The sequence below is a fragment of the Kitasatospora sp. NPDC040550 genome (assembly GCF_055594965.1).
The window spans coordinates 1-97,290 of the sequence record NZ_JBVIWC010000017.1; the positions used below are offsets into that span (position 1 = coordinate 1).

Annotated in this window: 76 protein-coding genes, 1 tRNA gene and 3 pseudogenes; 48 read left to right on the forward strand and 32 right to left on the reverse strand. The window is 73.3% G+C overall.

The annotated features are described in order from the left end of the window. Window positions 1-217: pseudogene (locus ACZ58X_RS24120) on the reverse strand (N-acetylglucosamine-6-phosphate deacetylase); the annotation flags it as partial. Between the two features lie 320 nt (window positions 218-537). On the opposite strand from ACZ58X_RS24120, the gene ACZ58X_RS24125 reads away from it, so the two are divergent. The 3 genes from ACZ58X_RS24125 (at window position 538) to ACZ58X_RS24135 (ending at window position 4,730) form a co-directional block, all read left to right on the forward strand. Further along, on the forward strand, window positions 538-1,629 hold the full coding sequence (locus tag ACZ58X_RS24125) for a hypothetical protein (RefSeq protein WP_470335674.1): 1,092 nt from the start codon (window positions 538-540) through the stop codon (window positions 1,627-1,629). Window positions 1,630-1,656: 27 nt separating this feature from the next. Continuing rightward, the gene (locus tag ACZ58X_RS24130) at window positions 1,657-2,517 is read left to right on the forward strand and encodes a DUF3592 domain-containing protein (RefSeq protein ID WP_470335675.1); all 861 of its coding nucleotides are present in this window, start codon (window positions 1,657-1,659) and stop codon (window positions 2,515-2,517) included. A 554-nt stretch (window positions 2,518-3,071) separates the two neighbouring features. After that, window positions 3,072-4,730: a carbohydrate binding domain-containing protein gene (locus ACZ58X_RS24135; RefSeq protein WP_470335676.1), complete on the forward strand. Its 1,659-nt coding sequence runs from the start codon at window positions 3,072-3,074 to the stop codon at window positions 4,728-4,730. 144 nt (window positions 4,731-4,874) lie between these two features. Here ACZ58X_RS24135 and ACZ58X_RS24140 read toward each other — a convergent pair whose 3' ends face one another. After that, window positions 4,875-5,684 carry a GNAT family N-acetyltransferase gene (locus tag ACZ58X_RS24140; RefSeq protein WP_470335677.1) on the reverse strand — a complete coding sequence of 270 codons (810 nt, stop codon included), beginning with the start codon at window positions 5,682-5,684 and terminating at the stop codon, window positions 4,875-4,877. A 572-nt stretch (window positions 5,685-6,256) separates the two neighbouring features. Between ACZ58X_RS24140 and ACZ58X_RS24145 the strand changes: the two genes are divergently transcribed. Both ACZ58X_RS24145 and ACZ58X_RS24150 read left to right on the forward strand, forming a co-directional pair. After that, complete coding sequence (locus ACZ58X_RS24145; RefSeq protein ID WP_470335678.1) at window positions 6,257-7,078, forward strand: SDR family NAD(P)-dependent oxidoreductase; 822 nt, start codon at window positions 6,257-6,259, stop codon at window positions 7,076-7,078. A 58-nt stretch (window positions 7,079-7,136) separates the two neighbouring features. Next, window positions 7,137-7,211 (forward strand): 50S ribosomal protein bL37, encoded by a 75-nt coding sequence (locus ACZ58X_RS24150; protein ID WP_465655890.1) that lies wholly within the window; start codon window positions 7,137-7,139, stop codon window positions 7,209-7,211. 88 nt (window positions 7,212-7,299) lie between these two features. On the opposite strand, the gene ACZ58X_RS24155 is transcribed toward ACZ58X_RS24150, so the two are convergent. The 3 genes from ACZ58X_RS24155 to ACZ58X_RS24165 all read right to left on the reverse strand — a co-directional run bounded on the left by ACZ58X_RS24155 (window position 7,300) and on the right by ACZ58X_RS24165 (window position 10,193). Next, window positions 7,300-8,847 (reverse strand): RICIN domain-containing protein, encoded by a 1,548-nt coding sequence (locus tag ACZ58X_RS24155; RefSeq protein WP_470335679.1) that lies wholly within the window; start codon window positions 8,845-8,847, stop codon window positions 7,300-7,302. A gap of 221 nt (window positions 8,848-9,068) precedes the next feature. Continuing rightward, window positions 9,069-9,869, reverse strand: coding sequence for an SAM-dependent methyltransferase (locus ACZ58X_RS24160; protein ID WP_470335680.1), 801 nt, complete (start codon window positions 9,867-9,869; stop codon window positions 9,069-9,071). A gap of 66 nt (window positions 9,870-9,935) precedes the next feature. Further along, window positions 9,936-10,193, reverse strand: coding sequence for a hypothetical protein (locus ACZ58X_RS24165; protein WP_470335835.1), 258 nt, complete (start codon window positions 10,191-10,193; stop codon window positions 9,936-9,938). Here ACZ58X_RS24165 and ACZ58X_RS24170 point away from each other — a divergent pair. Further along, a pseudogene (locus ACZ58X_RS24170) lies at window positions 10,158-10,247 on the forward strand (IS5/IS1182 family transposase); the annotation flags it as partial. The gene ACZ58X_RS24165 and the pseudogene ACZ58X_RS24170 sit on opposite strands and share 36 nt — an antisense overlap. A gap of 45 nt (window positions 10,248-10,292) precedes the next feature. Here ACZ58X_RS24170 and ACZ58X_RS24175 read toward each other — a convergent pair. The 4 genes from ACZ58X_RS24175 to ACZ58X_RS24190 form a co-directional block, all read right to left on the reverse strand. Next, window positions 10,293-10,685, reverse strand: a complete 393-nt coding sequence (locus tag ACZ58X_RS24175) for a nuclear transport factor 2 family protein (RefSeq protein ID WP_470335681.1) — start codon at window positions 10,683-10,685, stop codon at window positions 10,293-10,295. 345 nt (window positions 10,686-11,030) lie between these two features. Continuing rightward, window positions 11,031-11,534 carry an ester cyclase gene (locus tag ACZ58X_RS24180; RefSeq protein ID WP_470335682.1) on the reverse strand — a complete coding sequence of 168 codons (504 nt, stop codon included), beginning with the start codon at window positions 11,532-11,534 and terminating at the stop codon, window positions 11,031-11,033. 4 nt (window positions 11,535-11,538) lie between these two features. Beyond that, the gene (locus tag ACZ58X_RS24185; RefSeq protein WP_470335683.1) at window positions 11,539-12,951 is read right to left on the reverse strand and encodes a hypothetical protein; all 1,413 of its coding nucleotides are present in this window, start codon (window positions 12,949-12,951) and stop codon (window positions 11,539-11,541) included. 209 nt (window positions 12,952-13,160) lie between these two features. Then, entirely contained in the window at window positions 13,161-14,720 is a 1,560-nt protein-coding gene (locus ACZ58X_RS24190; RefSeq protein WP_470335684.1) for a PucR family transcriptional regulator, read from the reverse strand. A gap of 203 nt (window positions 14,721-14,923) precedes the next feature. Here ACZ58X_RS24190 and ACZ58X_RS24195 point away from each other — a divergent pair, with 203 nt between their 5' ends. The 8 genes from ACZ58X_RS24195 to ACZ58X_RS24230 all read left to right on the forward strand — a co-directional run bounded on the left by ACZ58X_RS24195 (window position 14,924) and on the right by ACZ58X_RS24230 (window position 24,080). Further along, a complete protein-coding gene (locus ACZ58X_RS24195; RefSeq protein ID WP_470335685.1) occupies window positions 14,924-15,988 on the forward strand; it encodes an ABC transporter ATP-binding protein in 1,065 nt (354 codons plus the stop codon). Between the two features lie 40 nt (window positions 15,989-16,028). Next, on the forward strand, window positions 16,029-17,231 hold the full coding sequence (locus ACZ58X_RS24200; protein WP_470335686.1) for an ABC transporter substrate-binding protein: 1,203 nt from the start codon (window positions 16,029-16,031) through the stop codon (window positions 17,229-17,231). Next, window positions 17,231-18,217 carry an ABC transporter permease gene (locus tag ACZ58X_RS24205; protein WP_470335687.1) on the forward strand — a complete coding sequence of 329 codons (987 nt, stop codon included), beginning with the start codon at window positions 17,231-17,233 and terminating at the stop codon, window positions 18,215-18,217. The genes ACZ58X_RS24200 and ACZ58X_RS24205 overlap by 1 nt, the downstream gene beginning before the upstream one ends. 24 nt (window positions 18,218-18,241) lie before the next feature. Then, window positions 18,242-19,054: an ABC transporter permease gene (locus tag ACZ58X_RS24210; protein ID WP_470335688.1), complete on the forward strand. Its 813-nt coding sequence runs from the start codon at window positions 18,242-18,244 to the stop codon at window positions 19,052-19,054. 432 nt (window positions 19,055-19,486) lie between these two features. Beyond that, on the forward strand, window positions 19,487-21,391 hold the full coding sequence (locus ACZ58X_RS24215) for an Ig domain-containing protein (RefSeq protein WP_470335689.1): 1,905 nt from the start codon (window positions 19,487-19,489) through the stop codon (window positions 21,389-21,391). A 136-nt stretch (window positions 21,392-21,527) separates the two neighbouring features. After that, window positions 21,528-21,974: a hypothetical protein gene (locus ACZ58X_RS24220; protein ID WP_470335690.1), complete on the forward strand. Its 447-nt coding sequence runs from the start codon at window positions 21,528-21,530 to the stop codon at window positions 21,972-21,974. Window positions 21,975-22,104: 130 nt separating this feature from the next. Next, window positions 22,105-23,253, forward strand: coding sequence for a serine hydrolase domain-containing protein (locus ACZ58X_RS24225; RefSeq protein WP_470335691.1), 1,149 nt, complete (start codon window positions 22,105-22,107; stop codon window positions 23,251-23,253). A gap of 41 nt (window positions 23,254-23,294) precedes the next feature. Further along, complete coding sequence (locus tag ACZ58X_RS24230) at window positions 23,295-24,080, forward strand: MerR family transcriptional regulator (protein WP_470335692.1); 786 nt, start codon at window positions 23,295-23,297, stop codon at window positions 24,078-24,080. A 106-nt stretch (window positions 24,081-24,186) separates the two neighbouring features. On the opposite strand, the gene ACZ58X_RS24235 is transcribed toward ACZ58X_RS24230, so the two are convergent. Then, entirely contained in the window at window positions 24,187-25,830 is a 1,644-nt protein-coding gene (locus tag ACZ58X_RS24235; RefSeq protein WP_470335693.1) for an ABC-F family ATP-binding cassette domain-containing protein, read from the reverse strand. A 257-nt stretch (window positions 25,831-26,087) separates the two neighbouring features. After that, a complete protein-coding gene (locus ACZ58X_RS24240; RefSeq protein WP_470335694.1) occupies window positions 26,088-27,152 on the reverse strand; it encodes an alpha/beta fold hydrolase in 1,065 nt (354 codons plus the stop codon). A 176-nt stretch (window positions 27,153-27,328) separates the two neighbouring features. Between ACZ58X_RS24240 and ACZ58X_RS24245 the strand changes: the two genes are divergently transcribed. Next, a complete protein-coding gene (locus tag ACZ58X_RS24245; protein WP_470335828.1) occupies window positions 27,329-27,886 on the forward strand; it encodes a CGNR zinc finger domain-containing protein in 558 nt (185 codons plus the stop codon). Between the two features lie 142 nt (window positions 27,887-28,028). On the opposite strand, the gene ACZ58X_RS24250 is transcribed toward ACZ58X_RS24245, so the two are convergent. Continuing rightward, the gene (locus ACZ58X_RS24250; protein ID WP_470335695.1) at window positions 28,029-28,469 is read right to left on the reverse strand and encodes an Ohr family peroxiredoxin; all 441 of its coding nucleotides are present in this window, start codon (window positions 28,467-28,469) and stop codon (window positions 28,029-28,031) included. Between the two features lie 334 nt (window positions 28,470-28,803). On the opposite strand from ACZ58X_RS24250, the gene ACZ58X_RS24255 reads away from it, so the two are divergent. From ACZ58X_RS24255 to ACZ58X_RS24265, 3 genes are all read left to right on the forward strand, one after another. Next, window positions 28,804-29,751, forward strand: a complete 948-nt coding sequence (locus tag ACZ58X_RS24255) for an ABC transporter ATP-binding protein (RefSeq protein ID WP_470335696.1) — start codon at window positions 28,804-28,806, stop codon at window positions 29,749-29,751. Further along, complete coding sequence (locus ACZ58X_RS24260) at window positions 29,748-31,121, forward strand: ABC transporter permease (protein ID WP_470335697.1); 1,374 nt, start codon at window positions 29,748-29,750, stop codon at window positions 31,119-31,121. The genes ACZ58X_RS24255 and ACZ58X_RS24260 overlap by 4 nt, the downstream gene beginning before the upstream one ends. Window positions 31,122-31,260: 139 nt before the next feature. Next, window positions 31,261-34,011 (forward strand): alkaline phosphatase family protein, encoded by a 2,751-nt coding sequence (locus ACZ58X_RS24265; RefSeq protein ID WP_470335698.1) that lies wholly within the window; start codon window positions 31,261-31,263, stop codon window positions 34,009-34,011. 72 nt (window positions 34,012-34,083) lie between these two features. Here the strand turns inward: ACZ58X_RS24265 and ACZ58X_RS24270 are convergent, their stop codons facing one another. After that, entirely contained in the window at window positions 34,084-34,983 is a 900-nt protein-coding gene (locus tag ACZ58X_RS24270; protein ID WP_470335829.1) for an NADP-dependent oxidoreductase, read from the reverse strand. A gap of 80 nt (window positions 34,984-35,063) precedes the next feature. Here ACZ58X_RS24270 and ACZ58X_RS24275 point away from each other — a divergent pair, with 80 nt between their 5' ends. After that, window positions 35,064-35,684: a TetR/AcrR family transcriptional regulator gene (locus tag ACZ58X_RS24275; RefSeq protein ID WP_470335699.1), complete on the forward strand. Its 621-nt coding sequence runs from the start codon at window positions 35,064-35,066 to the stop codon at window positions 35,682-35,684. Window positions 35,685-35,994: 310 nt separating this feature from the next. Here ACZ58X_RS24275 and ACZ58X_RS24280 read toward each other — a convergent pair whose 3' ends face one another. Continuing rightward, window positions 35,995-36,810 carry an alpha/beta fold hydrolase gene (locus ACZ58X_RS24280; RefSeq protein WP_470335700.1) on the reverse strand — a complete coding sequence of 272 codons (816 nt, stop codon included), beginning with the start codon at window positions 36,808-36,810 and terminating at the stop codon, window positions 35,995-35,997. Window positions 36,811-36,949: 139 nt separating this feature from the next. On the opposite strand from ACZ58X_RS24280, the gene ACZ58X_RS24285 reads away from it, so the two are divergent. Further along, window positions 36,950-37,462, forward strand: a complete 513-nt coding sequence (locus tag ACZ58X_RS24285) for a hypothetical protein (protein ID WP_470335830.1) — start codon at window positions 36,950-36,952, stop codon at window positions 37,460-37,462. Here the strand turns inward: ACZ58X_RS24285 and ACZ58X_RS24290 are convergent. From ACZ58X_RS24290 to ACZ58X_RS24300, 3 genes are read right to left on the reverse strand one after another with little or no spacing between them, the layout of a single operon-like run. Beyond that, window positions 37,435-37,620 carry a hypothetical protein gene (locus ACZ58X_RS24290; protein ID WP_470335831.1) on the reverse strand — a complete coding sequence of 62 codons (186 nt, stop codon included), beginning with the start codon at window positions 37,618-37,620 and terminating at the stop codon, window positions 37,435-37,437. The genes ACZ58X_RS24285 and ACZ58X_RS24290 overlap by 28 nt on opposite strands. A 9-nt stretch (window positions 37,621-37,629) precedes the next feature. Next, on the reverse strand, window positions 37,630-37,941 hold the full coding sequence (locus ACZ58X_RS24295) for a GNAT family N-acetyltransferase (RefSeq protein ID WP_470335701.1): 312 nt from the start codon (window positions 37,939-37,941) through the stop codon (window positions 37,630-37,632). Continuing rightward, on the reverse strand, window positions 37,935-38,402 hold the full coding sequence (locus tag ACZ58X_RS24300; protein WP_470335702.1) for a rhodanese-like domain-containing protein: 468 nt from the start codon (window positions 38,400-38,402) through the stop codon (window positions 37,935-37,937). The genes ACZ58X_RS24295 and ACZ58X_RS24300 overlap by 7 nt, the downstream gene beginning before the upstream one ends. A 173-nt stretch (window positions 38,403-38,575) precedes the next feature. Here ACZ58X_RS24300 and ACZ58X_RS24305 point away from each other — a divergent pair, with 173 nt between their 5' ends. Next, on the forward strand, window positions 38,576-39,634 hold the full coding sequence (locus ACZ58X_RS24305) for a hypothetical protein (RefSeq protein ID WP_470335703.1): 1,059 nt from the start codon (window positions 38,576-38,578) through the stop codon (window positions 39,632-39,634). Between the two features lie 13 nt (window positions 39,635-39,647). Here ACZ58X_RS24305 and ACZ58X_RS24310 read toward each other — a convergent pair whose 3' ends face one another. The 7 genes and pseudogenes from ACZ58X_RS24310 to ACZ58X_RS24340 all read right to left on the reverse strand — a co-directional run bounded on the left by ACZ58X_RS24310 (window position 39,648) and on the right by ACZ58X_RS24340 (window position 50,225). Beyond that, window positions 39,648-40,835 carry an aminotransferase class V-fold PLP-dependent enzyme gene (locus ACZ58X_RS24310; RefSeq protein WP_470335704.1) on the reverse strand — a complete coding sequence of 396 codons (1,188 nt, stop codon included), beginning with the start codon at window positions 40,833-40,835 and terminating at the stop codon, window positions 39,648-39,650. A gap of 13 nt (window positions 40,836-40,848) precedes the next feature. After that, window positions 40,849-42,178, reverse strand: a pseudogene (locus ACZ58X_RS24315) (pyridoxal-phosphate dependent enzyme). Beyond that, a complete protein-coding gene (locus tag ACZ58X_RS24320; protein ID WP_470335705.1) occupies window positions 42,175-43,746 on the reverse strand; it encodes an alanine racemase in 1,572 nt (523 codons plus the stop codon). Before ACZ58X_RS24320 ends, ACZ58X_RS24315 begins: the two are co-directional and overlap by 4 nt. 208 nt (window positions 43,747-43,954) lie before the next feature. After that, the gene (locus ACZ58X_RS24325) at window positions 43,955-44,740 is read right to left on the reverse strand and encodes a class I SAM-dependent methyltransferase (RefSeq protein ID WP_470335706.1); all 786 of its coding nucleotides are present in this window, start codon (window positions 44,738-44,740) and stop codon (window positions 43,955-43,957) included. A gap of 219 nt (window positions 44,741-44,959) precedes the next feature. After that, the gene (gene dnaE, locus ACZ58X_RS24330; protein WP_470335707.1) at window positions 44,960-48,547 is read right to left on the reverse strand and encodes a DNA polymerase III subunit alpha; all 3,588 of its coding nucleotides are present in this window, start codon (window positions 48,545-48,547) and stop codon (window positions 44,960-44,962) included. 221 nt (window positions 48,548-48,768) lie between these two features. Beyond that, window positions 48,769-49,458: a phosphonatase-like hydrolase gene (locus ACZ58X_RS24335; RefSeq protein ID WP_470335708.1), complete on the reverse strand. Its 690-nt coding sequence runs from the start codon at window positions 49,456-49,458 to the stop codon at window positions 48,769-48,771. Between the two features lie 5 nt (window positions 49,459-49,463). Continuing rightward, the gene (locus tag ACZ58X_RS24340; RefSeq protein ID WP_470335709.1) at window positions 49,464-50,225 is read right to left on the reverse strand and encodes a GntR family transcriptional regulator; all 762 of its coding nucleotides are present in this window, start codon (window positions 50,223-50,225) and stop codon (window positions 49,464-49,466) included. Window positions 50,226-50,388: 163 nt separating this feature from the next. On the opposite strand from ACZ58X_RS24340, the gene ACZ58X_RS24345 reads away from it, so the two are divergent. Beyond that, a complete protein-coding gene (locus ACZ58X_RS24345) occupies window positions 50,389-51,588 on the forward strand; it encodes a TIGR03364 family FAD-dependent oxidoreductase (protein ID WP_470335710.1) in 1,200 nt (399 codons plus the stop codon). A 113-nt stretch (window positions 51,589-51,701) separates the two neighbouring features. Here ACZ58X_RS24345 and ACZ58X_RS24350 read toward each other — a convergent pair whose 3' ends face one another. Then, window positions 51,702-52,469 (reverse strand): maleylpyruvate isomerase family mycothiol-dependent enzyme, encoded by a 768-nt coding sequence (locus ACZ58X_RS24350; RefSeq protein WP_470335711.1) that lies wholly within the window; start codon window positions 52,467-52,469, stop codon window positions 51,702-51,704. Window positions 52,470-52,739: 270 nt separating this feature from the next. Here ACZ58X_RS24350 and ACZ58X_RS24355 point away from each other — a divergent pair, with 270 nt between their 5' ends. Continuing rightward, the gene (locus ACZ58X_RS24355; protein ID WP_470335712.1) at window positions 52,740-54,956 is read left to right on the forward strand and encodes a terpene synthase family protein; all 2,217 of its coding nucleotides are present in this window, start codon (window positions 52,740-52,742) and stop codon (window positions 54,954-54,956) included. Window positions 54,957-55,001: 45 nt separating this feature from the next. Here the strand turns inward: ACZ58X_RS24355 and ACZ58X_RS24360 are convergent, their stop codons facing one another. Both ACZ58X_RS24360 and ACZ58X_RS24365 read right to left on the reverse strand, forming a co-directional pair. Continuing rightward, on the reverse strand, window positions 55,002-55,376 hold the full coding sequence (locus ACZ58X_RS24360; protein ID WP_470335713.1) for a cupin domain-containing protein: 375 nt from the start codon (window positions 55,374-55,376) through the stop codon (window positions 55,002-55,004). 81 nt (window positions 55,377-55,457) lie between these two features. Then, a complete protein-coding gene (locus ACZ58X_RS24365; protein ID WP_470335714.1) occupies window positions 55,458-55,880 on the reverse strand; it encodes an SsgA family sporulation/cell division regulator in 423 nt (140 codons plus the stop codon). A gap of 316 nt (window positions 55,881-56,196) precedes the next feature. On the opposite strand from ACZ58X_RS24365, the gene ACZ58X_RS24370 reads away from it, so the two are divergent. The 21 genes from ACZ58X_RS24370 to ACZ58X_RS24470 all read left to right on the forward strand — a co-directional run bounded on the left by ACZ58X_RS24370 (window position 56,197) and on the right by ACZ58X_RS24470 (window position 76,766). After that, window positions 56,197-56,658, forward strand: coding sequence for a cupredoxin domain-containing protein (locus ACZ58X_RS24370; RefSeq protein WP_470335715.1), 462 nt, complete (start codon window positions 56,197-56,199; stop codon window positions 56,656-56,658). 3 nt (window positions 56,659-56,661) lie between these two features. Then, complete coding sequence (locus tag ACZ58X_RS24375; protein ID WP_470335716.1) at window positions 56,662-57,117, forward strand: hypothetical protein; 456 nt, start codon at window positions 56,662-56,664, stop codon at window positions 57,115-57,117. 160 nt (window positions 57,118-57,277) lie between these two features. Next, window positions 57,278-58,969, forward strand: coding sequence for an enoyl-CoA hydratase-related protein (locus ACZ58X_RS24380; RefSeq protein WP_470335717.1), 1,692 nt, complete (start codon window positions 57,278-57,280; stop codon window positions 58,967-58,969). A gap of 132 nt (window positions 58,970-59,101) precedes the next feature. Further along, a complete protein-coding gene (locus ACZ58X_RS24385) occupies window positions 59,102-60,148 on the forward strand; it encodes an NADH-quinone oxidoreductase subunit B family protein (protein ID WP_360236857.1) in 1,047 nt (348 codons plus the stop codon). Between the two features lie 106 nt (window positions 60,149-60,254). Further along, a complete protein-coding gene (locus tag ACZ58X_RS24390; RefSeq protein WP_470335718.1) occupies window positions 60,255-62,042 on the forward strand; it encodes a nickel-dependent hydrogenase large subunit in 1,788 nt (595 codons plus the stop codon). Beyond that, window positions 62,039-62,506: a thioredoxin gene (locus tag ACZ58X_RS24395; protein WP_360236851.1), complete on the forward strand. Its 468-nt coding sequence runs from the start codon at window positions 62,039-62,041 to the stop codon at window positions 62,504-62,506. Before ACZ58X_RS24390 ends, ACZ58X_RS24395 begins: the two co-directional genes overlap by 4 nt. After that, window positions 62,503-63,150, forward strand: a complete 648-nt coding sequence (locus ACZ58X_RS24400) for a DUF5947 family protein (RefSeq protein WP_402487787.1) — start codon at window positions 62,503-62,505, stop codon at window positions 63,148-63,150. The genes ACZ58X_RS24395 and ACZ58X_RS24400 overlap by 4 nt, the downstream gene beginning before the upstream one ends. Next, window positions 63,147-63,791, forward strand: a complete 645-nt coding sequence (locus ACZ58X_RS24405) for a DUF6084 family protein (RefSeq protein ID WP_470335719.1) — start codon at window positions 63,147-63,149, stop codon at window positions 63,789-63,791. Before ACZ58X_RS24400 ends, ACZ58X_RS24405 begins: the two co-directional genes overlap by 4 nt. Then, window positions 63,788-65,170 (forward strand): hypothetical protein, encoded by a 1,383-nt coding sequence (locus tag ACZ58X_RS24410; protein ID WP_470335720.1) that lies wholly within the window; start codon window positions 63,788-63,790, stop codon window positions 65,168-65,170. Before ACZ58X_RS24405 ends, ACZ58X_RS24410 begins: the two co-directional genes overlap by 4 nt. Continuing rightward, entirely contained in the window at window positions 65,167-65,742 is a 576-nt protein-coding gene (locus ACZ58X_RS24415) for a hydrogenase maturation protease (protein ID WP_470335721.1), read from the forward strand. Before ACZ58X_RS24410 ends, ACZ58X_RS24415 begins: the two co-directional genes overlap by 4 nt. After that, window positions 65,736-65,840, forward strand: a complete 105-nt coding sequence (locus ACZ58X_RS24420; protein WP_380397724.1) for a DUF6893 family small protein — start codon at window positions 65,736-65,738, stop codon at window positions 65,838-65,840. The genes ACZ58X_RS24415 and ACZ58X_RS24420 overlap by 7 nt, the downstream gene beginning before the upstream one ends. Window positions 65,841-65,956: 116 nt before the next feature. Beyond that, window positions 65,957-66,337 (forward strand): hydrogenase maturation nickel metallochaperone HypA, encoded by a 381-nt coding sequence (gene hypA / locus ACZ58X_RS24425; protein ID WP_470335722.1) that lies wholly within the window; start codon window positions 65,957-65,959, stop codon window positions 66,335-66,337. Window positions 66,338-66,342: 5 nt separating this feature from the next. Next, on the forward strand, window positions 66,343-67,146 hold the full coding sequence (gene hypB, locus ACZ58X_RS24430) for a hydrogenase nickel incorporation protein HypB (protein ID WP_470335723.1): 804 nt from the start codon (window positions 66,343-66,345) through the stop codon (window positions 67,144-67,146). Then, window positions 67,143-69,497, forward strand: coding sequence for a carbamoyltransferase HypF (gene hypF / locus ACZ58X_RS24435; protein WP_470335724.1), 2,355 nt, complete (start codon window positions 67,143-67,145; stop codon window positions 69,495-69,497). Before hypB ends, hypF begins: the two co-directional genes overlap by 4 nt. Window positions 69,498-69,503: 6 nt before the next feature. Continuing rightward, complete coding sequence (locus ACZ58X_RS24440; RefSeq protein WP_360236827.1) at window positions 69,504-69,797, forward strand: HypC/HybG/HupF family hydrogenase formation chaperone; 294 nt, start codon at window positions 69,504-69,506, stop codon at window positions 69,795-69,797. After that, on the forward strand, window positions 69,794-70,936 hold the full coding sequence (gene hypD / locus ACZ58X_RS24445) for a hydrogenase formation protein HypD (protein WP_470335725.1): 1,143 nt from the start codon (window positions 69,794-69,796) through the stop codon (window positions 70,934-70,936). The genes ACZ58X_RS24440 and hypD overlap by 4 nt, the downstream gene beginning before the upstream one ends. A 73-nt stretch (window positions 70,937-71,009) precedes the next feature. Then, window positions 71,010-72,041 carry a hydrogenase expression/formation protein HypE gene (gene hypE / locus ACZ58X_RS24450; RefSeq protein ID WP_470335832.1) on the forward strand — a complete coding sequence of 344 codons (1,032 nt, stop codon included), beginning with the start codon at window positions 71,010-71,012 and terminating at the stop codon, window positions 72,039-72,041. Between the two features lie 306 nt (window positions 72,042-72,347). Beyond that, window positions 72,348-72,421, forward strand: a tRNA-Met gene (locus ACZ58X_RS24455). 217 nt (window positions 72,422-72,638) lie between these two features. Next, on the forward strand, window positions 72,639-73,055 hold the full coding sequence (locus ACZ58X_RS24460; RefSeq protein ID WP_470335726.1) for a peptidase inhibitor family I36 protein: 417 nt from the start codon (window positions 72,639-72,641) through the stop codon (window positions 73,053-73,055). A gap of 216 nt (window positions 73,056-73,271) precedes the next feature. After that, window positions 73,272-74,966, forward strand: coding sequence for a phospholipase D-like domain-containing protein (locus ACZ58X_RS24465; RefSeq protein WP_470335727.1), 1,695 nt, complete (start codon window positions 73,272-73,274; stop codon window positions 74,964-74,966). An 81-nt stretch (window positions 74,967-75,047) separates the two neighbouring features. After that, window positions 75,048-76,766, forward strand: coding sequence for a DUF885 domain-containing protein (locus ACZ58X_RS24470; protein WP_470335728.1), 1,719 nt, complete (start codon window positions 75,048-75,050; stop codon window positions 76,764-76,766). A 23-nt stretch (window positions 76,767-76,789) separates the two neighbouring features. On the opposite strand, the gene ACZ58X_RS24475 is transcribed toward ACZ58X_RS24470, so the two are convergent. From ACZ58X_RS24475 to ACZ58X_RS24495, 5 genes are read right to left on the reverse strand one after another with little or no spacing between them, the layout of a single operon-like run. Then, window positions 76,790-77,704, reverse strand: a complete 915-nt coding sequence (locus ACZ58X_RS24475; RefSeq protein ID WP_470335729.1) for an ATP-grasp domain-containing protein — start codon at window positions 77,702-77,704, stop codon at window positions 76,790-76,792. Beyond that, on the reverse strand, window positions 77,701-78,504 hold the full coding sequence (locus ACZ58X_RS24480; RefSeq protein ID WP_470335730.1) for a hypothetical protein: 804 nt from the start codon (window positions 78,502-78,504) through the stop codon (window positions 77,701-77,703). Before ACZ58X_RS24480 ends, ACZ58X_RS24475 begins: the two co-directional genes overlap by 4 nt. A 7-nt stretch (window positions 78,505-78,511) precedes the next feature. Continuing rightward, window positions 78,512-79,486, reverse strand: coding sequence for a hypothetical protein (locus tag ACZ58X_RS24485; protein WP_470335731.1), 975 nt, complete (start codon window positions 79,484-79,486; stop codon window positions 78,512-78,514). A 38-nt stretch (window positions 79,487-79,524) separates the two neighbouring features. Continuing rightward, on the reverse strand, window positions 79,525-83,349 hold the full coding sequence (locus ACZ58X_RS24490) for a hypothetical protein (protein WP_470335732.1): 3,825 nt from the start codon (window positions 83,347-83,349) through the stop codon (window positions 79,525-79,527). A gap of 3 nt (window positions 83,350-83,352) precedes the next feature. Continuing rightward, window positions 83,353-87,060, reverse strand: coding sequence for a PLL family lectin (locus ACZ58X_RS24495; protein ID WP_470335733.1), 3,708 nt, complete (start codon window positions 87,058-87,060; stop codon window positions 83,353-83,355). Between the two features lie 742 nt (window positions 87,061-87,802). Between ACZ58X_RS24495 and ACZ58X_RS24500 the strand changes: the two genes are divergently transcribed. The 4 genes from ACZ58X_RS24500 to ACZ58X_RS24515 all read left to right on the forward strand — a co-directional run bounded on the left by ACZ58X_RS24500 (window position 87,803) and on the right by ACZ58X_RS24515 (window position 97,161). Continuing rightward, window positions 87,803-93,493, forward strand: coding sequence for a PA14 domain-containing protein (locus tag ACZ58X_RS24500; protein ID WP_470335734.1), 5,691 nt, complete (start codon window positions 87,803-87,805; stop codon window positions 93,491-93,493). Window positions 93,494-93,604: 111 nt separating this feature from the next. Continuing rightward, window positions 93,605-94,663, forward strand: a complete 1,059-nt coding sequence (locus ACZ58X_RS24505; protein ID WP_470335735.1) for a ricin-type beta-trefoil lectin domain protein — start codon at window positions 93,605-93,607, stop codon at window positions 94,661-94,663. A gap of 415 nt (window positions 94,664-95,078) precedes the next feature. Next, a complete protein-coding gene (locus ACZ58X_RS24510; RefSeq protein ID WP_470335736.1) occupies window positions 95,079-96,194 on the forward strand; it encodes a TIM44-like domain-containing protein in 1,116 nt (371 codons plus the stop codon). Window positions 96,195-96,243: 49 nt separating this feature from the next. Further along, entirely contained in the window at window positions 96,244-97,161 is a 918-nt protein-coding gene (locus ACZ58X_RS24515) for an alpha/beta fold hydrolase (protein ID WP_470335737.1), read from the forward strand. Window positions 97,162-97,290: the final 129 nt, after the last annotated feature.

A 97,290-nucleotide genomic window follows, 5' to 3' on the forward strand; every position in this document is an offset into this window, starting at 1 on the left:
AGGCGCCGCCGCCGCCGTGGACGTGCAGGTCCACGAAGCCGGGGACGACGGTGTGGCCGGTCAGGTCGAGGTCGCCGGGCCGGGGCTCCCCGCCGCTCGTGCCGTCGGTGAGGGCGGCGATCCGGTCGCCCTCCACGGCCAGCCGGCCGCCGTCGACGACACCGCCGGGCAGGACGAGCCGGGCGCGGGACAGGGCGAGATGATCGATGACGGTCACGCGTGGCTCCCACACTGCTCACAACTGTTCATGTATCTCAAACTACAAGCAACTGTGAGCAGCGCATAGCCGCTTGCGGCACCGACCGCGGCCCTCCCCGCTCCGGGGCTCCGCCCACACGCGGGGCTGCGCGCCGACAGCTGACGGCCGCTGACGCCGCTGACCGCTGACGGCTGGTGACGGCTGCTCCGCCGGGCTTCGTCCGGTGGCGCAGCCGTCACCGAGAAGAGAGGAACGGGCGGGAGTTGTGATCGGCTTGTGACCGCTCCGGCCATCCGCAGGACTGTCGGCGGCTGCCCCGGATGTGCACAATCGGCCGCATGACGACAGCCGCGGGCGGGCCGCCCCCGCAGAACACGCCGTCCAACCTCGCCCTCGGCTTCCTGACCGGCGGGGTGATCGGGGCGTCGCTGGCCGGCTTCGTCAGCGGCTGCGTGCTCGGGCGGGCGCCGTTGATCGTCCTGTCGCTCGCGCTGCCGGCCGGCTACGGCCTGGTGGTGTTCCTCGCCTCGCTGCCGCGCCGGGCCCGGGAGGCGGCCGTCGCGCCGAGCCGGGCGCTGGCGGTGATCGAGGAGCGGGAGGCGGTCGGGGGCGAGACCAGTGACGTTCCGGTGCGGTTCGAGCTGAGCGTGGTGCCGGACGATGCGCCCGCGTTCCGAGTGGGGATCCAGCAGGAGATCAACCTGGTCGAACTCGCCGACTACCGACCGCGCGGGGTCGTGGCGGTGGAGTACCCGCCGGACCGGCCGTGGAGGACGCGGATCGTGAAGCGGCCGACGCCGGAGTGGGAGCGGCGCGCGGCCGGAGCCCGACTGGACTCGGTGCCCGGTCCGGCGATGCGGGAGGAGCGTGGGTCGGGCTGTGCGGGCGGTCTGCTCGCTGTCCTCGGCCTGCTGCTCGGCGCGGGCGCGGTGCTCCTGCTGTTCCGCACCGAGCTGCTCGCCACGGTCGAGGACGGGATCGACGCGCCCCGACCGGCCGTCACGTCCTCCTCCTCCTCGTCCGCCACGATCACCGTGACCTCGGCCACCGGCACCGTCGCCCTCGGCCCGGGGCAGTCCATGCTGGACGAGGGCGAACTGCGCAAGGCCGTCGACTCGTTGACGCGGGGCGGTGAGCAGCGCCGGGCATTCACCGTCGTCGTGCAGGACCGCTTGCTGACGATCGTCTTCGCCCCGGGAGGAGCGCAGACCTCCGCCTTCGATCCGCGCTCCCTCCCGTACGACCGCGTCCCCGGCCTGGTGGAGGAGGCCCGGAACACCCTCGGCGTCCAGTCCCCGAAGAGCTGGCAGTTGACCGCGGACGGGGTCACCGGCGCGCTGACGCTCAGGATCACGGTGACCGGCGAGAGCGGTTCGGCGACGCTGGAGGCGGACGGCCGGGGCCAGGTGCTGCGGCGCAACGGCGGCTGACGGGGTACGGACGGGAGGAGGGGTGCGATGGGGTGGGACTGGTTCCTGCTGGTGTGGTGCGGACTGTGGGCCGTGATGGCCCTGGTCGGGCTGGGCAGGTCGCTGGCCGGGGTGACCGCGGACCAGCGGAAGGTCCGGCTGACGGGGCGGATCGTCCGGGTGACCGAGCCCCGGCACGGCGGCTCGCGCAAGGGCGGGATCCCGGTGGTCGTCCGCTACCGGGACCCGGTCTCGGGCGAGGAGGTCACAGTCACCAACGACGGGGAACGTGGCGAGACGATCACCACCGCGTGGGAGGGCCGGGAGGTCGGGATCGGGTACCCGCCGGGCCGCCCGCACGCCTACCGGTTCTCCGACGCCCCGGAGCAGCCCGGCCGTGGGCTGGGCCGGCCGGCCTTCGCGCTGTTCCTGGTCTGCGCCGGGCTGGTGGCACTGGCCGCCGTCCGCTGGGGGTGGCCGTGGGCGTTGATCGGTGTGGCCGGCCCGTGGGCGGTCGCGGGGATCGTCCAACTCCCGGGAGCGGTACGGGAGAAGGCCGCCCGGCTCGGCCGGCTGGCCGCGCTGGAGGCGGTGCCCGGCCGGGTCGTCGCGGTGCTCCGGGACGTCAGCGTAGACGAGGACGGCCACACCTCGACCACCATCACCCCGGTGCTGTCCTTCACCACCCGGGACGGCACGGCCGTCACGGCGTACTGCCCGACCGACCTCCCGAACCCGGCCGGTGCCCACGGCCGGGAGCTGGTGGTCCATCACGATCCCTCCGACCCGGCCGTGTTCACGCTCGACCCCTCCGCCGGGCGGCGCTCGGCGGAGCGGGGTGTGCTGTACCACGTGCTGATGATCGTGGTGCTGGTGGCGACGACCGTGGTGGGAGCGGTGCTGCTCTGAGACGGCCGGTCGCCGCCGGTCGCGCTGCAGATCGAGTGCAGCCCGGTCGAACGCACCGGGGGCGCGGTCATCGTCGGCAACGGGAATCAGGTGGCCGGGGACGACATCGTCAACGCCCTGGACGACGCCACCGTCGGCTCCTGCAACGGTGGCTCCGGGATCGCGGGGACGATGACCGCCGCGCTGGCGCCGATCACGGGCTGACACCCGCTCCGCACTGCGGACCCCCGCCGGCCCGCCGCCCTTGCCGTTTCGGCCCGGGGCGGCGGGCCGGCTGCCGTCCGGGTGGCTCAATCCATCAGCGGTCCAGACCTTATTGGTCCAGACCTATTGACCAACTCCGGCTCCCCTCCTACGATCCGGTCCGGCACAGCCCCACATGTCCCCCACCTCACCCACGGCCGGGCGTCACGCCCCCACGCGTCGGTCATGTCCCTGGCGCCCCGGCGGGAAGGGAGCACAGCATGTTCCGTCGGAGGTCGCGAACCCCAAGCCCGTCGGGCGGTTTCCACCCCGCTCCGGACGGCGGCCGTCCCGGCGCCGAACCGCGCCGGATGGGCCTGGAACGCGCGTCGAGCCCGCACCGGGCCCGGAGCCGGCACCGGCCGACCGTGCTGGCCCGCTCGCTCGCCGTGGTCGGGACCGCCGCCCTGGTCGGCGCCGGCATCGCGGTGACCGGCTCCGTCACCGCCGGGGCCGCGACCCCCAACCTGGTGGCCAACCCCGGCTTCGAGAGCGGACTCTCCAACTGGACCTGTTCGCCCGGCACCGCAGCGGCCGTCAGCAGCCCGGTGCACTCCGGCAGCGCCGCCCTCCGGTCCACGCCGACCGGCCAGGACACCGCCCAGTGCTCTCAGACCGTCAGCGTCCAGCCCAACTCCCAGTACACGTTGAGCGCTTACGTCCAGGGCAGCTACGTCTACCTGGGCGCGAGCGGCACCGGCGGGGGCAGCGACCCGTCCACCTGGGCGCCGGGCAACGCCTCGTACGGCCAGCTCAGCGTCGGCTTCACCACCGGGCCCAGCACCACCTCGGTGACGGTCTACCTGCACGGCTGGTACGGGCAACCCGCGTACTACGCGGACGACGTGTCGCTCACCGGCCCCGGCGGCAGCAGCTCCACGCCGCCCACGACTCCACCCACGACGCCACCGACCACGCCCCCCACCAGCCCGCCGACCACGCCGCCGACGACCCCGCCCACCACGCCTCCCACCACGCCTCCCACGACGCCGCCGACCACCCCGCCGGGCGGTGACACCTGCCCGACCAAGCCCCGGCCCTCGGGCAAGGTCCTCCAGGGCTACTGGGAGAACTGGGACGGCGCCGCCAACGGGGTCCACCCGGGCCTGGGCTGGGTGCCCATCACCGACAGCCGGATCGCCGCGCACGGCTACAACGTCATCAACGCCGCCTTCCCGGTGATCCTCTCCGACGGCACCGTGCTGTGGCAGGACGGCATGGACGCCAACGTCAAGGTCTCCACTCCCGCCGAGATGTGCCAGGCCAAGGCGGCCGGGGCGACGATCCTGATGTCCATCGGCGGCGCCGCTGCCGGCATCGACCTGAGCTCCAGCACCGTCGCCGACCGGTTCGTGGCGACCGTCGTCCCGATCCTCAAGAAGTACAACTTCGACGGGATCGACATCGACATCGAGACCGGCCTCTCCGGCAGCGGCGACATCAAGACGCCCTCCGCCTCCCAGGCCAACCTGATGCGCATCATCGACGGCGTGCTGGCCCAGATGCCCAAGGGCTTCGGCCTCACGATGGCCCCCGAGACCGCGTACGTCACCGGCGGGAGCGTCACCTACGGCTCCATCTGGGGCGCCTACCTGCCGATCATCAAGAAGTACGCCGACAACGGGCAGCTGTGGTGGCTGAACATGCAGTACTACAACGGCAGCATGTACGGCTGCTCCGGCGACTCCTACCAGGCCGGCACGGTGCAGGGCTTCACCGTCCAGACCACCTGCCTGAACAACGGCCTCACCGTCCAGGGCACCACCGTCACCGTCCCGTACGACAAGCAGGTGCCCGGTCTCCCGGCCCAGCCGGGTGCGGGCGGCGGCTACCTGGACCCGGGCTCGGTCGGTCAGGCCTGGGGCAACTTCGGCGGCGCGTTGAAGGGCCTGATGACCTGGTCGCTCAACTGGGACGGCTCGAAGGGCTGGAGCTTCGGCGACAACGTCAAGTCCCTCCAGGGCCGTTGAACCCGGACCGGCCACCGCTGGAACACTGCTGAACCACCGCTGAACCACCACCGAAGGCCCGTGCCCCGCCACCCCGGGGCGCGGGCCGCTCCGTGTCCGGACGCCCTGCCGGAGGCCCTGCCGGACGCCCGGCCGGGCTCGCGGTCAGGCGGTGCGCGGCGGGCCCGCCCAGTGCACCAGCTCCCGGCGCACCGGGCGGAAGCCGGCCGCCTCGGCGAGGGCGCGGCTGGCGTGGTTGCCGCTGGGGGCCGACCAGGTCGGAGTGAGTCCCCGGGCGCGGGCGGCGGCGGTGGCGGCGTGGACGCAGGCGAGGGCCAGGTCGAGGCGGCGGAAGGCCGGGTCGGTGGCCACCGCGAGGTCCAGGTGCTCGCGGCCGACGAGGTAGCCGCACACCAGCGAGGCCAGGTACGGGCCCAGGAACGCGCCCCAGGCGTAGCCGCCGGCGGCGAGGGCGCGGTGGCCGCCCCAGGTCTCGGCGATCCAGTGCGGGCCGACGGGGTGTCCGACAGATCGACCGACCGTATGACCGACGGGGCGGCCGAGGGTGGCCGAGCGCCGGGCGAAGCCGTCGAGACGGACTTCGTCCGCCGCGCCCAGTGGGCGGACCCAGGCCGCGGTGTGCCGGGAGACCGGGCGCGGCCGCTCCGTGTGGACGTGCAGCACCCGCACCCACGGGGTGAGGTGGGTGAAGGTCCGGCCGAGCAGGGGCAGGAAGCGGTCCGGCGCGTGGAACTGGCCCCGCCCGAAGCGGGACAGGACCGCCGGGTCCAGGCGCGTCGGATCCCCCCGCAGCAGCCGTTCCGGCCCGCAGTGCACCAGGAGCGCGCGGACCGCGTCGGGGTCGTCCGCCCACCAGCCGCCGTGGCCGCTCCGGTCGACGTGGGCGGGCAGCAGGCTCGCACCGGGCCGCTCGACGGCGGACCGGTCGAGGGCGGGCACGGGGTGGATCGGCATGCGTCCAGTACGGCAGGCCGCGGCCGCCGGTCCCGGCCCGTTGACGAAAGCCTGGCGGCGGCAGGGCCGTTGCTGACGGAACTTTGGCGGGAGCCGGAACCCCGCCGTGGTCCCGCAGCGGTCTCGCAGTGGTCCCGCCGTGGTCCCGCGTGGTCCCGCGTCAGGGGAGCGTCAGGAGTTCGTCAGGGCGGGTGACGGAGCTTGCCCCGGGCACCCGCGCGGGCTTTGATGGACGGCATGCACCGCTCGATCCGCCACCACGACCGCCCGCCGCATAGCCGGCCGCGGTTCGTCGTCGCGGTCGCGGTCGCCACTGCCGTCCGGTAGTACCGAGCTCCTTCCCGCCGGTCACCGGCCGCGCGTACGGGCCCGGCGCTGTCTCGCCGATCCCGTGCCGATCACCGCCGCCCGTCCTCCGCCCCGTTCGGCTCCGAGGCGGGGCGGGCGGTCGTTTCCCGCACCACCTTCCCTTCCCGCACCACCTCCCTTCTCGCACCGGCGGCACCGGCGCGGGCGGCCGCGCGCCGCCCCGTCGCCGTACCCCGCCGGTGCCCAGCACCCTTGGATGGGTCATGTCCGACACTGTTCTGTCCGCCCGTACCGCCCTCGTCACCGGCGCCTCCTCCGGCATCGGCTGGGAGACCGCCCGGCTGCTCGCCGGACTGGGCGCGAACGTCCTGGTGCACGCCCGGACCACCGCCGAGGCGGAGGACGCGGTGGGCCGGCTGATCGCCGCCGGGGCCCGCCGGGACCAACTCGTGGAGCTGGCAGCCGACTTCACCAAGCTGGCGGAGGTCGCGGTGCTGGCCGGCACGGTCGTGAAGCACTACCCGGCGCTGGACCTGCTGGTGAACAACGCCGCCGTGATGGCGCCCGAGCGCTGCACCCTGACCGACGACGGCAACGAGCTCTCGCTCCAGGTCAACTTCCTCGCCGCGCACCTGCTGGCCAAGCTGCTCCGGGCCCCGCTCTCGGCGGCCGGGGACGCCCGGATCGTCAACGTGTCCTCCTCCCTGCACCGCACCGCGTCGATGAACTGGTCGGACCCGCACCGGGTGAAGAAGTACTCCCGGGTCGCCGCGTACGCCCAGTCGCAGCTGGCGCTCACCATGGCGACCGCCGAGATGGCGCCGGCCGGCTCCGGCATCACCGCCGTCAGCCTCAACCCGGGCCTGTGCGACACCGCGCTGCTGCCGCTGTACGGGCGGGTCGGCGCACCGGCGGCGGAGGGCGCGGCGGCCGTGGTCCGGCTCTGCCTGCCGGACGCCGAGATCGTCAACGGCGCCTACTACGACGGCGGCGTCGCCGCGCCGACGGCCCAGGCCGCCCAGGAGGAGCGCTCGCAGAAGCGCCTGGTGAAGCTCGCCGACCAGTTGGTCGGCCGGGCGGCCTGAACCCCACCCACCCACCTGAGTACCCACTCCGCACCCACGAACGACGAGGAACAGCACGATGTCCAAGCGCGCCCGCAAGAAGAAGGCCCGGCGGAAGAAGAAGGCGAACCACGGCCGCAAGGCCTGTCAGTGACCGGGTAGGAACGACACCCGCCCCCGGGGTCCGCCGTCCGTGCAGCGAGGACGGCGGACCCCGGGGGCCTCGGCGCGCGCCGGGAGCCTCAGCCGAGGGTCGCCCAGTCCTGGGTGTTGGCGTTGCCGGCCGGGTTGACGAGCACGGCGGCTCCGGTACTGACGGAGGCGCTGTCGAGCACGTAGCCGGTCGCCGGGTTGGTGATCGTCAGGGTGCCGCTGCCGTTCTGGGTGACCTGCCACTTCTGGTACTGGCTGCTGGAGTTGAACGGCTGCAGGGTGGCCTGACCGCCTGCTGCGGCGGGCGCGGTGAGGGTCAGCGGAGTCGGGCAGCTGTCGTAGATCCGCGCGGTGCCGTCCGCGTTCGGGTCCAGCTTCCACTTCTCCGAGGCGTGGGTGGCGTCGTAGGTGTTGAGGTCGGCGACGACGTCGGTGGACCCGGCGCACTGGCCCGCGTGCTCCAGGGCCAGGCCGCCGCCGTTGGTGAGGCCGTGGTACTGGTTGTCGCCGACGATGGTGGGGCCGTAGTCGATGGTGTGGGTGGCCAGGTAGTTGAGCGCGCTGCCGGTGGTGGAGAGGTTGCCCGCCGGGCGGTCGTTCTTGAAGTAGTCGGCGAAGGTCGACGGGGCGTGCGAGGTCAGCATCGCGATGGTGCCGTTCCAGCCGCCGTCGACGTTGTTCCACAGGTCGAGCAGCGAGCCGTCCACGTTGCCCTGGACCTGGTCCCCGGTGTTCCAGCCGGTGGTGTACGTGAAGGGGTAGCTGCTGCCGTCGGGCCAGACGTAGCGGTAGTCGCCCAGGAGGTAGGCGGCCGTGGAGTCGGCGAAGCCCTCGGTCCAGGCGCAGCTGCCCGAGCTGACCAGGTTGACGTAGTGCGGGCTGCAGTTGGTGACGGCCGGGAACACGCCGTTGTAGAGGCGGTGCATCAGGAAGTGGCCGGACTCGTGGAGCACGGTGTGCTCGGAGTCCGGGTCGGCGGCGGCCAGGTGGACGGTGCCGGCCAGGTCGTAGTAGGGGCCGTCGGCCGAGTTCGCGGTCCACCGGACGGTGAGTTCGGTGCAGGCGTTGTTCGCCTCGTGGGAGGACCAGCAGGCGGTGCTGGGGTTGTTCCGGTGCTGGTACAGCAGGTTGACGGTGTCGAAGGCGTGCCAGGCCCGGGAGGTGGCGGCGAGGGGCTTGACGGTGCCCAGCGAGGTGCTGCCGGCGATGTTGTTCTGGGTGGCGGAGTCCAGCGTGTACGGCGTGCCGGTGGTGTCGGCGACCTTCCAGTACTGGCCGCTCTCGGTGCGGAACCGCACCCACAGGCTGCTCATCGACGTGGTGGTGGTGGGGGTGTAGCAGAGGTTGAAGGTGCCGTCGGTGGTGTTGGTGAGCTGGTAGTCGGCGGTCAGTTGGTGGGCGGTGTCGGTGACCTTCTCGGCCCCCCAGAGCTGGGCGTCGGCGTTCCGGGCGGGCTTGGTCCGGGTGGGCTTCGTCGGGCCGGCTTCGGCCGACTGGTAGTCGTACTGGAGCGTTCCGCTCAGACAGATGGGGCTCGCGGCCCGGGCGGGCGTCGCGGCGAGCGGAGTGGCGGTGGCGGCGAGGAGGGCGGCGGCGAGGACGGCGGAGCCGTGCGACAGTCGGATGCCGATGGCCATGCGGGGTTTCCTCTCCTGGGGAACGCGCCTGCGGAGGCAGCACGGTTCGGTGGCGACCGAAGTTCCGCAGCCAGGATCGGGTCCCGACACCCCCGGGGGTAAGAGCGTGCGGGTGCGCACCGATGAGCCGGTGGTCCTATGGAGGCACTACGGTGGTGATGGCGACGGCGCCCGCCCCGTGCGCCGTCGGCGCGCCCGTACCCGCCCGGGTCGGCGGGCCGTCAGGACGTGCGGGCCAGGCCGCAGGAGATCAGCCGCTCCCAGACCGTCAGCTCGCCGGTGTCACCGCCCCCGGGCTCCGGGCGCCAGGAGGAGCAGAACTCCAGCCCGGGTTCGAGCAGTTCGAGCCCGCCGAACAGGCCGAGCAGCTCCTCGTCGGTGCGCCAGCGGCCGCGGCCGAAACTGCCCTGGAGCTTCTGCTCCGCGAGCCGGGTCTCCTCGTTCGCGCCGGAGCGGAAGTGCGAGACGTACACCAGGCTGCCCGGGGCCACCCGCTCCGCCCACCAGCGCACCAGCTCGGCGGGCCGCTCGTCGTCGTTGAGGTGGTGCAGGACGGCGCTGAACAGGACGCCCACCGGCCGGTCGAAGTCGATCAGGCGCCGCACCTCGGGGTGCTGCCGGATCGTCTCCGGCTCGCGCAGGTCCGCCTGGGCCACCGCGGTGCGGTCGTCGGTCGCCAGCAGGGCGCGGCCGTGGGCCAGCACCATCGGGTCGTTGTCCACGTAGACGACGTGCGCGTCGGGGGCGTGCCGCCGGGCGACCTGGTGCACGTTGTCGGCGGTCGGCAGCCCGCTGCCCATGTCGATGAACTGCCGGATGCCGTCGTCGGCCATCGCGCCCACGGCCCGCACCAGGGCCCGGCGGTTGGCGAGGGCGATCGCCACCGAGCCGGGCAGGTCGCGGAGGAAGAAGTCGCCGACCTCGCGGTCGACGGGGAAGTTGTCCTTGCCGCCGAGCAGGTAGTCGTAGACCCGGGCGATGCTCGGCTTCGACTGGTCGATCCCGCTGCTGTCATCGGTCATGGCCGGCAACCCCTCCTCGGCGTTCGTCGTGGGCCCGATCGTAGGAGAGCCCCCCGGGGAGGACGGTCAACCCGGGGATGGTGTCGCGGGATTCGCCGGGACGTGGTACGGCCGGTGCTCGGCGGCCCGGTGCCGGCTGCGCCCGGCGAGGCCGACCGCGGCCGGCACCCGGTCGGCGGCGGCCCGGTCCAGCGCCTGCCCGGCGAGCCGCAGCGGCGGTTCCATCTGCTGGCGGGCCGTCAGCGCCGTTACCAGGTCGAAGGACTGGAAGACGAAGCCCATCAGCCTGGCCAGGACGAACTTCCCGCTCGGAAGGAGGGGCACAACGCCTCCCACCGCAAGGTCCGAGCCCGTATCGAGCACGTCTTCGCCCACCTGCACAACCTTGCCCGCACCGACTAGGACCAGGCGAAACGTGCCCGGTCAGCCGGTGTTTGTCATCCCGCCCAACGGAGTGCGGCGTGGCGATACCTTGCGATGGCTGATCCGCCAGCCATCAGCGGTGCGCACGACGGTGTCGTCGTAGGAGACGGAACCGCAGGAGCCGTCCGCCTTGATGCCCAGGCCCTTGGACCGGACCTGCACCCGGCCGTCTGCCGAGGCCGTTACGACGACATTGGTGACGTGATGCGCGACGGGGTTGGCGGCACCCAGTGCCCATGCCGCTTCTCGGATGGCAGCCACCCCGGACAGCGGTTCTTGGCCGAAGTCGGTGAGGTCGTAGACAACATCAAGGGTGAACAACTCCTCCAACCGGTCAAGGCTTCCGTCGTCGACAAGGTGACCATGCAACGAGACCAGTTCGGTGATGGCCAAGCGATCTTCAAGAGCGAGTGACACACGCGTCCTTTCCGGCCCGGCTTGGAGGGGCCAGGCCGAGCATCGATCCGTCGTCAGCACGGCACCCACCGCTGGACACCGCAACGAGTTCGGGTACATGCGGCGAGAGGAGCCGTGCCCTCGTGATCGTCCCCTACCGCTGCTCAGCCCGCCACCGACTTGTACGCCGGCGCCCTGCCACCGTCAATCGAAGCACGTCCTACGGGACAGCCCTCAGGCCGAGGGGGCGCCGCCTCCGGAGCCTCCCCTGACCTTGCCCCTGAGCCGCCCTGACGCTCCCTCGGGGGCGAGGGCCCGTCCTCGGACCCGGGCCCCGAGTCCTCAGCCGGACGGGGTGGTTCCGGTGAACGGCGTGCCGGGCGTGCCGGGCGCGGTCGGCGCGGAGGCGGTGTCGGGGAGGACGCCGAGCTGCTGCAGGACGCCGGCGCGGTCGTAGGCGTCCACGGACCGGGCGATCCGCCCGTCCTCGGCGAACTCGAGCAGGCTCATCAGGGAGAGCGAGAACCGTTTGCCCCGGCTGGACTCCGGGAGGCAGAGGAACGGCTCCCGGACGGTGGCGCTGTAGTGCACGTGGGCCACCGCGTGGGACGGGCCGACCACCACGCCCTGGCTGACGGAACGGATGTCGGAGAAGAGCTCGCCGGCCCGGGCGAAGTACTCGTGCAGCTCCTGGTGGCCCCGGTAGGTGTGGTCGAAGGCCTTGTCCTCGATCACGGCGTCCTCGGTGTAGTACTCCATCGCGTCGGTGGGGGCGGTGGGGGAGTCCCACATGGTCACCCAGCGTTCGACGAATGCCTTCCGCTCGCTCGGGTCGAAGTCCGGCACGGGATCAGTCCTTTCCGCGCGGGGGCGCAGTTCGGGGGGTGGTGCCCGGCGACCAGTGCCGGAGTACGGCGGCCATGACCCGGGGCGCCGCCAGTTCGGCCGGTGAGCCGGTCAGGCTGACGGCGTTCCAGACGGCGGTGGCGACCCGGGTGTCGTCGGCCGCGGCACGCATGGTGGCCCGGAAGGCCGTCGCCAGCAGGCCGGCGACGGCGGGGTGGGTGCCCGGGACCTGCGGCATGGCCCGGTCGGCCATGGTGGAGAAAAGCCAGGGGAGCCGTACGGCCCGGGCGGCCTCCCGGTAGAAGCGCCGGGGCAGGCCCGCCGGGCCGGCGGCGAGGCACCGGCGGAGCGCCCTGGCCTCCAGGGCGGCGACCGTCATGCCGGCGCCGTAGATCGGGTTGAGGCTGCAGAGCGCGTCCCCGGTGGAGATCAGGCCGTCGGGGAGCCGGCGCAGCCGGTGGAAGTCCCGGCGGAGGGAGGCCGGGTAGGCGAAGGAGGAGACCCCGGTGATCGGCTCGGCGCTCCGGAGCGCGGTCAGGGTCCCGGCGGGGAGCAGGTCCGCGGCGAAGTCGAGGAACCGCTCCGGCGCGGCCGACGGGTGGTCGTCCTTGCCGAAGCCGTAGAGCGACAGCACCCAGGCGTCGTGCTCCTGCTGGGTGAGGACCGCGCCGCGGGGGCGGGTCGTGGTGGCTCCGATCAGCACGCCCTTGGCCCGCCCCAGGGCGCCCGGGGCGACCCGGTAGCGGCGGCTGGCGTAGGCGACGTCGACGACCAGGCGTGCCGTGGCGGGCGCCCGGTACCCCAAGGACCTGAGCCAGGTGGCGCCCCGGCCCGCGCGGCCCATCGCGTCCACGACGAGGTCCGCGTGGACGGCCTCGGCGGAGTCGGGATCCCCCGGGCGGGCCAGCCGGGCCCCGCCGACCCGGGCCCCGCCGACCCGACCCGGGCCGGCGGCGATCGGGGCGGTGACGATCGGGGCGGTGGCCTCCAGCCCCGACCGCAGGGTGACCCCGGGCAGCGCGCGGACCCGCTCGCGCAGCCGGTCCTCCAGGAAGGGCCGGCTCACCTGGAGCACCCGGCCGAGCGGCACCTGCCGCAGGCGCGACCCGAAGAAGACGATGTCGAGCTCGTCCAGGGCCCCGGCCAGGGTGCCGCCGTCGGCCGCCAACTCCTCGACCAATCCCGGGAAGAGCTCCGCCAGGACCTGCGCGCCGCCCGGCGTGAGCGAATGGACGTGTGCCCCCTGCGGGACCCCGCGCCGGACGTCGGACGGCTCCGGGAAGGTGTCCCGCTCGACGACGGTGACACGCTCGAAGAACCCGGAGAGCGCCCGGGCGGCGCACAGGCCGCTGATCCCCGCACCGAGCACGAGCGCGTGGCCCGCTCCGCCGCGACTGCTGCTTCGCCGTGGACCCACGGTCGGCTCCGATCGCTCGCCGCCCGCCGTCGGACGGGCGCCCCCACCCTGCCACCCGGCTCCCGGCCGGCACCACCGGGCGGTCACCCGTCCGGGTGAAACCGGCGGACCGGTCTCACCCGGACGGGTCTCCGCCGTTTGTGGGGCGCCGGTTTGTGGGGCGCGGGTTCGTGGGGCGCCGGTTCGTGGGGCGTCGGTGTGCGGGGGCGTCAGTCCTGCTGCTGTACGGCCGGTTGCCGCTCGGGGTAGGCGGCGAGCAGCGCCAGCCAGAGCTGGAAGCGGTCCTGCATGGACGCCAGGGAGCGGCCGGTGAGCCGCTCGATCCGGTCCAGCCGGTAGCGGACGGTGTTGCGGTGGACGTACAGCCGGTCGGCGACCGCCTGCACCGAGCAGTCCGCGGCCAGGTAGGCGTGCAGGGTCGTGACCAGGTCGGCGCGGTTGGCCTCGTCGAAGCGGGTGAGCGGACGCAGCACCTCGGCGGCGAGCTGCTTCAACGGCAGGTCGGGGCTGGACAGCAGCAGCCGGGGCAGGTTGAGCGGGTCGCCGCCGTGCACCCCGGGGCCCTTGGCGAGGGCGGCCTGGGCCTCGAACCAGCTCCAGCGCAGCCCGTCGACGCCCCGGTAGCAGCCGCCGATGCCGACCGTGGCGCGGGCGTCCAGGCCGGTGAGCGCGGTGCCGAAGCGCCGGGCCAGCTCGTCGACCGGCGCGGAGCGGGGGAGCACCGCCACCAGATACCGGTTGACGACGGCGGTCAGCACCGGCTCGGGGGAGTCGGGGTGCTCCGTCGGCAGCCACGGCAGCCGGGCGAGCCGCCGGTCCGCCGCCGCCCCTGGCCCGGCCCCTTCCGGCGCCGGCCGGCCCAGCACCACCCGGTGGGCGGCCTGGGGGTCGAGCCCGAACGCGGCGAGCCGGCGCTCGGCGGCGGCCGGTGCGATCACGTCCCGCACGATGTCCTCGACGACCTGGCCGACCAGCTCCCGCCGCCCGGCCAGGTGGGCCTGACGCCGGGCCAGCTCCAGGCCGACCAGTCGGACGGCGTACGGGAGGACGTCCGCCGCCGGGCCCGCCGAGCGCAGGCAGAGGAAGGCCGCGACCACCCCGTCGACCGGCACCGGCAGCCGCAGCGGCCCGCCGCCGCCGGGCTCCTCCGCGCCCGGGTGCCCGGCAGCCGGAGCACCGGGCCGCCCGGCCGCCCGCAGCTCCGCGAGCAGTGCCTCCGGCCGCTCCGGAGCGGCGGCCAGCACGACCCCGTGCCGGTCCAGTACGGCGACCTCCGAGCCGCAGGCCCGGTGCAGCACCCGCAGCAGCGCGGTCAGGCCCTCGCCGCCGAGCAGCGCCTGGACCAGCAGGTCGTGCTGGTCGACCAGCCGCCGCTGCGCGCTGTGGTCCTCGGCCGTGATCCGCTCGGCGACCAGCCGGTTCACCGCGATGAACGGCGTCTCGTACGGGACCTCCAGCACCGCCAGGCCCTGCCGCTCGGCCTCGGCGACGGTGGCCCGCGGGACGGCGGGGTGGCTCAGCCCGGTGCCGAAGCCGATCCCCGAGGCTCCGGCGGCCGCCACCCGCTGGACGAAGGCGGTCTGCGCGGCGGCGCCGCGCTGCCGCAGGCCGGTGGTGAGGAGCAGCTCGCCGCCCGTCAACCACTGTGTCGGGTCGGCGAGTTCGGTCACCGCGACCCAGCGCACGACCCGGTCGAGCCCGGCCGTTCCGGTGCACAGTCGCAGGCCGAGGCCCTCTTCCCGAAGCAGATCGCGCAGTGTCACCGGCATGCGCCGGACTGTAGCGCCGCACAACTCGCCGACGGAAGACCGTGCGGGCGTCCATAGCCGGGCGGGGTGATCCCTTCCTAGGGTTCCGTGCGAACCGTTCCCAGGTTCCCTGCGAACCGTGCGAACTGTGCGAACGGTGCGAACCGGCGGGACACCCCGCCCGTACCGTCCGCTTGTCGTGCCAGCCAGAAGGGCCACCGGAGTTGAGCAGCCACGACCGTCCACCCCGACCGGAGCCGGCCCCCGGCGCGGTCCGGCTCGAAGGGCTGGCCAAGACCTTCGACGGCCAGGTCCGCGCGGTCGACGGCGTCGACCTGGACATCGGCGAGGGCGAGTTCTTCGCGATGCTCGGGCCCTCCGGCTCCGGGAAGACCACCGTGCTGCGCATGATCGCGGGCTTCGAGGCCCCGAGCGCCGGCCGGGTCCTGCTGAGCGGCGCCGACGTCACCGGCCTGCCGCCGTTCGACCGGGACGTCAACACGGTGTTCCAGGATTACGCGCTGTTCCCGCACATGACGATCGAGCAGAACGTCGGCTACGGCCTGATGGTCCGCCGGGTGCCGAAGCCAGAGCGGGCCGAGCGGGTGCGGGCGGCGCTCGCCATGGTCCGGCTGGCGGGCTTCGAGCGCCGCCGCCCGGCCCAGCTCTCCGGCGGTCAGCGCCAACGCGTCGCGCTGGCAAGGGCATTGGTGAACCGCCCGAAGGTGCTGCTGCTGGACGAGCCGCTCGGTGCGCTCGACCTGAAACTGCGGCACGAGATGCAGGCCGAGCTCAAGCGGATCCAGCGCGAGGTCGGGATCACCTTCGTGTTCGTCACCCACGACCAGGACGAGGCCCTGACGATGAGCGACCGCGTCGCGGTGTTCAACGCGGGCCGGATCGAGCAGGTCGGCCCGCCCGCCGAGGTGTACGAGCACCCGGCCACCGCCTTCGTGGCCGGCTTCGTCGGCACCTCCAACCTGCTGGACGGCCCGGCCGCCGAGCAGGTGGTGGGCGAGGCCGGGCTGTTCAGCGTCCGCCCGGAGAAGATCCGGATAGCGCACCCGGACGACCCGGCCGGGCCGGACGAGCTGTCCGCCACCGGCCGGGTCGCCGAGGTCGTCTACGCGGGCGGCCACACCCGGTTCCTGGTGGACCTGGAGGCGGGCGGGCGGCTGACCGCCGTCCGGCAGAACGTCGACGAGGGCTCCGCCGACGTCCTGCGCCACCGCGGCGCCGAGGTGGTCCTGGCCTGGCAGCGCAAGCACACCGTCCGGGTCGGCTCCTGACCCACCCCCACCCCCTCACCGAAGATCGGAACACCCCGCCATGCGCATCCCCCTGATCGCCCGCGCCGCGGCCGCCGCCACCGCCGCCGTCCTGCTCGCCGCAGGGTGCGGCAGCAGCGGCGGCACGGGCACCGCGAACGGCTCGCACGGGCTGAACCCGCCGAAGCTGCCGATGCTCCAGTCCCTGGGCGCCGGGGAGGGCCAGGTGAACCTGGTCGCCTGGGCCGGCTACGCCGAGGACGGCTCGGACGACAAGAGCGTCGACTGGGTCCACCCCTTCGAGCAGCAGACCGGCTGCAAGGTCAACACGAAGATCGCCGGGACCTCCGACGAGATGGTCTCGCTGATGAAGACCGGCCAGTACGACGCCGTCTCGGCCTCCGGCGACGCGACCCTGCGGCTGATCGCGGCCGGCGACGTCGCCCCCGTCAACACCGCCCTGGTGCAGAACTACGCGGACGTCTTCGACGGTCTCAAGAACCAGCCCTGGAACTCGGTCAACGGCCAGATGTACGGCATCCCGCACGGCCGCGGCGCCAACCTGCTGATGTACCGCACCGACAAGGTCACCCCGGCCCCCGACTCCTGGAGCGTGGTCTTCGACGGCGCCGCGCCCTACACCGGCCACGTCACCGCCTACGACTCCCCGATCTACATCGCCGACGCCGCGCTCTACCTGATGAAGACCAAGCCGGAGCTCGGCATCACCAACCCGTACGCCCTGGACGCGACCCAGCTCAAGGCGGCCGTCGAGCTGTTGAAGGCCCAGCACAAGGCGATCGGCGAGTACTGGAGCGACTTCCAGAAGTCGGAGAACTCCTTCAAGACCGGGGACACCGTGGTCGGCACCAGCTGGCAGGTGATCGCCAACCTGGCCCAGGCGGACAAGGCGCCGGTCACGGCCGTGCTGCCGAAGGAGGGCGCCACCGGCTGGTCCGACACCTGGATGGTGTCCGCCAAGGCCGCCCACCCCAACTGCGCCTACCAGTGGATGAACTGGATCGTCTCGCCGACCGCCAACGCCCAGGTCGCCCAGTGGTTCGGCGAGGCGCCGGCCAACTCCAAGGCCTGCGACCTGACCACCGACAAGGGCTTCTGCGCCACCTTCCACGCCACCGACGAGGCCTACTGGAAGGACGTGTACTACTGGACCACCCCGGTGAAGAGCTGCCTGGACGGCCGCACGGTGGCCTGCACCGACTACGCCGCCTGGACGTCCGCCTGGACCGAGATCAAGGGCTGATGACCGCGACCGGCTCGACCGACAGGACCGGCTCGACCGGCTCGACCGGCACGACCGACACGACCGGCACGACCGACACGACCGGAACGGCCGCCGCGGCCGCCCCGGCGGCGCAGCTGCGCCGGGGCGGGGTGCGGCGGGCCGCCGCCGTGCTGCACCGGCACGCCGGGCTGCGGCTGGCGCTGCTGCTGTCCGCCCCGATGGCCTGGCTGCTGCTCGCCTACCTGGGCTCGCTGGCCGTCCTGCTGCTGTCGGCCTTCTGGGCGGTCGACGACTTCACCTACGACCTCGTCCGGGTCTGGAACACCGCCAACTTCCACACCGTCCTCACCGAGCCGGTCTACCGGACGATCGCCCTGCGCACCCTCGGCATCGCCGCCGCCGTCACCGTGATCGACGCCGTGGTGGCCTTCCCGATGGCCTTCTACATGGCCCGGATCGCCCGGCCGCGCACCCGCAGGCTGCTGGTGGTGGCCGTTCTGACGCCGCTGTGGGCCAGCTACCTGGTGAAGGCCTACGCCTGGCGGGTCATCCTCGGCCAGGGCGGCGTGCTGGACCGGCTCGGCGCCCCGTTCGGCCTTTCCAGCCCGGGGTACGGCACGACGGCGGTGATCCTGGTCCTCGCCTACCTGTGGCTGCCGTACATGATCCTGCCGGTCTTCGCCGGGCTGGAGCACCTGCCCGGCACCCTGCTCGACGCCTCCGCCGACCTGGGCGCCTCCGCCTGGCGGACCTTCCGCTCGGTGGTCCTCCCGCTGGTCCTGCCCTCGGTGTTCGCCGGGTCGGTGTTCACCTTCTCGCTCAGCCTGGGCGACTACATCACCGTACGGATCGTCGGCGGCAGGACCCAGGTGCTGGGCACCGCGATCGCCGACAACGTGACGCTCAACCTGCCGCTGGCCGCGGCGCTGTCCTGCGTCCCGGTGGTGATGATCGTCGGCTACCTGCTCGCCGTGCGCCGCACCGGCGCCCTGGACTCGCTGTAGGACACCCCTCGGAGGCGTACCCCCGTGATCCTCTCCCGCCGCACCCGGATCGCGCTGCGCGCGGCCACCTTCCTCGGCCTCGCCGTCGTCTACCTGCCGCTGCTGCTGGTGCTGGTCAACTCGCTGAACCGGGACCGCTCCTTCGCCTGGCCGCCGACCGGGCTCACCACCGAGTGGTGGGTCCGGTCCTGGCAGTCCGAGGGCGCCCGCAGCGCCCTGGTCTCCTCGCTCCAGGCCGGGGCGGGGGCCACCCTGGTGGCGCTGGTGCTGGGCACCATGACCGCCTTCGCCGTCCAGCGGTACCGGTTCTTCGGCCGCCAGGCGGTGTCCTTCCTGGTGATCCTGCCGATCGCGCTGCCCGGCATCGTCACCGGCATCGCGCTCAATGCCGCGTTCCGCACCGTGCTCGGCCCGGCCGGCATCGGCTTCGGCCTGCTCACCGTGGTGATCGGGCACGCCACCTTCTGCGTGGTGGTGGTCTTCAACAACGTCCTCGCCCGGCTGCGCCGGCTGGCCCCCTCGGCCGAGGAGGCCTCGGCGGACCTCGGCGCCCACACCTTCCAGACCTTCCGGTACGTCACCTTCCCGGCCGTGCGCTCGGCCCTGCTCGCGGGCGGCCTGCTGGCCTTCGCGCTGTCCTTCGACGAGATCGTGGTGACCACCTTCACGGCCGGGCCGGCCGTCCAGACCCTGCCGGTCTGGATCTACGCCAACCTGGCGCGCCCCAACCAGGCCCCGGTGGTGAACGTGGTGGCGGCGGTGCTGGTGCTGCTCTCCGTCGTCCCGGTGTACCTGGCCCAGCGGTGGTCCGCGGACAGTGTCGGCGGGCGGTTGTGACGGGTGGTCGTCACAGGTGGTCGTCGCACGTGGTTGTGACAGGTGGTCATGACAGGTGGTCGTGACCGCTGGTTCCGGAAAAGCTGCAATGTTGAAACGGCGACGTTTCACCGAATATCGAAACAGTCTTCCGAGCGATATTCAGTGAATGTGAAGGCCCTCGAATTGACCTCCTCTCACGCTCTTCACCTGCCCGAACGCCGTTCTTAATGTTTCCTTACCCGCAGCCGTTGACCACCGTTCATCAACTCTGCTTTCCTTCATGCCCAAGCAGCTGGCCCCACCGAGAGACCGTCAATTCCGGCTGTCCGGAAGATAGAACCGGATTCGGCGACCGGTGGATTCCGCCCGCTGCTCCTTCCCCACAAAGGGATCGTTCGCGGCCCCCCGGCCGCAATGGGCGATCGGCAAGCAGAGAGGCACCCTCACCCCATGGGTCACTCCCCCAGAATGCGGCGCGCGAAGAACGCGGCGCTCACCGGCCTGGCGTCCATAGCGCTCGCCGCCGCCGGTCTCGCCGGCGCGGCCGGACCGGCCGCCGCCCAGGACATCTCCAGCTCCTCGGGCAGCGTCAACAACGAGTTCAACCCCTGGAGCCCCCAGAACGGCCACCCGTACCGCCACGGCGCGGTGATGGGCAAGCAGCAGCAGAAGAAGTACAAGGAGTGGATGGCCGCCCACACCCAGGCCGCGGCCACCGGCCAGGAGACGCTCTCCTACGGCGGCGGCGTCGACGGCATCGGCGTGCAGAGCGGTCACTCCAAGGTCTACCTGGTCTTCTACGGCACCCAGTGGGGCACCCAGACCACCGACGCCAACGGCAACGCCAAGTTCTCCGGCGACTCGGCCGGCGCGGCCGGTGCCACCCAGCAGATGTTCAAGGGCATCGGCACCAACGGCGAGACCTGGTCGGCCGACCTGACCCAGTGGTGCGACGGCCCCAACGTCGCCTCCGGCGCGGTCAGCTGCCCGTCGAACGCCAACTTCATCCCGTACCAGAGCGGCGGCGTGCTCTCCGGCGTCTGGTACGACAACGCGGCCGCCTCGCCCGCCTCGGCCAGCGGCAACCAGCTGGCCCAGGAGGCCGTCAAGGCCGCCGGCCACTTCGGCAACACCACGGCCGCCGCCAACCGCGACGCGTACTACATCATCCTGTCGCCGCACGGCACCAACCCGGACGACTACCAGAACCCCACCACCGGGTACTGCGCGTGGCACGACTGGAACGGTGACACCACCCTCAACGGCGGTGCGGCCAACTCGCCCTACGGCGACATCGCCTTCTCCAACCAGCCGTACAACATCGACCAGGGCGCCAGCTGCGGCGTCGGCTTCGTCAACTCGCCCGGCACGCTGGACGGCTTCACGATGACCCTCGGCCACGAGTGGCACGAGATGATGTCCGACCAGAACCCGGCCGGCGGCTGGACCAACCACGTGTCCGGCAGCTCGTACAACGGCCAGGAGAACTCGGACGAGTGCGCCTGGATCCAGCCCGGCTCGACCGGCGGCGCCGCCAACGTCTCCTTCGGCTCCTACGGCACCTTCGCCGAGCAGGCCAGCTGGTCGAACGACACCAACTCCTGCGCCATCTCGCACGCCATCCTGAACCACGGCAACACCAACACGGTCACCGTCACCAACCCGGGCAACCAGTCCGGCACCGTCGGCACCGCGGCCAGCCTGCAGATCGGCGCGAGTGACTCCGCCTCCGGCCAGACCCTCACCTACTCGGCCACCGGCCTGCCCGCCGGCCTGTCGATCAACTCCTCGACCGGCCTGATCTCCGGCACCCCGACCGCCGCCGGCACCTCCAGCGTGACGGTCACCGCGACCGACACCACCGGCGCCGCGGGCAGCACCACGTTCAGCTGGACCGAGTCCGGCGGCTCCGGCGGCGGCAACGCCGTCACCAACGGCGGCTTCGAGACCGGCAGCCTGAGCGGCTGGACCGCCGCCGGCACCACCTCCGCCACCACGGGCGCGGCGCACAGCGGCAGCTACGGCGCGATGGTCGGCTCCACCAACCCGACCGGGGACTCCTCCGTCGCCCAGACCTTCACCGCGCCGACCGGCTCCAGCAAGCTGTCCTTCTGGTACAGCAACACCTGCGACGACACGGTGACCTACGACTGGGCCACCGCCACGTTGAAGGACAACACCACCGGCACGACCACCACGGTCCTCGCCAAGACCTGCACCACCACCGGCAGCTGGACCAACAAGACGGCCGCCGTCACCCCGGGGCACTCGTACACGCTCACCCTGAGCAACCACGACGACAACTACCCGGGTGACCCGACCTACACCTACTACGACGACGTGACCGTTTCCTGACGATCGCCTCGGCTCGACGCACCGGGGTGGGCCTCGCGCCCGCCCCGGTGCGGTATTTCCGCATTCGGGGGGATCCGATCCGGCGTCCCGCGCGTCGAACCGGTACCGCTTCCAACCCCGTCCCGAAGGAACCACCGTGAATCCCATCAGACCGGCCGTCCTCGTCCTCGGCTGCGCCGCCCTGCTGGCCCTGGCCGGCTGCGCCTCCACCGGCACATCCGCCCAGGCGTCCCCCACGGCCCTGGTCGCGGTCACGCCGACCGCCGTGACCGCCGACGAGAAGGCCAACCACACCACGGTGAAGGTGGCCGTCGGGGCCACCGTCTCGGTCGCACTCCAGGGGACGTACTGGTCCGGCGCCACCAGCTCCGCGCCCGACGTGCTCGCCCCGACCGGCGCCCCGACCACCGTGCCGTCCCCCTCCTGCCGCCCCGGCGGTGGCTGCGGCACCGTCACCACCTCCTTCATTGCCCGCACGGCGGGGACGGCCCACCTCACCGCCTCCCGCACCGTCTGCGGCGAAGCCCTCAACTGCACGCCGAACCAGCGCGGTTACGACGTGACCGTCGAGGTCGCCGGCTGAGTCCTCCGGCACGGCGCGCCGCGCCGCTGTGAGCCGGATCACAGTTGAGGCCGCCCCTGGGGCAGGGTGGAGATTCGTCGCAGCAGCCGGACAACGGTCCGGGCAACACGACGAACACCGGGGAGCACCCATGACCACCGTCCAGTCCCGCCACGCCGACCGATCCGCCGACTCCGGCCGGAGCCAGGACCGACCGGAGCTGCGGCGGGCGATCGAGGAGCTGACCGGCTCCGGCTTCCTCGGCGTGCAGCTGCGGGTGAGCGACGAACGGGGCAGCTGGGCCGGCAGCGCCGGCGCACGCGAACTGGGCGGCGACGCCGCGCCGCTGACCGACGGGCACTTCCGGATCGGCAGCAGCACCAAGAGCTTCGTCGCCACCACGGTGCTGCTGCTGGTCGCCGAGGGCCGGATCGGCCTGGACACCCCCGCCGACCACTACCTGCCCGAGTTCGGGCTGGACCACCGGATCACCGTACGGATGCTGCTCCAGCACACCAGCGGCGTGTTCAGCCACACCGGCGAGCTGCTGGCGGACGGCACGGTCGAGCCCGGAATCCCCTGGCGGGGCACGGAGTGGGTGGACCTGCGCTTCCACACCTACCGCCCCGAGGAGCTGGTCCGGCTGGCGCTGTCCCGGGCGCCGCGGTTCGCGCCGGGGGAGGGCTGGAGCTACTCCAACACCAACTACGTGCTGGCCCGGCTGGTGATCGAGCGAGCCACCGGCCGGCCCTTCGCCGAGGAGCTGCGGCGGCTGGTCCTGGCCCCGCTGGGGCTGACCGGCACCGTGGCGCCGGGCAGCTCGCCCGAGCTCCCCGAACCCCACCACCACGGCTACTACCGCTACCGGGACGGCGGGCAGGAGCGGACGCTCGACGTCACCCGGCACGACCCCAGCTGGGTCGCGGCCGGCGGCGACATGATCTCGACCACCCAGGACCTGCACACCTACTTCGCCGCACTGATGGGCGGCCGACTGCTGCCCGCCGGGCTGCTGGCCGAGATGCGCACCCCGGAGGAGCGGGTCGGCTACGGCCTCGGGCTGTTCGCCCAGGACCTCGGCCCGGCCGGCGGCACGATCTACCACCACAACGGTGCCACCATCGGCTCGGCGGCGCTGATGTACGGCTCCGCCGACGGCCGCCGGATCCTGACCGCCGGTCTGAACTACGTCGACGACCCTGAGATGACCGTCGCCGTGGGTTTCCAGAGGGCCCAACAGCTGCTGGTGGGCCTGGTGTTCAGCGGCGAGCAGGCCGGGCCGTCCGGGTCGGCGGGCTGACCGGCTGGCCGCCGGGCCCGTTCGCACGAGAAGCTGGGCGGATGATGAGCGGAGTCACGATCGGTCAGGCGGCGGCCTTCCTGGGCGTCTCGGTGAAGACGGTGCGGCACTACCACGAGCACGGGCTGGTGGCGGAGCCACCGCGGGACGGCTCCGGCTACCGGCGGTACGGCTCGGACCAGCTGCTGCGCCTGGTGCAGGTGCGCACGCTGGCCACCGCCGGGGTCCCACTGGCCGACATCGGGCCGCTGCTCGACGCCGGGGCCGAGGAGTTCACCGCCGCCCTGGCCGACGTCGAACGACGCCTGGTCGAACGGATCGCCGAACTGGAGGAGCGCCGCGCCACGCTGCACCGGCTGGCCGAGGGCGACCGGGCCCTGCTGCCCGACCGCGCCTGCGCCGTCCTGGACCGGATGGCCGGACTCGGCTTCGGCCCGGACTACGTGGCCGGACAGCGCGAGGCGCTGGTGCTCGCCCGGGTGCTGGTGCCCGTCGGCTTCGACGCCTTCCTCGGCCAACTCGAACGGCAGCTGGACGACCCCGGGTTCGTCGACCTGGCCCGGCGGGCCTGGGAGGCCGAGGACTGGGAGCCGGACGATCCCCGGCTGGAGGAACTCGCCGACGCCATGGCCCAGCGCTACCTCGCCGATCCCGAGCTGCTGGCGGACCGGGCCGGGCTGGAGGCCTGGAGCAGGGCCGCCACCCAGTACCGGCTGATCGACCGGCACCGTGAGGGCGAGCTGCGGAACTCGGCCCGGCTGACGGCGCTGACCGAGGCCAGGCTCCGCTCCGCCGGGGCGCCGGTGCCCCGGCTGCCCCGGCGGTGAGCCGTGCCCGGCTGCCCGGGTGGTGCCCCGCGCCCCGGAGCGCAAGGGCTGTGCCCCGGCGGCCGGTGGGGCCCGGCACGGCCCCCCGGCCGCCGGCGGGCGGGCGTCAGCCGGTCGGGGCGCCGGTCTCGGTCAGCGTGCCGTCCGCCAGCCGCAGCCAGCGGTCGACGCCGATGCCGGCCAGGAAGCGCTCGTCGTGGCTCACCACCAGGAACGCCCCCTGGTACGAGTCGAGGGCGCCCTCCAGCTGTCCGACGCTGACCAGGTCGAGGTTGTTGGTCGGCTCGTCGAGCAGCAGCAGCTGCGGTGCGGGCTCGGCGCACAGTACGCAGGCGAGGGTGGCCCGCAGCCGCTCGCCCCCGGACAGCGCCCGCACCGGCAGGTGGGCCCGGGCGCCGCGGAACAGGAAGCGGGCGAGGATGTTCATCCGCTCGGCCTCGGGGCGCTCCGGCGCCGCGGCGGCGAAGTTCTCCGCCACGGTGCGGTCCTGGTCCAGCAGGTCCAGCCGCTGGGAGAGGTAGGCGACCCGGCCGTCGGCCCGCTTGACCTGCCCCTCGTCCGGGGCGAGGTCGCCGACGAGCAGGCGCAGCAGGGTGGTCTTCCCGGCGCCGTTGGCGCCGAAGAGGGCGATCCGCTCCGGGCCGCGGACGGTCAGGTCGATCCCGCCGTCGGCGAACAGCGGGCTGCCGTCGCGCCGGACCTGGAGGTGCTCGCCGATGAAGAGGTCGCGTCCGCTGGGCACCCTGGTGCCGGAGAGGTCGAGGGTGAGCCGCTGCTCCTCGCGGACGGCGCGCCCGGCTTCGTCCAGCCGGGCCTTGGCCTCGTCGACGCGGGCGGCGTGCACCTGGCCGGAGCGCCCGGCCGACTCCTGGGCGCCGCGCTTCATGTTCCCGGCGAAGATCCGCGGCAGCCCGGCGTTCTTGAGGTTGCGGGCGGCGTTGCCGGCCCGGCGCTCGGCGCGTTCCCGGGCCTGCTGCATCTCGCGCTTCTCGCGCTTGAGGTCCTGCTCGGCGTTGCGGACGTTCTTCTCGGCGACCTCCCGCTCGGCCTGGACCGCCTCCTCGTACGCCGTGAAGTCGCCACCGTAGAGGCGTAGTTCGTGCGAGTCGAGCTCGGCGATCCGGTGCATCCGGTCGAGCAGGGCGCGGTCGTGGCTGACCAGCAGCAGGCAGCCGTTGAAGTCCTCCAGAGCGTCGTACAGGCGGTGCCGGGCAGCGAGGTCGAGGTTGTTGGTGGGCTCGTCGAGCAGCAGGACGTCCGGTCGCTTCAACAGCTGGGCGGCGAGGCCCAGTTGGACGACCTGACCGCCGCTGAGGGTGCCCAGTCGGCGGTCCAGCGGCAGCGCGCCGAGGCCGAGGCGTTCGAGCTGGGCGAGGGAGCGCTCTTCGATGTCCCAGTCGTCGCCGATGGTGGTGAAGTGCTCCTCGGCGACGTCCCCGGACTCCACCGCGTCGATGGCCCGGATCACCCCGGCCACGCCGAGCACCTCGGCGACCGTGCGGCCGGCCGTGAGCGGGAGGTCCTGCGGGAGGTGGGCGGCGGTGCCACTGATCGTCACCGATCCACCAGAGGGCCGCAGTTGACCGTCGATCAGCTTGAGCAGCGTGCTCTTGCCCGAGCCGTTGGGCGCGACCAGGCCGGTGCGGCCGGTGCCGATGGCGAAGGAGAGGTCACGGAAGACGGGAGTGTCGTCCGGCCAGGAGAAGGACAGCTGGGAGGCGACGACGGACGCGGAAGGCGAAGAAGACATGGAGAACTACCTGGAAGTGAGCGGGCGGAGACGAGTCCGGCCCGGATGAGACAGGGGGACTGGGTACGACGATTCCGACCGCTGCACTGGGCGCCCTGCGCCCGCAACGGTCAAGAAGCCCGGGACTCACCCGGAGATGTCGTCGTCACCCGCCATGTCTGCTGCACTCCTCGGAAGGGGGTAGATCGTTCGCCAGCGTAGCAGCCCGCTCCGGCCCGCGCCGTTCATTTTCCGGCGCGGGGCGAAGCGGCCAGGTGTCAGAGCCGGTCGGCGTCGACCACGGCCTGGGCGAAGGCGGTCGGCGCCTCCTGCGGGAGGTTGTGGCCGATGCCGGCCAGCGTCCGGTGCTCGTACGGGCCGGTGAACATGGCCCGGTAGGAGGAGCCGTCGCCGGGGGCGGGGGTGAACGGGTCCAGCGCGGGGTCGAGGGTGATGGTCGGCACCTGGATGGTCGGCTTGCGGGCCAGCAGGTGTTCGTCGTGGTCGTAGCGGCGCTCGCCGTCGGCCAGGCTCAGCCGCCAGCGGTAGTTGTGGACCACGATCGCGGCGTAGTCGGGGTTCTCGAAGGCGGCCGCGGTGCGTTCGAAGGTGGCGTCGTCGAAGTTCCAGGTGGGGGAGGCGGTCCGCCAGACCTCCCGGGCGAGGTCGTGGCGCAGCTTCGGGTCCTGCATGGCGCGTTCGCCGCGATCGGTGGCGAAGTAGTACTGGTACCAGAAGGCGTGCTCGGTGACCGGCGCGATCGGGTTCCGCTGGGCGTCGCGGTTGGTGATCAGGTAACCGGTCACCGACACCAGGGCCTTGACCCGCTCGGGCCACAGGGCCGCCAGGATGTCGGCGGTCCGCGCGCCCCAGTCGAAGCCCGCGACCACGGCGCGGTCGACCCGGAGCGCGTCCAGCAGCGCGACGATGTCCCGGGCGATGGCCGACTGCTGGCCGTTGCGGACGGTCCGCGCGGAGCGGAAGCGGGTGCTGCCGTGGCCGCGAAGGTAGGGGACGATCACCCGGTGGCCGAGGTCGGCGAGCAGCGGGGCGACGTCCAGGTAGCTGTGGATGTCGTAGGGCCAGCCGTGCAGGCAGAGCACCACCGGCCCGTCGGCGGGGCCGAGTTCGGCGTAGCCGACGTCGAGCACGCCGGCGGTGACCTGGCGCAGCACCGGGAAGGAGGTGTGGGTGCCGGGGGTGATCGTCGGCACCACCGGGGCCGGGCCGGAGCGGCCATGGGCGGGGGCGGCGCCGGCCGTGCCCGGCAGGCCGGCCAGCGCGAGGGTGGCCGCGCCGGCGCCGAGTCCGACGGTCCGGTGGAAGCTGCGCCTGTCGATCATGAGTTGCCTTCCGGAAGCTGCGGGGCCGGTACGGGAACCGGACCCGGGCGGAACGTTACTGGTCTGGACAGTGATGGAGCGGGCGACGCGGCGCGTTGCCGTTGGGAAGTCCCACGGAAGTCCGGGGGAGGGTGCCGGGCATTGCGTGCCGGCCGGTGACTGGTCAGTATGGTGACGTGATGCACGCCTTCCCCTGCGGGACCCTGCCCCTCGACTTCGTCGGCACGCTGCGCGCCCGGCGCAACGCCGCGCCGCTGGAGAAGCTGGCCGTCCCCGAGCAACTGGACGCCTGGTTCGTGGAGTCCGGGATGTTCGACGGCGGCCCCGGCCCGGGCGCCGACGAGACCGACCTCGACATCGCGGTCGACCTGCGCGAGTCGATCTACGCGCTGGTCGCCGCCCGGCTGGACGGGCAGCCGATGCCGGCCCGGGCGATCGCCGAGCTGAACCGGCACGCGGCCGGACTGCCGGTGACGCTGCGCCTGCACGCCACCGGGGCGACCAGGAGCGGATCCGTCTCCCAGGGCCTCGCGGCACTGGCCCGGGAGGCCGTCGAGATCCTCGGTGGCGACGATGCCGCGCTGCTGCGGGAGTGCGCCCGGCCGGAGTGCACCCAGGTCTACCTGGACCGCTCCCGGGGCCACCGGCGCGAGTGGTGCGCCATGCGGACCTGCGGCAACCGGGTCAAGGCCGCGTCCTACCGGGCCCGCCAGCACGGTGGCGCCGAGGGCTGACGCCCCGCCCCGGGGTCGATCGCCGGTCCCGGATTCGATCCTCCGCCTCCGCCCCTCGCCCCCGCCGCTGCTGCGGCCATCGGGCGGGGGTTCGGCGTTTCCGCGTCCGGTCGGGGGCCGGGCGCGCCCCGCGCGGGTGCCGTCAGCCGGTGACCGCAGTCACTGCGGTCGCCCGGATGGCCACCGGGATGTTGCCGCGGGTCGCCTTGGAGTACGGGCAGATCCCGTGCGCCGCGTGGGCCAGCCCGGTGGCCGTCTCCTGGTCCACGCCGCCGAGTTCGAGGTGGAGGACGGCACTCAGGCCGAACTCCCCGTCGTCCCCGTGGGTCAGGGTGGTCTCGACCGCGATGGAGGTGCTGGTCAGCCGGACCTCGCGGTCGGCGGCGGCGCGCCGGACGGCGCCCAGGAAGCAGGCGCCCCAGCCGGCGGCGAACAGCTGCTCGGGGTTGGTGGCGCCGCCGGCGCCGCCCAGCTCCTTCGGGATGGCGAGCGAGGTGGTGAGCTTGCCGTCGCTGGAGGCGACGTGCCCGCCGTTGCGGCCCTCGCCCGTCACGATGACCGTTCCGGTGTAGCTGACTGCCATGGCTCGGCCTCCTGGTGAGTGTTCGTTCGGTGAGTCCCGGTCTTCGTCACCGGTCTGACTGGTGATGAGTATTGGTGGCGATCTGTGGGGGTGTCAAGGAAGGGGCTCAAAACTGTCAGGGTTTCAGTGGAGAAGCGCCGATTGCCACCCAGGAGTCGCCCCCAGTTCAGTAACTTGCTCGACGGGTTACTCGACCGGGCGTCATGGTCGTCGGGACGAGGGCCGGCGGCCGCCATGGAGCCGCCCCTCAGCTGTTCCCCCGGAGTTCAACCGCGTGCTCCTGACGCCACCCCGTGAACCCCCTACCTTCCCTGGGGGACTGCGAGAAGGAGCCATGGAAGACACGCAACCTGCCGTACGGGCACGGGGATTGACGAAGTGCTTCGGTGACGTCGTGGCGCTCGACGGAGTCGGGCTGGAGCTGCTCCCCGGGCGGATCCACGGGCTCGCCGGGCCGAACGGCGCGGGGAAGACCACCCTGCTCGGGCTGCTGCTCGGGCTGGCCGTCGCCGACGGCGGCGAGCTGGAGGTGCTGGGCAGGCCGGTCGGCCGGGCGCTCGCGGCACCCGACGGTGTGGCCGGCTTCGTCGACGGCCCCGGCCTCTACCCCTCGCTGACCGCGCGGCGGAACCTCGCCGCGCTGGCGGCCCTGCGCGGGGAGGACACCGGCGCCGGGCGGATCGACGAGGTGCTGTTCGAGGTCGGGCTGCGGGACGTCGCCGACGACCGGGTGCGCGGCTTCTCCCTGGGCATGCGCCAACGGCTCGGCCTGGCGGCCGCGCTGCTCACCCGGCCGCGGCTGCTGGTGCTCGACGAGCCCTCCAACGGCCTGGACCCGGCGGGCAAGCAGCACGTCCACGGGGCGCTGCGCCGGCTCGCCGAGGACGGCGTGACCGTCGTGCTGTCCAGCCACCGGATGGACGACCTGGAGTCGCTCTGCTCCGAGGTCACGATCCTCGCCACCGGGCGCGTCCGGTTCTCCGGCCCGCTGGGCGAGTTGGCCGCCGGGACCCGCGCGCTGGAGCACCGGCTGCTCACCTCCGACCTGCGCGCCGCCCGGCGGGTGGCCGCCGGGACGGCCGGGGTGGCGGTGCTGGACGGGGCCGGGGCGTGGCGCGGTACGGAGGCGCTGGTGGTGCGGGCGAACGGGCCCGCCGTCGAGCGGCTGGTGGACGGGTTGGTGCAGGAGGGCGTAAGGGTGCGCGAGGTCGCGCCCGTGGTGTCGCCGCTGGAGGCCGCGTACCTCGCCCTCACCGAGGAGCAGCAGGAGGACGGGCGATGAGCACGGTCACGGCCGGGAAGGCGGCGGCCGGTGCGGCCGCGGGGGCCGGGGCGCGCCGGGTGCCGGTGGGCCGGGTGTACCGCTTCGAGCTGGTGAAGCTCGTCTCGCAGTGGCGGATCCGCCTGCTGGTGCTGGCCTGTTGGGCGCTGCCCGGGCTGTTCGTGGCCGCCGTCGCCCAGCAGGGCACGCTGCCCTCCGACACCCTGTTCGGCCGCTGGATGCACGCCACGGGCTGGGCCGGCCCGCTGGTGCTGCTGGGCTTCGCGGGTTCCTGGGCGCTGCCGCTGCTGACCTCGGTGGTCGCGGGCGACGTGTTCGCCGCCGAGGACCGGCTCGGCACCTGGCGGCACCTGCTGGTGGCGGTCCGTTCGCCGGGCCGGATCTTCCTCGCCAAGACCCTGGCGAGCGCCACCGTGATCGTCCTGCTGGTGGCCGGACTGGTGGCCTCCAGCACGGCGGGCGGGCTCGCGGCGGTCGGCGACCGGCCGTTGGTCGGCGTCGACGGCCACCTGCTGGCACCGTCCGACGCGGCCGCGGGCGTCCTGCTGGCCTGGACCGCCGCGCTGGCGCCGACGATGGCGTTGGCCTCGCTCGGCCTGCTCGGCTCGGTCGTGCTGGGCCGCTCCCCGATGGGCCTGCTCGTCCCCGCCCTGGCCGCGGTCGCGATGCAGCTCGCCCAGGCGCTGCCCCTGCCGGTGCCGCTGCGGCTGGCCCTGCCCGGCTACGCCTTCGTCTCCTGGAACGGGCTGTTCGCCGATCCGAGCCGGCTGCCGGAGCTGCTGATCGCGGTCGCGGTCAGCCTGCTCTGGGCCGTGGTGGCGACCGCCACGGCCCACCGGCTGTTCGTCCGGCGGGACTTCACCAACGGCAGCGAGGACGGCGAGAAGCGCCGCGCGCTCACCCACGGGGTGCTGCCGCTGGCCGTGCTGCTCGCGCTGACCACCGGGGTGGTCGCGGCGGCCGCGCCCTCGACCGGCTCGGGGATCAGCCGGGCGAAGGTGCAGCGGACGGTCTCCACCGTGTTCGCCCACCTGTACCGGCTGCAGACCGAGCAGCTGCACCGCCCCGCCGTCACCGAGGCCGACCTGCGGGTGGCCGCGGACTGCAACCGGGGCGACGGCCAGGTCGAGCCGGAGGGCCCCGGCAACGACTGGCGCTGCGTGGTCACCTGGCACCTGCCCGGCACCGAGGCCCCCGGCACCGCGATCTACCAGCTGGACGTCGCCTCGGACGGCCGGGTGATGGCCGACGGCGACGGACCGAAGGAGGTCAACGGCTACTTCCTGGTCCACACCGGCACCGGGGACGCGCCGAACCCGCTCTGGCAGTTCGACGGCCAGATCGACCTGCTCGACTCCTCGACGGACTGAGCGCACCGCCCGGCAGCACCCGCACCACCCCGCAGCGCCCGTACCGCCCAGAAGCACCCGTACCGCCCGCACCACCCGCACCACCCGCAGCGAAGAGACCGGAATCAACGCAGCGCACTCACCACGAAGGGCTGACGCCATGCAGGTAACGCGTCGTCGACGAATCCAGCGGGAGCACCCGGTGCTCCTCGGCCGCCGGGTCGGCCGCCGGGCCACCCTGGCCACGGCGTGCATCACGGCGGCGGCCGTGGCCACGGGCACCGCTTTCGCGACCACCCACCAGTTCGGCACCGACCAGGTCGGCCAGGTCACCGCCGACGGCCAGGTGATCTCCAGCGACCAGTACATCGCCCCGTACGGTGACCGCCTGGTCATCGACAACGGCAAACTGATGGGCTCCCGGGTCAGCCCGGACGGCACCCACCTGGCCGCCTCGCTGGCCGACGGCGACGCCTCGCTGGTCGTGGTGGACCTCAGGACCGGCAAGGTGCAGCAGCGCGCCGGCAAGGCCAAGACCGCCGACCTGCACCTGACCGACGGCTCGGTCGGCCAGGAGGCCCCGGTCTACTCGCCGGACGGCAAGCAGCTGTGGCTCGGCCAGCTGGACGGCTACACCAGGTTCACCGTGCAGGCCGACGGCTCGCTGGCCGACCCGGTGCGGATCGCCATCCCGGCCGACGGCACCAAGCACGCGCTGGCCTCCGGCGCGGTGTTCTCGGCCGACGGCTCGACGGTGTACGCGGCCGTCAACGGCCAGAACCGGGTGGTCGAGATCAACGCGGCCACCGGCGCGCTCGGCCGGAGCTGGACGACCGGCAACGCGCCGCGCGGCATCGTGCAGGTCGAGCGGAAGCTGTACGTCAGCAACGAGGGCGGCCGCGCCGCCACCGCCGACGACGACACGCTGAACTCCTACGGCACCCAGGTGCCGGCCGACCCGGACACCGGCGCCACCACCACGGGCACCGTCAGCGTGATCGACTTGGCGAACCCCTCCGCCGCCGTCGGGTCCATCGAGGTCGGCCTGCACCCGACCGCCGTGTACGCCAAGGGCGGGACGGTCTTCGTCGCGGACACCTCCTCCGACCAGGTGTCCGTGATCGACGCGGCGCGGGGCAAGGTGGTGCAGCGCATCTCCACCAAGCCCTGGCCGGAGGCCGCGGTGGGCTACGAGCCCACCGCGATCGCGCTCACCGACGACGGGCGCCTGCTGGTCACCCTCGGCCGGGCCGACGCGGTGGCCGTCTACCGCTTCACCAGTGCCCAGGAGCCGGTGAGCTACGTCGGCCTGCTGCCCACCGACTACTTCCCGGCGGAGGTCACCACCGTCGGCTCCAAGGTGGTCGTCTCCAACACCCGCGGCATCGACGCGCGCCGCCCCAACTCCACCGGCGCCCACAACACCCACGACACCACCTCCAGCCTGACGCAGTTCACCCTGCCCTCCGACCAGGAGATCCGCTCCCGGACGGACCAGGTCTTCCGGCAGAACGGCTGGACCAAGGGCGCCGTCCGGACGGCGGACGGGCACCGGGCGAAGCCCGTCGCCGTGCCGGCCCGGATCGGCGACCCGTCGACGATCAAGCACGTCTTCCTGATCGTCAAGGAGAACCGGACCTACGACCAGGTCTTCGGCGACATCGGCAAGGGCAACGGCGACCCGAAGCTGGCCCAGTTCGGCGCCAACGTCACGCCCAACCAGCAGGCGCTGGCCAAGCAGTTCGGGCTCTACGACAACACCTACGACATCGGCACCAACTCCGCCGAGGGCCACAACTGGCTGATGCAGGCGGACAATCCGGAGTACACCGAGTCCTCGGCCGGGGAGTACGAGCGCAGTTACGACACCGAGGACGACGCCCTGGGCCACCAGCGCTCGGGCTTCCTGTGGACCGGCGCCCAGGCGGCCGGCCAGGACGTGCGCGACTTCGGCGAGTTCCACCAGTTCCTCACCAAGCCCGACGGCGCGACCTGGCAGAACCTGTACTGCGACTCCAGGAACATGGCCGCGACGGGCGACGACACCGCCTACCCGCTCAACTCCTCCTCGCCGATCCCCTCGCTCAACGACGTGTCGGTGCCCGGCTTCCCGAGGTTCGACACCGACGTCCCGGACGTCTACCGCTACCAGATCTGGAAGCAGGACTTCGAGCAGAACGGCCCGGCGGCCCTCAACATGCTGTGGCTGTCCAGCGACCACACCGGCGGTCCGGCCAGCCCGGCCGCGCAGGTCGCCGACAACGACCTCGCGGTCGGCAGGATCGTCCAGGAGATCTCGCACAGCGAGTACTGGAAGGACACCGCGATCTTCGTGGTCGAGGACGACTCCCAGGCCGGCCTCGACCACGTCGACGGCCACCGCGCCCCGATCCAGATCATCAGCCCCTGGGCGCAGCACGGCACCGTCGACAGCCGCTACTACTCGCAGATCACCATGGTCCGCACCATCGAGCAGATCCTCGGGATCCACCCGATGAACCAGAAGGACAGCGCGGCCAGCCCGATGACCACCGCGTTCACCGACAAGCCGGACCTCACCCCGTTCGACGCGGTGCCCAACCGCACCTCGCTGACCGACGGCCTCAAGACCCCGCCGTCCTGCGGCGTCGACGTGCCGGGTGCCCCGGACGCGAGCGCGGCGGCGGCGCCGGTGACCGTCGCCCCGCCGGCGGCCGAGCGGCAGGTCGCGGCCCAGTGGGAGGACTGGAAGTCCAAGCAGCAGCTGACCGGCCCGAACGCGGCGCCGGACCGGTCCAACCCGGCCCAGATGAACCACCTGACCTGGTACCAGACGCACAACTGGCGGACCCCGTACCCGGGCGAGGACGCGATCCACGCCCCGAACGACGTCCCCGGCGCCTACCTCCCCGCTGCGGAGAACGACGGCTGACGCCCTCGGCCGACGCCCCTGAGCGGGCCCCGGCCCGGCCTCACCGCCGGCCCGGGGCCCGCCCTGGCGTGGCTACACGACGATGACCCGGCGCCCGCGGGTGTGTCCGGCGTGGCTGTCGGCGTGCGCGGCGGCGGCGCCGGCCCGGGTGAGCGGGTAGGCGGTGTCGACGGGGATGTGCAGCCGGCCCCGGGCGATCAGCTCGGCGGCCTCGGCGAGTGCCGCCGGGACGCTCCCCGCCGTGCCGGAGAACCGGACCCCGAGCCCGGGCGCGGCGAGATCGGCGATGGAGACCACCGTCCCCGGATCCCCGGTCAGTTCGACGAGCTCGCGGATCACACCGTTGCCGGCCAGGTCCAGGGCGGCGTCGACCCGGCCGAGCCCGCGCACCCGCTCCACCCAGCCCTCGCCGTACGTGGTGGCCAGCGCGCCCAGGCCGCGCAGGTAGTCCAGGTTCGCCGCCCCGCCGGTGCCGATCACCGTGATGCCGCGGTCACGGGCGATCTGGAGCACCGCCGAACCGACGCCCCCGGACGCACCGCTGACCAGCAGCGTCTGCCCCGGTCGCACCCCGACCTCGCGCAGGACGCGCAGCGCGGTCTCCACCACGGAGGGGTACCCCGCCGCCTCCTCGAAGCCCAGCCCCTCCGGCATCGTCGCCCAGGCGGACAGCACGGCGAACTCGGCGTAGGTGTCGGCCCCTTCGCCGAACACGTGGTCACCGACCTCGACCCCCTCGACCCCGGCCCCGACCTGGTCCACCACCCCGGCGGCGTCCAGCCCGACCCCGGCGGGCAGTTCGACCGGATGGGCCCCCAGCACCTGGCCCTCCCGGAGCCGCCAGTCGACGGGGTTCACGCCCGCCGCCCGTACGGCGATCCGGATCCGGCCGGGGCCTGCCTGCGGCCGTGGGGCGTCCACGAGGCGCAGGACCTCCGGGCCGCCGAACTCGGTGTAGCTCACCTTCTGCATGGTCTCCATGCGGCCGACCGTAGCACTATCGGTTAGTGTTTTGATGCTGTTCCGTTTTCATAGCTGATAGCATCACGGACATGACCGAGCCGACCGGAACCACCGTCACCACCGGGGCCACCAGAACCACCGCGACGACCGAGCCGACCGGCCGCCGCGAGCGGAAGAAGGCCGCGACCCGCCGGAAGATCGCCGACACCGCCCTGCGGCTCTTCCTGGAGCACGGCTACGACGCGGTGGGCATCCGCGAGGTGGCCGCCGAGGCCGACGTCGCCGTCACCACGGTCTTCTCCCACTTCGCCGCCAAGGAGGCCCTGGTCTTCGAACAGGACGAGGACTTCGAACAGCGCCTCGTCCGGGCCGCCACCGACCGGACCCCCGAGGAACCGCTGATCCCCGCACTGCGCCACGAGATCCACGCCATGGTGCGGCACTGCACCGCCGACGGCGCCGCTCCCATCTGGCGCCTGATCGACTCCTCGCCCGCCCTGCGCGCCTACGAGGAGTCGATGCGGCTGCGCCACGCCGAAGCCCTCGCCGCGGCCATCACCGCCCTGCCCGACCAGCCCCGCACCCCGACCGCCTGCCGGGCCGTCGCCCGCTTCGTGATCGACGCCTTCTCCCTGGCCCGGGACGCGGCCGACCCGGCGGCCACGGTGGACGAGGTCTTCGCGATGGTCGAGGCCGCCTGGGCCGCGTGACCCGCGCTGGTCCCCGCAGTCCGGTGGCCGACGGCCGGCGGGCAGGCTCCTGACCAGCTCGCCGTCGCCGATGCAGTGCCCGAGCTCGCCCTCCGACGGGGAGTGGCGGGACCTCACTCCATGCCGACGCCTCCACCACCCCGCGCATCTCCCGGCAGGACGGCACGCCCCACCCGCACCGCAGCCCGGCCGCCGCCGACCCGGCCGACCACGTCCGCGCCGTCACCGCGACCGGACTCGCCCGCGCCAGCCGCTCGGCCGGCCGGTCCCACCGGCTCCACCGTCCACGGGACGTTCCCCGGGGCGGCCGTCAGGCCCAGAGTTCCCGGAGGGCGGTGTTGACGGCCTCGGGCTGCTGGGTGTGGGGGTAGTAGCCGGGCACCCGGAGGAGGCGGCTGCCGAGGGATTCGGTGAGGGCCTCGGCCACGGCGATGAGGGGGAGCCCGACGTGTCGGCGGTACGCGGGCGGGGCGTCCTCCCAGGTGCCGCAGATCACCAGGATCGGCACGGCGGCGGCGCGGACCGCCGCGACGGGGATCTCCGCCTCCCAGACGGGCCGTTCCCGCATGGAGGTGGCGACGGCGCGCAGGCGGCGTGGGGTGGGCTCCGGCACGGCCAGCCCCATTCCTGCGGTGGAGGCCCGCAGGTACTGCTCGGGCGTGATGCCCGCCGGGATGCCCGGGGCGCCGTCGCGCACCCGGTCGAGGAGTTCGGCGACGACCGGGTGGTGCGCGGCGGCGGTGAAGGCGGAGGGCTGGATCAGGCCGAGCGAGCGGACCAGGTCGGGACGGTGCGCGGCGGCGAGCAGCGCGGCGACGGCGCCGTTGCCGTGCGCCACCAGGTGGGCGCCGCCAGGCCCTGGGCCGGCAGCCTCGGCGTCGAGGACCGCCACGACGTCCGCGGCGTCGGCCTCGAAGTCGCTGCGCGCGGTGTCGGGGCTGTCGCCGTAGCCCCGGCGGTCCAGCAGCAGCAGCCGGCGGTCGTCCGCGAGGGGCCGCTGCCCGGCGAACCCGTACTCGGGGTCGCTGCCCCAGGTGAAGATGCTGTGGACGAACACGGCGGGGGCGGCGCCAGGGGCCGCCGGGGCCGGATCGCGGTCGTCCCACACGGTCACGTGCACGGTCATGGTCGCCTCCCCGAACTGACGGGACATCAACTCCCCCGAGACTAGCGAAGCGGGACCCCGCGGCGGCGGGCCCAGGTGGAGAGGGCGGAAAAGGCGTTGTCGGGCCGGGCCCCGGCGGGGGAGACTCCGGACCGTGGACATGGGGATCTCCGGTTTCGAGCCGTCCTTCCTGATCGGGATCGAGGCGGTGCGGCAGGCGCACGGCCCGCGCCTCGCCGCGCTCGCGGGCAGGCGACTGACGGGCTTCGCCGTCGTGCGCTTCGCCGAGGACGGAGAGTGGTTCGCCGACTGCCCGGTGGTGCTGGACTTCGACGGTGTCCGGGTGGAGGTCTGCCACCGGTACCTCGACGGACTGTCCATCGGCTGGGGCACGATCGACACCGGGGCCCACATCGTCAACTGGGAGTGGTTCGAGTTCTCGCCCGAGTGGTCCCGTGACGACGAGGTCCTGGAGCCGTTCGTGGGGCGGGAACTGCGCGAGGTCCGGCTGCTGGAGTGGCGGCCGGCGGGGCCCGATGTGGCGTACGGGACGGTGGCGGTGGAGTTCGACTTCGGCGGCGACGTCCTGCGGATCGTCAACGGGCTGGACGAGAACCACCTGGAGGTCGGCGCGGCCCATCCGGACTACGTCCGGTGCGAGTTGGGCGGCTGATCCGTCGGGCGGCCGGCGAGGGAGAACCTGACCTTGGGGCGGCCCAGGGCCCCGGCCCGGTGGTAGAAGCGGATGGCGTCGGTGTTCCAGTCGGGCGTCTGCCACTGCACCTGCGCGGTGCCCAGCTCTGCGGCCGCTTCCCGTACGGCGTCGAGCAGGGCGCGCCCCTACCCTCCGCCCCGGTGTGCCTCGGTGACGAACAGGCAGTCCAGGTGGACGTAGTCGGCGGCCTGCCAGGTGGAGAACTCCCGGGAGTAGCTCGCGTAGCCGGTCAGCTCACCGCCGTGGTCGACCACCAGGCACCAGGCCCTCGGCGGTGCGGCGAACAGTGCGGGCTCCAGCCGGGCGGCGAGGTCGGCGGGTACCGGCTCGGCCTCCTCGTACGCGGCGTGGTCGGCGCACAGGCGGGCGAGCGCGGGCAGGTCGGCCGGGGTGGCCGGGCGGATGGTGCCGCCCGGCCGCGCGGTGGCGCTCAGCATGCGCAGGAGATGCCCGAGCGCGGGGCGGTCAGGTCGTCGACGGGGCGGCTCTCGGGGCCGGCGGCGGTGTCGTACCCGAAGCCCTCGCGGACCCAGTACTCGAAGCCGCCGAGCATCTCCTTGACGGGGTGGCCGAGGCGGGCGAAGGCCAGGGCCGCCCGGGTGGCGCCGTTGCAGCCGGGGCCCCAGCAGTAGGTGACCACGGTCTGGGTGGCCGGGTCGATCAACTGCGGTGCCAGTTCGGCGATCCGCGCGGTGGGGATGTGCACGGCACCGGGGATGTGGCCCTGGTTCCAGGCGGCCTCGCTGCGGGTGTCGACCACCACCACGCCGGACACTCCGGAGGCCAGGTCGGCGTGGACGTCGGAGACGTCCGCCTCGAAGGCGAGCCGGGCGGCGTAGTGGGCGGCGGCCTCGGCCGGGGTGGCGGCGGGCACGGTCAGGACGGCACTGGCGGACATGGGTTCCTCGGGTTCCTGCTGGTCGGACGGGGTTCCGGTGTGCCGTCGCGGCTCTCCCGGTCGGGCACGGCTCCATCCTCCGGCCCCGGGTGCCGTCCCCACGAGTGGCGTGAACGCCTGGCATCGCCAAGATCCCGCCAGGTGCCGTCGGCCCGCCGGGAGAGGATGGCGACATGACGATCACACCCACGCCGGTGGCCAGCTACCCGATCCCGAACGGGAGCAACGCCAGGGCCTCCGTCGACCCGACCGGTCCCGTCCCCCGCCTGGAGGTCCTCGACGGCACCTCGCTGCGCCTCTACGACCTGCGGGAGCAGGCGGAACTGACGGCCGAGTTCCCGGCCCCGGCCCCCGAATGGTGGGCTCCGGTGTGGACGGCTCCCGACCTCTCCTCCGCCGTCTTCGGCACCGGGGCCGGGTACGTCGCGGTCGGCCGGGACGGCACGGAGCTCTGGCGGCAGCCGTACGGCAGCTGGCGGGTGGACCGCTGGGGGTACGTCGCGTTCACGGGGACCGGGCCCGGCCGGGAGCTCCGGACCTGGCTGCGGCTGCCGTCCGGGCTGCCCGACGCCACCGTCTTCCTGACCCTGGACGCCGAGGGTCGGGAGCTGGCCCGCAGCGTGCTCCCGTGCGGCGGCTACGAGCGGTTCGTGAGCCTGCTCCTGGACGAGCACGGCGAGGTCACCGGGGTGAGCGTGTCCGGCGGCTCCGGGCCGAACGCCCGCTACCGGGTGCGCCGGGAGTCCGGCGTCCTCGTCCTGGGCGAGCCGCTGTCGCAGGACGGGGGCCCCGGGCTCCCGGCGGGCCGCGACTACCTGGACGCGGACTCCGGCAACACCCGCTGCATGACCGTCGACCCGAGGGGCCGGGACGTCAGCTGGCACGCCGTGCCCTCCTACGAGGTCACCGCCACGCTGCGGCTGAGCGACTTCCCGGCCCCCGGCACCGGTGACTGCTCGGTTCACAACGATCCGTACATCTCCTCCTGGTGCGGTTTCGTGGACGACTCCACCGCGCTGGTGACGCTGCACAACAGCTACCAGGAGGGCGCGGTGCTGCTCTTCGGCGAGGAGCGGTGGCGCGAGCACAGCCACTGGCTCGCCGACCCCGCCACCGGCACCCTGCACGGCCGCGTCGAGTACCCGATGCCCGAGGTCGACGAGGTGTTCCCGCTCGGTGACGGCACCTGGATCACCAAGGACTGGAACACCTACCACCGCTGGCGGCGCTGACCATCCCCGATGGTCAGCGGTCGGGCAGGGCGGCCAGCAGGCGGTCGATCTCCTCGGGGGAGTTGTAGGCGTGCAGGCTGACCCGGACCGAGGTGTCGGTCTCGCCGGCGCGGCCCTGGCAGTGGCCGTCGGCCCGGACCATCAGGCCGTGGCTGGCGAGGACGAAGCCGAGGTCGTTGGAGGGGATCGCGCGGTGCCGGAAGGTGACGATGGCCTCGCGGCGCTGCACCGGGGAGTCGGCGGCCAGGCTCTGTTCGCAGCCGAGGACCCGGTAGGCGTCGGAGCCGCGCAGGCCGTCGGTGAGGCGGCCGGCCAGGGCGGTGGTCCAGCGCTGGATGCGGTCGGTGCCGGCGGCGTCGAGCCAGTCCAGGGCGGCCTCCAGGCCGGCGATCCCGCAGGTGTTGGGGGTGCCGCTCCAGCCGCCGGGGCGGAACTCCGGGCCGCGGGTGTTGCGGGCCCAGACGGCGCCGGTGCCGGGCAGGGCGAGCGCCTTGTGGCCGGAGAAGACCACGAAGTCGACGTCGAGGCGGCCGACGTCCACCGGCAGGTGGCCGACGCTCTGCGCCGCGTCCAGGCAGATCGGCACGTCGGGGCCGACGGCGGCCCGGATCCGGTGCACGTTCATGTCGGCGCCGTACACGTGGTGGACGTGGGTGGCGGCGACGAACGCCGTCCGCTCGGTGACGAGTCCGGGCAGCGCCCGGTGGTCGTAGTCGTGCGAGGCCGGGTCGTACGGGAGTTCGCGGACCCGGACGCGCACGCCGCGTTCGGCGAGCAGCTGCTGCGCCTCCAGCCAGGGCAGGGCGTTGGCCTGGTGGTCGGCGAAGGGCACGATGATCTCGTCGCCGTCCCGCAGGTGCCGGGGGAGCCAGTCCCTTGCCACTGTGCGCAGTCCCTCGGTGGTGCCGCTGACGAAGTGCACCCCGGAGGGCTGCCCGGGCGCCGGGTCGCCGAGGAAGGTGGCGACCCGGGTGCGGGTGCGTTCGACCAGCGCGGTGGTGGCGTTGGCCCAGGTGTAGGTGCCGCGTCCGGCGTTGGCGTTGGCGGTGGTGAGGTAGTGGTGGACGGCGTCCAGTACCGCCCGCGGCTTCTGGGCGGTGGCCGCGCTGTCCAGGTAGGCCTGTTCGGGGGCGCCGGTGATGATCGGGAACTGCTCCCGCAACTCCCGGTGCCAGCCGTCCAGTTCGTCGAGGGTGCTCATGCGTGGCCTCCGCTCAGTCCCGGACCAGCGGCGCGCCCGCGTCGCGCCAGCCGATGATGCCGCCCGCCAGGCTGCGGGCGTCCTGGTGCCCCATCCGGGTGAGCAGCGCGGCGTACCGGACCGACTTCTCGCCGACCGGACAGGCCAGCAGGACGGGCTGGCGGGTGCCGAACGGCAGGCCGCCGTGCAGGAGTTCGTCGAACAGCTCGTCGACGATGTTGACCGAGCCCTCGATGTGCAGCGCGGCGTAGGCGAAGGGGCCGCGCAGGTCGATCACCAGCGGGCGCTCCTCGGCGATCCACTTGCGGGCGGCGTCCACGTCGACGGCCCGGGCGGCGGCCAGTTCGGCCTCGGTCAGGGTGCCGACCGAGTTCGGCCGGGCGGGCCGGTCGAACAGTTCGGGCCGGCGGTCGCGGACGTAGCCGAGGTAGCTCTCGACCCGGTCGCAGACGATGAACACGGCCGTCCGGCGCTCCTCGGTGTCCGCCAACTCGGCGTCCAGGGCGCGGAGGTGGCGCAGCGCGCCGTAGTAGGCGCCGCCGCCGGTCGGGCCGGCCAGCAGGCCGCAGCGGCGGATCAGGGTGAGCATGCCGTCGATGGCCTGCTCCGCCGTCACCGAGGCGATGCTGTCGTAGGTGTCGGGGTCGAACAGGCCGACCTCGTGCACCTCGTCGATGGTGCGGATGCCGGGGGATGAAGTCGGACTTGTGGGCGACCAGTCCGAGCACCTCGACCGCCGGGTTGTGGGCGCGCAGCACGGTCGCCACGCCGGTGGAGGAGCCGGCGGTGCCGACGCAGGCGACGAAGACGTCCGGGGCGCGGCCGTCGAGGTCGCGGACGATCTCCGGCCCGGTGCCGGTGAGGTGGGCGTCGACGTTGAGCGGGTTGAAGTACTGGTCGGTGTGCAGGTGGCCGGATCCGGCCGTGGAGAGCATCCGGTGGATGCGGGTGAGCGGGTCGTCGGTGTCGGTGGGGTCGAGGCACTCGGCGCGGCCGGGCAGTTCCTCGATCTCGGCGCCGAGCAGCAGCAGGAGGTCCTTGATCTCGGGGACCTTCATCCGGTTGGTGACGCTCTTGAACGGCAGTCCGTGCATGCCGGCGATCAGCGCGAGCGCCTTGGCGGTGTTGCCGCTGGAGAGTTCCACGACGGTGTCGCCGCAGGCGACGGCCGCGGGGAGCGCCTCGCGGATCATGTTCCAGGCGGCGCGGTCCTTGACCGAGCCGAAGGGGTTGAGCAGTTCGAGCTTGGCGTACAGGTCGATGGAGCGCAGGCCGGTCACCGCCGGGTCGATCCGGACCAGCGGGGTGTCGCCGATCGCGTCGGTGATGCTGTCGTACCTCATCCGCGTGCGTCCCCCTGGGGTGTCGCGGCCCCCGCGGCGTCGAGGGGCCAGTACTGCTCGTCGAGGCGCCAGTGCCAGGCGCCGTCCTGCCGGTAGGCGGCGACCTTGCGCGCGACGGGCTGCCGGATGGGCCCGCCGGCGTTGAAGTCCATCAGGTAGCCCGCGGTGTTGGCGAAGGCGAGCAGGTCGCCGGGGGCGGGGAGGCGGGGGAGGTGGACCACCCGACGGGTGATCAGGTCCGCCTCCAGGCAGAGGTTGCCGAGCAGGTGGACGCCCACCGGGCCGTCCGGGCCGTCCGGGCCGTCCGAGCCGTCCGAGCCGTCCGAGCCGTCCGAGCCGTCCGACGGAACGGGCCCGCCGGCGCGGGGGATCAGCACCGGGTCCATCAGCACCCCGTGGTCCTCCAACCCGGCGTCCCGGGCGTTCAGTTCCAGCCGTACCAGCCGGGGGCCGTCCGGGCCGTCCGGCCCCCGCCGCACCTCCAGGACGCGGGCGAGGGTGGCCCCGCACTGGTCGACCAGGGCCCGGCCGGGTTCGACGGCCAGGTCGTACATGTTCTCCAGCAGCAGGGTGGCCAGCGGTCGGCCGAGGGTGGGCGCGGGGTGGGAGAGCAGCTCGTCCAGGTAGGCCTCGGCGGCGACCGGGCGGTGCGCCGGGTACAGGCCCAGCGCGCCGCGCAGGGTGCCGGACTCGTTGCGCAGCCCGTAGCCGTGCCCCTGCCAGGTGAGCGCGGGCCGCCGGCCCAGGACGGCGTCGGTCAGTTCGGTGGTGTACCGCTCCCACTGGGCGGCGTCGGCCAGGTAGTTGACGCCGAAGCCGCCGCCGATGTCGATGGTGCGGGGGTGCAGGCCGCGGCGGTGGCAGTCGTCCATGATCCGGATGCAGGCTTCCAGGGCGACGGCCTTCTCGGTGATGCCGGTGGTGTCCAAGTGGTAGGCGACACCGGTGAGTTCGACGGTGTCGCGGTGGCGTTCGAGGGTGTCCAGCAGTTCGTCGAGCTGGTCGGTCGGGACGCCGAAGCGGCTCGGCCGGGTGAGGACGGTGACGCCGGGCGAGCGGAAGCCGGAGAGCCGGGGCATCACGGGCACCCGGGGGAGGGCGTGCTTGCGCACCAGGTCGGCCAGTTCGTCGAGTTCGGCCAGGGAGTCCAGGTGGACGGTGGCGCCGGTGCGGGCGGCCAGCCAGAGGAACTCGCGGTTCTTCGGGCCGGTGGCCGTGATCCGCTCGGGGGCGAGGCCGGCGCCGAGGGCGTGTTGGAGCTCGCCGAGGGAGGCGGCGTCGAGCCCGGCGTCGAGTCCGGCGCCCGGCCCGGTGTCGGTGGCGGCGAGCCGCCGGACCAGGGCGCTGGAGCGGTTGGCCTTGTGGGCGAAGTAGATCCGCCCGGTGAGGCGGTGCTTGCGGTAGACGGACCGGAAGCGGGCCAGGTTGTCGGCGAGTTGTTCGGGCAGCAGCAAGTTGAGTGGTGACCCGAGCGCGTCGACCAGGGTGTGCAGGAGGTCGGTGGTGTCCAGGAGGGATCGGAGCCGGGGCTCCAGCCGTGGTTCCAGGTACAGCGGTGAGGGCCGCATGGCGTTCAGCTTCCCGTCGGTGGTCCGGGGTGAGGGGCACACGGCACGCCGACGGGCTGCCCCGGCCGGTCGACGACCGAGGGAAACGGTAACTGTTTTCAGTTTGAATCAACAGCGATTTCTGTCACGCCATAGCAAAGACTGTGCCAATACGAACGCACTCAATCCGTTTGTGACAAAAGGGAGTTGGGCCCGGGGTCAATTCCGGTCAGCGCAGCGCCACCAGGACGGAGCTGGCGCCGTACTGCCAGACGGACCCGGCCTGGCGGAAGCCCGCCAGTCGCAGCAGTCCGGCGTGCTGGGCGGCGGACAGGCCGTTGCCGTCGCCCTCGCTGGGCGGCAGCTGCCGCTCGCGGGCCGCCAGCAGGTCGGCGAACTCGGGGATCCGCCGGGCGGCGTCCCACCACTGCGACCAGTCCTCGGCGCCGCCCACGCCCCGGCGCTGGGAGCGGCGCCGGCCGATCGCCAGCGCGAGCTCGGCGAGGGAGGGCTCCTCGGGGATCAGGTGGTCGCCGTTGACCAGGACGGCGCCGGGCCGCAGTGCGCCCGCGAGGTCCCGGTAGATCCGGAGCAGTGCCTCCGGCGGCGGGTAGTGCAGGGCGGTGGAGGAGAGCACGGCGTCCAGCGGACGGTCGAGCCCGAGGTCCTCGATCCAGCCGGGCCGCCCGATCAGGGTCTCCACCCAGCGGGTCACCCGGGGGTGTCCGGCCCGGCCGAGCGCGAGCAGCAGCGGGTCGATGTCGACGGCGATGACCTCGGCGTGCGGCAGCCGGTCGGCGACCCGCGCGGACAGCGAGCCGGGACCGCTGCCGAGGTCCGCGATCAGCGGCCGGGCGCGGTGGCCGACGACCTGCTCCACCACGTCCACCATGACGGTGAACCGCTCCTCGCGCCCCACCGCGTACCGCTCCTGCTGGCGCTCCCAGCGTTCCAGCCAGGCCCCGGCCAGGGTCGCGTCCACCGGCATGCCGACTCCCGCTGTGTCCGTGCGCATTCGAGCTCCCCGTTCGATTGCCAATGTGTGTCATGTCCATAGGGATTGGCAACGGAACCGGCCGGTGCGATCCACTGCCTGCACCGTAATGATATCCGTTTTCATCTGAGGCTCGTGCGACCACGGGTACCCATGAAACGCCCGGACCGAGCGGGGCGGGCCGAGCAGACCGGGCCGGGGCGGGCGCAGCAGTGCCCGCCCCGCCCCGGTTCCGGTCGCCTACCGCCCGGCGGACTGGTCCGCGACGGCGCGCACGGCCGCGCCGGCCCAGGCGCGGTTGCCGAGCAGGGTCTTGACGTCGGAGGCGAGCCCGTTGTCGGGGTTCACCCGGAAGCCCAGCTCGTACAGGGTGTTCTTGTCCCAGTTGGTGGTGAGCAGCCGGATCGGGACGTCCCCGGGGTGGGCCTGGAGCGCGAGCTTGAGCTCGGCGACCACCTCGGGCGTGATCCGGGAGGCCGGGACGGTGATCTGGACCGGCGGCTTGGTGCCGAGCTCGGCGGAGGAGACGTCCAGGGTGGCGATCTCCTGGCCGAAGATGCTCAGCGAGCCGTCGCGCTCGTTGAGGCGGCCGCGGACCGAGATGACGTTGTCCTCGATCATCTGCTCGGCCATCAGGTTGTAGGTGGCCGGGAAGAACAGCACCTCGACCGAGCCGTCGCGGTCGGAGAGCGTGATGATCGCCCAGGCGTTGCCCGCCTTGTTGATCCGCCGGTCCACGCCGGTGATCAGCCCGGAGAGCCGGACCTCGCCCTCGGAGCGGCCGGAGCCGAGGAGTTCGGCGATCGAGGTGTCGCGGTTCTGGGAGAGGATGTGCTCGGCGCCGTCCAGCGGGTGGCTGGAGACGTACAGGCCGAGCATCTCCCGTTCCAGGGCGAGGAGTTGGCGTCGGGGCCACTCGTTCTCGGTGAGCTGGAAGTCCAGCCCGATGGCGGGTGCCCCGTCGCCGCTGTCCAGGGCGCCGAACAGGTCGTCCTGTCCGATGGCCTGCTGCTTCTTCACCCCGGTGACGGCGTCGATGGCGCTCTCGTGGACGCTGCTGAGCGAGAGCCGGGTGTGTCCGAGCGAGTCGAAGGCGCCGGCCTTGATCAGCGAGTCGATGGTGCGCTTGTTGCAGACCACCAGCTCGACCTTGTCCAGGAAGTCGGCGAAGGAGGTGTACTTGCCCTTCTCGTCGCGGGTCCCGACCAGGGACTCGATCACCGGCACGCCCACGTTGCGCACGGCCTTGAGGCCGAAGCGGACGTCGCTGCCGACGGCGGTGAAGTCGACCACCGACTCGTTGACGTCGGGGGAGAGGATCTTGATGCCCATCTGCCGGCACTCGGCCAGGTAGACGGCCATCTTGTCCTTGTCGTCGGCGACCGAGGTGAGCAGCGCCGCCATGTACTCGGCCGGGTAGTTGGCCTTGAGGTAGGCGGTCTGGTACGAGACCAGGCCGTACGCGGCGGAGTGCGATTTGTTGAACGCGTAGCCGGCGAACGGGACCAGCACGTCCCACACCGCCTGGATCGCCTCGTCGGAGTAGCCGCGTTCCTTGCAGCCCGCGTGGAAGGGCACGAACTCCTTCTCCAGCACCTCCTTCTTCTTCTTGCCCATCGCGCGGCGCAGCAGGTCTGCCTGTCCGAGCGAGTAGCCGGCCAGCACCTGGGCGGCTCGCTGCACCTGCTCCTGGTAGACGATCAGGCCGTAGGTGGGGCCGAGGACGTCCTTGAGCGGTTCCTCCAGCTCGGGGTGGATCGGGATGATCTCCTGCTGGGCGTTCTTGCGCAGCGCGTAGTTGGTGTGCGAGTTCATGCCCATCGGGCCGGGCCGGTACAGCGCGGAGACGGCGGAGATGTCGGCGAACTCGGTGGGCTTCATCAGCTTGAGCAGGGCGCGCATGGGGCCGCCGTCGAGCTGGAACACGCCCAGGGTGTCGCCGCGGGCGAGCAGCTGGTATGTGGTGGGGTCGTCGATCGGGATCTTCTCGATGTCGACGTCGACGCCCCGGTTGGCCTTCACGATCTTGATGCAGTGGTCGATGATGCCCAGGTTCCGCAGACCCAGGAAGTCCATCTTGATCAGGCCCATGGCTTCGCACGACGGGTAGTCGAAGCCGGTGATGATCACGCCGTCCTTGTCCCGCATGTGCAGCGGGATCAGGTCGAGCAGCGGGGTCGAAGAGAGGATGACGGCCGCGGCGTGCACGCCGGTGCCGCGGATCAGGCCCTCGATGCCGCGCCCGGTGTCGATGATCTTCTTGACGTCGGGCTCGTTCTGGTACAGCGCCCGGATCTCGGTGCCCTCGTTGTACCGGGAGTGCTTCTCGTCGAACAGGTCGGCCAGCGGCACGCCCTTGCCCATGACGTCCGGCGGCATCGCCTTGGTGATCCGGTCGCCCATCGCGAACGGGTAGCCGAGGATGCGGTTGGCGTCCTTCACGGCCGCCTTGGCCTTGATGGTGCCGAAGGTGTTCACCTGGGCCGTGTACGCGGCGCCGTACTTCTCGGTCACGTAGCGGACCATCTGGTCGCGCTGGCGGTCGTCGAAGTCGATGTCGACGTCCGGGGGGTTGATGCGCTCGGGGTTGAGGAAGCGCTCGAACAGCAGGTCGTGCTCCAGCGGGTCCAGCTGGGTGATGCCGGTGAGGTAGGCGACCATCGAGCCGGCCGCCGAGCCACGGCCGGGGCCGACCGGGATGCCGTTGTCCCGGCCGTACTGGCAGATGTCGGCGACCACGAGGAAGTAGGCGTCGAACCCCATCGGGGTGATGACGCCCATCTCCAGCTCGATCCGGTCCAGCACCTCCTGGCTCGGGCTGTCGCCGTACCGGTGCTGGAGCCCGATCTCGATCTTCTTGCGCAGGTAGGAGGCCTGGGTCTCGCCCTCGGGCACGTCGAACTGGGGCATCCGGTCGACGTAGGTGAAGACCTCGTCGTACGACTCGATCCGCTCGGCGATCGCGAGGGTGTTGTCACAGGCCTCCGGCAGCTCGCGGAAGAGCTCGCGCATCTCCTCGGCGGTCTTCACGTAGTAGCCGGTGCCCTGGAACTTGAACCGGTTCGGGTCGTCCTTGTTCTTGCCCACGCCGACGCAGAGCAGGCTGTCGTGGGCGTCCGCCTGGTCGGCGGTCACGTAGTGCGAGTCGTTGGTGGCCAGCAGCGGGATGTTCAGGTCCTTGGCCAGGCGCAGCAGGTCCTCGCGGACGTCCTTCTCGATGGAGAGGCCGTGGTCCATCAGCTCCAGGAAGTAGTTCTCCTTGCCGAAGATGTCCTGGTAGGCGCCGGCTGCCTTGACCGCCTCGTCGTACTGGCCGAGCCGCAGCCGGGTCTGCACCTCGCCGGAGGGGCAGCCGGTGGTGGCGATGATGCCGGTCGCGTTGGCGGCGATCAGCTCGCGGTCCATCCGGGGCTTCATGTAGTAGCCCTCCATCGACGCGAGCGAGGAGAGCTTGAAGAGGTTCCGCAGGCCGGTGGCGTTCTGCGCCCACATGGTCATGTGGGTGTAGCGGCCGCCGCCGGAGACGTCCTTGCCGCCCTCGCCGTCGGCGCCGGTGGGGCGCTGGCCGCCGGGCGACCAGAACACCTGCTTCTTGAGGAAGCGGGAGGCCGGGGCGACGTACGCCTCGATGCCGATGATCGGCTTCACCCCGGTCTTGGCGGCGGCGTGGAAGAACTCGTAGGCGCCGAACATGTTGCCGTGGTCGCTCATCGCGATGGCGGGCATGCCCTGTCTCTCCGCCTCGGCGAACAGCTTTCCGTTCTTCGCCGCCCCGTCCAGCATCGAGTACTCGGTGTGGACGTGCAGGTGCGCGAAGCTGTCGGACACGGCGCTTTGCTCCTCGGTGGACCGGGGGTACGGAAGCCGTCCACGTTAGCGCCTCGGCGCTGGGGGTGCGGCATTCCGGGGGCGGGGGCGGCGGACCCTGACGAGATCCTCTCGTCGCCTTGACAAGACGCCTTGACAGACGCCTCGACGGACGCCTCGACGGACGCTCCCGCCGCCGGTGCGCGATCCGGCGGCGGGAGCGGCGGGGGCAGGCCGGGCGGTCAGGCGGTGGGGGTGGCCTCGGGGAGGGCGGGGATCTCGGTGACGCCGGCCAGCACGTGGGTCTGCGGGTGCCCGTCGAAGTCGGCCCGGTCGAGCTCCCCGGTCAGCACCCCGACGACCACGCCGGCCCCGGCGTTGCGGCCGGCCTCGACGTCGACCACGGTGTCCCCGGCGGTCAGCACCCGGCGGGTGTCGATCACCCCGGTCTTCTCCATCGCCCGGTGGATCATGTGCGGGGCCGGGCGGCCGCGCGGCACCTCGTCCGAGGTGACGACGGCGTCCAGGTTGCCGCCCTCGCCGGTGGACCAGCCGAGCGACTCCAGCAGCGGGTAGGCGACGTCGTCGCTGAACCCGGTGGTGAGCGCGACCTTGATGCCGCGGCGGCGCAGCTCGGCCAGCGCCTCCTCGACGCCCTCGATGGCCTGCGGGGGGTTGGCGCGGTAGGCCTCGCGCAGGAACTCCGCGAAGGCCGCGTAGCTCTCCTCGACCAGCTCCGGGGTGGGGGTGCCGCCGCCGATGCGGACCAGGGCGGCGATGGCCTCGCGCTTGTCGGTGCCCATCCAGGTCTGGAGGTCGGCCTCGGCGACGGCCACCCCGTTGCGTTCGACGGCGGTGCGCAGCGCGCGGTAGACGGCGCCGGACTCGTTGATGGTGGTACCGGCCATGTCCAGGGCGGCGAGCTCGATCACGGTGTTCAGTCCTCTTCGGTGCGGTAGCGGCCGATCACGGTTCGGCCTTCGACGGTGTTCTCGATGGTGAAGGTTGCCATCGCGGGCAGGTAGCGGTCGTCGGCGTCCTCCAGCGGCACGCCCCGGCCGGAGGTGGTGAGCCGGCGCACCCGCAGCAGCGGGTCCCCGGGGGCGATCCGCAGGAGCTCGGCGTCGCGCGGCCCGGCGGCGACGGCGTCGATGGTGTGCCGGGCGTGGTGCAGGTCGACCTCGCGGCGCAGCAGCTCCTGGTAGACCGAGCCGGTGTCCGGGTCGAAGTCGAACAGGACGCGGCCGACCTCGTGGACGAAGGTGGAGCGTTCGAGCATGGCCGGGACGCCGTCCAGCAGCCGCAGGCGGACGAGCTCGACCACCGGCTCGCCCTCGGCGAGGCCGAGCCGGGCGGCCGCCTCCGGGGCGGCCCGGCGGCGGGCCACCTCCAGGGTGTGCTGCCCGGGCTCGCGGCCGATGCTGCGGGCCCACTGGGTGAAGGACAGGAAGGTGCCGAAGGGCTGGGAGGGCGTGGTGCGGCGGGCGACGGGCGGTTTGCCGCGTCCGCCGACCAGGTTGCCCGCGGTCCGCAGCATGGCCAGGGCCTGGCGGACCGGGCCGCGGGAGGTGCCGAACTCGGCGCAGAGCTGCGACTCGCTGGGCACCGGCTCACCCTCGGGCCACTCGCCGGACTCGATGCGGCGCAGGAACTCCGCGCCGAGCCGTTGGTGGAGGGGGAGGTCCTCACTTGTCTTCACAAGTCGACTATGACACCCGGGGCCGGAACTTCTCAAGGCCGGTCCACCTGCAGATTCTTCTGTTCATCCAGGTTCTCCCGAAGATCGTCCGGCGGGTGAACAAGGGGTGACTTGTACATACATCTCTTGACTCCGGTGCGCGCCGGCCGCTTGGCTGGGTCCCATGAGCAGCAGCAGCGCATCCGCAACCACCCCCGCCGTCTCCCCCTCGCGCGACACCGCCGGCGCGCCCGGCCGCAGCGACGTGGTGATCGTCGGCGCCGGCATCGTCGGCCTGGCCCACGCCTTCGAGGCCCTCGGCAACGGACTGTCCGTCACCGTGGTGGAGCGCGACCGGCGGCCGGTCGGCGCCTCGATCCGCAACTTCGGCCACTGCTGCATCACCGCCCAGGACGGCGAACTGCTCGGCCTGGCCCGGCGCTCCCGCTCCGGCTGGCTGCGCGCCGCCGCGGCGGCCGGCTTCTGGGCCGAGGAGGCCGGCGCGCTGGTGGTGGCCCGGTCGGAGACCGAGGCGGCCGTGCTGGCCGAACTGCACGCCGAGCGCGGCGCGGACGCCGTACGGCTGCGCACCGCCGGGCAGACGGCCGAGGCGCTCGGCCGCGCGGGCGGCGAGGCCGGGGACCTGGTCGGCGGCGCGCTGCTGCCCGCCGACCTGCGGGTCAACCCGCGCGAGGCCGCGCCCGCGCTGGCCCGCTGGGTCGCCGAGCACCCGCGCGGCCGGGTGCTGTGGGGCACCGCCGTCACCGGCGTCGAGTCCGGCGCCGTGCACACCACCCGGGGCCCGGTGCACGGCGACCGGATCCTGGTCTGCGTCGGCCACGACCTCGACTACCTGTTCCCCGACATCGCCGAGGACCACGAGATCGAGCGCTGCCGCCTGAGCATGGCCCGGGCCGAGGCCCCGGCCGGGTTCCGCACCAACGCGGCGGTGCTGACCGCCACCTCGATGCTGCGCTACGACGCCTTCACCACCCAGCCGTCGGCCGCTCCGCTGCGCGCCGAGGTGCTCGGCCACAGCGCGGAGCTGCTGGGGATCGGCGCCAATGTGATGTTCACCCGGCTGCCGGACGGCACCGTGCTGGTCGGCGACTCGCACCACTACGACGCCACCACCCCGCCGTTCGTCGACGAGCGCACCCACGAGCTGCTGATCGCCGCCGTCGCCCGGGTGCTGGGCGTGCCGGACCTGCGGATCCTGGAGCGCTGGCAGGGCGTCTACGCCAGCAGTGCGCGCGGCCAGCTGCTGGTGCGCGACCTGGCCCCGGGGGTACGGGCGATATCCGTCACCTCGGGCGTCGGCATGACCCTCTCCTTCGGCCTGGCGGCCGCCACCTTCGACGGCACCCTGGCCGCGACCGCCTGAGCCCACGCGCCCGGACGGACGGGCCGGCGGCCCGCTCGTGGGGCGGAACGACGACCGGCCGGGCCCGCGACGGGCCCGGCCGGTGACGTGTCCGGACGAGTGCCCGGCGCGGGTCAGAACGCCGAGTGGGCGAACCAGTGCGCCAGCAGCTCCTCGTCCCCGGCGAGCTCGACCCCGGCCGCGGTGCGGTCCAGGCGCCCGTACAGGAGCAGCAGCAGCTCGGCGGCGCCCGCCCGGACGGTGGCGTCGGCGGCCGCGTCGGAGCCGTCGAGGTCGGATGCCTCCAGGCCGAAGCCGTCGGGGCGCAGCCGGACGAGCCAGTCGCCCTCGCCGTCGGTGCGGGTGAAGCGGATGGTCCGGTGGTCGGCGCGCAGCTCGGCCGTCCCGGGGGCGAAGAGGGTGGCGAAGGGCAGGTTGGTCAGGAACTCGGCCACGCCGTCGGCGGCGAGGGCCGGGTCGATCTCCGGCTCCAGGCCGAGCGCGGTCTCGGCGTCGACGCGGTGGACCAGGGTCTCGAAGAGCATCCGGCGCACCCAGAACCTGGCGTGCTGGTCGGCGCCCCAGGCCCACATCGGCTCGTCGAGGTCGCCCTCGGCGAACGCGGCGGCGGCCTCCCGGGCGGACTCGGCCAGCCAGGCCGGGTACTGCTCGGCGCCCTCGGGCAGCCGCAGGTCGACGTCCCGGCTGCGCGGCGGCTGCTGGATCCGCTGCCGGAGCAGGACGGTGAACCAGCGGTGCACGCTGCCGGTGTGGCGGACGAGGTCGGCGAGCGTCCAGCCGGGGCAGCCGGGCACCGGGAGGGCCGGGTCGGCGTCCTGGACGGCGGTGACGAAGCGGGCGGTCTCGGCGGTGACGGCGGCGCCGTGGTCCAGCGGGGTCATGAGGGCTGTCTCCAGTGCTTACGAGGGTGCGTGCGAGGGTGCCGACGAGTGCCTGCGAGGCTCGTGGCGGCCCGGGCCGGATCGCGCCCGATGGCTTGCGCCCTCAATTTTTCATCAGCTGAAACAATCGCCACGACGCTAGGCCTGAAAGGTTGAGCCTGTCAAGTAACTCTGCGCAGGCCCCGCAGGTCCGGGCCGCCGCGGTGACCGGCCCCGGCGGGGGTCGTTGAGCAGGGCGCCGGACCTCCCCGCGAGAAAGCGTGCAGCCACGTGCCCCAGCCCTTCGAACTCCCCGCCTTCTACCTGCCGTACCCCGCCCGCCTCAACCCCCGGCTGGCGGAGGCGCGCGAGCACTCCCGGCAGTGGGCCCGGCGGATGGGCATGCTGGAGGGCTCGGGCATCTGGGAGCAGCGGGACCTCGACGCCCACGACTACCCGCTGCTGTGCGCCTACACCCACCCGGACTGCGACGGTCCCGAGCTCTCGCTGATCACCGACTGGTACGTCTGGGTGTTCTTCTTCGACGACCACTTCCTGGAGACCTTCAAGCGCACCCAGGACCGGGCCGGCGGGAAGGCGTACCTGGACCGGCTGCCCGCCTTCATGCCGCTGAACCTCCCCTTCTCGATGCCCGAGCCGCAGAACCCGGTCGAGGCGGGCCTCGCCGACCTCTGGCTGCGCACCGTCCCCGGCACCTCGCGGCAGTGGCGCGAACGCTTCGCGCTGAGCACCGGGCACCTGCTCGAGGAGTCGATCTGGGAGCTGTCGAACATCGGCATCGGCCGGATCCCCAACCCGGTCGAGTACATCGAGATGCGCCGCAAGGTGGGGGGCGCGCCCTGGTCCGCCGGGCTGGTGGAGCACGCGGCGGGCGCCGAGGTCCCGGCGGCGGTCGCCGGCACCCGGCCGCTGCGGGTGCTCCGGGACGCCTTCTCGGACGCGGTGCACCTGCGCAACGACCTGTTCTCCTACCAGCGCGAGACCGAGGAGGAGGGTGAACTGAGCAACGGCGTCCTGGTGCTGGAGACCTTCCTCGGCGTCACCACCCAGGAGGCGGCCGACCGGGTCAACGACCTGCTGACCTCCCGGCTCCAGCAGTTCGAGGACACCGCGCTGACCGAACTGCCCCCGCTGTTCGCCGACCACGGCCTCGGCCCGGACGAGGCGGCCCGGGTGCTCGCGTACGTCAAGGGGCTGCAGGACTGGCAGTCGGGCGGGCACGAGTGGCACCTGCGGTCGAGCCGCTACATGAACGGCGGTGGCGTGAACGGCGGCGGCCCGAAGGGGAGTTCGGGTCTCCCGCTGGGCGGCCTCGGCACCTCGGCGATGGACCTCGAGCGGCTGGGCGCCGCGACCGGCGCGCAGCGGGTACGGAACTTCTCCTTCGTCCCGCACCGGCGCACCGGGCCGTCCCTGGTGCCCGCACTCCGGTCCCCGGGCGAGGTGCGGGTCAGCCCGCACCTGGCGCAGGCCCGGCAGGGGTCGATGGGGTGGGCCGAACGGATGGGCATGCTCGCCCCCGAACCGCGCGCCGGCGGCCGACCGGTGTGGAGCGAACGGACCCTCGCCCGCTCCGACTTCGGCCTGCTGGGTGCCGTCACCCTGCCGGACCTCGGCGCGGAGCAGCTGGCCGCCGCCGTCAGCTTCATCACCTGGGGCTGCTACGGCGACGACTACTTCGACGCCGCCTACGGGCAGTCGCGCGACCTGGCCGGGGCCAAGCTGGCCGCCGCCCGCCTGCTGGCGCTCACCGCACCGGACCCGGCCGCACCCGTCGCCCCTGCGGACGCGCTGGAGCGCGGTCTCGCCGACCTCTGGTCCCAGCTCGCCGCCCAACTGCCGTCCACCGCACAGGACACCGTCCGGCGCGTCCTGACGGACCTGCTGGAGGGCTGGGTGACGGAGGTCGCCAACCTGGCCCACCACCGCATCCCCGACCCGGTCGACTTCCTGGAGGTGCGCCGGCAGACCGTCGGCGGGGAGTTCTTCACCACGGTCCCCGGCCTGCTGCGCGGCGAGGCGCTTCCGCCCGAGGTCCGGGCCAGCGGCACGATGCGGGCCGTGGAACTCGCGGTGATCGACCACTCCGCCCTGGTCAACGACCTGTACTCGTACCAGCGGGAGGTCGAGTTCGAGGGCGACTTCCACAACTCGGCCCTGGTCGCGGAGCACTTCTTCGACTGCGGGTACCGGGAGGCGGCGCACGTCGTCGCCGACCTCGTGGACGCCAGACTGGACCAGTTCGAGCACCTGGTGGCCGCCGAACTGCCCGTCCTCTGCGCGGACTTCCGGCTCGGTGCGGCCGCCCGGCAGGCCGTCGACGAGCACGTCCGCCACCTGCGGGCCTTCCTGGCCGGCAACCTGGACTGGCACGGGCGCAGCGGCCGCTTCACGGAGGCCGAACTGCGCCGCCACCACGGCCGCGAGCTGTCGGGCCCGACCGGCCTCGGCACCTCCGCCAGCCGGCTCCCGCTGCCGGCCCGCTGAGCCGGGGTTGGGGGCCGGGGGCCGGGGGCTGGGGGCCGGGAGCGGCTACCCGGCCGGCGCGGGGCGCACGGTGAGGCCCGGCCGGCGGCGGTGGACGGTGAGGTAGACCAGGCCGTCCTCGCCCGCGCCGACCGCCCGCCGCGCGCCGTGCGGCAGCCAGGCGGTGCAGCCGGGGGAGAGCAGCTGCCGGCCGTTGGCCGTCTCCAGGTGGCCGCTGCCGTCGAGCACCTGGACCAGCACGTCGAGGTCCGGCTCCACATGGGCCGCGACCTCGGCGTTCGCCGGCAGGCGGACGATGTTGGCGTCGAGCTGGCGGCCCTCCTCCTCCAGCCGCCACAGCGCCCCGCTGCGGTCGGCGGGGGCCCGGTGCAGCAGGGACTCCAAGTGGGTGAGCACACCTGGTCCGGGGTGGGACGTCAACGCGGCCTCCTGCGGGCGAGCGGCGGTGGGGGGTTCGGCCCGTGGATTCTACGGAGGATCACCAGGATCACCGGGCGCCCCTCAGTCAGCGGTGAGCAGCCGGGCGAGGGCCGTGTCGACGTCCAGGTGGTCGGACTCCGCCCCGGCGGGCACCAGCGCGAAGGAGTCCGAGAGGAACGCCGTGACGAGGTCCTCCGGGGCGCTCACCACGGCCCGGCCGACCGGCCCCCGGAGGGTGATCAGCACCTCGCCCGCGGCGCCCGGGCGGATCCGCACGTCCCCGCTGCCGACCGGGCCGAGCCGGCCCTCGTTGAGCAGTTCGCGGCTGAAGTACCAGCACACCCGGGCGGCCTCGCCGGTGCACCGGCACGGGGTCAGCGGGAACGCCAGGCAGGCCGCGTACGGGAGGCCGGCGTCGAAGCGGAGTTCCGCCGCGACCGGGACGTCGGGCGCCGGGCCGTCGGGGAAGGTGACGGGCACCGGGCGGACGGTGGACAACTGCATCGGTTCGGCCTCCTGCGATCGCGACCCGCCGGACCGGTGCGGCCCGCCGTACCCGGGGCGCCTACCCGGTGTGCCGACCGGCAGCGGGCGGGGGAGGAATCTGCACAATTCCCCCGCATCGCCGGGGCGTCGTGCGTCGGGCGTCGCGGGTCGGTCGTCGGGTCGTCGGGCGCCGGTACGGGCCGTCGCATTCACTCACACGGATGAAACGGTGGGCTGTCCGGCGTCCTCGGCGTAGCCGCGACCGGCCCGTGGCGGCGGAGGCTGGGAAGCGCGCCGCTCCCGCCGCCGCACCCCTCCCGAACGGAGCCCGTCCGTGACCAGCCACCGGCCCCTCCAGGCAGCCGCCGCGCTGCTGCTCTCCGCCGCCCTCGCGGCCTGCTCCAGCTCCGGCACCCCGTCCAACGGCACCACCTCGAACGGTGCGCCCTCGGGCGCGGTCACCAGCCCCGTGCAGGGCGGCGGCGTCGCCACCAGCCCCGCGCAGAGCAGCAGCGCCGCGACCGGCCCCGCGCAGAGCAGCACCGGCGCCCTCCAGGTCGTCATCAAGAACTTCGCCTTCGCCCCCGCGACCCTGACGGTGAAGGTCGGCCAGACCGTCACCGTGATGAACCAGGACTCCACCGCCCACACCCTGACGGCCTCGGACAAGTCCTTCGACACCGGGACGATCCAGCCCGGCGCCAGCGCCACCTTCACCGCCCCGCAGCAGACCGGCGACCACCCGTACATCTGCACCATCCACCCGTTCATGCACGGCACCCTCACCGTCGGCTGACCCGTGGCCCCCCGCACCCACGCCCGCCCCCGCGACCGGCGGCGGCCCGCCGAACTGCTCCTGCGCCTGCTGGCCGTCGCCGGGCTCGCCGTGGACGCGGCCGTCCACGCCCGGCTCGCCGACCGGTACGACGCCATCGGCGACAGCATCAGCCAGGGCACGCTGTTCCGGGCCGAGGCCGCCGCCGCCAGCCTCGCCGCGCTGCTCCTGCTGCTCGGGCGCCGCCGCTCCGCCGTCCTCTTCGGCTGGCTGGTCGCCGCCTCCGGCCTCGGCGCCCTGCTGCTCTACCGCTACGTCGACGTCGGCACGCTCGGACCGCTGCCGAACATGTACGAGCCGATCTGGTTCACCGACAAGACCCTGGCCGCCTGGGCCGAGGGCATCGCCACGGTGGCGCTCACCGTCCTGCTGCTGCTCGGCCTCCGCCGCCGACGCAGGGAACCCGAGGAACCCGCCTGAGCGGAGGGACCGCTCGAACGGGTGCTCGCGGTGGGCGCGCCCGGGCCGGTCCCCGCCGCTCGGGTGAACGGGCGGCGCGGCGGGGGCGACGGGCCCGGTGGCGGATGGGGCGGAGGCGATGATCGCCGGGTTCCCCGGGCCCTCACCGTCGGAGGCGGACATGCGGATCCTGCTCCTCGCCAGCGCGTTCAACAGCCTGAGCCAGCGGCTGCACGCCGAACTGCGCGACCGCGGTCACCGTGTCGATGTCCAACTGGCGGGTGATGACGAGGAGTTGCTGGCGACGGTGGACCGGCTGCGACCGGAGCTGGTGCTCGCGCCGATGCTTCGCAGCGCGATCCCGCGCACGCTCTGGGCCGCGCTCACCTGCCTGGTCGTCCACCCCGGCCCGCCGGGCGACCGCGGCCCGTCCTCGCTGGACCGGGCGGTCCAGGAGGGCCGCACCGAATGGGGCGTCACGGTGCTCCAGGCCGAGGCGGAGATGGACGCCGGACCGGTCTGGGCCTGGGCGCCCTGCCGCTTGCCGGAGCGCGGCAAGAGCGACCTCTACCGCAACGAGGTCTCCGACGCGGCCGTCACGGCCGCGCTGCTCGCCGTGGAGCGCTTCGCCTCCGGCACGTACACCCCGCAGCCGCAGCACGGCCCCGGCTGGCACGGGACGGTGTGCACCCGGCCGTCGCTGCGCCAGGAGGAGCGCCGGATCGACTGGACGGCCGACCCCACCGAGGAGGTGCTGCGCCGGCTCCGCGCCGCGGATTCCCGGCCCGGAGTGCTGGACGCGTTGTGCGGCGCCGAGTGGTACCTGCACGGCGGCCACCGGGAGCCGCTGCTGCGCGGACGCCCGGGCGAGCTGCTCGCCACCCGGGCCGGCGCGGTGTGCCGGGCCACCCCGGACGGCGCAGTGTGGCTCCCCGAACTGCGCCGCCGCCGCACGCCGGGCGGGCCCGCGACGGTCAAGCTCCCGGCGGTGACCGCGCTCGGCGCCCTGCTGCCGCCCCTGCCGGAGCACCCGGCACCGCTGACGGCGGACGAGGGCGAGCACCCGGGCTGGTCGGACCTGGGCTACCGCGAGGACGGCCCGGTGGGCTTCCTGCGGTTCTCCTTCCCCGGCGGGGCGATGTCCGCCGGGCACTGCCGCCGGCTGCTGGCCGCGTACCGCTTCGCGCTCGGCCGCCCGACCTCGGTGCTGGTGCTCGGCGGCGGCCGGGACTTCTTCTCCAACGGCATCCACCTCAACGTGATCGAGGCCGCGCCGGATCCGGCCGCCGAGTCCTGGGCGAACATCACCGCGATGGACGACCTGGTCGCCGAGGTGCTCACCACCACCGACCGGCTGGTGGTCGCCGCCGTCGGCGGGAACGCCGCGGCCGGCGGGGTGATGCTGGCGCTGGCCGCCGACGAGGTGTGGTGCCGGGCCGGTTCGGTGCTCAACCCGCACTACCGGCTGATGGGACTGCACGGCTCGGAGTACTGGACGTACACCCTGCCGCGCCGGGTGGGCGCGGCGCAGGCGGAGCGGCTGACCGAGCGGGCCCTGCCGGTGTCCGCGGCGGCCGCCGAGCGGATCGGCCTGGTCGACCGGGTGATCGGCGCCGGACCGGAGGAGTTCGGGGCGCACACGGCCCGGCTGGCGGGGCTGCTGGCCGCCTCGCCGTCCCTCCACCGGCGGATCGTGGCGAAGAAGGCGGCGCGCGAGGCCGACGAGCGGGCGAAGCCGCTGGAGGCGTACCGGGCGGAGGAGCTCGCGGTGATGCGCCGGCAGTTCTTCACACCCGAATCGCCGTACCACGCGCTGCGGTCCGCGTTCGTGCGCAAGCAGCCGGTGCCCGCCGGGCTCCGCGCCGCGCCGTGACCCGAACGGCCGGTCCGGCTTGCGCGCGCCGGGCGGTCCCGCCGGGCCGGTGGACCGGCGGAAGGCCCGAAGCGTTGCTATGACTGGTCCGAGCCATTTTCGTCCGGCTCCCATCCCCGAGGAGGCATCCTCATGGGTGCTGCAACAACCGACACCGACGTGGTGCACATTCTCTGGATCAACGCCGGCCTCAGCTGCGACGGGGACTCCGTCTCGCTGACCGCCGCGATGCAGCCGAGCATCGAGGAGATCGTCACCGGCGCGCTGCCCGGTCTGCCGAAGATCGCGGTGCACTGGCCGCTGATCGACTTCGAGTGCGGACCGGTCCAGGGCGCCGACAACTTCGTCGAGTGGTTCTTCAAGGCCGACCGCGGCGAGCTCGAACCCTTCGTGCTGGTCGTCGAGGGGTCGATTCCCAACGAGAAGATCAAGAAGGAGGGCTACTGGTGCGGCTTCGGTGACGACCCGGCCACCGGCCAGCCGATCACCACCAGTGAGTGGCTGGACCGGCTCGCCTCCAAGGCGACCGCCGTGGTGGCGATCGGGACCTGCGCCACGTACGGCGGCATCCACGCGATGGCCGGCAACCCGACCGGCGCGATGGGCGTGCCGGACTACCTCGGCTGGGACTGGAAGTCCAAGGCCGGACTGCCGATCGTCTGCGTGCCGGGCTGCCCGATCCAGCCCGACAACTTCGCCGAGACGCTCACCTACCTGCTGTACCAACTGGCGGGCTCGGCGCCGATGATCCCGCTGGACGACAAGCTGCGGCCCGCCTGGCTGTTCGGTGCCACCGTGCACGAGGGCTGCGACCGCGGCGGGTACTACGAGCAGGGCCAGTTCGCCACCGACTACGGCACCCCCGAGTGCCTGGTTCGGCTGGGCTGCTGGGGACCCGTCGTCAAGTGCAACGTCGCCAAGCGCGGCTGGATCAACGGCGTCGGCGGTTGTCCGAACGTGGGCGGCATCTGCATCGCCTGCACCATGCCGGGCTTCCCGGACAAGTTCATGCCCTTCATGGACCCGCCGCCCGGCTCGCACATCTCGACCGGTGCCAGCGCCGCGTACGGCTCGCTGATCCGCCGGCTGCGCGCGATCACCCAGAAGACCGTCGACAAGGAACCGAAGTGGCGCCGCACCGGGCGCCAGCTGACCACGGGCTACCGCCCGCCCTGGTGACCGGGGAGGGCCGCACACCTCCCGGTGTGCGGCCCGCGTCGGCCACCGCCCGGCCCGTCGAACCCGCCGAACCCGTAGACCCCGTAGACAAGGACACCCAGAGACGATGGCAACACCGATGACCAGGGCGGCCGGCGACGGCAGCGGCCTGACCGAGATGTCGTGGGACCCGATCACCCGGATCGTGGGCAGCCTGGGCATCCACACGAAGATCGACTTCAAGCAGAAGCGGGTCGCGGAGTGCTACAGCACCTCGTCGGTCTTCCGCGGCTACAGCGTCTTCATGCGGGGCAAGGACCCGCGGGACGCCCACTTCATCACCAGCCGGATCTGCGGGATCTGCGGCGACAACCACGCCACCTGCTCGGTCTACGCCCAGAACATGGCGTACGGCGTGAAGCCCCCGCACCTGGGGGAGTGGATCATCAACCTCGGCGAGGCGGCCGAGTACATGTTCGACCACAACATCTTCCAGGAGAACCTGGTCGGGGTCGACTACTGCGAGAAGATGGTCCGCGAGACCAACCCCGGCGTCCTGGAACTGGCCGAACGCACCGAGGCCCCGCACGCCGGCGACCACGGCTACAAGACCATCGCCGACATCATGCGCTCGCTCAACCCGATCGAGGGCGAGTTCTACCGCGAGGCGCTCCAGGTCAGCCGCTACACCCGGGAGATGTTCTGCCTGATGGAGGGCCGCCACGTGCACCCCTCCACGCTCTACCCGGGCGGCGTCGGCACCGTCGCCACCGTGCAGCTGTTCACCGACTACCTGACCCGGCTGATGCGCTACGTCGAGTTCATGAAGAAGGTCGTGCCGCTGCACGACGACCTCTTCGACTTCTTCTACCAGGCCCTGCCCGGCTACGAGGAGGTCGGTCGGCGCCGCGTCCTGCTCGGCTGCTGGGGCAGCCTCAACGACCCGGACCACTGCGACTTCACGTACCGGAACATGACGGACTGGGGGCGGCGGATGTTCGTCACCCCCGGCGTCGTGGTCGACGGCAAGCTCGTCACCAACGACCTCACCGAGATCAACCTCGGCATCCGGATCCTGCTCGGCAGCTCCTACTACGAGGACTGGCAGGGCAAGGAACTGTTCGTCACCCACGACCCGCTGGGCAACCCCGTCGACCCCCGGCACCCGTGGAACCAGCACACCATCCCGCAGCCGCAGAAGCGCAACTTCGACGACAAGTACAGCTGGGTGATGTCCCCGCGCTGGTTCGACGGCAAGGAGCACCTCGCCCTCGACACCGGCGGCGGCCCGATCGCCCGGCTGTGGTCCACCGCGCTGTCCGGCCTGGTCGACATCGGCTACATCAAGGCCACCGGCCACAGCGTACGGATCAACCTGCCCCGCTCGATGACCAAGCCCGAGGTCACCTTCGAGTGGAAGATCCCGCAGTGGAGCAACGCCATCGAGCGCAACCGCGCCCGCACCTACTTCCAGGCCTACGCGGCCGCCGCCGCCCTGCACTTCGCCGAGAAGGCGCTCGAGGAGGTCCGCGCCGGGCGCAGCCAGACCTGGGAGCGCTTCGAGGTGCCGGACGAGTCGATCGGCTGCGGCTTCACCGAGGCCGTCCGCGGCGTGCTCTCGCACCACATGGTGATCCGCGACGGCAAGATCGCCAACTACCACCCGTACCCGCCCACCCCGTGGAACGCCAGCGTGCGCGACAGCTACGGTACCCCCGGCCCGTACGAGGACGCGGTGCAGAACACGCCGATCTTCGAGGAGAACTCCCCGGAGAACTTCAAGGGCATCGACATCATGCGCGCCGTGCGCAGCTTCGACCCCTGTCTGCCCTGCGGCGTGCACATGTACGTCGGCAACGGCCGCACCCTCAAGACCATGCACGTGCCCACCGGCCTGAGCGGGCTCACCGCATGACGGCCGAGCAGACCGGGCAGCGGATCCAGCAGGCCCTGGACGCCCTGGCCGGCAGCGGCGCCGAGCAGGCCGGCGAGCAACTCGTCCGCGAGCTCATGGAGTTCTACGGCGAGGGCCTGGCCCGGTTGGTCCCCGCGCTGCCCCCGCCCGCCCTGGAACGGATGCTGGACGACCCGGCGGTGGCCGGACTGCTACTCCTGCACGACCTCCACCCCGAGGACGTCACCGCCCGGATCGACCGGGCGCTCGCCAACCTGCCCGAGCGGATCGAGGTGCTCGGCTTCACCCCGGAGACCGGCGCCCTGCGGCTGCGCCGGACCGCCTCCGGCTGCGGCTGCGGCGAGCCGGAGGTGGAGGCCGCCCTCGCCTGCCACGCCCCCGAGGTGACGGCCCTGGAACTGGAGCGCGCCCCGCAGCTGCTCCAGATCGGCACCCGCCCGCCCCAGCCCGCGGAGGCGCGATGAACACCCGGAGGGTCTCCCGGGACGGGACCGCCCTGTTGCGCCGGCTGCGCGAGCCGGCACCCCCGCGGCCCGAGCAGTGCGGCCTCTGCGGCCGCGACCTGCCGCCCGGCCACCGCCACCTGGTGGACGTCGAGGAACGCGCCCTGGCCTGCACCTGCACCGCCTGCGGCCTGCTGTTCCAGCAGGAGGGTGCGGCCGGCGGCCGCTACCGCACGGTGCCCGACCGCTTCCTGGTCGACCCGGACGGCGCGCCGGACGAGCGGGTCTGGTCGGTGCTCGGCGTCCCGGTCGGCACCGTCTTCCTGTTCCGCAACGCCGTGCTGGACCGGCTGCTCGCCTTCTACCCCGGCCCGGCCGGCGCCACCGAGAGCGAGGTGGACGAGGAGGCCTGGCAGCGCGCCCTCGGCACCAGCCGACTGGCCGCCGCCCTGGAACCGGAGGTGGAGGCGCTGCTGCTGCGCCGCACCGAGGGCCGGGTCGCCTGCTACCTGGTGCCGATCGACGTCTGCTACGAGCTGGTCGGCCGGCTCCGCCGGTGCTGGCACGGCTTCGACGGCGGCGCCGAGGCCCGGGCCGAACTCGACGCCTTCTTCGGCCGGTTGGCCCTCCGGGCCCGCCCGCTCCCCGCGGCGGTGACGGCATGACGACGCTCGGCTTCGCCTGCACCGGGGTGCGCTCCGACCCGTACGCGGCCGGGCCCACCCTGGTGTTCCGGCTGCGGATCACCGGGCCCGCCGACACCCGGGTGCACGCCCTCGCCCTCCAGTGCCAGCTGCGGATCGAACCCGCCCGCCGGCCGTACGGCGAGGCCGAGGGGGAGCGGCTGGGTGACCTGTTCGGGGAGCGGGAGCGCTGGGGGAGCACGCTCAACCCGATCCAGTTCGCCACCGTGCCGCTGCTGGTGCCCGGCTTCACCGGCGAGACCGAGGCCGACCTCGTGGTGCCGTGCAGCTACGACCTGGAGGTGGCCTGCGCCCGGTACTTCCGGGCCCTGGAGGGCGGCGAGGTGCCGCTGCTGCTGCTCTTCTCCGGCACCGCCTTCGCCGGCCCCGGCGGGTTCCAGGTCACCCCGGTGCCCTGGAACCAGGAGGCCCGGGTGCGGATGCCGGTCCGGGTCTGGCGCGAGGCCGTCGACCAGCACTTCCCCGGCTGCGGCTGGCTGCGGCTGCCGGAGGACCTGATGGACCAGCTGCTGGCGCACCGCTCCCGGCGGGCGCTGCCCTCCTGGGAGGCGACGGTGCGCGACCTGCTCGCCACCGCGGCGGTGGGGGAGGGGGTCCGGTGAGCGGGCTCACGGTCGAACTCCCCGAGGGGATCGAGCGCGGCTTCGCGGCCGCCCGGCAGATCGCCGACGCGGTGCTGCTGGAGGGCTACGTGCTCTACCCGTACCGCGCGTCGGCCGCCAAGAACCAACTGCGCTGGCAGTTCGGCGTGCTGGTGCCGCCCGAGTACACCCGGCAGGGCGGCGAGCACTCGCACCAGCGCACCGAGTGCGTCACGGAGGCGCGGCAGGGCGACCGGCTCGCGGTCGAGCTGCGCTTCCTGCGGGTCCAGCGGCGCACCGTCGAACGGGCCACCGCGGGCGGCGGGTTCGAGCCGGTGGAACGGCTGGAGCTGGCCGACCGGGTGCTGGTCGAGTGGGACGAGGGCGTCGAGGAGCGGATCGAACTGCTCGTGCCCGTCGAGGAGTTGGCCGGTGCCGGGGTGCAGCGCGACTTCCGGCTGCCGGGCGTCGGCTCCACCGAGCTGGTGCACGAGCACGGCAGCGCCGTCGGCCGGCTGGTGCGGCGGCGCGAACAGGTCGACGGGCTGGTCCGGTTGCGGATCGAGGAACTGCCCGGCCCGTACCGGGCGCAGCGGCTGACCGCCGAGGTGGAGAACGTCTCCGGCTGGACACCGCGCCGCAAGGCCGGGCGCGAGGAGGCGCTGGCGCGCTCGCTGGTCTCCGCCCACCTGCTGCTCGGGCTGGAGCACGGCCGCTTCGTCTCGGTCACCGACCCGCCCGAGTGGGCCCGCCCGGCCGTCGAACGCTGCCGCAACGACCGCACCTGGCCGGTGCTGGCCGGACCGGACGGCGGGTACCAGGTGATGCTGTCCTCGCCGATCATCCTGGAGGACCACCCGCGGATCGCCCCGGAGAGCCTCGGCACCCTCTACGACGCCACCGAGATCGACGAGATCCTGGCCCTGCGCACGGCGGCGCTGACCGAGGAGGAGAAGCGCGAGGCCAGGGGCACCGACGACCGGGCCGGGGCGGTGATCGACCTCGCCGAGTCCATGCCGCCCGAGGTGCTGGAGCGGCTGCACGGCGCCGTCCGCGGCCTGCGCGAGATCACCGGCTCCGGGACGGACTCCGAGCAGCCCTGGTGGGACCCGGGCAGTGACCCGGAGGTCGACCCCGAGCGGGACAAGGTGCTGGTCGACGGCCGGCCGGTCGGCGCGGGCAGCCGGGTGCTGCTGCGGCCCGGGCGGCGGCGCACCGATGCCCAGGACCTCTTCCTGGACGGGCGCGCCGCCGTCGTCGAGGCCGTGCTGCACGACGTGGACGGCTCGGTGCACCTCGCCGTCACGGTCGAGGACGACCCGGGCGCCGACCTGTGGCGGGCCCAGGGGCGCTTCCGCTACTTCCAGCCGGACGAGGTCACCCCGCTGGAGGAGTCGTGACCGGCGGCGCGGTGCTGGTCGCCGGGGTCGGCAACATCTTCCTCGGCGACGACGGCTTCGGGGTGGAGACCGTCCGTCGGCTGGCCGGCGTCGAGCTGCCGGACGGTGTCGAGGCGGTCGACGTCGGGGTGCGCGGCGTCGACCTCGCGTACCGGCTGCTCGACGGCTACCGGACGGCGGTGCTGGTGGACGCCACCTGCCGGGGCGGCCCGCCCGGCACCCTCTACCTCATCGAGGCGGCCGCCGAGCCGCTGGAGGTGCCCGCCCTGGACGGCCACCGGATGGGACCGGACGCCGTGCTCGGCCTGCTCGCCACGCTGGCCGCCGGCACCGGGGCCGAACCGCCCGGGCGGGTGCTGGTGGTCGGGTGCGAGCCGGCCTTGCTGGAGGAGGGCATCGGGCTGAGCGAGCCGGTGGCCGCCGCCGTGGACGGGGCCGTCCGGATGGTGCTGGAGGCCGTCGAGGAGGCGGTGCGCCCGGTGGCGTCGAGTGCGTCGAGTGCGTCGGGTGCGTCGAGTACGGGGCCCGAGCGGTCGAGTGCGGAGCCCGAGAGGAGGACAACACCATGCTGAGGAAACTGTTCTGCGCCGCCCTGCTGGCGGGGATCGGCGCGCTGGTCTGGCAGAGCCTGCCGGACCTCAAGCGGTACCTGAGGATCTCGCGGATGTGAGCCGCGGATTGCTGCGAACGGTGCAGCCCCGGACCGGGTGGCGGCGCGGCTTCGAGCCGTGGCCGCCACCGACCCCTGTAATGGGGCGCGTTGCCGCCCGCCGTGGGAAGGGACCGATGCACGAGATGTCGATCGCCGCCGCCGTCGTCGAGCAGGTGGACACGGCCGCGCGCGAACACCGGGCCCCCGGCGTGGCCCGGGTCCGGCTGCAGGTCGGCGAGTTGGCGGGCGTGGTGCCGGAGGCCCTCGACTTCTGCTTCGAACTCGCCTGCGCCGGAACGCTGGTGGAGGGCGCGGTGCTGGACACCGAGTCCGTCGCGGCACGCGCCCGCTGCTCGCCCTGCGCCGTCGAGTGGGCCGTCGGCATGCCGCCGGACCTCGGCTGCCCGGACTGCCGCTCCGGCGTGGGCGTCGAGCTGCTCGCCGGGCGCGAGCTCCAGATCCTCGACGTCGAGTGGGCCGCGGGCCCCGGCGTCCCGGCCGAACAGAAAGGCTGAAACCGATGTGCCAGTCGGGCCACACGGTCGACCTCCGCCGGGCGGTGCTCGCCCGCAACGACGACAGCGCCCACGAGCTGCGGGCCGCGCTGACCGCCCGCGGGACGGTCGCCGTCAACCTGCTCTCCAGCCCCGGCAGCGGCAAGACCGCCCTGCTGGAAGCCGAGTTGGGGCTGGCCCGGCGGCGCGGGATCCCGGTCGCCGCGCTCACCGCCGACCTCGCCACCGAGAACGACGCGCTGCGGCTCGCCCGTTCGGGCGCACCGGTGAAGCAGGTGCTCACCGACGGGCTCTGCCACCTGGAGGCGCGGATGCTCGCCGGGCACCTGGACGGCTGGCTGCCGCAGGACTGTCGGCTGCTGTTCGTGGAGAACGTCGGCAACCTGGTCTGCCCGGCCTCCTACGACCTCGGCGAATCGCTGCGGGTCGTGCTCGCCTCGGTCACCGAGGGCGAGGACAAGCCGCTCAAGTACCCGACCGCGTTCGGGCTGGCCAACCTGGTGCTGGTGACCAAGGCGGACCTCGCGGCGGCGGCCGAGTTCGACGAGGCGGCGTTCCTGGCGAACGTCCAGCGGGTCAACCCCGGGGTGGAGGTGGTGCCCACCTCGGCCCGGACCGGGGACGGCGTGGGGGTGCTGCTGGACCGGGCGCTCGCGGTGCTGGACGGCGCGGCGCCGCACCGGCCGGTGATGGCGGCCGGGCAGGGCGAGCACGCGCACGGCGGTCACGCGCACGGGGGGCACGCGCACGTCGGGCAGCCGGGGCACTCGGACGCGGAGCACTCGCACGCGGTGCCGGGGACGCCGTGACGGCGCTCGACCGTGAACGGCGGCGGGTCGCCGTCCGGGGGCTGGTGCAGGGCGTCGGCTTCCGGCCCTTCGTCTTCGCACTGGCCGGGGAGCTCGGGCTGGCCGGCAGCGTCACCAACACCGGGGAGGGCGTCCTCGCCGAGGTCGAGGGCAGCCCGGCCGCCCTGGACGCGTTCTGCCGCCGGGTGGCCGCCGACGCGCCGCCGCTCGCCCAGGTCGCCTCCGTCGAGCACGCGCCGCTCGCCGCCACCGGCGCCACCGGGTTCGCCATCACCCCCTCCCGCACCGACGGGCCCCGGGCCACCCTGATCCCGCCCGACGTCGCCGTCTGCGCCGACTGCCTGGCCGAACTCACCGACCCGGCCGACCGGCGCCACCGCCACCCGTTCATCAGCTGCACCAACTGCGGCCCCCGGCACACCATCGTCACCGGCCTGCCCTACGACCGGGCCAACACCACCATGGCGGGCTTCCCGATGTGCGCGGACTGCGCCCGGGAGTACACCGACCCGGCCGACCGCCGCTTCCACGCCCAGCCCGTGGCCTGTCACGCCTGCGGGCCGCGGCTCGCCCTCACGCTGCGCGGACGCGCCGAACCCGGTGGGCTCGGTGAACCCGGTGGGCTCGGCGGCCTCGGTGGGCTCGGCGGCGAGGAGGCCCTGGCGCAGGCCCGGCGGCTGCTCGCCGACGGGGCGGTGCTCGCCGTCAAGGGCATCGGCGGCTACCACCTGGCCTGCGACGCGCGCGACGCCGCGGCCGTCGCCCTGCTGCGGCGGCGCAAGCGGCGCGGCGACAAGCCCTTCGCCGTGATGGCCCGCGACCTCGCCACCGTCGAGGCGCTCGTCCCGGTCGGGCCGGTCGAACGGGAACTGCTCACCGGCGCCGTCCGGCCCATCGTCCTGCTGCGCCGCCCCGGGGGCTTCGCCGCGGACCTCCCGGCCGTCGCCCCGGGCAGCCCCGACCTCGGGGTGATGCTCCCGTACACCCCGCTGCACCACCTGCTGCTCGCCGCGCCCGGGCCCGACCTGCTGGTGATGACCAGCGCCAACCTCTCCGGCGAGCCGATCGTCACCGACGACCGGCACGCGCTCGAAGCGCTCGCCCCGCTGGTCGACGGCTGGCTCACCCACGACCGGCCGATCCACGTGCCCTGCGAGGACTCGGTGGTGCGGGTGGTGGACGGCGAGCAGCTGCCGCTGCGCCGCTCGCGCGGGTACGCCCCGCTGCCGCTCCCGCTGCCGGTGCCCGTGCGGCCGGTGCTGGCGGTCGGCGGCGACCTCAAGAACACCTTCGCGCTCGCCCGCGACGGCTACGCCTGGCTGTCCGGCCACATCGGTGACATGGACGACCTGGCCACCCTGCGCGCCTTCGACCGGGCGGTGGACCAGCTCGGCCTGGTCAGCGGGGTGCGGCCCGAACTGCTGGTCGCCGACCGGCACCCCGGCTACCGCTCGCTGCACCACGCCGAGCGCACCGCCGCCGGCCGTCCGGTGCGCCGGGTGCAGCACCACCACGCCCACGTCGCCGCCGTCCTGGCCGAACACGGCCTGGACGGCGGGCGGCCGGTCCTCGGCGTCGCTTTCGACGGCACCGGCTACGGCGAGGACGGCGCGATCTGGGGCGGTGAGGTGCTGCTGGCCGACTACGACGGGTACCGCCGCGTCGCCCACCTCGGCTACGTGCCGCTGCCGGGCGGCGATGCCGCGGTCGAGCGCCCGTACCGGACGGCGCTCGCCCACCTGCGCGCCGCCGGGCTGCCCTGGGCGGCCGGGCTGCCGCCGGTGCGGACCTGCCCGGAAGACGAACTGCGCTTGCTGGAGCAGCAGTTGGAGCGCGGGTTGAACTGCGTGCCGACCTCCAGCATGGGCCGGCTGTTCGACGCGGTGTCCTCGCTCGCCGGGGTCTGCCACCGGGCCGGGTACGAGGCCCAGGCGGCGATCGAACTGGAAGCGGCCGCGGTGGAGTTCGGCCCGGCGGCGGGCTACTACGCCTTCGGGCTGGCGGAGCGCGCGGGCGGCTGGACCGTCGAACCGGGGCCGGTGCTGGCCGCGGTGGTGGCGGACCTTGCGGCCGGTGCGCCGACCGGGCTGATCGCCGCCCGCTTCCACGGCGCGGTCGCCGGGGCCGTCCGGCGGGTCTGCGCGAACGCCCGCCGGGAGTACGGGATTTCGACGGTGGCGCTGAGCGGCGGGGTCTTCGCCAACGCGCTGCTCTCCTCGGCCTGCGCGAGCGGCCTCGGGGAGGACGGCTTCACCGTGCTGCGGCACCGCCGGGTGCCGCCCAACGACGGAGGGCTGGCGCTCGGCCAGCTGATGGTGGCCGGCCGGTCGTCGGCCGCCCGGGAGGAGTGACAGCGGATGTGCCTGGCAGTGCCCGGCAGGGTGACGGAGATCGAGGAACGCGACGGGACCAGAATGGCGGTGATGGACTTCGGCGGGGTGGTCAAGGACGTCTGCCTGGAGTACCTGCCCGACCTGGCGGTGGGGGAGTACGCCATCGTCCACGTGGGGTTCGCGTTGCAGCGCCTGGACGAGGAGTCGGCCCGGCGGACCCTGGAGCTGTTCGAGGAACTCGGGCTGCTGCAGGAGGAGTTCGGCGATCCATGGGAGGCGGCGGGGCAGCCCGCGGCGGTCGAGGAGGCGGGGCGGTGAAGTACCTGGAGGAGTTCCGCAACCCCGAGCTGGCCGAGGGGCTGCTCGCCGACATCAGGGCGACGGTCACCCGGCCCTGGGCGCTGATGGAGGTGTGCGGCGGCCAGACGCACAGCATCATCCGGCATGCCATCGACCAACTCCTGCCGGAGGAGGTCGAGTTGATCCACGGTCCGGGGTGCCCGGTGTGCGTCACCCCGCTGGAGGTGATCGACCGGGCGCTCGCCATCGCCGCCCGCCCGGGGGTCATCTTCTGCTCCTTCGGCGACATGCTGCGGGTGCCCGGCACCGACCGCGACCTGTTCCGGGTCCGGGCCGAGGGCGGTGACGTCCGGGTGGTGTACTCACCGCTCGACGCGCTGCGGATCGCCCGGGAGAACCCGGACCGGGAGGTGGTCTTCTTCGGCATCGGCTTCGAGACCACCGCCCCGCCGAACGCGATGGCCGTCCACCTGGCCCGCAAGCAGCGCCTGGGCAATTTCAGCATGCTGGTCTCGCACGTCCGGGTGCCCCCGGCGATCGATGCGATCATGGAATCGCCGGACTGCCGGGTCCAGGCCTTCCTGGCCGCCGGGCACGTGTGCAGCGTGATGGGCACCGCCGAGTACCCCGCGCTCGCCGAACGCCACCGCGTCCCGATCGTCGTCACCGGCTTCGAGCCGCTCGACATCCTGGAGGGGATCCGGCGCACCGTACGGCAGTTGGAGCGCGGCGAGCACACCGTCGACAACGCCTACCCGCGGGCCGTCCGCCCCGAGGGCAACCCGGCCGCCCGCGCCATGCTGGAGGACGTCTTCGAGGTGACCGACCGGGCCTGGCGCGGCATCGGGGTCATCCCGCAGAGCGGCTGGCGGCTCTCCCCGCGCTACCGGGACCACGACGCCGAGCACCGCTTCGACGTCGGGGGCATCCGGACCAGCGAACCCGCCCAGTGCCGGGCCGGCGAGGTGCTCCAGGGGCTGCTCAAGCCCCACCAGTGCGAGGCCTTCGGCACCGTCTGCACCCCGCGCACCCCGCTCGGCGCCACCATGGTCTCCAGCGAGGGGGCCTGCGCCGCGTACTACCTCTACCGGCGGCTGAGCACGCCGACCGGGTCGAGCACGCCGAGCCCCGTCCAGGAGGCGAGCCCCGTTGGCTGACACCGAACTGCTCACCGAACAGGCCGACGGCGCCGGTGCGCCCGGCTCGGCCGGTGCGCCGGACTTCGCAGGCTTGAGCTGCCCGCTGCCGCTGCGCGACCACCCCCGGGTGGTGATGGGGCACGGCGGCGGCGGGGCGATGTCCGCCGAGCTGGTGGAGAACATCTTCGCGCCCGCCTACGGCAGCCGGGCGCTGGCCGGTCTCGGCGACTCCGCGGTGCTCGACCTGGGCGGCGCGCGGCTGGCCTTCTCCACCGACTCCTACGTGGTGCGGCCGCTGTTCTTCCCCGGCGGCTGCATCGGCGACCTCGCCGTCAACGGCACCGTCAACGACCTGGCCATGAGCGGGGCCCGGGCGGCCTACCTGTCCTGCGGCTTCATCCTGGAGGAGGGGGTGGAGCTGGCCGTGGTGGACCGGGTGGCCCGGGCGCTCGGCGCCGCCGCCCGCACCGCCGGGGTCGAGGTGGTCACCGGCGACACCAAGGTGGTCGAGGCCGGGCACGGCGACGGCGTCTACCTGAACACCGCCGGCATCGGGCTCGTCCCGGCCGGGGTCGACATCCGGCCGCAGCGGGCCCGCCCGGGCGACGTGGTGATCGTCAGCGGGCCGATCGGGCTGCACGGGGTGGCGATCATGAGCGTCCGGGAGGGGCTGGAGTTCGGGGTCGAGGTGCGCAGCGACTGCGCGGCGCTCGGCGGACTGGTCGAAGCCATGCTCGGGGCGACCCGTGACCTGCACGTGCTCCGGGACCCCACCCGGGGCGGGCTGGCGGCGGCGCTCAACGAGATCGCGGCGGCGGCCGGGGTGGGCGTGGTGCTGAGCGAACGCGCCGTCCCCGTGCCGGACCCGGTGGCCAACGCCTGCGCCGTCCTGGGCCTGGACCCGATGTACATCGCCAACGAGGGCAAGCTGGTGGCCTTCGTCCCGCGCGTCGAGGCGGACGCCGTGCTCGCCGCCATGCGGGCCCACCCGCTGGGCGCGGAGGCGGTGGTGATCGGCGAGTGCGTCGAGGACCACCCGGGGATGGTCGTCGCCCGTACCGGCTTCGGCGGCACCCGGGTCGTGGACCTGCCGATGGGCGAGCAGCTGCCGCGGATCTGCTGACGGCGTTGATCACCCGTCCACCGGCGGCTGATCAGCTGTGGGCACCGAATCCCTTCGGGCTCCTACGAGCCCCTTCGAGTCCTGGGAGGACCATGACCGGCTGCCTCGACAAGCCCGAACCCGGCGTGCTCTAGGCCGGGCGGGCTCGCCCCGCCGGTTCCCGGTACCGGCGGGGCGAACCCCGGAGACGGGAGGGCCGGGGAGCCTGGACGGGAGGGCCGGGGCGCCTGGACGGGAGGGCGGGGGAGCCCGCCGGGAAACCGATTTCCGTTTTCGCCCGGGCGTGGCCTATGGTTGGGACATCGACGCGGGGTGGAGCAGCTCGGTAGCTCGCTGGGCTCATAACCCAGAGGTCGCAGGTTCAAATCCTGTCCCCGCTACTCAGTAGGAGCCGGGGTCGGCGCACTTGGTGCGTCGGCCCCGGCTCTTTTCTGCGTCCGGCGACGCTGCCGCGCCGAGAAGTCCACACAAGCGGAGGCGTCGGCACTTCTGGTGGGGCGGGCCCGATCGTGCGAGCCTTGCGCGGGTTCGGCCGGGGGCTGCTCATGGCCGTCGGCCGCCGGTTCGTCGGGCACCGTGGACTTCCAGGGGGACGCAATGCGGATCAGGGTCGGACGCCGTACGGCCGAGGTCGCCGCCGTGGTGGCGCTGGCGCTCGGAGCGACGGGCATGGCGACCGGGGGCGCGTCGGCCGCGTCCCAGCCGACCGGGGCGGAGGCCTGCCCGAGCGGGAACGTGTGCCTCTACTTCCACTCGCCGCAGTACGGCTGGGGCGCGTGGGAGAACTGGTCGGTCGGGCAGACCGTCGATCTGCGCAACGCCCACTTCGGCCACTGGGGGAACAACGGCGCCGGCTGGGGGCAGACCGTGGCGGACAACGCCGCCTCGCTGGTCAACAACACCGGGCAGACGGTGGCCGTGGTCGCGGACGACGGGACCTGGGACTACTACCGGGCGGGCTACTCCGACGTGCTCGACTACACCTACAACAAGGACGCCCAGCTCTGGAGTTGACCTGGCCTTGGCAGAAAAGCCTCCGCACCGGATCGGTGCGGAGGCTTCCTCGTTCCGGCGACTGAGTGGCCATCAGGGTGATGTGGCGTGAAGTCGGTTGGTGTGCGGTCGAGTTGGTGCTCTTGATGAGACCCTGACAGCAGATTTGGTTACTTTAGGGTAATTTAAGGGTGTCGTCCGGGTGAACGTCCCCGGCCTCGCATGAAGGACTCGTACGTGCTCTCTCCTCACTCCCGCCGCTCCGGCCGCCGTCTGGCCGGTACCGCGCTGGCCCTCGCCGCCGCCGTCGGTGCGCTGCCCGTTGCTCCCGCCTTCGCCGATTCGGCTCCCGCGCCGACGCCGACCGCGCCGGTGTCGGCCGCGCCGGCGTCGACCGTGCCCGCCGAGGCCGCGCCGTACCTGGACGCGGTGGAGCGGACGCTGCGTCGGGTGTCGCCCGGGCTGGAGGGGACGGTCTGGCAGCGGACCGCCGGCAACCGGCTCGACGCGCCGGCCGGGAACCCGGGCGGGTGGTTGCTGCAGACGCCGGGCTGCTGGGGCGACGCCTCCTGCACCGAGCGGACCGGCACGAAGCAGCTGCTCGACCGGATGCGGGAGAACATCGGGCGGGCCACCCGGACCGTCGACATATCAACCCTCGCCCCCTTCCCGGACGGTGCGTTCCAGGACGCCATCGCCGACGGCCTCAAGGCCTCGGTGGCCGCCGGGAACACCCCGCACGTGCGGGTCCTCGCCGGGGCCGCGCCGCTGCTCAACATCACCGCGCTGCCGTCCAAGTACCGGGACGACCTGGTGGCCCGACTCGGTGACGCCGCCGGCCGCGTCACCATCGAGGTGGCCTCGATGACCACCGCGAAGACCGCGTTCTCCTGGAACCACTCCAAGCTGCTGGTGGTGGACGGGCAGAGCGTCATCACCGGCGGCATCAACAACTGGAAGGGCGACTACCTCGACACCGCCCACCCGGTCACCGACGTCGACCTCGCGCTCAGCGGCCCGGCCGCCGCCTCCGCCGGTGCGTACCTGGACACCCTCTGGGACTGGACCTGCCGCAACACCGGAGTGCTCTCCGCCGCCTGGTTCGCCTCCACGAACGGCGCGAGGTGCACCCCCGACCTGGAGAAGCGCCGCAACCCGGCGGCCGGGCAGGTGCCCGCCACCGGCGACGTCCCGGTGATCGCGATCGGCGGCCTCGGAGTCGGGATCACCGACGCGGACCCCGACTCCGACTACCGCCCGGACCGGACGGCGCGCCCGACCGACGTCAAGTGCGGCCCGATCGGCCTGCCCGACCGCACCAACGACGACCGCGACTACGAGACGGTCAACCCCGAGGAGAACGCGCTGCGCGCCCTGGTCGCCGGCGCCGCCAGCCGGATCGACATCTCCCAGCAGGACGTGACCGGCACCTGCCCGCCGATGCCCCGCTACGACGCCCGGCTCTTCGACCTGCTCGCGGGCAAGCTCGCCGACGGGGTGAAGGTCCGCATCGTGGTCAGCGACCCCGGCAACCGCGGCGCGGTCGGCAGCGGCGGCTACTCGCAGATCAAGTCCCTGAACGAGATCAGCGACACCCTCGCGGCCCGGCTCACCGCCCGCCTCGGCGACCCGGCGCAGGCCCGGACCGCGATGTGCCGCAACCTCCAACTCGCCCCGTTCCGGGCCTCGTCCGCCCCCACCTGGGCCGACGGCCACCCGTACGCGCTGCACCACAAGCTGGTCTCGGTCGACGGCTCCGCCTTCTTCATCGGCTCCAAGAACCTCTACCCGGCCTGGCTCCAGGACTTCGGCTACGTCGTGGAGAACCGCACCGCCGCCGCGCAGCTGGACCAGCAGCTGCTGGCCCCGCAGTGGCAGTACTCGCAGGCCGCCGCCACCTTCGACTACAGCCGCGGCCTCTGCCAGGGCTGAGCCCGCAGTGCCCCGCCGACCCGCCGTCCGGAGCCGAGGTGCCCTGGACGGCGGGTCGGCCGCTGCGCCAGCATGGGGCACATGCCCGAGACGCCGGAGTCCGCCCGCAGCATCGCCGACCGGTACGTCGCCCAGGTCGCGGCACTCGACCCGGCGACCTCGACCAGACTCGGCCTGCACCCGGAGGACGACCGGCAGCCGGACCTGTCCCCGGAGGGCTTCGAGGCGCTCGCTGAACTGGGGCGGCGGACGCTGGCCGCCCTCGACGCCGCCGCGCCCCCGGACGGAGCCGCCGACCGGGACCCTGCCGATCGGGACCGTGCCGACCGGGGCCGTGCCGATCGGGACTGCGCCTTGTTGCTGCGGGAACGGCTGACCGCCGAACTCGCCGTGCACGAGGCCGGGGACCACCTCCGTCAGCTGCGCAACGTCAACTCCCCGCTGCACAAGGTGCGCGGCGTCCTCACGATGATGCCCACCGAGACCGAGGAGCAGTGGGCGGCCGTCGCCGGCCGGCTGCGCAACGTGCCCGGAGCGCTGGACGGCTACCGCGCCACCCTGACCGAGGGCATCGCCCGGGGACTGCTGAGCGCACCCCGGCAGGCCCGCGCGACCATCGCCCAACTGGACGCCTGGACCGGCCGCTCCGGCGGCGGGAGCTGGTTCAACGGCTTCACCGCGGCCGGCCCCGCCCGGCTGCGCCCCGAACTGGACGCCGCCGCCGACCGCGCCACCTCCGCCACCGCGGCCTTCCGCGACTGGCTGCACGACACCTACCTGCCCGCCGCCGACGGCACCCCGGACGCCGTCGGCCGCGAGCGCTACCTGCGCTCCGCCCGCTGGGCCAACGGCGCCGACCTCGACCCGGCCGAGGCGTACGGCTGGGCCTGGGAGGAGTTCCACCGCACGGTCGCCGAGATGCGCACCGAGGCGGACCGCATCCTCCCCGGCGCCGGCCCCCGGGCCGCCATGGACCACCTCAACCGGCACGGCCACGCCGTCGACGGCGAGGAGAACGTCCGCGCCTGGCTCCAGCAGGTCGTCGACGAGGCGATCGACGCCCTCGACGGCACCCACTTCGACATCTCCGGCCCGCTGCGCCGGGTCGAGACCAGGATCGCACCGCCCGGCAGCTCGGGCGCGCCCTACTACAACGGCCCCAGCCTGGATTTCAGCCGCCCCGGCCGCACCTACCTGCCCACCCTCGGCCGGCGGTCCTTCCCGACCTGGCAGCTCGTCAGCACCTGGTACCACGAGGGCGTCCCCGGCCACCACCTCCAGACCGCCCGCTGGACCGCCTCCGCCGACCGGCTGAGCACGTACCAGATCACCCTCGGCGCGGTCAGCGCCGACAAGGAGGGCTGGGCGCTGTACGCCGAGCGCCTGATGGACGAACTGGGCTTCCTCACCGACCCCGCCCGGCGGCTCGGCTACCTGGACAAGCAGATGCTCCGGATCATCCGCGTGATCGTGGACCTGGGCATGCACCTGGAGCTCGCCGTGCCCGCCGACAGCGGCTTCCACCCCGGCGAACGCTGGACCCCGGAGCTCGCCACCGCGTTCATGGCCGCCCACCACGGCAGCGAACTCCCGCGCCGCAGCAGCGAGATCGACCGCTACCTGGGCTGGCCCGGCCAGGCCATCGGCTACAAGCTGGGCGAACGGGTGTGGCTGCGCGGCCGCGAGGAGGCCCGCCGCCGCCAGGGCGCCGCCTTCGACCTCCGGGCCTGGCACGGTACCGTCCTCGCCCAGGGCTCGCTCGGCCTGGACGCCCTGGCGGCCCGCCTCGCCGAGTCGTAGCGCCCCGGGGTTCCCGCTCCCCGTCAGCCCCCGGCGAGTGCGAGGGCGACGGCGCGGGCGATCGGCTGGCCGGTGTGGGCCTCGTAGTAGGTGAAGGCCGGGCAGGGGTTGACCTCGAAGCAGTAGACCTCGCCGTCGTCGGCCAGCATCAGGTCGATGCCGGCGAGGGCGAGCCCGAGCCGGTCCGCGAGGTGCAGACAGCGCTCGGCGAGGTCGTCGGGAGGCTGCCAGGCGGAGAGCTCGGCGCGGCCGCCCTCGCTGTGGGCGTAGCGGTAGTCGACCCGGTCGGTCTCGATCCGGGTGGCGAGGACCTCGTCCCCGACCGTGTGCACCCGGACGTTCGTGCCGGTGAGGCGGCGCTGGAACTGCACCGGGCAGTAGCGGATGAGCGGCAGCCGGTCCAGCGCCTGCCGGTCGAGGGTCCGGACGATCGAGCGCACCCCGCTGATCGACTTGTAGACCAGTTCGCCGTGCTGCTCCCTGAACTCCTGGACGAGCTCCGGGTCGTTGGTCACCAGGGTCTCCGGGACCAGGAACCCGGACCGCTGGATCAGCTGGGCCTGGTGGGGCTTGGACATGTTGGACGCCATCGCGCTCTCCCGGTTCATCACGCAGCCCGGGGCGAGCTCCAGCCAGGTGCTCACGGCCGCGTGCCAGGACGCGCAGCCGCGCACCGTGGACTCGTCCGCCCCGCGGACCTCGGGGAGCCTGCGCCAGTCCATCAGCCGGAGGTAGACGCCGGTGACGTCGGCGCAGTCGACGGTCCCGCCGTCGTACCGGATCCGGCCCCGGACGGCGGTGCCGGTGGCCTCCAGCTCCAACGGCAGCTCCTGGAAACGCCGTTGGTGGAGCACGGCGAACGGCAGGCCGAGCGCGTCGAGTTCGGCGGTGACCCGGGCGACCGGCGACTCGCTGGCGATGCCGCAGACGACGATCACGGCGCACCCGGCGAGAGCGCGGTGAGGTGCTTGAGCAGGCGGTCGAGGAACGCGTCGCCGCCCGGGCGGAGGTCGGGCAGCGGGCTCGCTCCCGCGAAGACCGCCGGCGGCCCGTCGCCCTTCCCGTCAACGCCCTTCCCGTCAACGCCCTTCCCGTCAACGCCCTTTCCGTCGTCGTCCTTCCCGTTGTCGCGGTGCAGGTCGATGCCGAGGAGGTCGGCCTCGGCGAGCCGGGCGAGCCGGACGTACGGCTCCTCGTCCTCGGCCACGGGCACGCCGAACACGTGCTCGCCGAGCACCAGGACGTCGCCGCGCCCGGGCGGGGCCGTGGGCGGTTCGACGTCCGGGTCACTGGAGATCCGGGCCGGCGGCACCGGCAGCCCCGCCCGGATCGCGAGCGCGGTCCACTCCGCGGTCGAGCGCCAGGCCCCGCACAGCCCGTAGCCGCAGGGGCGGTTGACCGAGACGGGGGCCAGGCAGGTGAGCAGGCTGAGCAGGAGCGCGCTCAGCTCCTGCGCGGCGTACACGGCATCGGTGTGCGTGCTGAACGGCAGGATCCCGAAGGGTGCGGAGGCCACCCGGTTGAGCACGCCGTCGACGTCGCGGCTGTCCAGGACGCGGCCGTCGGGCAGGGTGAGTTCGAAGCGCGCGCCGAGGCGGTCGACGCGATGGGTCGTTCTCGTGGAGCCGAGCAGGGTCTGCGGGGAGAGCAGTTCCAGCGGTGCCAGCCCGCGTGCGCGCAGTCCTTCGTACGCCCACACGGCGGCGCGGTCGGCCGGGTCGCAGAGCACCAGCCACATCCGGCGCCTACCCTTCCGTCCGCCCCGGCTCGGGGGGTTCGTCCCGGAGGGCGCTGTCGGCGAGGTCGGGGCGCTGGGTCGGCGGGATGAAGTGCTCGGGCGGGGGGCTGGCTCCGGCGGCCGGCTCGAGGAGCTCGGCGGGGTGTTCCTTGATCGCGTCCTTGTTCTCCTTGTCGTCCTTGCGGTCCTTGCCGTCCTTGTCCTCCTTGTTCTCCTTGGTGACGTCCTTGTGGTCCTTGACGTCCTTGTTCTTCTCGTCGCGGGACAGTTGCAGGGTGACCTCCCGGGCGACCGGATCGTCGCAGTCCAGGACGAAGGTGGTGGTCACCGTGGCGGCGGCGGGCGGTATGGACGCGGGGGTGACCGTGATCCCGAGGTGGTCGCAGCCGTTGGGCGGGATACTCGGTGGGACATCGCTCAGCAGGTAGCCCGCGCCCATGGCCTGGTCGGCCCGGGAGTTGATGGTCAGCGGACCGGTGCCGATGTTGGAGATCGGGATCGAGATCTTCGGCAGGGCCTCGCCCACGGCCACGGTCGTCCGGAGCGGGGTGGTGTCCATGACGATCCGGGGCTGCAGGGCCTTGTCCGGGCTCGCCGCGGTGGACCAGACGAAGCCGAGTTCCTGCGGGTCGACGTTGGTGATCCGCAGGCTCCAGGGGCGGTCGTCCGGGTTGGTGATGTCGATCCGCACCGTGAAGACGTCGAAGGCGTCCCTGGTCCAGGACGCGGTTCCGACCGCCGCCCCCGTCGCGTCGACGAGCGAGGCGGTGGCGGGCGCCTTCGGGATGCTGGTGAGCGGCCCGGTCCCCGCCCGGAGTTCGATGTCCGGTGCCTTTCCGCCCAGGGGTGCGCAGTTCGGTCCGAGGGCCACCACCAGCAGCGCCCAGGCCGACGCCGACTGGTCGACGACGAAGGGGAGCACCCCGGTGGTGGCGAGGTTGGCGAGCCGGATCTGGCCGGTGTCGGGGAAGATGTCTGCCATGATCGCTTCTCCTGTCGCGGAGGCGCGGTGACCGTCCGTCACCAGGCTCCGAGCGGTACGACGTCGACGAAGACCGGCCGTCCCGGGGCGTTGCCGCCGGAGGGTGCCGGTCGGGTCTCGAACTCCCGGACCACCAGGCGCTGGGCCCGCTGCCCGGTGTCCGGAAGGCTGATCATGTTGCTCTGCCCGAGGACGGCGGAGGCCGTCAGCACGGTGGACCAGCCGGTGACGCCGTCCGGCGCCGTCACCCCGGGGTCCTGGACCTGGAGTTCGGTCCGGACGGTGTTCCCGGCCCCGCCCGGCCCGAGGCCCTCCAGCACGACGCCCGCCCGTCCGGCGCTCCGGGTGACCGTCAGCCGCCGCTGCGGGGCGAGTTGGACCGGCTCGGTCAGCACCACCGGCGAGACGTCGGGGATGCCGGTCAGGGTGTGCGGCTGGTAGCGGGCCAGGGCGAGCCGGACGAACGGGAAGTACGAGGCGGCGACCACCGGTGCCAGGTCCAGGTCGGCGAACCAGCAGTCGCCCTCGGCGTCGAACTCGACCTGGTACAGCGCGGCGTCCAGTTGGCGGTGCAGTTCGGGGAGGGTGACCTGGGCCCGCTGCGCCGCGTTGACCTGGGCGGCGGTGATGACGGCGGGCGGCGCGCCGGTGTCCCGGATCGGGTCGCGCCCCGCGACCGCGACGAAGCGCAGGGCGTCGGCGGGCACCGGTCCGGGCGGGAGGGTGAGCACCACCAGGGCCTCGCCGTCGCCCGAGACGTACCAGGGCCGGTCGAGCAGGACCCGCAGGCCGCCGCCGTGGCGCAGCCGGGTGAGCGACTGCTGCCCGTCGGTGATCCGGGTCCAGCCGAACGACGGTACGCAGCGCAGCAGTCGGGGCACGGGCGGGCGCACGGTGCTCGGCACGTCGAGGTCGGCGAGCTGCCCGGTGGCGGTACAGGCGCCGGGGTCGGAGGCGAGGACGCGCGCGAAGCAGTCCTCGAAGCGGGACACGGCCGTCACGGCGTAGCTGACGTGGTGGTGGCGGGTGTCGCCGAACTCCTGGCGGATCACCGGGAGCGCCTCCAGGCGCGGCAGGTGCTGGACCTCGTACGAGCCGACGTGCGCCGTCCGCCGGGTGGTGGTCGGTGCGGCGGGCGGGTTGTCGTCCGGGTCGGTCCATTCGGCGTGCAGGTCGATCCGCCCGGTGCTCGGGATGTCGATCAGCAGGTTGTCCGGGGCGAGGACGGTGTCCCGGTCGCCGGGCCCCCGCCGGGCCGTCAGCTGCCCGCCCGGGTCGGTGAGGGGGCGTTGCACCGCGTGCACCAGGGTGACCGTGCGGGGTGGCGTGATCAGGCGGTTCCGGCCGGCGACGATGTCCTGGAAGGCCGGCTGGTGCGGCACGTTCGGGTCGACGCCCTGCCAGAGCGCGATGCCGAACAGGGCGACGTCGCCGTATGTCGGGCAGGACGGGATGTCGAAGGTCACCTGCTCGGCCGGGCCGAGCGCGACCGTGACGTGCCGTGGGTCGGCCCGGCTCACCGTGCAGCCGTTCGCGGCCGCCTCCAGCCGGACGGACGCGGTCTGCAGGTCTGGCCAGGCGCCCTGCCAGATGGCGATCACGGCCTTGTCGGGCGGGACGATCGCCCCGGGCCGGCCGGTGCCGGGGTCGATCGGCCGGGGCCGGGCGTTCAGGGCGGCGCAGACGCCGCTCCGGTCGGCCAGCCAGGGCAGTGCCGCGTCGGTCTCGGGCACGATGACGTACGGGGACGGCACGGCCGGTCCGGCGGGGACGGTACGCGCGCCCGGGATGTCGGTGACCTCGCGATCGGCCCGGGTGGCGACGTCGAAGAGCCCGGCAACCGCGGTGTCGGGCACGGCGGGGCCCAGCGCGGCGTCGAAGGCGCCGTCGTACTGCATCGCCAGGGCGAGCGAGCATTTCGGCGGCAGCAGGTGCCGCAGGTCGTAGGAGCGGTAGCCGTGGAGGGTTGCGTAGTCGGCCGCGGAGCTGCCGCGGTCGCTGCGGATCACCATCCGGTCGTGGCCGTCGCCGTCGTCCCACTCCCTCGTGGGCACCAGTTCCGGGGGCGGCAGCGGCTCGAAGCGGTAGTAGGTGATCGGGTCCGACCGGGCCTCGGCGGGGCCGACCTCCTCGGCGCGCGGCCCGCCGCCGGCGAGGTCGGCGATCCGGACCCGGACCCGGTACGTGCGGCCGAACCGCAGCCGCGGCAGGGAACCGGGGTCGCACTCCACGGTGGTGTCGAGGGCCGTGGCCACCGGGGCGGGCACGGTGTCCCCGGTACCGGTGACCCGTTCGGGCCGCTGGGCCACCTGGCTCCAGCCGTCCCAGCGGGCCACGATCTCGTGCAGGTACAGCGTGTCGGCGTCGCCGAAGCCGGTGACCACCGCGCCGGGGCGCAGGTAGCCCTCGTCCAGCAGGCCGTCCGGCAGCAGCGGCACGCCGCCGACGGTGTAGTGCACCCGGCGTCGGCACAGCGAGTGCCAGGTCCGGTGCTTGTCGTCGAACACGTCCATCCGGTAGCCGCCGAGGAGGGAGTCCGCGAGCAGGGCCGAGGCCATCAGACCGGCCGGGGTGCCGCGCTGCCGCGCCCGCTGGAGCTGCTTGCCGTGTTCCTCCTGCCGCGCCCGGTCCACCAGGGCGAAGCCCGTCGAGTGCAGCGCGGGCAGCGCCCCGACCGGAACCGGGGAGCTCCCCTCGGGCGGGGCCGACGCGGCGTCCGACCGGGCCGTGCTGACCAGCCGCAGGGCCGCACCGTCCACGTCGAAGGGCAGCAGCTCGAAGCGGGGGTTCGCGGAGGGTGCGAGACCGGCGCCGGTCAGCGGAAGCAGGCCGTCGCTGAACCCGGTGGAGGTCGGTCCGTCGACGGAGGAGGGCACGAAGCGGGTGCCGGTCAGGGTGTAGGCGGTGGCGGGGGAGAGGTCGGTCTGGGTCGCCGCGCTCCAGCCGGGCAGCGGGTGCGGGCCCGGGCCGGGCCACAGCGGCACCACGCTCAGCTCCGCCGGGTGGGCCTGGTCCACCGGGGTGAGCGCGGAGGCCGGGACGGCGAGGTCGAGCAGCAGTCCGAGCGCTCGCAGGACGACGGGGTGGTCGACCAGGTGTGTGACGGTCTGGTGGAACTCGGGCACGGGCGCGGCGTCGGGGCCGATCCGGTCTGGTGGCGCAGTGGTGGCGGGGGTGCCGCGCCGGTAGAAGGCGTAGGCCTGGGCGAGCGCCGGCGTGGCACCGGTCGGGGCGTCGGTCGGGTTGGCGTCGGCCGGGGCGCCGACGGGCGCCAGCAGGCCCGGCTGCCATTGGTCGGCGATCGCGCGCAGCGCGGCCCGGAGCCCGGGGTGGCTCTCCGGCGCCGCGCCGCGGTGTGCGGCGTGGGCCTGGGCGGTGGCGGTGTAGATGCCCTTGACGTCGGTACCGGCCCGGCCGGCCGGGAAGGCCTGGGTGTCGCGGCTGTCGAAGCTGCTCGGCCGGTACGGCTCCACCGGCATCGTGGCGGTGATCAGGGCCTGCCAGACGGCGAGTTGCCGGTCCGGCGGGAACTGGACGGTGCTTCCGTCGAGGGCGGTGTACGGGACGCGTACGGACCGCAGCGGCTGTCCGGCGCGGCGGACCTCGAAGCCCGTGCCGGCGAGCCACCGCGGCCAGTCCTGCAGCCCGAAGTCCGTGACGGTGAGCGCCGTTCCGGCCGGGCCGATCAGGCGCGGTGTCAGCAGCACCGACAGCAGGGCCATCGGTTCGGACTGCCCGGGGACGGCTGTCACCCGGCCCGCCGGGATGACCGTCCAGACGAACTGCCGCTCCAGGCCGGCCGAGTCGTGTGGGCCGGCCGAGTCGTGCGGGCCGGGTCCGTTGTGCGGGCCGGTCGATGACATGGCTCACTCCCCTGCGAAGGCCCGGCAGTAGGTCTGCCATGGGAAGGACTGCCCCTGCGGTCCGAGCGCGGCCCGGACCGAGGGGTCCGCGGTGGTCGAGGCGCCGGGGAGGGCGGCGCGTTGTCCGGCGGAGGGCGGGCAGTTGCCGAAGCACTTGTGGCACTCCAGCGTGAAGGACTTGGAGAAGAAGGTGAGGTCCACGGTGACCACGAGCCGGGCCGAGCCGCTCAGTGAGCCGCTGGGGGCGTCGTACGTCAGGGCGAGGGTCAGCTCGATCGAGACGCTGATCAGCCCCAGCAGGGAGACGCTGCCGCCGATCCGCAGGTACCCGGTGACCTCGGTGTCTGTCCCGTTCTTGGCGAACACGACGCCACCGAAGACGTGCACCTCCGCGGACACGATGACGAAGTCCATCACGATGGCCGCGCCGAACTCGATCCCGCCGGTGAAGCGTTGCAGGCCGCTGTCGGTCCCGCCGGCGCTCAGGCCGAGTTCCAGGTACCCGCCGCCGCCGAAGCCGGACACCGTGACCAGGAACGGCCGCTCCCGGGTGCCGAACGCGAAGTCCATCAGGAGGGGCTGGTCGGTCAGGGAGAGCGTGACGCCGATCTGGATGGTCAGGTTCTGCAGGCTGAACACCAGGAAGCCGATGCTGGGCACGGCCACGGTGTACGAGGCGGTGATGCCGGTGGCCGAGGTGTCGATCCTCGGGCCGTCCTCCCCGAACGAGAGGTACTGCTCCAGGGTGGCGAGGAAGCCGAGGTCCCCGCCGAGCGTGACGTCCGAGAGCCGGACCTTGAGGTCCAGCCGTTTGCCGGGGTCGGCGGTGAAGGTCACCGACGGGAAGGTGAGAGTGACGTACGCGGGGGCGTTCGGGTCGGGGACGATCAGCCGGAAGTCGGTGATCACCCCGGTGGCGTGCATCTCCGCTCTGCCGTCGACCAGTCGGGATTTCACATCGATGCTCAACGAGCAGTCGTTGCCGTGGTGGAACGGGCCGGCGTCCTGCGCCAGCCCCTGGTGCCAGGTCAGCTCCGCGGACGGGGTGGGCGTGTCCTCCCCGGTCCAGAGGAGCGTCGGCGGGCCGGAGACGGCCTTGATGAGGCTGCTCAGCGGGACGACGCCGAACAGGGTGGCGTCCGGGGCGAACAGCTTGGCGGGCACGGTCTGGAAGGCGTCGCTGACGGCCGGCCCGAGCGTGCGGGAGACCTGTGACACGGTCATGTTGGGCGCCGACAGCCCGCCGACCCGGGCCCCGGCGGCCCCGAAGTCGAGCGGCAGGGGCGTCACGAGTTCGAGCAGCGCGTCGGGGGTCGGGCTGCCCCAGGGCGTGTCGACGAGCGCCTTCGCGAGGGTGGCGGGGAGCGCCGGGAGCGGGCCGAGGAGCCGGCGGACGGCCGGCAGGCCGACGGTGAGTTGGGTGACCTGCGGGTAGAAGCCGACTCCGCTGGGGGAGAGCCCGGCCCCGGTCCCGCCGAAGGTCATCGACTGGACCTCCTGCACGGCGCCGTCCACGGCCCGGGTCGCCGACGCCATGGCGAGCGGGACGCGGACGCCGATGTCGGAGAGCGGGCGGCCGAGGTTCGCGAAGGGTCCGGTGTGCGGGCCGGTCCCGTAGATTCCGTCGAGCGCCACGCCGTGGTCGGCGCCGGTGGCGGCGTCCTCGACGAACAGCAGCGGCAGGTGCAGCTCCACGTACTGCTGCCCGGCCGTGGCCTGGAGGGTGAACACCACCGGGGCGCCGCCCCTGGTCGGCCAGAAGCACCTCGGCGGGGTGGCCGAGGAGTCCACCGGGATCCAGGAGGCGTCGTCGAGGTCGCCGGTCTGGCCGGGATCGATCCAGACGCGCTGGAACGGGAACCGGCGCTCGTGCGGGCCGCCCGCGCCGATGCCGTAGTCGTCGCGGACGGGTTCGGTGACGATCAGGAAGGCCTTGCGATGCAGGGCGGCCACCGCCGGGTCCGTGCCGTCGAACCGGCGGTCGGAGACCTCGACGTAGGCGGCCCGGTGGCCGAACGGGAACAGGGCGCCGGTGACGGACACCTCGACGTGGACGTCCCGCCCGAGCGCGGCGTCGTGGGCCCACTCCAGCCGGGGCCAGTGGGCGGCGGCGCAGAACCGGGCACCGAAGGCGCTGAGGATCAGCCGGTCGACGGCGAGGGGGACGGCCGGGTCCTCGGCGGCGGCCGAGACGATCTTGCCGTACCAGGTGTCCAGCGGGGTGCCGTGGTCGGCGCCGTCGGCCAGGGACCGCACGGGGTGCGCCGTCAGGTGCCCGTCCGGGCCGGCGATCCGGCTGTGCCACAGTTCGGTGCCGCCGGCCGCGCCGGTGGCGGGCAGGGTGCGGTGGGTGCAGCGGGCGTCCGGCTGGAGGGTGAGCAGCAGGTTCCAGGGGACTTCGAGCCGGGCCAGCAGGTCGGCGGTGGTGGCGGTCGTGACGAGCAGCGGCAGGCGGTTCATCGCGTCGAGCAGACCGGCCACGGTGAGGGTGACCGGGTCCGGGCCGACGGCGAAGCACAGGGTCGACGGCCCGGCCAGGAAGCCCTGGGGCGGCTGCCCCGACTCCACCACCGTCTCGGCCAGGTGCTGCGGGGGGACGTCCACCAGCAGGTGCCCGCCGCCGGGGTCGGCGATCAGTTGCACCGTGCCGTCGGGCAGGGTCCGCTGGTGCAGGCCCTGGCTCCGGACCGTCAGGGTGACCAGGTCCTCGGGGCGCAGCACGGGGTAGCTGTCCGTGGGCGCGGCCGGCAGGTCGAGGAGCTGCCAGTCCTGCCAGCCGTGGTCGAAGCGGCGGTGCATCAGGGCGGTGCCGGACCAGACGGCGAAGACGTCGAGGCGGCCACCGCCGGAGGCGACGGCGGCCAGCCGGGCGTCGGTCGGGCCTCGTGTGCTGGTCGGGGCCCCGGCGGTGAGGTCGCCGCCGAGCTGCTCCCAGCCGAGCCAGGGGGTCAGGGCGGAGTGGTGGAGGCCGCGGTCGCCACCGAGGAAGACGTCACGCTCCGTCGCGGCGAGGCAGGTGAGGGAGCGTTCGTCGCCGTCGGGGAGCGGACCGAGCGCCTCCCAGGGCGGTGGCCGGTGGGTCGGCGGGGTGTCGCTCTCCAGGCGGGCGTGGAGCAGCAGGTGTTCGTGGGGGTCGGCGAGGAGCAGGTCGACCCGGCCGGGTGCGGCGGCCGCGGCCGCGAGGTGGCCGGGTGGTCGCTCGCCCGTACGGAGCACAATTGGCCCCTTGCTGGGGTGGGCGTGCAGGAATTCCCAACCGTGGGTGCCGGTGTCCCGGAGGGTGTCCAGGACGAGGCGGACCTCACCGGCCCGGCCCGGCACGACCGTGAAGCCGGTCACCGGGCCGCCGCCCCGGGCCGGGGTGCCGAGCGACGTCCAGTGCGGGCGCTCCCCGGCGCCCGGGCGCAGGCACCGCAGCTCGCCGTCGGTGCCGAGGGCGAACAGCTCGACCGGGCGGCCCTCGACGGCCGTCGCGCTCAGCCAGTTGAACCCGGGGGCGGCGGTGGAGCTGGGGGTACAGGGGGCGCCGGGGGCGCCGGGGGCGCCGGGGGCGCCGGTTGTGGGCCAGGGGCCGTCCAGGGTGCGCCAAGGGTGCCAGCCGCCGTCGAAGGCCCGGTGCCGTACGGTGCCGTCGTCCGCGCCGACGAAGAGATGAAGTCTGCCGTGCCCTGGCGAGCAGACGGCCAGGGCCCGTGCCGGGTGGGTGTGCATCAAGCGCCCCCAGCAGATGGACGCAGCGGATGGATACCGCGCAGGGATACCGCGCAGGGATACCGCGAGGGATGCGGTGCCGATCGGCGGGGGCGGCGTACGGAGCACCGGGTGCCCACCAACTGGCGGTGGTTCCAGGCTATTCCCGGTTCGGATGCGGCTCAATTCCTGGCCCCGGCCCGCTGTCCGGGCCGGGTGGCGTCGCTGCGCGTGAGCGCACCCGGGCCCGACCGACCGTCACGCGCCGTCGCCGGTGCGCTCGACGGGCCGTACGGTTCCGGCCAATTGGGGCCCGGGCGCCGGGCGGCTCCACGACTCCGCTTAGGGATACCCGTGGGCATGAACGTCATCATGTCCCTGACAGGGAGAGGTGGCGGTGGCGACCGGGCCCTGCGGCGGGTGTTCCGTTTGGCGGCCCGGCGGTCCGGTGGTTCCGGCCAAGGTGCACGACACCCGTTCCCCGGGGCCCGCCGGTCGCGGAGGATGCCAGTCGTTGCGTATGCCTCCCGGTCGGGAGTGGAAGAGCGTCGGCCCGCGCCCTGATGCGTCGCGGATTCCGGCGGGCGTCGACGGCGTTGGAGGGGCCTTGTCCAGAGGTGCCGGTATGGCGCGGTCGTCCGCGCGCTCGTGGTTCCGGTGGGTCGTATTCGTGGTGGCGACGGTGTTGGTGGCTTCGCTGGCCCAGGCGGGAGGCCTGCCATCGGCGCAGGCGTCCGCGCCCGCGCCGCCCGCGCCCGCATCCGTGCCCGAGCCCGCCGTGTCGAGGACGGTGCCGCGGGACCTGCCGGTCCTGTCCGTCCCGGCAGCGGCCGAGCAGAAGCCGCAGGCCGAGGTGAGGCAGCCGAAGGCCGACTTCGCGCCCCTGGCGAGCGGCGGACATCCGCCGTCCGGCGCGCGCGGAGCCGCGCGCGCCGCAGCCCCGGCGGCGCCCCAGACCAGCCTGGTGTCCCCGGTCGACGGTGCCGTGGTGGGTACGGAGACGCCCGCGCTGCAGGTGGCCGCGGCCGGGGACGGTGTCCTCTACTGCTTCAAGATCTCCACCGGGTTCGACGGTCGTTCGGGCAGCGTGGTGGACTCCGGGTGCCTCGACCAGCCGCAGTGGACGGTCCCCAAGCACGTGCTGCACGACGGCGGCCGTTACACCTGGACGGCGGCCACCGCGGTGTCCGGCGGGACCACCGCGACGCCGCCGCAGTGGGTCGGGCACTTCACGGTCAACCAGCGGGTCGGCGACCCGGGGCCCGCACCGACCGACCACCTGGGCCCGGTGACGGTGAACCTGTTCAACGGCAACGCGCACGTCGAGGCCGCCGGGCCGGCGTTCCAGACCGTCGGCGGATCAGCAGGGGTGAACCTCGCCTACAACTCGCGGGAGGGCGCCCCGCACGGTGTCCGCACGTCGTACTTCAACGACACCCGGCACGCGGGCACCCCGGACGCGATCCCCGTGATGGTGCGCGGCGAGTCACAGGTCAACCTGGACTGGGGCATCCCGTGGACCGGCAACCCGGACAACCTGCCGTGGCGTGACAACCCGATGCCGCCCGCCCTGGACAAGAACTGGTTCGTCGTGCGCTGGGAGGGCCAGTTCAAGGCCCCGGTCACCGGGGACTTCCGGTTCGCCGGCGCCCACACCGACGGCGCCCGGATCTGGCTGGGCGACAAGCTCGTCTACGACAACCCCGGGCCCGCCGAGCCCGGCGACGACTTCCTGCTGCCCGGCCCGCGCCAGACCAGCGAAGTGGCGTTGAAGGCCGGCCAACTGGTGCCGATCCGCGTCGAGTTGTACCACCACTCCGACCAGCGCCCGCGCATGGTGCTGTGGGCCAAGAGCAGCACCGGCACCGACGACCACCGCGCCCACAACCTGGATCCGAGGATCGTGCCGACGGAGTGGCTGTTCTCCGCGGATTCGCAGGCGCTCCCGGCGGGTTGGACGCTGTCGGCGCAGTCCAGCGGCTACAGCCGCGCCGAGATGCTGGACGGCTCGGTGGTGCTCACCGACGGAGCCGGCGGCAAGCACACCTGGGCCAAGGCCTCCACGGGCGGCTACGCGCCGCCGGTCGGCGAGGACGGCGTGCTCGCCTTCGACACCTCCGGCCGGATCACGCTCACCGAGGGCGACACCGTGTCGCTGTTCAACCCCGACGGCACCCTGGCCGCGGTCGAGTCGGTCCTGGACGGCAAGAAGCCGGCCGCACTGCAGTACGTCTACAGCGGGACGCCACCACGGCTGACGCAGATCAAGGACCCGGTCTCCGGCCGGTCGCACCAGCTCTTCTACAACACCGACGGCAGCGACGGCTGTTACGGCGGAACGTCCCGCCCGCCGGGCTCCGACCCGGCCCCGCCGCAGATGCTGTGCCGCGTCCGGTACTGGGACGGCAGCGAGACCAGACTCTGGTACCAGATGGGCACCCTGGCCCGGGTCGAGAGCCCCGGCGCGGTCATGCAGGACTTCGACTACCTGGGCCGGGCCTCGGCCAAGCAGCGCTACGACGAGGCCGGGGACAACGAGGAGGAGAAGCAGAAGGCCCTGGACAGCATCGGGCCGCTGGCCACCATCCGGGACAGCCTGGCCTACGACTGGGTGGCGCGCCAGGCCCCGACCGCGGCGAACGGGTGCACCAACACCGGTGACACCGCCGCCGCCTGCACGGTGATCGGCTACGACTCCGTGACCGAACAGCCCCAGGAACCGCCCGCCCTGCGCGCGGTCCAGGTGCTGGCACCGGCCCCGGACGGCCGCTCCGGCGACAAGCGCGCCGAGCACTTCTACCAGTACTACCTGGAGCGCAAGCAGGCCACCGTGGCCCTGGCCGGGGTGTACGACTCCACCCGCTCCCGCACCGTCACCTACGACGACGCCGGCCGCACCCTGGTCACCACCGACTTCACCGGGGCGAGCATCGCCGCGGAGTGGAACACCAAGGACCAGGCCACCGCGGCCGTCGACAGCGCCGGCCGACGCTCCACCACGGTCTACGACCACGCCGACCGCCCGGTCGACAAGTACGGGCCCGCGCCGGCGTCCTGCTTCACCGGCCAGACCCCGACACCCGCGTGCGCGGCGACGATGCCGCACACCCACACCAGCTATGACGAGGGCTTGGTGGGGCTGTCCGCCGCCTTCTACGACAACCCGGAACTGGCGGGCGTCCCGACGGTGTTCTCCACCGGGGTCGGCGCCGCCGACGGGGCACTGTCACGGTCGTGGGGAACGAGTCCACCGGTGCCGAACACCGGTGGCTGGTCCGGACGCTTCACCGGCGAGCTGCAGTTCCCGGCCGCCGGGCAGTACGGCCTCGGGTTCACCGCGGTCGACGGAGTCCGGCTCTGGGTCGACGACGTCCTGACCGTCGACAGCTGGGGCGACAAACCCGCCACCGCGGTCACCGGCACGTACGCCAACACCACGGCCGGGAGTTGGCACCGCGTCCGCGTCGACTACTACAACCGCTCCGGCACGACGGGGGCACTGGCCTTCACCTGGACCCCGCCCGGCGCCGGCGCCCCGGCCCCGGTGCCCGGCACGAACCTCGCGCCCCGCTACGGCTGGGCGACGGGCACGACGACCGACGACACCTCCGGGGGCGACCAGGAGCGGGCACCGTCCAGGCGTGGTGCGAGCGGCTACGCCGACCCGGCCGCGGGCATCGACCCGGTGTACGGACTCAAGGTGTCCGCGACGGCCGACCCGGGCGGACTCAATCTCACCGCCCGCTCCACCTTCGAACGGCCGGGCACGGGTTACTTGCGCAAGGTGGCCGAGGCGCTGCCGGCGGGCGACATCACCAACCCGGACCGGCGTGACACCACCACCTACTACGGCGACACCGAGACCCGTGCAAACCCGTGCGACCCGAACGCCCCGGCCGCCAACCAGGCAGGCATGACCAAGACGGTCACCGGGGCCAAACCGGGCAGCGGGCCGGCGTTCACCAGCGAGTCGGTCTACGACGAGGCGGGCCGTCTCGTCGCCGAGCGCGTCGACGACGAGCCGTGGAGCTGCACCAGCTACGACGCGCGCGGTCGGACGGTCCAGAAGGTCTTCCCGGCCTTCGGGGACAAGCCGGCGCGCACGGTCGACTACGACTACGCGGTCGGCGGGGACCCGCTCATCTCGAAGGCCAGCGACCCGAACGGGTCCATCACCACCGTGATCGATCTGCTCGGCCAGGAAGTGGGCTACACGGACGCCAACGGCGTCACGTCGACCTCCACCTATGACCAGGTCGGCCGGTTGACCACCGACACCACCACGGTCAAGGGCGTCTCCAGTACCGTGTCCTACGCCTGGAACGACGCCAACCAGCTGACCCAGGTCAAGCTCGACGGCGCCGTCGTCGCCACCCCCGCCTACACCGCTGCGGCCGAACTGGCCGCCGTCGCCTTCGGCAACGGGTCCCGCCTCGAGTCGTTGACGCGCAATGACTCCGGCAAGCCCACGGCGTTGGTGTGGAAGACCGTGGCCTCCACCGTGGTCGACACCGTTACCCGCTCCCGGGACAATCGCATCACCGACGACGCGGTGACCGAGGACGGTAAGAACACCGCGAGCTACTCCTACACCTACGACCCGGTGGGCCGGCTCGCCGCCGCGAGCGTCCCGCACCACCGGCTCACCTACCGGTTCGACCCGGCCGACGGGTGCGGATCGGCCACGACCACCGGGCTGAACACCAACCGCACCGCGTCCACCGACAGCCGCGACGGCGCAGCTGCGGTCACCACCAACTACTGCTACGACGGAGCCGACCGGCTGACGGCGACCACCGGCGGCCTCGCGCTGGAGTTCGGCTACGACACCCGCGGTGACGCCGTGAAGATCGGCGGCGACGCTCTGGGGTACGACTCCACCAAGCGCCACGTCTCCACGACCACCGCGGGTGGCACCACCATCGCCTACACCCGCGACCCGGCTGACCGGTTGACCGGCCGGACCGTTACCGGAGCCGCCGACCAGTCGAAGAACGGGACGACCCACTACTCCTACACCTCCAAGCATGACGACGCAGACCTGGTCCTGGACAAGGACGGCGCTCTGCTCCAGCGGATCGTGGCGCTGCCCGGCGGCGTGCTGCTGACCAAGAACTACGACCGCGTCGCCACCACCAACTGGTCCTACCCGAACATTCACGGCGATGTGCTGTTCACCGCTGACGGCACCGCCGCCCGTACCGGCGCCCTGCACCTTTACGACCCGTTCGGGCAGAACATCGACCCCACGACCGGTGCGTTCGCCGACGTTCCGACCCCGGCCACTGCGGCCGGCGGCATGGACTTCGGCTGGTTGGGCCAGCACGAGCGCCCCGTGGAGCACCTGGCCGGCCAACAGGCGATCGAGATGGGCGCCCGTGTCTACCTGCCGGTACTGGGCCGGTTCCTGCAGCTGGACCCGGTGTCGGGCGGATCGGCCAACGACTACGACTACGTCAACGCCGACCCCGTCAACGGACTGGACCTGGCCGGGACGTTCTCCTGGAAGTCGGTGGTGCACGTGGCGACCACCGCGGCCGAGGTGGTGGCCTACGTGCCCGGCCCGATCGGAACGGTGTCCTCCGGCTTGGCCGCAGCGGGCCAACTCGCCCAGGGCAACAAGGCTGCCGCAGCGATGGACGCGCTCGGCATGATCCCCGGCGGCAAGCTCGCCAGCACGGTGGCCAGGAACGCAGCCAAGGAGGCCTCGACGCTGGGCAGGGCCGCTGCGGCCGTCGAGAGGTGCAACTCGTTCTCCCCGGATACACAGGTGGAGATGGCCGACGGCAGCACGAAACCGATCAGCGACATCCATGAAGGCGACCAGGTCATGGCCACCGACCCGGCCACCGGTGTCACGGTCGGGGAGCCCGTCGCGGGGGTCATCGTCGGCCACGGAACCAAGCACCTGATCGACATCGTCGTCGAGGGCCTTCGACGGGCTCCGATCACCGCCACCGCCGGCCACCCCTTCTGGGTCCAGGACCGTGGCTGGGTCGACGCCGGGGACCTCAGGACCGGAGACCTCGTCCGCGACCCGACCGGCGCCGACACCGTGCGGGTCACCGCGATCCGCGACCGTGGTGACGTCGCCGACCAGACCGTCTACAACCTCAGCGTCAGCGGCATCCACACCTACCACGTCCGAGCCGGTGCCACCTACCTCCTCGTCCACAACGCCGCGTGCCCCCTGCACGGGAACGACGCCGTCAAGGAATGCCCGTTGTGCCGCATCAACGGCACGGGGGAGCGCAAGGCCGTCGACACCGTGGCGGAGCACGAAGTAGGGGCCAAGTCGACCAGGGCGGAGGCCAGCGCGCGAGTGGACGCGGTGGACAACCTCAGCCACGCCCACGTCGATTCGACCGGCCTGAGCGCGGTGGTGGTCGCCGGCGCCGCAGCCGCGCGACTGGGGCACGCGACGAGGAGCGCGATCAGCAGGTTCAGGAGGTAGGGAACGCCGTCCGAATCCTCGGCTGCCCGTCGCCCGACCGGAACACGCACCATGAGAGGACCACATATGGCCAGATGCACAGCCAGGAAGAGAAGATCGTTGTGGCGGGTCGTGACCGCGATCGCCGCGATGGTGGGTGCGGCCCTGGGGGTCGGAGCGGTTCCGGCCACCGCCGCGCCCCCGGCGGAGACGAGCCTCACGGCGCTGGTCCAGCTGACCTTCACCAACGTCAGCAACGGGAAGCAGCTGGACGTCCTGGACGGCAGCTACGACGACAACGCGCCCGTCTCGGTCAGCCCGGCGCCGGGGTCCGCCACGACGTGGCGCATCAACACGGGCATGACCTTCGGCTCGGGGTTCGCCATCGTCAACAACACCACCGGCAAGTGCATGGACCTGACCACCGCCCGCTACCAGCTGCGGCAACAGCCCTGTGACGGGCGGGCGTCCGAGCAGTGGTACGTCCAGCCGGTCGCCGGGTCGGCGCAGAAGGCGTTCAGGATCCGCCAGGTCGGCGACAACACCTGCCTGACGGTCCAGATACCGCCCGCCATGGACAACTGGGCGTACACCTACCGCTGCGACAACACGCCGTACCAGCAGTGGACGCTGCCCGCCGAGGTCTACCAGACGGCGTGGAACATCGCCGTGGACTACGCGGCCGCCCGGTGCAACAAGGACACGGCGACCTGCTCGTGGTCCACGGCCAGCCAGACACCGCCGTTCACGCTGCCGGAGGCGTGCGTCTCCCCGATCTGGTTCAACGACACCTCGACCACGATCCCGTGGGAGTTCTCGCTGAGCACCACCACGGGGTGGACCAACACCATCGGCTTCAAGCTGGGCGGGAGCCTGAGCGTCGGCGGAAACATCGGTCTCGCCAACGTCACGCTCGAAGTCACCGGCGAGATCAACGGTGCGACCACGGTGGACCTCAAACAGGAACTGGGCAGCAAGCTGACCGTGAGCGTGCCCCCGCGCCAGTACGGGTGGGTCACGCTGTCCGAACTGGCCACCAAGGCCACCGGGACCTGGACGTTCGACGCCCAGGGCTTCCCGTGGACCGCCGACGACACCATCACCGTGCCCCTCAAGTACGACACCAAGGGCGGCGCGAGCATCTACAGCGCACGGACCAGGCCCACGTTCACCAACTGCGCCGGAACGTAGCAGCGCCGCCGGGCGCGGGAAGCCGGGCAGGGGGTGTGATGGCCAGGGCCACCACACCCCCTCGTCGCGTTGTGTGACCAGCCGGGGGCGGTGCGCGAAGGTGTCCGACCGTGCCGCCGGCGTGGGCGACGCTGCTTGTAGGCTCGTAGGGAACAGCTCGGATTCTTGAAGGGGGAGCCCGGTGCACGCCCGTCGGTGGACAACTGTGGTTGCTGGAGTCGTCACGCTGAGCAGCCCGGCGGTCGCGTATGCCCGCGGCGGGGGCGGGAGCCACGGGTTCAGCGGCGGGGGCAGCCATGGTGGTGGGGGCGGTGGCAGCCACGGCAGTGGCTTCCACGGGTCGACCGGCGGCGGCTTCGGTTTCGGGTTCGGCTCCGGAGTCGGGAGTGGTGGCGGTGGGTTCCTCCTCCTGCTGGTGATCGTCGCCATCCTCCTCCTGGTCCTGTGGATCAGGTACCGGCGCCGGAGGACGGCGCAGGCGGTCGGTCTGAACACGGTGTCGGACCGTACGGCGCACCGCGCGGACGAGCAGGCGCGCGAGCGCGCCGCCCAGGTCGGGGCCCGGGTCGACGCCATCGCCGACACGGATGCGACCTTCGACCGCGCCGCGCTCGAGAGCCGGGCCGTCTGGCTGTACGTGACCGCCCAGAACGCCTGGACCCGACACGATCACGCCACGTTGCAGCAGATCCTGTCCCCGGTGCTCTACGGCAAGTGGGCCGATCAGCTGCGCGACTACGCCTCGCGCGGCGAGGTCAACGTCGTGGAGGTCGTCTCCGGCCCGGCGGTCGAGCTGGTGGACGTCGCGAATCGCGCGGGCGAGGAGAACGACACCGTCACCTTCCGGGTCACCGCGACGCTCAGGGACTACGTGCGCCGCGGCGACGGCGCGGATGCCGTGCGCAAGGACGGCTCGACGCGCCCGGTCGAGTACTGGACGCTGCGCAAGAACCGGGCCGGGGAGTGGATCGTGTCGTCGGTGGAGCAGGCGGCCGAGGGTGCGCACCACCTGACCGGTGCCATCGAGACGGACGGCTGGGACCAGAAGGAGGTCGCCCGCGAGGCCGTGCTCGAGGTGGCCGGCAGGACCGCGGTCAAGGGCGCGGGCGACATCCTGTCGCTCACCAACATCTCGTGGAGCACGGATGCCGACACCGCCGTCGGCGATCTGAGCGTGCTCGACGGCCGGTTCGACAGGGCCGTTCTCGAGGTGGCCGTCGAGCGGTTCCTCGAGGAGTGGGTCATGAACGACGGCAGCCTGGACTTCACCTCCGTCCGCACGGTCGACCGAACCGTCATGCGTGACGCCGTGGTCAGGTCGGTCACGGTGCGCTCGCTGGTCTCACGCGAGCCGGTCGTCTTCCGCGTCGCGGTCGGCGCGGAGGGCGTCTACTACGAGGTCGACCGTCGCACCGAGCGGGTGCTCCGCGGCGACCCACGCGAGCGCCGGCCGATCACCTTCGCGTTCGACCTCCGGCTGGACGACACGTCGACCAAGGCGTGGACGGTGATCGCCGCCGACGTGGAGTAGGGCGTCGCGGAAGCAGGCGTGACGTCAACTGGCGTGCGAGCATGGCCGGATGACTTCGAGCATCGAAGAGGCACAGGAACTGCACCGGGTGACGACACCGGTTCTGGAGATCGCCTACCAGCGGACCGGTGAGCGCCGCCGGGAGGCCGACGCCCCGGTGATCCTGCTGCACGGCTTCCCCTACGACGTGCGGGCCTACGACGAGGTGGCGCGGCTGCTCGCCGAGGCCGGCCGGGAGGTGCTGACGCCGTACCTGCGCGGCTTCGGGCCGACCAGGTTCCTGGACGGGGGCACGCCGCGCAGCGGTGAGCAGGCGGCGCTCGGGCAGGACCTGGTGGAGTTCATGGACGCGCTGGGGATCGAGCGGGCCGTGGTCGCGGGCTACGACTGGGGCGGGCGGGCGGCCTGCGTCGTGGCGGCCACCAGCCCGGAGCGGGTCCACGGCCTGGTGGCGGCGGGTGGCTACACCGTGCAGGACATCGCGGGTGCGACGGAACCGGCCGCCCCGGAGGCGGAGCACAACTTCTGGTACCAGTACTACTTCCACTCGGAGCGCGGGCGGCTGGGGTTGGAGCGTAACCGCGAGGAGCTGTGCCGCCTGCTCTGGCGGCTGTGGTCGCCGACCTGGGCGGGGGCGGACGAGGCGTTCGCGGCGTCGGCGGCCAGTCTGCACAATCCGGACTTCGTCGAGGTGGCGGTCCACTCCTACCGGCACCGCTACGGGCTGGTGGCGGGGGATCCGCGGTACCGGGCGCTGGAGGAGCGGCTGGCGGCCCGGCCGCCGGTCGGGGTTCCGACGGTGGTGCTGGTGGGCGGTGACAACGGGGTGATCGCGCCCGCCGACCAGACCGGCACCGAGCGGTTCACCGGTCCGTGCGAGCTGCGGACCCTGCCCGGGGTGGGGCACAACGTGCCGCAGGAGGCGCCGGCGGCCTTCGCCGAGGCGGTGCTGAGCCTGGGGTGCTGAGAGTCCGAGGTGAGCTGTGGGGGGGGGGGGGGGGGGGGGCCCCCCCCAACCCCCCAGGGGGAGCCCACCCCGTCTTACGCACCCTTTTTTTCTTTTTGAACCCCAAACCCAAAAAGTGAAAGGGCCCGT

Excerpts from the sequence above, each read along its gene's own strand:
- ACZ58X_RS24125 (WP_470335674.1), top strand. The coding sequence starts at position 538 with ATGACGACAGCCGCGGGCGGGCCGCCCCCGCAGAACACGCCGTCCAAC.
- ACZ58X_RS24130 (WP_470335675.1), top strand. The coding sequence starts at position 1,657 with ATGGGGTGGGACTGGTTCCTGCTGGTGTGGTGCGGACTGTGGGCCGTG.
- ACZ58X_RS24135 (WP_470335676.1), top strand. The coding sequence starts at position 3,072 with ATGGGCCTGGAACGCGCGTCGAGCCCGCACCGGGCCCGGAGCCGGCAC.
- ACZ58X_RS24140 (WP_470335677.1), bottom strand. The coding sequence starts at position 5,684 with ATGCCGATCCACCCCGTGCCCGCCCTCGACCGGTCCGCCGTCGAGCGG.
- ACZ58X_RS24145 (WP_470335678.1), top strand. The coding sequence starts at position 6,257 with ATGTCCGACACTGTTCTGTCCGCCCGTACCGCCCTCGTCACCGGCGCC.
- ACZ58X_RS24155 (WP_470335679.1), bottom strand. The coding sequence starts at position 8,847 with ATGGCCATCGGCATCCGACTGTCGCACGGCTCCGCCGTCCTCGCCGCC.
- ACZ58X_RS24160 (WP_470335680.1), bottom strand. The coding sequence starts at position 9,869 with ATGACCGATGACAGCAGCGGGATCGACCAGTCGAAGCCGAGCATCGCC.
- ACZ58X_RS24190 (WP_470335684.1), bottom strand. The coding sequence starts at position 14,720 with ATGCCGGTGACACTGCGCGATCTGCTTCGGGAAGAGGGCCTCGGCCTG.
- ACZ58X_RS24200 (WP_470335686.1), top strand. The coding sequence starts at position 16,029 with ATGCGCATCCCCCTGATCGCCCGCGCCGCGGCCGCCGCCACCGCCGCC.
- ACZ58X_RS24205 (WP_470335687.1), top strand. The coding sequence starts at position 17,231 with ATGACCGCGACCGGCTCGACCGACAGGACCGGCTCGACCGGCTCGACC.
- ACZ58X_RS24215 (WP_470335689.1), top strand. The coding sequence starts at position 19,487 with ATGGGTCACTCCCCCAGAATGCGGCGCGCGAAGAACGCGGCGCTCACC.
- ACZ58X_RS24225 (WP_470335691.1), top strand. The coding sequence starts at position 22,105 with ATGACCACCGTCCAGTCCCGCCACGCCGACCGATCCGCCGACTCCGGC.
- ACZ58X_RS24230 (WP_470335692.1), top strand. The coding sequence starts at position 23,295 with ATGATGAGCGGAGTCACGATCGGTCAGGCGGCGGCCTTCCTGGGCGTC.
- ACZ58X_RS24235 (WP_470335693.1), bottom strand. The coding sequence starts at position 25,830 with ATGTCTTCTTCGCCTTCCGCGTCCGTCGTCGCCTCCCAGCTGTCCTTC.
- ACZ58X_RS24240 (WP_470335694.1), bottom strand. The coding sequence starts at position 27,152 with ATGATCGACAGGCGCAGCTTCCACCGGACCGTCGGACTCGGCGCCGGC.
- ACZ58X_RS24250 (WP_470335695.1), bottom strand. The coding sequence starts at position 28,469 with ATGGCAGTCAGCTACACCGGAACGGTCATCGTGACGGGCGAGGGCCGC.
- ACZ58X_RS24255 (WP_470335696.1), top strand. The coding sequence starts at position 28,804 with ATGGAAGACACGCAACCTGCCGTACGGGCACGGGGATTGACGAAGTGC.
- ACZ58X_RS24260 (WP_470335697.1), top strand. The coding sequence starts at position 29,748 with ATGAGCACGGTCACGGCCGGGAAGGCGGCGGCCGGTGCGGCCGCGGGG.
- ACZ58X_RS24265 (WP_470335698.1), top strand. The coding sequence starts at position 31,261 with ATGCAGGTAACGCGTCGTCGACGAATCCAGCGGGAGCACCCGGTGCTC.
- ACZ58X_RS24270 (WP_470335829.1), bottom strand. The coding sequence starts at position 34,983 with ATGCAGAAGGTGAGCTACACCGAGTTCGGCGGCCCGGAGGTCCTGCGC.
- ACZ58X_RS24275 (WP_470335699.1), top strand. The coding sequence starts at position 35,064 with ATGACCGAGCCGACCGGAACCACCGTCACCACCGGGGCCACCAGAACC.
- ACZ58X_RS24280 (WP_470335700.1), bottom strand. The coding sequence starts at position 36,810 with ATGACCGTGCACGTGACCGTGTGGGACGACCGCGATCCGGCCCCGGCG.
- ACZ58X_RS24285 (WP_470335830.1), top strand. The coding sequence starts at position 36,950 with ATGGGGATCTCCGGTTTCGAGCCGTCCTTCCTGATCGGGATCGAGGCG.
- ACZ58X_RS24295 (WP_470335701.1), bottom strand. The coding sequence starts at position 37,941 with ATGCTGAGCGCCACCGCGCGGCCGGGCGGCACCATCCGCCCGGCCACC.
- ACZ58X_RS24300 (WP_470335702.1), bottom strand. The coding sequence starts at position 38,402 with ATGTCCGCCAGTGCCGTCCTGACCGTGCCCGCCGCCACCCCGGCCGAG.
- ACZ58X_RS24305 (WP_470335703.1), top strand. The coding sequence starts at position 38,576 with ATGACGATCACACCCACGCCGGTGGCCAGCTACCCGATCCCGAACGGG.
- ACZ58X_RS24310 (WP_470335704.1), bottom strand. The coding sequence starts at position 40,835 with ATGAGCACCCTCGACGAACTGGACGGCTGGCACCGGGAGTTGCGGGAG.
- ACZ58X_RS24320 (WP_470335705.1), bottom strand. The coding sequence starts at position 43,746 with ATGCGGCCCTCACCGCTGTACCTGGAACCACGGCTGGAGCCCCGGCTC.
- ACZ58X_RS24325 (WP_470335706.1), bottom strand. The coding sequence starts at position 44,740 with ATGCGCACGGACACAGCGGGAGTCGGCATGCCGGTGGACGCGACCCTG.
- ACZ58X_RS24345 (WP_470335710.1), top strand. The coding sequence starts at position 50,389 with ATGAGCAGCAGCAGCGCATCCGCAACCACCCCCGCCGTCTCCCCCTCG.
- ACZ58X_RS24350 (WP_470335711.1), bottom strand. The coding sequence starts at position 52,469 with ATGACCCCGCTGGACCACGGCGCCGCCGTCACCGCCGAGACCGCCCGC.
- ACZ58X_RS24365 (WP_470335714.1), bottom strand. The coding sequence starts at position 55,880 with ATGCAGTTGTCCACCGTCCGCCCGGTGCCCGTCACCTTCCCCGACGGC.
- ACZ58X_RS24380 (WP_470335717.1), top strand. The coding sequence starts at position 57,278 with ATGCGGATCCTGCTCCTCGCCAGCGCGTTCAACAGCCTGAGCCAGCGG.
- ACZ58X_RS24385 (WP_360236857.1), top strand. The coding sequence starts at position 59,102 with ATGGGTGCTGCAACAACCGACACCGACGTGGTGCACATTCTCTGGATC.
- ACZ58X_RS24390 (WP_470335718.1), top strand. The coding sequence starts at position 60,255 with ATGGCAACACCGATGACCAGGGCGGCCGGCGACGGCAGCGGCCTGACC.
- ACZ58X_RS24395 (WP_360236851.1), top strand. The coding sequence starts at position 62,039 with ATGACGGCCGAGCAGACCGGGCAGCGGATCCAGCAGGCCCTGGACGCC.
- ACZ58X_RS24400 (WP_402487787.1), top strand. The coding sequence starts at position 62,503 with ATGAACACCCGGAGGGTCTCCCGGGACGGGACCGCCCTGTTGCGCCGG.
- ACZ58X_RS24405 (WP_470335719.1), top strand. The coding sequence starts at position 63,147 with ATGACGACGCTCGGCTTCGCCTGCACCGGGGTGCGCTCCGACCCGTAC.
- ACZ58X_RS24420 (WP_380397724.1), top strand. The coding sequence starts at position 65,736 with ATGCTGAGGAAACTGTTCTGCGCCGCCCTGCTGGCGGGGATCGGCGCG.
- hypA (WP_470335722.1), top strand. The coding sequence starts at position 65,957 with ATGCACGAGATGTCGATCGCCGCCGCCGTCGTCGAGCAGGTGGACACG.
- hypB (WP_470335723.1), top strand. The coding sequence starts at position 66,343 with ATGTGCCAGTCGGGCCACACGGTCGACCTCCGCCGGGCGGTGCTCGCC.
- ACZ58X_RS24440 (WP_360236827.1), top strand. The coding sequence starts at position 69,504 with ATGTGCCTGGCAGTGCCCGGCAGGGTGACGGAGATCGAGGAACGCGAC.
- ACZ58X_RS24460 (WP_470335726.1), top strand. The coding sequence starts at position 72,639 with ATGCGGATCAGGGTCGGACGCCGTACGGCCGAGGTCGCCGCCGTGGTG.
- ACZ58X_RS24470 (WP_470335728.1), top strand. The coding sequence starts at position 75,048 with ATGCCCGAGACGCCGGAGTCCGCCCGCAGCATCGCCGACCGGTACGTC.
- ACZ58X_RS24480 (WP_470335730.1), bottom strand. The coding sequence starts at position 78,504 with ATGTGGCTGGTGCTCTGCGACCCGGCCGACCGCGCCGCCGTGTGGGCG.
- ACZ58X_RS24485 (WP_470335731.1), bottom strand. The coding sequence starts at position 79,486 with ATGGCAGACATCTTCCCCGACACCGGCCAGATCCGGCTCGCCAACCTC.
- ACZ58X_RS24490 (WP_470335732.1), bottom strand. The coding sequence starts at position 83,349 with ATGTCATCGACCGGCCCGCACAACGGACCCGGCCCGCACGACTCGGCC.
- ACZ58X_RS24495 (WP_470335733.1), bottom strand. The coding sequence starts at position 87,060 with ATGCACACCCACCCGGCACGGGCCCTGGCCGTCTGCTCGCCAGGGCAC.
- ACZ58X_RS24515 (WP_470335737.1), top strand. The coding sequence starts at position 96,244 with ATGACTTCGAGCATCGAAGAGGCACAGGAACTGCACCGGGTGACGACA.